This is a genomic window from Pseudomonas sp. MBLB4136 (genome assembly GCF_051904765.1).
GTDB lineage: Bacteria > Pseudomonadota > Gammaproteobacteria > Pseudomonadales > Pseudomonadaceae > Aquipseudomonas.
Map to the genome: position 1 here is coordinate 2994073 of NZ_CP196713.1, position 113882 is coordinate 3107954.

A 113882-nucleotide genomic window follows, 5' to 3' on the forward strand; every position below is an offset into this window, starting at 1 on the left:
GAATAGCGCGCAGGCCGCGGGCGAAGGTCATGTCGACCTTGGTGTTGACCTGGGTCTGGCCGATCCCCTCGAGGTGGTACTCGATCGGATCTTCCACGGTGAGAATATTGCGCGTGCGATCGTTGAGGCTGACCAGGCTGGCATACAGGGTGGTGGTCTTGCCCGAGCCCGTGGGGCCGGTAACCAGGAGGATGCCGTGGGGCTTGCGCACGGTGTCCTCCATCAGCTGACGATCCCGGGCGCACATACCCAGGTGCTGCAGGGTCAGACGCCCGGCCTGCTTGTCCAGCAGGCGCAGCACCACCCGTTCGCCGTTGGCCGACGGCAGGGTGGACACCCGGATGTCCACCTCGCGGCCGCCAACCTTCAGGGAAATCCGCCCATCCTGAGGTACGCGCTTTTCGGCGATGTCCAGACGCGCCATGACCTTGATACGCGACACCAGCAGCGCCGCCAGCTCGCGCTTGGGCTCGAGCACCTCGCGCAGGATGCCGTCGACGCGAAAACGCACCACCAGGCGCTTCTCGAAGGTCTCAAGGTGAATGTCCGAGGCGTTTTCCTTGATCGCCTCGCCGAGAATCGCGTTGATCAGGCGGATGATCGGCGCATCGTCCTCCTGCTCCAGCAGATCTTCGGTTTCCGGTACCTGTTCGGCCAGGGCGGCCAGATCCAGGCTGCCGCCGATGTCTTCGGCCAGTTGCATGGACGCGGAGTCGTGCTGATAGGCCTTGCCCAGGGCCTGCTCAAAAGCCTCGGCGGACAGTGCGCGCAACGCCAGCTGGCGGCCGACGAAACGCTGTGCCTCGGCCAAGGCCACCAGTTCGACCCCGGGCCGATGGCCCAGACAGGGCGGTTCGGCCTCGGCCAGCAAAACCACGCCGTGACGCTTGGCGAAACTGAACGGCAGACGGCGCAGAGGCGCTTCATTGAGCAGAGCGTTCATCCTAGGCGAGCCTTAGGCGGTAACGTGACGCAAGTATCACGGTCAGTCCTGACCATTATGCAGCCGCGGTTCCGTCGGTTAATTGTGGTGAGTTTCCGCCAGAGTGCGGAGACACTAGGCTATCTTTAGCACATCGCGGCGGCGGATACACCACCCCGAAGGGGGACTGCCAAATGCTCGCAAACTGTCTATGATCGGGGCGCGACACGCACCACAGAACAAGAACTTCATGGAGTGATGCCTTTGCCTGTTACGGCTACTGGACGCTGGCTGCAACGACACGCGACGACGCTGACCGGCATCGCCCTGATCCTGGCCATGAGTCTCAGCCTGGCCTGGCAGACCGCCGACTGGCTGCGCCGGCTCAACACCCCCGCGACCCTCGACTCGCCTAATCCCAGCCTGCCCCGCTCGACCGCCCTCAGCCCGGGCCTGGAGGGGCTCTTCGGCAGCAGCGCGGTGAATGACGACGCGCCGCCACCGGCCACCAACCTGCGCCTGACGCTGCTCGGCAGTTTCGTCCACAGCGACCCGCAGCGCTCCAGCGCGATCATTCGCCAGGATGGCAGCGACGCCCAGCGCTACCTGGTCGACAGCGAAATCGCCAGCGGCGTGCGCCTGCACGCGGTCTACGCCGATCGCGTCGAGTTGCTGCGCAACGGCCGCCGCGAAAGCCTGACGTTCCCCCACAGCCAATCCGCCGGCGACGGCCTGAGTTACGTTCCGTACGAGGCAGCTCCGAGCAATCTGGACCAGCTCGACGAATTGGAGGCCGGCAACCTCGAACAATTGCGCGAGCGCATGGATTCGCTGCGCGAACAGATGGAGGCGGCAGGTACACTGCCGCCGGACGCCGAACCTACCGATCAGACCATAGAAGGCGACTGAACCGATGTCCCCGATCCTCTCGCGACTCACCTTCGCCCTGTTCGCCGCCGGCCTGGCCTTCGGCCCGCTGCCGCTCAGCGCGGCCACCAGCGCGGCGACACCGGCCAGCGGCCAGCAGGAAGAAAGCTGGACCATCAACCTGAAAGGCGCCGATATCCGCGAATTCATCGACCAGGTTGCGCAGATCACCGGGGAAACCTTCGTCGTCGACCCGCGGGTCAAGGGCCAGGTCAATGTGGTGTCGAGCACCCCGCTCACCCTGAGCGAGGTCTACCAGCTGTTTCTCTCGGTGATGTCCACCCATGGCTTCAGCGTCATCACCCAAGGCGAGCAGGCGCGCATCGTGCCCAATGCCGAGGCCAAGGCGGAGGCCGGGCTGGGCCGCGTAGCCCCGGATCGCCTGGAGACCCGCCTGATCCAGGTGCAACACGGCTCGGCGACCGAACTGATCCCGCTGCTCCGCCCGCTGGTACCGCAGTACGGCCACCTGGCCGCGGTGACCTCTGCCAACGCCATCATCATCAGCGACCGCAGCGCCAACATCGCCCGCCTCGAAGACCTGCTGCGCCAGCTCGACCAGAAGGGAGAACGTGATTACAGCGTGCTCAACCTGCAGCATGCCTGGGTGCTGGACGCGGCCGAGGTGCTCAATAGCGCCCTGGACCGGGGCCAGGCCAAGGGCGCCTCCGGCACCCAGGTGATCGCCGATGCGCGCACCAACCGCCTGATCCTCCTCGGCCCACCAGCGGCCCGCGCCAAGCTGGTCGCCCTGGCCCAGGCGCTGGACACCCCGACCAGCCGCTCGGCCAATACCCGAGTCATCCGCCTGCGCCACAACGACGCCAAGGCCCTGGCCGAGACCCTCGGCGACATCTCCGAAGGGCTGAAGGCCCAGGAAGGCGGCGAAGCCACCAGCAAGCCGACCAACACCCTGATTCGCGCCGACGAGAGCCTCAACGCCTTGGTGCTGCTGGCCGAGCCGGATCTGGTCGCGACCCTCGAGGACATCGTGCGCCAGCTCGACGTCCCGCGCGCCCAGGTGATGGTGGAGGCCGCGATCGTCGAAGTCTCCGGCGACATCAGCGACGCCCTCGGCGTGCAGTGGGCACTGGATGCGCGCGGCGACAAGGGCGGGCTCGGCGGGGTCAACTTCGGCAACACCGGTCTGTCGGTGGGCACAGTGCTGCAGGCCATCCAGGACCAGCGCAGCAACGTCGACAACCCGATCCTCAACAACCTACCCGACGGCGCGATCATCGGCCTGGGCAGCGACCGCTTCGGCGTGCTGGTCACGGCGCTGTCGGCCAACACCAAGAGCAACCTGCTGTCGACCCCCAGCCTGCTGACCCTGGACAACCAGGAGGCGGAGATCCTGGTCGGACAGAACGTGCCGTTCCAGACCGGCTCCTTCACCACCAGCGCCTCAGGCGCCGACAACCCCTTCACCACCATCGAGCGCAAGGACATCGGCGTCACCCTCAAGGTCACCCCGCACATCAACGAAGGCGCCAGCCTGCGCCTGGAGATCGAGCAGGAGATTTCCTCCATCGCGCCGACCGCCCAGGGGGTCAACGCGGTCGACCTGATCACCAACAAGCGCTCGATCAAGAGCACCATCCTCGCCGAGGACGGCCAGGTGATCGTGCTCGGCGGCCTGATTCAGGACGACGTCACCAAGACCGACTCCAAGGTACCGCTGCTGGGCGACATCCCCTTCCTCGGCCGCCTGTTTCGCTCGAGCAAGGACACCCACATCAAACGCAACCTGATGGTGTTCCTGCGCCCGACCGTGGTCCGCGATGCCGCCGGCCTGGCGGCGCTGTCCGGCAAGAAGTACGGCGATATCCGCGTACTCAGGGATATCCGCGACGACTATCAGCCGGGCGTAATGCCGCGTGACCCATTGAAGCTATTCGATCGCAGTCCGGACCCGGCCATCGACCTGCGCGAGTAGCGCAGCGCATACGAAAAAGCCTCGGCAAGTGCCGAGGCTTTTTTATGCCGCCAGGCAGCCGAAGGCGCTAGCTAGAGCGCGGACAGGCCGCGTGCCAGGTCTGCCTTCAGGTCGGCCAGATCCTCCAGCCCCACCGCCACGCGGATCAGGTTGTCGCGAATACCGGCGTTGGCCCGCTCGGCCGGCGACAGCCGCCCATGGGAGGTGGTGGCCGGATGGGCAATGGTGGTCTTGGTATCGCCCAGGTTGGTGGTGATGGAGATCACCCGCGTGGCGTCGATGAAGCGCCATGCCGCCTCCTTGCCGCCGGCAACCTCGAAACTGACCACCGCGCCGAAGGCGCTCTGCTGACGCTTGGCCAGCTGGTGTTGCGGGTGGCTCGGCAGCCCGGCGTAGTAGACATGCTCCACGCCCGCTTGCTGCTCGAGCCATTCGGCCAATTGCTGGGCACTGGCACAATGCGCCTGCATGCGCACGCGCAGGGTTTCCAGGCCCTTGAGGAAGATCCAGGCGTTGAACGGGCTGAGGGTGGGGCCTGCGGTACGCAGGAAGCCGACGACCTCCTTCATCAACTCCGCCTTGCCGGCCACCACGCCGCCCATGCCACGGCCCTGGCCGTCGATGTACTTGGTCGCCGAATGCATCACCACGTCCGCACCCAGCTTCAGCGGCTGCTGCAACGCCGGTGTGCAGAAGCAGTTGTCCACGGCCAGCAGCGCGCCTCGCCCATGGGCGATCTGCGCCAATGCGGCGATATCCACCAGTTCGGCCAGGGGATTGGACGGCGACTCGACGAACAGCAGCCTGGTATTGGCCTTGAGGGCCGACTGCCAGGCATCGAGGTCGGACAACGGCACGTAGTCCACCTCCACGCCGAAGCGCTTGAGGTACTTCTCGAACAGGCTGATGGTCGAGCCGAACACGCTACGCGACACCAGCACGTGATCGCCGCCACTGCACAGGCTCATGACGATCGCCAGGATCGCCGACATGCCGGACGCCGTGGCGACCGCCTGCTCCGCGCCCTCCAACGCCGCGATACGCTCCTCGAAGACGCGCACCGTGGGGTTGGTATAGCGCGAGTAGACGTTGCCCGGCACCTCGCCGGCGAAGCGCGCGGCCGCATCGGCCGCGGTGCGGAACACATAGCTCGAGGTCGGAAACAAGGCTTCGCTGTGCTCGCCCTCCGGGGTACGGCGCTGCCCGGCGCGCACCGCCAGGGTATCGAAGCCGACCCCTTCGAGGTCGCTGTCCAGCCTTCCGGCCTGCCATTCTTGCGTCATGTCCCTCACCTCGGTTCCCACGCTGCCGCCACTGCGCCCCTGGCGCACCGCCGCTTAGTTGTTGTACAGGTCGATGATCGCACTGACCGCCTGGGATTTGGCCTTGGTCGCGTCATTGCGCGCCTGCTCGATCTTGTCCAGATAGGCCTCGTCGACATCGCCGGTGACGTACTGGCCATCGAACACCGCGCAGTCGAAGTTATCGATCTTGATCTTCTTACTACCGCTGACCGCCTCGATCAGATCCGGCAGGTCCTGATAGACCAGCCAGTCGGCGCCGATCAGCTCGGCGACCTGCTCGGTGGTACGGTTGTGGGCGATCAGTTCGTGGGCGCTCGGCATGTCGATGCCATAGACGTTGGGGTAGCGTACCGCCGGCGCCGCCGAGCAGAAGTAGACGTTCTTCGCCCCGGCCTCGCGGGCCATCTGGATGATCTGCTTGCAGGTGGTGCCGCGCACGATCGAGTCGTCCACCAGCATCACGTTCTTGCCGCGGAACTCCAGCTCGATGGCGTTGAGCTTCTGCCGCACGGACTTCTTGCGCGCCGCTTGGCCCGGCATGATGAAGGTACGACCGATATAGCGGTTCTTGACGAAGCCCTCGCGGAACTTCACGCCGAGGTGGTTGGCCAGCTCCAGCGCCGAGGTACGGCTGGTATCGGGAATCGGGATGACCACGTCGATGTCGTGATCGGGCCGCTCACGCAGGATCTTCTCGGCCAGCTTCTCGCCCATGCGCAGGCGCGCCTTGTACACCGAGATGCCGTCCATGATCGAATCGGGGCGCGCCAGGTAGACGTGCTCGAAGATGCACGGCGAATAACTCGGATTCTCCGCGCACTGACGGGTGAACAGCTTGCCGTCTTCGGTGATGTAAACCGCTTCGCCAGGGGCCAGGTCGCGGATCAGGGTAAAGCCGAGCACGTCCAGCGACACGCTTTCCGAGGCGATCATGTACTCCACGCCCTCGTCGGTATGACGCTGACCGAAGACGATCGGCCGAATACCATTGGGGTCGCGAAAACCAACGATGCCATAGCCGGTGATCATCGCCACCACCGCATAACCACCACGACAGCGCTTGTGCACGTCGCTGACCGCGGCGAACACGTCCTCCTCGGTCGGCTGCAGTTGGCCGCGCTGGGCCAGTTCGTGGGCGAACACGTTGAGCAGCACTTCCGAATCGGAGTTGGTGTTCACGTGACGCAGATCAGACTCGTAGATTTCCTTGGCCAACTGCTCGACGTTGGTCAGGTTGCCGTTGTGCGCCAGGGTAATGCCATAGGGCGAATTGACGTAGAAGGGCTGCGCCTCGGCCGAGCTTGAGCTGCCGGCGGTCGGGTAGCGCACATGGCCGATGCCCATATGACCGATCAGGCGCTGCATGTGGCGCTGCTGGAACACATCGCGCACCAGGCCATTGTCCTTGCGCAGGAACAGCCGGCCATCATGGCTGGTGACAATACCGGCAGCATCCTGGCCGCGGTGCTGAAGAACGGTGAGCCCGTCATACAGCGCCTGATTGACGTTCGATTTACCGACGATACCGACAATGCCACACATGTGACGCAACCCCTACTTAGTGAAACACGCTAATTCTGAAGGCTCTTACGGCAGTCTAGGCTGCAAGAGACCCTCTTTGAACGGCAACTCCGCCGGAGCGCTGATGCCGCTGGCTAGCCACTCGCTGGACACCCCGAGAATCAGGTTCTTCGACCAGTCCGCGACCATTAGAAAGTGCGGCAACAACATCGACTGCTGCCACCAAGGATCCTGTTGCACCGGCGCCAGGCTGAGCAGGCCAACCAGCACCACCACGAGCAGGCCGCCCCGGGCGGCGCCAAAGACCATGCCGAGAAAACGGTCGGTGCCGGACAGGCCGGTAACCCGGATCAACTCGCCGACCAGGTAATTGACCAACGCGCCAACCATCAGGGTGACGACGAACAGAAACGCACAGGCCGCAATCACGCGCGCCGACGGCGTTTCAATGAATTCTGTGAGGTGCTGCGACAGGGCGCCGCCGAACATCCAGGCGACGACGCCGGCAATGATCCAGGTGAGCAGCGACAGGGCTTCCTTGACGAAGCCACGGCTCAGACTGATCAGACTCGATATGGCGATGATGGCGATAATCGCCCAATCGACCCAGGTAAATGCCACGATTCAGGCTACCGACGAACAAGGCGCTGCATTTTAGCAGAGCCCATGCCTTCGGGTAAGCCGCGTATCAACTGCGCTCCGGCTGAAAGCGCACGACGAAGCCATTGAGCTTGTGCTGACGCTTCAGCTGGTCACGCAGGCGATCGGCCTCGGCACGCTCGATCAACGGCCCGACGAAGACCCGGTTCATCCCGTCCACATGACGGATATAGGCGTTGTAGCCCTGGCTGCGCAGGGTCTTCTGCAGGCTCTCGGCGCCGCTGCGGCTGGACAGACTGGCGAGCTGCACCGACCAGCTGACCGGCAGGTTGTTGGCATCCAGACGACTGACCGGCGCCGCCGCAGGCTTTGCTGGCGCGGCCGCCACTGTCTCCGGCTTGGCGGCTGGCGCAGGCGCGGGCTCCGGCGCAGCCGGCTCCACGCCACCCTCCTCGCCCGGCTGCGCCGGCACCGGCTCCTCGGGCAGGATCTGTGGCTCCGGCACCGTGACCGGCTGCATTTCGACTTGCGGCATGGCCGGCGCCGCAGGCATGGCCGGTGCGTCGACCACCACATGACGCAGCTCGTCCTGACGCGACAGCAGCATGGGCAAGAAGATCACCGCCAGCGCCAGTAATACCAGGGCGCCGACCATTCGCTGCTTCAGTCCGTTATCCAGCAAAGCCATCCTGCATTTCCCCCGTGGCATGGCGGGCCAGCCAGTCCAGGGCCTCGGCCACGCAGTAAAAAGATCCGAACAGCAGGATTTCATCCCCCGCAGACGCCCGCTCGCATTGCGCCAGCAGCGCCGACTGTACATCGGCATGGGCACTGACCTGGGCGCCGCCATTGCGCAACTGCGCCTCCAGCTCGGCGGCCGGGCGGCTGCGGCTGGTCGGCAGCGGCGCCACGGCCCAATCGGCAATCACCCCTAGCAACGGCGTGACCACTCCGGCCAGGTCCTTGTCCGCCAGCAGACCGAAGACCGCCAGTCGCTTGCCGGTCGACGGCCGCGCGGCCAGGCGCTGTGCCAGGTATGCGGCGGCGTGGGGATTATGCCCAACATCCAGCAGCAGCGTGAGCGACTTGCCCTGCCAATTCAATGTCCGACGATCGAGACGCCCCGCTACCCGGGTACGCAACAGCGCCCGGGTTATCGTATCTGCCTGCCACGGCAGGTCGAGCAAGGCGTAGGCTTGCAGCGCCAGGGCGGCGTTCTCCATCGGCAGGTCGAGCAGAGGCAGGCCCTCGACCAGCAGCCGCTCCCCCTGGCCGCTTAAACCAGACCAGGACCAGTGCTCGGCGCCGAGGTCGAGATCATAATCGCGGCCGCGCAGGAAGAACGGGGCCGCCAGCAGCGCCACCTGATCCAGCAAAGGCTGCGGGGGCTGCGGATCGCCACAGAGCGCCGGCTTGCCGGCGCGAAATATCCCGGCCTTCTCGTAGGCAACCGACTCACGGGTATCGCCCAGCCATTCCGCATGGTCCAGACCGATACTGGTCACCAGAGCCAGGTCGGCGTCGATCAGGTTGACCGCGTCCAGCCGCCCGCCCAAGCCGACCTCCAACACCACCGCGTCCAGCGCCGCCCGCTGAAACAGCCAGAAGGCTGCCAGCGTGCCCACTTCGAAGTAGGTCAGGGAAATCTCGCCGCGCGCCGCCTCCACCGCGGCAAAGGCTTCGCACAGCGACGCATCGCTGGCCTCGGCCCCGGCGATCCGCACGCGCTCGTTGTAGCGCAGCAGATGGGGCGAACTGTAGACGCCGACCCGCAGGCCCTGCTCCTCCAACAGAGAAGCCAGGAAGGCACAGGTTGAGCCCTTGCCGTTGGTGCCCGTGACGGTAATCACCAGCGGCGCGGGCTTGCCCAACGCCAGGCGCTGCGCCACTTCCCGGGAGCGCTCCAGGCCCATATCGATGGCCGCGGGATGCAACTGTTCCAGGTAGGCCAGCCACTCGCCCAGGGAGCGCGCGATCATGCAGTGACCGGAAGCGCGACGGGGGACGGCAGGCGCATCAGCTGCGCGAGCAAGCGGGCCAGACGCGGACGCAGCTCCGCACGCGGAATGATCATGTCGATCGCGCCGTGCTCGAGGAGGAACTCGCTACGCTGGAAGCCTTCGGGCAGCTTCTCGCGCACCGTCTGCTCGATGACCCGCGGGCCGGCGAAACCGATCAACGCGCGCGGCTCGGCGACAATCACGTCACCCAGCATCGCCAGGCTTGCCGACACACCGCCGTAGACCGGGTCGGTCAGCACCGAAATGAACGGGATGCCCTCCTCGCGCAGACGCGCCAGCACGGCCGAAGTCTTGGCCATCTGCATCAAGGAGATCAGAGCCTCCTGCATGCGCGCACCGCCAGAGGCAGAGAAGCACACCAGCGGGCAGCGCTTCTCCAGCGCCACGTTCGCCGCGCGCACGAAACGCTCGCCGACGATCGCGCCCATCGAGCCGCCCATGAAGGAGAACTCAAAGGCACAGGCCACCACCGGCATTTTCTCCAGAGTGCCGCGCATGGCGATCAGCGCGTCCTTCTCGCCGGTCTGCTTCTGCGCCGCCACCAGGCGATCCTTGTACTTCTTGCTGTCACGGAACTTCAGGCGATCGACCGGCTCCAGGTCGGCACCGATCTCCTCGCGACCTTCCGCATCGAGGAAAATATCCAGGCGCACCCGCGCATCGATACGCATGTGGTGGTTGCACTTGGGGCAGACATCCAGGGTCTTTTCCAACTCGGGCTTGTACAGCACCGCATCACAGGAGCGGCACTTGTGCCAGAGCCCCTCGGGCACCGAACTCTTCTTGACCTCGGAACGCATGATCGATGGGATCAGTTTGTCTACCAACCAGTTGCTCATGCTCTTATTTCTCCCAAGCTGTTGGCTCGAGCAGGCTCATGGCGCAACGCCACGCGGCATACCCAAGCGAATTCACGGATGCAGTCTTTACAGGGGCCGGCGCTCGCCCCGAACGACCGTCACGGTTCGTCCAGTACGCACAACTACCCGCCAGCTCAACCTCGACCGCCAAAGGCGCTCATCTCAACACCTGCAACAGGGCTATGGACGGCCCAGCCCGAGGCGCCGTCACATCGACCGCGCGCAATACTCAAGCAGCTCTGACCGCCTGCACGAAGCTGCGAACCTTCTCGGCATCCTTGATGCCCTTGCTCGCCTCCACGCCACCACTTACATCGACCCCATAGGGACGCACCCGGGCAATGGCCGCCGCCACGTTCTCCGGTCCCAAACCTCCAGCCAGGATAATCGGCTTGGCCAAACCGGCTGGCACCAGCGACCAGTCGAAGGCCTCGCCGGTACCGCCCGGGACACCCGGCACATAGGTATCCAGCAAGATGCCCGCGGCACTGGCATAAGGCTCTATCCGCGCGCCAATGTCGTCTCCCCGCCTAACCCGCAGCGCCTTGAGATAGGGCCGGCCCGGCGCCTCGCAGGCGGCAGCGGTCTCATCGCCATGAAACTGCAGCAGGTCCAGCGGCAAGGCATCCAATATCCTGGCCAGCTCGTCACGGTCGGCATCGACGAACAGGCCAACCGTGGTGACAAAGGGCGGCAAGGCATCGATGATCGCTCGCGCCTGCGCGACAGTGACCGCGCGCGGACTCTTGGCGTAAAACACCAGACCGATGGCATCCGCTCCGGCCTTGGCTGCGACCAGCGCGTCCTCTACCCGGGTAATTCCACAGATCTTGCTGCGAACGACTGGCAACTGGCGACACCTCCGGCAAAGCGTCGATGGTAGCAAATGCCTACCTAGGCGTCAGCCGCCACATCCGGCAAACCGGACAGGAAATGGGGACCGAGGTAGCGCCTGGGCAGCCCGAACTCCTCCGGGTAGTCGACCTGCACCAGGTACAGACCATAGGGATGCGCGGTCACCCCCCCCGTGCGACGCACGCGGGTCTCGAGCACCTCCCGCGCCCATTCCACCGGTCGCTCCCCGGCACCGATGGCCATCAGCACCCCGGCGATATTGCGCACCATATGATGGAGGAAGGCATTGGCGCGAATATCCAGCACGATGAAGCGGCCGTGCTCGAGCAGATGCAGGTGGTGCACCGTCTTGACCGGCGACTTGGCCTGGCACTGGCGCGCGCGAAAGGCGCTGAAATCATGGGTACCGACCAACGCCCTGGCGGCCTCACGCATGAGTTCGACGTTCAGCGGCCGGTGATTCCAAGTGACCTCTTCGGCCATATGCGCCGGGCGAATCTGATCGTTGTAGATCACGTAGCGATAGCGCCGGGCCATGGCGCAGAAACGCGCATCGAAATGCGCCGGCATGAGCTTCGCCCAGGTCACGCTGATATCGGCGGGCAGGTTCATGTTCGCCCCCATGACCCAGGAGTGGGTGGAACGCTCGACGGTCGTGTCGAAGTGCACCACCTGGGCACTGGCATGCACCAGGGCATCGGTACGACCGGCACAACTCAGGGTGACTGGCGCTCCGCCGGCCACCTTGGACAAGGCCCTCTCCAGGGACTCCTGGATCGACGGCACCCCCGCGCGCTGACGCTGAAAACCGCGATAGCGTGAACCCTTGTACTCGACACCGAGGGCGACCTTGAAAAAGCCAACGGCAGCCGAGTCGGCTGCCGTTGTGGGTAGTGCATCAGACATGTATCAAACCAATTTAGCGATCAGCTCTCGCGCTTCCTGCTGCTGACCGTCGTTACCCTCGGCGATCACTTCATCGAGGATGTCGCGAGCACCCTCGGTATCGCCCATATCGATATAGGCACGCGCCAGATCGAGCTTGGTTGCCGTTTCGTCCGTACCGGACAGGAAGTCGAAATCATCGTCGCCATCCAGGTTCGCCAAGGCCGGCGCGGACTCTGCCGCCGGCAGGTCGAGCTCGTCGCCAGCAGCCGGCTGATCCAGACCATCGGACAGCTGACCCAGTTCCGCACTCACATCCTCGAGCTGCGCGGCAAAATCAGTGGAGGGGCTGGGCGCCTTCACTTCATCCAGCGACAAATCGAAGTCGGCCGGCAGATCGAGCTCGCCATCGGCGGCGGCGTCGGCCGGCAGATCGAGGCTCAGGTCGGCAAATTCATCCGCTACCGGCGTCGCGCTTGGCTCGTCCCCTTCGAGGCTGAGGAGGAACTCTTCCTCTTCCGCCTCGGGAACCTTGCTCTCGCTCTCCAGATCCAGACTGAAATCGGCGAGATCGCCGCCCAACTCCAGACCTTCCTCGCCCGCCTCGTCCAGGCTCAGATCGAAACCCAGATCGTCATCCTGACTGGCGACAGACGCTGCCGACACCTCGGTTTCCGACTCCGGATCCAGGCTCAAGGCGTCCGCATCCAGCAGCGAATCGCCCATGGCAGCGGACTGCAGGTCACGATCGAGCTCGCTCTCCAGGTCATCGAGGCTCAGATCGAATTCGTCCTCCAGGCCATTGGCCGGGGCTGGTTGCTCTGGCTCATCGAACGCCAGATCATCGAGACTGAAGCCACCCAGATCGTCGTCGGCATCGACGACTTCGGCTGCTGCCGCGGCCGCTCCAGCAAAACCGGCCATGGCCGGGTAGCGCACCTTGAGCTGGTCAACCTCGGCGGCCGAGCCACCTATCTCGCGCAGCTCGCTGTCCTGGCGCACGAACCCTTCGCGATCGCCCAGCTCGGCATAAACCTCCATCAACTTGAGACGCAAATCCGCGCGCTGCGGCTCATCGTTGATCGCGTTCTGCAGCAACTCGGCGGCCTGATTGAAACGCCCATAGGCGATATAGATGTCCGCTTCGCCCAAGGCGTCTGCGGTTTGCGCGGTAACGCGCTCCTCGGCCGGGGCCGCAGCAGCAGCCAATTCGTCAACCGGCGCCTCGGCGAACTCCTCGAAGCTGTCGGAGGCCAACTGCATATCGGCCTCGAAATCGCTTTCGTTGCCCTCCGCCGCCAGAGCAGCCTGCAACTCGGCCTCCTTCTGCGCGTTGCGCCGCGACAGCATCATCAAGCCGACCAGCAGCACCAACAGGGCTCCGCCGCCGGCAACGCCGAGCAGCATCGGATTGGCCAGCAGGTCATCCAGGGCGCTGGTCTGCGGCTGTTCGGTGACGACCGGAGCGACGGGCTGCGCCTCCGGCTCTTCGACCACGGCCACCGGAGCGGCAGGCTCGACAACCGGAGCCGGCTCGGGAGCAGGCTGCGGCGTATCAACTTGCTCTGCAACGCCTGGCTCGGCCGCCGGCTCCTCGCTGTAATTGAAATCGGTCTCAGGCGTCGACGGTACTACCGCCGGCACTTCCGCCCCGGGCTGGACAGCCACCTCTGGCGCTGGCTCGGCCTTGACCGGTTCTTCGACCGGGGCGACCGGGGCAGCGGACTCGGCCGGCTCAGGTTGCGCCTGTCCCTGCTTGGCAAGCTCAGCCTGCAGCTTGGCCAGCTGATCATCTTTCATCTGGATCAGGCGCTGCAGCTTGTCGAGCTGGCTCTGCAGGTCACCCATGCGCCCTTTCAGCTCATCGTTCTCGCGGCGAGTTGAGTCAAGGCTCTCCTGGGTTACCGCCAGCTTGTCGGCCAGCGCCTTGCTGTCGGCGGCCCCTCTATCGCTGCCGCCGCTGGCCTTGCCGCTTTCGGCGGAGACCAGCTTGAGGCTGTCCTGCGTCTTCACCTGAGCCGGCGCGGCACCAGCCGCGCTGCGCTTGGTCGCATCCAGCTGGCGGGCCGCCACGCTGCGCCCCTCGCGCCACGCGGCGTTCTGGCTGGCGACCTGGGCGATGGCCTCGGCGTGGGAGCGACGATTGAGCTGCTGCTCGTCAGGCAGGCGCAGTACCTGACCGCTCTTCATGCGGTTGATATTGCCGTCGATGAAGGCGTCCGGATTCAGGTCCTGAATCGCCAACATGGCCTGGTGCACGGTACCGCCGGGCACGCGCCGGGCGATTTCCCAGAGCGTGTCGTTGGCGGTGGTCTTGTACTGGCCAGCGGGTGCGGCGCTGGCCGCCGGCGCTGGACGCGGCGCAGATACTGCGCCTGATGCAGCAGGGCGAGGCGCAGCGGCGGCCTGCTGGCTTGGCGCGGCAACCGGCAGCTGAGGCGCGGCCGCGACTGCGGTCTGCGGGGAGTAGAGTGGCGGATCGAGCAGCAGGGTGTATTCGCGCAGCAGCCGACCATTGGGCCACAGCACCTCCACCAGGAAGTTCAGGTAGGGCTCGCGCACCGGCTTGCTCGACGTCACCCGGATGACACTCTTGCCATTGGGCTTGAGCACCGGAGTGAACTTGAGGTCGGTCAGAAAATACTGGCGGTCGACACCGGCTTTGCTGAACTCCTCGGGAGCAGCCAGGCTCGGCAGGACTTCATTGGAAGCGAGATCACGCACTTCCAGCAATTCGATCTCGGCGACCAGAGGCTGGTTCAACGCCGATTGCAGGGTCACTTCTCCCAGCCCCAGCGCATGCGCCATACCGGAGGACAGTGCCGAAGCAGCTGCGATTGCCAGCACCAGTTTGCGAACCCGAACCATAGCGATTTCCCTTGTTTTATCTTTTTTTCTCGGCACGCGAGAGGGTCTTGATAATTGCTGCCTGCACTCCGCCAGAGGCGGGTCCCCAACCAGCAATCAACTCAGCCAGTATTGCCAAGCTCGAAAAAATCTTCAAATTTTCGGGTAAGTATCTTTTACAGATAGTGTTTTATCAATAACTCGCCCAGCTGGACGGCATTCGAGGCCGCGCCTTTTCTCACGTTATCAGACGCAATCCACAAATTGAGTTCCGCCAGATCATCCTGCCCGCCGCGCACCCGGCCGACATACGGCACATCCTGACCGACTGCATCGCCGACCACGGTTGGATAGTCATCCGCTTCGACATACTCGAGCGTTGACGCCGTTCGCAAGGCCGCACAAACCCGCTCAAGGTCGACCGCATCCCGGCACTGCAGCGACAGGCTGATGCTGTCGCCGTAGAACACCGGCACCTGCACACAGGTGGCTGACACTCTCAACTGCGGCGCCGCGAGGACCTCCTTCAGCTCACCGGCCAGGCGCTTTTCCAGCACGCCGTGACCGCTGGCATCCGGCGTGTCGACCTGCGCCAGCAGGTTGAAGGCAATCTGTCGATCGAACAGGCGTGGCTCCAGCGCGCGGGCATTGAGCAGTTCGGTCGTCTGCCGGGCCAGTTCGGTCACGCCCTTGCGGCCGCGACTGGAAACCGCCATGCAAGCGGTGATCGTCGCACGCTGCACCTCTATATAGGGGCGCAGCACGGCCAGCACCGTGGCTACCGCCACGCTCGGCGCGCTTGGGCTGGTCACACAGTAGGGAGAGGACAGTGCCGACAGCTGCTCGGGATTGGCATCGGCGACCAGGCGCGGCGCCTGCTGTGAGGGCAGCGCAGCCGTCAGGTCGATGACCGCGCAGCCGGCGGCACGCGCCGCGCCCACATGGGCGCGGGTCACCGACTCGGCGGCCGCGAAGAAAACCAGCCGGGCACTGGCAAAGTCGAAGGACTCCAGCGCCCCCACCCGCCGGCTCTTGCCGCGAAATGACAGCGAAGTGCCGGCGGACTCACCACTGGCGAGCAAATGCAGGGTCGCCACGGGGAATTCACGCTCTTCGAGCAACTGCAGCAGCGCCTCACCGACACTGCCGGTCGCGCCGACAACGGCGACATCAAAGGTACGGGTCATGGCGAAAACCTCCAGGCAATACGCCGGGCACTTTATCCTTCGGGCCCGCAAATGCAAGAGAGCGGGCCCGCCCGCGAATCGGCTTGTAGCCTGATCGCAGACAGAACCCGCTCCCGTTCAGCACGGATGACGCCGAGCCGGCAAGGCTCGGCGTCCCGACTCAACGCTCCAGCAGAATCCGCAGCATGCGCCGCAGCGGCTCCGCGGCGCCCCACAGCAACTGGTCGCCAACGGTGAAGGCGCCCAGGTAGTGCGAGCCCATGTTCAGCTTGCGCAGACGGCCGACCGGTACGCTCAGGGTCCCCGTCACGGCGGTCGGGCCCAGCTCGCGAATGCTCGCCTCGCGCTGGTTCGGCACCAGCTTGACCCAGGGGTTGTGCTGGCTGATCAGGCCTTCGATATCCGACAGCGGCACGTCCTTGTTCAGCTTGATGGTCAGCGCCTGGCTGTGGCAGCGCATGGCGCCGATGCGCACGCAGATGCCATCCACCGGAATCGGGCTCTTGAAGCGACCGAGGATCTTGTTGGTTTCGGCCTGGGCCTTCCACTCCTCACGACTCTGGCCGTTGGGCAGCTCCTTGTCGATATAGGGAATCAGGCTGCCGGCCAAGGGCACGCCGAAGTTGTCTACCGGGAAGGCCTCGCCGCGCATGGCCTCGGCGACCTTGCGGTCGATATCGAGAATGGCGCTGGCCGGATCGGCCAGTTCATCGGCCACCGCGCCATTGATCGCGCCCATCTGCTTGATCAGTTCGCGCATGTTCTGCGCGCCGGCGCCACTGGCCGCCTGGTAGGTCATGGCGCTCATCCACTCGACCACGCCGGCCTCGTACAGGCCACCCAGGGCCATCAGCATCAAACTGACGGTGCAGTTGCCGCCGATGTAGTTCTTGGCACCGGCATCCAGCTGCTGATCGATGACCTTGCGATTGACCGGATCCAGCACGATCACCGAATCATCGGCCATGCGCAGCGAGGACGCCGCATCGATCCAGTAGCCCTGCCAGCCCGCCTCACGCAGCTTGGGGAAGACTTCGCTGGTGTAGTCGCCGCCCTGGCAGGTAAGGATCACGTCCAGGCCCTTCAGCTCGTCGATGCTGTAGGCGTCCTTCAGCGGGGCAATGTCCTTGCCAATGGCCGGCCCCTGGCCACCCACGTTGGAGGTGGTGAAGAACACCGGCTCGATCAAATCGAAATCCCGCTCTTCCAGCATGCGCTGCATGAGTACGGAACCCACCATGCCACGCCAACCGATCAGCCCTACACGCTTCATAACGACTACACCTATATGAACAGACCGCCGGAACCACCCCGGCGAACTTGGAAGATTACAGACTGCGCAGTGCTTCGACTACCGCATCGCCCATGGCCGCGGTACCGACCTTGGTCATGCCCGCGGAGTAGATATCGCCGGTACGCAATCCCTGGTCCAGCACCTTGCTGACGGCCTGCTCGATGGCGTCGGCCGCCGCGCCCTGGTTGAAGCTGTAGCGCAGCATCATCGACACCGAGAGGATGGTCGCCAGCGGGTTGGCGATGCCCTGCCCGGCGATGTCCGGCGCGCTGCCATGGCACGGCTCGTACATGCCCTTGTTGTTGGCATCCAGCGAGGCCGAGGGCAGCATGCCGATGGAACCGGTGAGCATGGAAGCCTCATCCGACAGGATGTCGCCGAACATGTTGTCGGTGACCATCACGTCGAACTGCTTGGGCGCGCGCACCAGCTGCATCGCCGCGTTGTCCACGTACATGTGGCTCAGCTCGACGTCCGGGTAGTCCTTGGCCACCTCCTCGACCACCGCGCGCCACAACTGGCTGGAGGCCAGCACGTTGGCCTTGTCCACCGAACAGAGCTTCTTGCCACGCACCCGAGCCATGTCGAAGCCGACACGGGCGATGCGGCGGATCTCGCTCTCGCTGTAGGGCAGCGTGTCGTAGGCCTGGCGTTCGCCGTTCTCCAGCACGCGGGTCTCGCGCGGCTGGCCGAAGTAGATGCCGCCGGTCAGCTCGCGAACGATGAGGATGTCCAGGCCGGCGACCACTTCCGGCTTCAGCGAGGAGGCGTCGGCCAGCTGCGGATAGAGGATGGCCGGACGCAGGTTGGCGAACAGGCCCAGCTGCGAACGGATCTTCAGCAGCCCACGCTCGGGGCGCAGGCTCGGCTCGATGCCGTCCCACTTCGGTCCGCCAACGGCGCCGAGCAGGATGGCATCGGCGGCGCGGGCCCGCTCCAGGGTCGCGTCGGCCAGCGGCACACCATATTTGTCGTAGGCGGCGCCGCCCAGCTCGTCGAACGACAGCTCGAAGCCCAGGGCGAACTTGTCGTTGGCCAACTGCAGCACCTTGACCGCCTCGGCCATGATCTCCGGGCCGATACCGTCGCCAGGGAGAACCAGAATCTGCTTGCTCATTACATTCCTCTACTTCGGTAGGGTGGATATTGGCCGCTGGCCTCATCCGCCAAAATCCATGGTGAAAAACGCTGCGCGGTTTTCCACCCTACACATCACTTGATCGCGCCGAACAGCCAGGGGCTGCGCTGCTGGTAGTCGGCCTCGAAGGCCTTGATCGCCTCGGCATCCTGCAGGGTCAGGCCGATGTCGTCCAGGCCATTGAGCAGGCAGTGCTTGCGGAAGGCATCGACCTCGAAGCCGTACTGCTTGCCGTCCGGACGAGTCACGGTCTGCGCCGCCAGATCGACGGTCAGTTGATAACCTTCCTCGGCCTCGCATTGCTCGAACAGCTCGTCCACCTCGGCCTGGGCGAGGATGATCGGCAGCAAGCCGTTCTTGAAGCTGTTGTTGTAGAAGATGTCGGCGAAGCTCGGCGCGATGATCGCGCGGAAACCGTACTCCTCGAGTGCCCACGGCGCGTGCTCGCGGGACGATCCGCAGCCGAAGTTCTCCTGGGCCAGCAGCACGCTGGCGCCCTGGTAGCGCGGGAAGTTGAGGACGAACTCCTGGTTGAGCGGGCGGCTCGAGCAGTCCTGGTTCGGCTGGCCGACATCCAGGTAGCGCCACTCGTCGAACAGGTTCTGGCCGAAACCGGTGCGCTTGATCGACTTGAGAAACTGCTTGGGAATGATCTGGTCGGTATCGACGTTGGCGCGATCGAGCGGCGCCACGAGACCGGTATGCTGGGTAAAGGCTTTCATGGGCGCTCTCCTTAAGGCCGAATCAATTCGCGGACATCGATGAAGTGGCCGGTCACCGCGGCGGCCGCGGCCATGGCCGGGCTGACCAGGTGGGTACGCCCGCCGGCGCCCTGACGGCCCTCGAAGTTGCGGTTGGAGGTGGACGCGCAATGCTCGCCGCTGCCCAGCTTGTCCGGGTTCATCGCCAGGCACATGGAGCAGCCCGGCTCACGCCACTCGAAACCGGCCTCGATGAAGATCTTGTCCAGGCCTTCCTGCTCGGCCTGCGCCTTGACCAGGCCCGAGCCCGGCACCACCAGCGCCTGCTTGACCGTCGCGGCCACCTTGCGACCCTTGGCCACCTCGGCGGCGGCGCGCAGGTCCTCGATGCGCGAGTTGGTGCAGGAGCCGATGAATACGCGGTCGAGCTGGATGTCGGTGATCGGCTGATTCGCCGCCAGGCCCATGTACTTCAGGGCGCGAACGATGGAGTCGCGCTTGACCGGGTCGGCCTCGGCCGCCGGGTCCGGCACGCGCTGGTCGACCGAGACCACCATCTCCGGCGAGGTGCCCCAGCTGACCTGCGGCTTGATGTCCTCGGCGCGCAACTCGACGACCGTGTCGAAGCGGGCGTCGGCGTCAGAGACCAGCTCGCGCCACTGCGTCACCGCCTGCTCCCACTGCTCGCCCTTCGGTGCGAAGGGGCGCCCCTTGACGTAATCGATGGTCTTCTCGTCCACCGCCACCAGGCCGACCCGGGCGCCCGCCTCGATCGACATGTTGCACAGGGTCATGCGCCCTTCCAGCGACAGTTCGCGGATCGCGCTGCCGGCGAACTCCAGGGCATGGCCATTGCCACCGGCGGTGCCGATCTTGCCGATCACCGCCAGCACGATGTCCTTGGCGGTGACGCCGAAGGGCAACCGGCCCTCCACGCGCACCTGCATGTTCTTCATCTTCTTCGCCACCAGGCACTGGGTCGCCAGCACATGCTCGACTTCCGAGGTGCCGATACCGTGGGCCAGCGCGCCGAAGGCGCCGTGGGTCGAGGTGTGCGAGTCGCCGCAGACCACGGTCATGCCTGGCAGGGTGGCGCCCTGCTCCGGGCCGACCACGTGGACGATGCCCTGGCGCACGTCGTTCATCTTGAATTCGAGGATGCCGAAGTCGTCGCAGTTCTCGTCCAGGGTCTTGACCTGGATACGCGACACCTCGTCGGCGATGGCCTCCAGCCCGCCCTGGCGCTCGGCCAGGGTAGTCGGCACGTTGTGGTCCGGGGTGGCGATGTTGGCGTCGATGCGCCATGGCTTGCGACCGGCCAGACGCAGGCCCTCGAAGGCCTGCGGCGAGGTCACCTCGTGGAGGATATGGCGATCGATGTAGATCAGCGACGAACCATCGTCGCGGCGCTTCACCTCGTGCATTTCCCAGAGCTTGTCGTAGAGCGTTTTGCCGGCCATCAGCGAGTCCCTCATCAGCGTCTTTCTATGCCCGGGCGAATAGCCCTGCGGCTTATGGGGCTGATCCTATGGGGTTGCTTTAAATTACTCAAATTCATATTTTTCATCCATTGGATAACCTTTGGGAATGCGAAATGGACCTGGCCACCCTCAATGCCTTTATTGCCATCGCCGAGGCCGGCAGCTTCTCGGTCGCCGCCGAACGCCTGCACTTGACCCAACCGGCGGTGAGCAAGCGCATCGCCAGCCTGGAGCAGCAGCTCAACGTGCGCCTGTTCGATCGCCTGGGCCGCGAGGTGGGCCTGACCGAGGCCGGAAGGGCGCTGCTGCCGCGGGCCTACCAGATTCTCAATGTGCTGGACGACACCCGCCGCGCCCTGACCAACCTCAACGGCGAAATCAGCGGCCGCCTGACCCTCGCCACCAGCCACCATATCGGCCTGCATCGCCTGCCGCCGCTGCTGCGCGCCTTCACCCGCGCCTACCCACAGGTCGCCCTGGATATCCAGTTCCTCGATTCCGAGGTGGCCTACGAGGAGGTGCTGCATGGACGCGCCGAGCTGGCGGTGATCACCCTGGCCCCGGAAACCCGCGAGCCGGTGCGGGCCACGCCGGTGTGGGACGATCCCCTGGATTTCGTCGCCGCACCCGAACACCCGCTGGCACGCAGCGGCAACATCGGCCTGGCGGAAGTGGCCCAGCATCCGGCGGTGTTTCCCGGTGGCAATACCTTTACCCACCACATCGTCCAGCGCCTGTTCGAGGCCCAGGGCCTGACGCCCAACATCGCCATGAGCACCAACTACCTGGAGACCATCAAGATGATGGTTTCCATCGGCCTGGCCTGGAGCGTACTGCCGCGTACCATGCTCGACGAACAGGTCACCCGCCTGCCGCTGCCGGGCATTCAACTGACACGTCAACTGGGTTACATCCTGCACTGCGAGCGCACGCTGTCGAACGCCGCGCGGGCCTTCATGGGCCTGCTCGATGCGCAGCGCGGCGACCTTGCGCTGGCCTCCACGCAAAGGCTAACGTGAGCCGCATAACGATAAGAGTGGCGCCCGAATGTCCCTGCCCAGCCATTGTGTCGACACCGAGATCGCGCCAACGCCAATAGAAGAGGCCGCGCATGGCCAAACCCACTGATCGCCAACCGCCTCTGCCGCTCATCGCGGTGCAGGACCCGGCTGAATTCGAGAACGCCTGGACCGATGCGCCGCGCCTGCTGGCCGCGCTGAACGGCGCCAGGCTGGGCGTCTGGCACTGGGACCTGGCAAGCGGCCAGATCAGCTGGTCGCGCGCCGCCCAGGCCCTCTTTGGCTTCGACCCGGGCCACGCATTGGATGCCCCGCTCGACTATGCCGAGCTGATTCCCGCGGAGGATCACGACGAAGTCCGGCAGCTGTGCCGGCAGGTACTGGATGGTACTCCCAGCCCCCAACCCGTGCGCCACCGGGTGCGCTGGCCGGATGGCAGCCTGCACTGGCTGGAGATCAGCGGCAACCTGCAAGCCGACCAGGGCGGACGCCAGCAGCTGTTCGGACTGGTCCGCGACATCACCGCACAGGAAGAGCGGGCCCAGGCGCTGAGCAATTCCCAGCAGCGCTTCTCCAGCCTGTTCCTGCTCAGCCCGGATGTCGTGCTGCTGGTGCGCTACCACGACGGCGCGATCACCGAGGCCAACCAGAACTTCGAACAGGTGTTCGGCTGGCCGACTGCGGAGATACTCGGGCGCACCACCCTCGACCTCAATCTGTGGGTCAGCACCGAGCAGCGCCAGCTGCTGCGCCAGCGTTCGGCGGCCAGTCGCCAACCGGTCATTCAGGAAGTGCAGCTGCGCGCCCGCGACGGACGCCTGCTCGACGGCCTGCTGAGCAGCCAGTATCTGGACCTGGACGGGCAGGCATTCATGCTCTGCACCTTCGTCGACAACAGCGAGCGCAAGCGCGCGGAAACGGCCCTGCGGGCCAGCGAAGACAAGTTTTTCAAGGCCTTCCAGAACACCCCGGACACCGTGATGATCGTGGAGAAGGCCAATGGTCGCTTTATCGAGGTCAACGCCAACTTCGCGCGCCAGTTCGGCTGGAGCCAGGCCGAGGTCGTGGGCCGCACCTCCCTCGAACTGGGCATCTGGCAGTGCCCGGAGGATCGCCAGCGGCTGCTCGACTCCCTGCACAGCGATGGCAGCCTGCAACCGCTGGAGGCGCGCCTGGTCAGCCGCGACGGCCAGATCAGCGACAACCTGATCCACGGCGGCGAGATTGAACTCAACGGCATCGAATGCCTGGTCCTGACGGTCCGCGACATCACCTTGCAGCGCGCCCAGGAGCAAGCCCTGAAGGACAGCCGCGAGCGCCTGACCCTGGCCCTCGAGTCGGCCAACCTGGGCACCTGGGACTGGGACATCCCCGGCGACAGGCTCTACGGCTCAGCCCACGCCGCGGCCCTGCACGGCCTGGAGGCCGAGCCCTACCAAGGGCCCCTCGAGACCATGTTCCGCTATGTTCCCGAGGAAGACCGGCTGCAGATGCAACGCGCCTACCAGGCGCTGCTCGAGGGCAGCAAGCGGGCCTACCAGGTGACCTACCGGGTGCGCCTGCCCGACGGCACCCTGCACTACCTGGAAAGCACCGCCAAGCTCTACCGCGACGCCCAGGGCCGCCCGCTGCGCATGGCCGGCGTGCTGATGGACATCAGCGAGCGGGTACAGCGCGAACGGCGCCTGGCGGCGTCGGAAGAGAAGTTCGCCACCCTGTTTCAGGCCAGCCCCGACCCCATCAGCGTCTCACGTATCCGCGACGGGGTGTTCATCGAGGTCAATCCCAGCTTCAGCCGGGAATTCGGCTGGGCGGCCGAAGACATCGTCGGCCAGGATGCCGGGCAAATAGGCTTCTGGGTCGATCTGGAACAACGCCGCCAGCTGTTCGACAAACTCACCCGCGAGCAGGGTCTGAGCGGCGAAATTGCCCAGCTGCGCACCCGCACCGGGCAGACCTTGAGCTGTGTGATTTCCAGCCGGTTCATCCGCGTCGATCGCCAGCTGTGCATCACCAGCACCTTTCGCGACATCAGCCAGCAGATACAGGCCGAGACCGCACTCAAGGCCAGCCAGGAGAAGTTCGCCAAGGCCTTCCACTCCAGCCCTGACGCCATCACCATCACCGAGCGCGATACGGCGCGCTATATCGAGGTCAACGAGGGTTTCTATCGCCTCACCGGCTATCGCCCCGAGGAGGTCATCGGGCGCAGCGCCCTGGAGCTGAGCGTCTGGGCCGAACCCCGGCAGCGCCAGGAGATGCTCGAACTGCTGCGCCGCGACGGCCGCGTCAGCAACCTTGAGATGCTCGGCCGGCACCGCGACGGGCGCATCAGCACGGCGCAGGTCTCGGTGGAGCCGATCGAGTTGGACGGCGTGGACTGCCTGCTGCTCACCGCCCGTGACGTCAGCCAGCTGAAGGAGGCCCAGGCGCAGATCCAGCACCTGGCCTACCACGACTCGCTGACCAACCTGCCCAACCGCGCCCTGCTGATGGATCGCCTGACCCAGCAGATCGCCCTGCTCAAGCGCCACGAGCTGCGCGGCGCCCTGCTGTTTCTCGACCTCGACCACTTCAAGCACATCAACGACTCGCTCGGCCATCCGGTGGGCGATGCCGTGCTCAAGCTGGTCACCGCCCGCCTCGAGGCCAGCGTGCGCCAGGAAGACACGGTGGCGCGCCTGGGCGGCGACGAGTTCGTCGTGCTGCTCAGTGGCCTGGAAGGCCGGCGTTCGGAAGTTACCCGCCAGGCCCGCACGGTTGCGGAGAAACTGCGCCGCCTGCTGGCCGAGCCCATGCGCCTGGATGGCCATCGCCTGCAGGTCACCCCGAGCATCGGCATGGCGCTGATTCCCGACCACGGCGACACCCCGGCCGACCTGCTCAAGCGTGCCGACATCGCCCTGTACCGGGCCAAGGACTCCGGGCGCAATACCATCCAGTTGTTTCGCAGCACCATGCAGGAAGCGGCCAGCGAACGCCTGCGCCTGGAAAACGACCTGCGCCTGGCCCTGGCCCATGGCGAGTTCGAGCTGCATTTCCAGCCCCAGGTGGATGCCCGCAACGGTCAGGTGGTAGGCGCCGAGGCGTTGCTGCGCTGGATGCACCCGACCCTCGGCGCGCAGTCGCCGGCGCTGTTCATTCGCGTACTGGAGGAAAGCGGCCTGATCATCGAAGTCGGCAGCTGGGTGCTCGCCGAAGCCTGTCACGCCTGCGCGCAGCTGCTCGATGAGAGACTGATCGAGGCGAAGGGGTTCAGCCTGTGCGTGAACATCAGCCCGCGCCAGTTCCGCCAGAACGACTTCGTCGAGCGCGTTGACCAGAGCCTGCGCAGCAGCACCCTGCCTCGCGCCATGCTCAAACTGGAAGTCACCGAAGGCATCGTCATCCAGAACCTCGACGACACCATCGCCAAGATGAAGCGCCTGAAGAAGCTCGGAGTCAGCTTCGCCATGGACGATTTCGGCACCGGCTACAGCTCCCTCACCTACCTCAAGCGCCTGCCGGTGGACATGCTGAAGATCGACCAGTCCTTCGTCCGCGACGCCACCCAGGACGCCAACGATGCGGAGATCATCCGCGCCATCGCGGCCATGGCCAAGAGCCTGGGCCTGACCCTGATTGCCGAGGGGGTCGAGCAGCAGGATCAGTTGGACTTCCTCGAGCGGGAAGGCTGCCACCTGTACCAGGGCTACCTGTTCAGCAAGCCACTGCCGCTGAGCGAGTTCCGTGCCCTGCTGGCCCATACGGCGCAGCGCCCGCACCGGCTGTGAAAACAACGAGGGCGCCCTGACCGACGGTCAGGGCGCCCTCGCGCTCGACATCGGCGATCCCGGCGCTTAGCTGTCCAGGGCCGGACGCGCACCGTTGATGGGGATGCGCTTGGCCTTGGCCTCTTCCGGAATGATGCGCACCAGATCGATGTTCAGCAGCCCATTGACCAGGTTGGCCGCCTTGACTTCGATATGGTCGGCCAGGCGGAAGGACAACTTGAACGCCCGGCGGGCAATGCCCTGGTACAAATAGGTGACGTTGTCCGCCTCCTGCTCGCGGCGACCGCCGGTGACGGTCAACACGCCGCGCTCGACCTGCAGGTCGAGGTCTTCCTCGTGGAAGCCAGCCGCGGCGATAACGATGCGATACTCATCGTCGGCATGCTTCTCGACGTTGTAGGGCGGGTAGCTGCTGCCGGACTCGTTGCGCATGGCCGACTCGAACAGGTCGTTGAAGCGGTCGAAGCCGATGGAGTGACGGAACAGCGGGGTCATGGAAAATGCAGTGCTCATGTGTAGTCTCCTGAAATACAGCGAGTGATTCGACGCGGGACCCGACTTCGGCGCCCCGCACGACTAAAAATGTGGGCAGCCGGAATGATTTCAACCCCCGCTGAACGCCACGAAGAGGAGAGCCCCGTGGACAGAGTCATGCTGATCACCGGTGCCAGCCGCGGCATCGGCGCCGCCACCGCCCGCCTGGCGGCCGCCCAGGGCTATGCCCTGTGCCTGAACTACCACCAGCGCCGCGACGCGGCCGAGGCGTTGGCCGCGGAGCTGGTCGCTGGCGGCAGCCGGGCCATCGCGGTGCAGGCCGACGTGGCCGACGAGCAGCAGGTGCTGCAGCTGTTCGCCGAGCTCGACCGGCAGTTCGGCCGCCTCGACGTGCTGGTCAACAATGCCGGCATGCTGGAGACCCAGATGCGCCTGGAGCTGATGGACGGCCCGCGCCTGCAGCGGGTATTCGCGGCCAATGTGTTCGGCAGCTTCTATTGCGCCCGTGAGGCGGTGAAGCGCATGTCCACGCGTCATGGCGGCCGTGGCGGCGCCATCGTCAACCTGTCGTCGGTGGCCGCGCGCCTCGGCGCGCCCGACGAATACATCGACTACGCCGCGGCCAAGGGCGCGATCGACAGCCTGACCCTGGGCCTGGCCAAGGAGGTGGCCGGCGAAGGCATACGGGTCAACGCGGTACGCCCCGGGGTGATCGACACGGAAATCCATGCCAGCGGCGGCGAACCGGCGCGGGTCGCCCGGGTCAGCCGCAGCGTTCCCATGGGCCGGGGTGGCCAGGCCGAGGAAGTCGCCCAGGCGATTCTCTGGCTGGCCAGCGAGCAGGCCTCCTACACCAGCGGCGCGTTGCTGGATGTCAGCGGCGGCCGCTGAGCCACCACCCCCGGCTCAGGCGATGGCCAGCTGCGCCGGCTGGTGGTGCGCCGGAACCTCGACACCGAGCAAGGCGTCGATCCGCGTGCAGTCGTTCTCCCGGCGCAGCAGGGCGAACAGCTCCACCGCCTGGGGATAGCTACGGGTCAGCATGGCCAGCCACTGCTTGAGGCGCCCCGGCGCGTACCGCGGCGACAGCTTGCGCCGCGCCTGCAACCAGAAGTCGGCGAGCAGCGGCTGCAACTGCGCCCAGTGCATCTCGACGACCGGCTGCCCGGCGCGCACGGCGGCGATCTGCCGGGCCAGGTCGGGCCGCGCCACCAGGCCGCGGCCGAGCATGATGTCCTCGGCCCCACTGATTTCGCGACAGCGGCGCCAGTCGTCCAGGGTCCAAACCTCGCCGTTGGCGAACACCGGCACCGCGACCGCCTCCTGCACCCGCGCCACCCACTCCCAGTGGGCCGGTGGCTTGTAGCCCTCGACCTTGGTGCGGGCATGCACGACGATCTGCGCGGCGCCGCCCTCGGCCAGGGCCCGGGCGCAGTCCAGGGCATAGTCCTTGTGGTCGAAGCCCAGGCGCATCTTGGCCGTCACCGGAATCGTCGCGGGGACCGTGCGCCGCACCTCGCGGACGATGGCATGCAGCAGCTCGGGCTCCTTGAGCAGCACCGCGCCGCCGCGGGACTTGTTCACCGTCTTGGCCGGACAGCCGAAGTTGAGGTCGATCACCGGCGCGCCGAGGGTGCAGGCGAAGGCGGCGTTGTCGCCCAGGCAGACGGGATCGGAGCCGAGCAACTGCACGCGCAGCGGCGTGCCGGCCCGCGTCTGGGCGCCGGCGAACAGCTCGGGGGCGAGCTTGCGGTAGGTCGAGGCCGGCAGCACCCGGTCGCTGACGCGGATGAATTCGGTCACGCACCAGTCGATGCCGCCGACCCGGGTCAGCACGTCGCGAAGGATGTCGTCGACCAGCCCCTCCATGGGCGCCAGGGCGATCTGCATAGCGATACTCTCGGAAAAAACGCCGCGTAGTGTACGCGCCACGGCGCGGCGGATGAACAGCGCCGCGCCCGACGGTGCCTGGCGTGGGCTAGAGTTCTAGGGGAAACGGTGGCTGCAGGGCGCGCCCGTAGCCCTCGACGAACTCGACCGGCATGCGCTTGGGCCGGCCGCTGGACAGCTCGATGCAGACGAAGGTGGTCTTGGCCCGCAACAGGGTGACGCCGTCGGCGGGGCGGACCAGCTGGAAACGCCGGTCCATCTTCAGGCGCTGGTCGGACTCGACGATCCAGGTGGCCATCTGCAGCTCCTGGTCCTCATAGGCACTGGCCAGGTAGTCGACCTCGTGACGCACCACGGCCATCGCCCGGTCGAGGCGCCGGTACTCGGCCAGGTCCAGGCCCAGGTACTGCGAGTGACGCCAGGCGCAGCGCTCCAGCCAGCTGACGTAGACCGCGTTGTTGGCATGACCGAGGCCGTCGATGTCCTCGGCGCTTACAGTGATATCGATGACAAAGGGGTCGGCCAGGTCCCAGTTCATCCCTGCCGCTCCCGGTCAGCCTGCTCGGCCGCCGACAGCAAGACGGCCCTGCTCGGCATGGGCTCTCGATTCACGCTCATCGCTTCGCTCCTGATTCGAATCGCCGGCCCGACTCCCGGGCGACGCCGCGGGCATTATAGGGGCCTGGACACAGCCTGGGAGCCCAGGCGCCGAAACCGGCGCCTGGGCAACTGTCGATCCGCTGCCTGGACGATGCGGCCGGCCGCACGAGCTAGACGTCCGCCTGGCCCTGCTCTCCACGTCCGGTCAGGCGGCGGGTCAGCCAATCCGGGTCCATTTCCGGCACCGAACCGAGCAGCAGTTCGGTGTATTCGTGGTGCGGTGGAGCGAACACCTGCTTGAGCGGCCCCTGCTCGACCACCCGGCCCTGCAGCATCACCACCACCTCATCGGCGATGCCCTTGACCGTGGCCAGGTCATGGGTGATGAACAGGTAGGCCAGGCCGAGTTCCTTCTGCAGGCGTTCGAGCAGCTTGAGGATGCCCTTGGCGACGATCTGGTCGAGGGCCGAGGTGACCTCGTCGCAGATGATGAACTCGGGCTCGGCGGCCAGCGCCCGGGCGATGCAGATGCGCTGCTTCTGCCCGCCCGAGAGCTCGCTGGGCAGACGGTCGATAAACCGGTTGGGGTCCAGTTCGATCTGCTCGAGCAGTTCGCGCACGCGCTGTTCCTTGGCCTGGCCCTTGAGCCCCAGGTAGAACTCCAGCGGACGGCCGATGATGTCGCCGATGCGCTGGCGCGGATTGAGTGCGGTATCCGGCATCTGGTAGATCATCTGCATGTGCCGCAGCGAATCCTTGCTGCGTTGGCGGTAATCACCGGCCAGCGCCCGGCCCTGGAACATCACCTCGCCCTGGGTCGGCGGCAGCAGGCCGGTGAGCACCCGCGCCAGGGTCGACTTGCCCGAACCGGACTCGCCGACCACCGCCACTGTGGTGCCCTTGTGGATGTTCAGCGAGATGTCCTGCAGCACCTTCAGCGGGCCGTAGGACGCATGCACGCCGCCGACCTTGATCAGCGGTTCGTCCACCGGTCGCTCCTGGGCCTCGCGCTGCAGTGAGCGCACCGCCCACAGCGTCTTGGTATAGGGCATCTTCGGATCGGCTAGCATGCTCCGGGTGTCCGCTTCCTCGACCGTCTGGCCGTAGCGCAGCACCTTGATCTGGTCGGCCATCTGCGCCACCACCGCGAGGTCGTGGGTGATGTAGATGGCGGCGGTGCCGAACTGCTGGACCAGGTCGCGGATGGCCGCCAGCACCTCGATCTGGGTGGTCACATCCAGCGCCGTGGTCGGCTCGTCGAAGATGATCAGGTCGGGGCGGCAGGCCATGGCCATGGCCGTCATTGCCCGCTGCAGCTGGCCGCCGGAGACCTGGTGCGGGTAGCGCTGGCCGATGCGCTCGGGGTCGGGCAGGCGCAGGCGGCGGTACAGGTCCACCGCATCGGCGCGGGCCTCGGCCTCGCTCATCACCCCGTGCAGCACGGCGGTCTCGGCATACTGGTCGGTCAGCGTGTGCGCCGGGTTGAAGGAGGCCGCGGCCGACTGCGCCACATAGGCGATGCGCGAACCCCACAGCTTGCGCTTCTGCTGGTCCGGCAACTTGGCCAGGTCGACGCCGTCGAAGAGGATCTTGCCACTGCTGATCCGGCAGCCGGGGCGCTGGTAGCCCATGGCCGCCAGGCCGATGGTCGATTTGCCCGCCCCCGACTCGCCGATCAGCCCCAGCACCTCGCCGCGATGCAGGCTGAGGTCGACGCCCTTGACGATTTCCTGCCAGGCCTCGCCGCTCTGCCCCTCGATGCGCAGATCGGAAATCTGCAGCAGCAGTTCGCCGCGCGTTCGTTCTTGTCTGTCAATGCTCATCGCGCAAACCACTCGTCTTGTGTAGGAACCAATCGACCACGAAGTTGACCCCGACGGTCAACACGGCGATGGCCGCGGCGGGCAGCAGCGGCGTGACATCGCCGTAGCTGATCAGGGTGGCGTTGTCGCGCACCATCGACCCCCAGTCGGCGGTGGGCGGCTGAATGCCCAGGCCGAGGAAGCTCAGGGCGCTGATGAACAGGAACACGAAGCAGAAGCGCAGGCCGAACTCGGCCACCAGTGGCGGCAGGATGTTCGGCAGGATCTCGCGGAACATGATCCAGCCGACGCCCTCGCCGCGGATGCGCGCGGCCTCGACGAAGTCGAGTACCGCGACGTTGGCCGCCACCGCCCGGGTCAGGCGGAACACCCGGGTCGAATCGAGCACCGCGATGATGGCGATCAGCACCGGCACCGCAGTGCCGAAGATGGTCAGCAGCAACAGGGCGAAGATCAGCTGGGGAATGGCCATCATCACGTCGACCACCCGCGCCAGGGCCTGATCCACCCAGCCACCGAGGGTGGCTGCCAGCAGGCCGGCGGCGCCGCCGATGACGAACGCCAGGACGGTGGTCAGCGCGGCGATGCCGATGGTGTTGCGCGCGCCATAGAGCAGGCGCGTGAGCATGTCGCGGCCCAGGTTGTCGGTACCGAGGAGGAACTCGCTGCTCCAGGGCTCGAACTCGGCCGCGACGATCTGCGATTCGCCGTAGGGGGTGAGCACCGGCGCGAACAGCGCGGCGAACACGTAGGCGAAGATGATCACCAGGCCGAGCTTGGCGGTCCAGGGTGCCCTGAGCAGCTCTCGCCAGGCCGAGCGCCCGGCACTGCGCCGCTCGATCAGGGGCATGGCCTCGAGGGCCTGTTCGGTTTCCGGCACGCCTTCCTCTGGCCCTGCGCCGGCGACAGGAGAAATTCGCTCGCTCATCGGGGATGCCTTAGTCGTGGGTTGCTGACCACCGAGAGGATGTCCGCGGTCAGGTTGAGGAGGATGTAGGTGGCGGCGAAGATCAGGCTGCAGGCCTGGACCACCGGCACGTCACGCTTCTGCACCGAGTCGACCATCAACTGGCCCATGCCCGGGTAGACGAACACCACCTCGACCACCACCACGCCGACCACCAGGTAGGCGAGGTTGAGCACCACCACGTTGATGATCGGCGCCCAGGCGTTGGGCAGGGCGTGGTGCATGATGATGCGCCAGCGGCCGACGCCCTTCAGGGTGGCCATCTCGATATAGGGGCTGGCCAGCAGGTTGATGATCGCCGCCCGGGTCATGCGCATCATGTGCGCCACCACCACCAGGGTCAGGGTCAGCGCCGGTAGGGCCACGCTGTACAGGCGCTGTCCCAGCGATTGCGTCTCGTCGACGTTGGCCAGGCTGGGGAACCAGCCGGCGTTGACCGAGAGGAACAGGATCAGGATGTAGGCGACGAAGAACTCCGGGAAGGAGATCGAGGTCAGGGTCACGGCGTTGATCGTGCGGTCGAAGAAACCATTGCGATACAGCGCCGCGAGAAAGCCCAGGGCCAGGGCCAGCGGCACCGAGATCAGCGCCGCCACCACGGCGAGGAACAGGGTGTTGGCGAAACGCCCACCGAGCAGCTCGCCGATTTCCCGGCCATTGGCCAGGGAATGACCGAAATCGCCCTGGATCAGGTTGCCGAACCAGTCGAAATAGCGAATATGCAGCGGCTGGTCGAGACCGAGGGACTGGCGGAAGGCCGCGATGGTTTCCGCGGTCGCCGACTGCCCGAGGATCTCGGTGGCGATATCGCCGGGCAGAAACTCCATGCCGAGGAAGATGATCAGCGACACCACCCAGAGGCTGAGGCAGCCCAGCGCAATGCGCTGGGCCACCATTTTCAGGAGCTGGTTCATGGTTCTAGGCTCCTAGTGCTAGGCAGGAAAGCAACCGTCACACGAACCACCAGCGCTCCGCGGCCCGCAGCCCGTCCAGGTCCCAGTTGGCGGCCAGGGCATCGTGGCCGATCTTGGTCGACGTGGCGCCGACGTAGTTGGCGAACATCGGGACCAGCGCGCCGCCGTCGTCGCGCAGCAGGCCCTGCATTTCCCCGTACATCTCGGCCCGCAGCTTCTCGTCCAGCTCGGCCCGCGCCGCCACCAGCAGGGTGTTGAAACGCTCGTTGTCCCAGAAGCTCTCGTTCCACGCGGCACCCTTGGCGTAGGCCACGGAGAAGGCCCAGTCCTCGGTCGGCTTGCCGCCCCAGTAGGACATCGACCAGGGCTTCTTCATCCACACGTTGTCCCAGTAGCCGTCGTTCGGCTCGCGCATCACGTTGATGTCGATGCCGGCCTTGGCCGCGTGTTCCTTGAACAGCACCGCGGCATCCACGGCGCCGGCGAAGGCGGCATCGGCGGCGCTCAGGTCGACCTTGAGGCTGCTCAGCCCGGCCTGCTTGAGATAGAACCTGGCCTTCTCCGGATCGTACTCGCGCTGCGCCAGTTCCTTGTTGAAGTAGCGGTAGCCCGGGCTGATCGGATGGTCGTTGGCCACCTCGCCGTAGCCGCGCAGCAGGGTCTGCACCAGGGCCTTGCGGTCCAGGGCATGCTTGAGCGCCATGCGCACATTGTTGTCGTTGAACGGCGCCAGGGTGGTGTTCATCGGCAGGGTGTAGTGCTGGCCGCCGTTGACCGAATACAGCTCGAGGCCGGAGATGCGCTTGAGCAGGTGCACGGTCTTCAGGTCGCAGCGGTTCATCGCATGGATCTCGCCGGTGGTCAGCGCGTTGGTGCGCGCGGCCACATCGGCGATGACCAGGAACTCCACCGAGTCGAACCAGCCGCGGTCGTCCTTCCAGTAGTTGGGGTTGCGCTTGACCCGGGTGCGCACGCCCGGCTCGAACTTCTCGACGACGAAGGCGCCGCAGCCGACCCCCTCGTTGGGGCTGATCACGCCGTCCTTGGCCGGCAAGATCGGCAGGTGGTAGTCCGACAGCAGGAAGGGGAAGTCGGCGTTGCCGCCGGAAAGGGTGATCACCACCCGATCCTTGCCATCGGCCTTGATGTCGACGATCGGGTCGACGATCGACTTGGCCGCCGACTTCGAGGCCTCGCCGCGATGGTGATTGAGCGAGGCGATCACATCATTGGCGTCGAGGGTCTTGCCGTTGTGGAACTCGATACCCTGGCGCAGCTTGAACGACCACTGCTTGGCGTCGCTGGAGGACTCCCAGCTCTCGGCCAGCTCGGACTTCAGCGCGCCGGTGTTGGTCACCTCGGTCAGGTAGTTGTGCACCGCATGGCCGACCGACTGCATGTAGTTGTCGGCATAGGTGGCCGGATCGAAGGAGTCGGTGGTGGAGCCGGCGCCGATGCCCAGCTTGAAGTGCCCGCCCTTCTTCGGCGTCAGCGTGGCCGCCTCGACCCGGCCAACCACGGAGCTGGCCAGGGCGACGCTGGCGCCGGCGGCGACCATGCTCATCATGAAGGTACGCCGATCGATCCGCCCCTGGCGAAAGCGCTCGGCGATGTCGTCGAAAATTGTGCTCATGAGGTGTTCTCCTTTAATTGGCTGTCTTATTCGGATGTATCTCAAAACAACTTCAACAATGGCGGGTCGGCCTCCACGCCTCCCCGAGTGCCTCGACGATAGAAATGCTTGCCGGGCCGCCGCGACAGCGGGCCGGCCCTGCGTGGGCAAAAATCAGATACGCGCGGTGACCGACTTGACCCGACAATAGGCGCGCAACCCTTCCATGCCCTTCTCGCGACCGAAACCGGACATCTTGTTACCACCGAATGGTGTCTCGACGCCACCAGCGTAATACTCGTTGATGTAAATCTGCCCGGCGTCGATATCCCGGGCCAGACGCAGGGCCTTCTTGATATCGCGGGTGTAGATGCCCGCGGCGAGCCCGAATTCCGTGCCATTGGCCAGCTCGAGGGCCTCTTCGGGAGAGTCGGCGACCTGCACCGACAGCACGGGGCCGAAGATTTCCTCCTGCACCACCCGGTCCTGGGGGCCGACGCCATCCAGAATGGTCGGCTGGAAGAACCAGCCGGCGCCGCTGGCCTGGTCCACCGCGGTCGAGCCACCCGCCGCGACCCGGACCCCGCGAGCCTTGGCATCGTCGACATAGCCGGCGATCTTGTTCAGCTGATCCAACGAGGTGATCGCGCCGATCTGCGGGCTGCGTAGGCCGTGACCATGGCGGAGCGAGGCGGTCAGTGCGGCCAGGCGCTCGATGAACCGGGCGTGGATCGAGCGCTCGATCACCAGGCGCGAGCCGGCCGAGCAGATCTGCCCGGAGTTGGAATAGATCGCCCAGAGCACGTCTTCCACCGCGGCGTCGATGTCGCAGTCGGCGAGCATCACCATCGGCGACTTGCCGCCCAGCTCCAGGGTCACGCTGGCGATGTTGCGCGCCGCCGCCTGCATCACCGTGCGCCCGGTATTCACCGAGCCGGTGAAGGTGACGTGGCGGACCTTCTCGTGAGCCACCAGGGGCGCACCGACTGCGGCGCCGGTGCCAGTCAGCACATTGCACACGCCATCCGGCAGGCCGGCATCGCGGAGGATCTCGGCCAGCATCAGCGCGGTCAGCGGCGTCTGTTCGGCTGGTTTGACCACCGCCGTGCAGCCGGCGGCCAGGGCCGGGGCGATGCCGCGTACCATGGTCGAGGTGGGGTAGTTCCAGGGAATGATATGGGCGGTGACGCCGACCGGCTCCAGGCTGGTGTAGGACACGTAGTCCATGCCCAGGGGCATGGTCTCGCCCTGCAACTTGTCGGCCGCGCCGGCGTAGTACTCGAACAGGCGGGCGGCGGAGCGGATATCGCCCTGGGCCTCGGCCAGCGACTTGCCGTTGTCCAGGGTCTCCACCACCGCCAGGCGCTCGGCATTGGCGCGGATCGCCTCGGCGGTGCGCTGCAGGATGCGTCCGCGCTCGGCCGGCGCCACCTTGCGCCAGCAGTCACGGTAGGCGCGCTCGGACGAGGCCACCGCCGCCTCGACATCCTCGGCATCGCCGGCGGCGAAACGGGCGAAGGCCTTGGCCATGCCCGGGTCGAAGGTTTCCATGGTCTGCCCGGAGGCCGCCGGACGGGACTTGCCGTCGATGAAGTGGCCGCTGGGCAGACCGGCAAGGGTGCCGGTCGCGAAATACTCGCCGATCAGTTGCTCGGTAATGCTGCTCACTGCTGTACCTCGCTGAGCTGGTAGGTGGATTTCGCCAGCCATTCCGGGGCGATTTCCACGCCCCAGCCGGGCGCGTCGGAAACCATGATGCCACCGTCCTCGATGCGATAAGGCGACTCGACGAACAGGCCCTCCTGCCAGGGGTAGTAGTCCGGCCCCTCGATGGAGAACTCCAGGTACTTGCCGGCGTTGGGCAGTGCCTTGAGGTAGTGCATGGTGAACAGGGTCACCATCGACAGGTTGGCGCAGTGCGGGGTACAGGGCAGCCCGGCCTTGGCCGCCATCTCGGCCACCTGCATGGAGCGGCTGATGCCGCCGAGGTAGAGGATGTCGGGCTGCACGATGTCCACCGCGCGCATGTCGATCAAGCGGCGCCAGGTGGCCAGATCGCAGTCCTGCTCGCCGCCGGTGACCGCCACATCCAGGGCGTCGGTGACCTGCTTGGTCTGCTCCAGCTCCCAGTAGGGACAGGGTTCCTCGAAGTGTTCAATGCCGTGCTGCTCCAGCAGGCGACCGACCTCGATAGCCCGCTCGGGGGAGAAGCCCGAGTTGGCATCGACCAGCAGCGACACCCGATCGCCCAGGGCCTGGCGGATGGCCGGCACGATGGCCTCGGTGCGCCCCGGCCACTCGTCGACGTCATGCCCGCACTCGCGGGCGACGCGGAACTTGAAGGCATCGAAGCCGAACTCGTCGCGCAGACGCAGCAGACGCCGGGCCTCGTCTTCCGGGGTGATGTCGCGGCGCATGGACGAGGCGTAGGCGCGCAGGCGCCCCGGCGTGCCGCCGAGCAGGGACACCACCGGCTTGCCTTCCAGCTTGCCGCGCAGGTCCCACAGCGCGGTATCCAGCCCGGCCATGGCCCGGCGCAGGTAGGAACCGGGGTACTTGTGCTCGCGCTCGGGAATCTGCTGCATCAGGGTCGCGATATCCAGGGCGTCGGCCCCCAGCGCCCAGGGCGCCACCTGGCGATGGAAGACCTGGGCGGTGATATCCGAGTTGTAGGTGGACAGCTGGCCCCAGCCCACGGAGCCGTCGTCGGTGGTCACCCGGACGAAGCCGACGAACTCGTTGCAGAAGGTTTCCAGCTTGTTGATCTTCATCATGCGACGTCCTGCTTATTCTGGTCAGCGAGAATCATGTCGGCAGCCTTCTGCGCGACCATGATGGTCGGCGCGTTGGTGTTGCCGGAGGTAATGGTTGGGAATATGGAGGCATCGACCACGCGCAGCCCGTCGAGTCCGTGGACGCGCAAGCGGGCGTCGACCACCGACTGCCGGGGATCGGGGCCCATGCCACAGGTGCCCACCGGATGGAACACCGAGCCGCAGCGCTCACGGAAGTCCTCGACTATCTGCTCGTCCGTCATGCTGTCCAGGCAGGGCGCAATCGCCTCGGCGATCAGCCGGCGCATCGCCCGGGTGCGCGCCATCTGCTGGATGAAACGGCCGCCGGCGATGACATCGGCAATATCCTGCTCGGCCGACAGGTAGTTCGGACGGATCGACGGCGCCACCTTGGGGTCGGCCGAACAGATATCCACACGCCCTCGGCTGTGCGGCTTGCACGGCTGGAACGAGAGGATGAAGCCCGAGAACGGGTCCGGGTTCATCAGCGGGCGCTTGCCGGCCGGCGCGGTGGAATAGGTGATGGGGTTGAAGTACAGCTGGATGTCGGGATGGCTGGAGTCCGCGCGCGAACGCACGAAGCCGCCGCACTGGTTGACGCTGACGCTCAGCGGCCCCTTGCGGGTGAGCACGTAGCGCAGACCGGCGGCCAGCTTGCCGCTGAGCGGGTAGAGCTGATCGTTCAGCGTCGGCTCGGTGGCCTTGTAGAAGTAGCTGACGGCGATATGGTCCTGCAACTGGCCGCCCACCGCGGGCTGATCCAGCACCTGGGCGATGCCGTGCTGGCGCAACAAGGCCGCGGGACCGACCCCGGAGAGCTGCAGCAGCTTGGGCGAATTGATCGCCCCGGCGCTGAGAATCACCTCGCACCCCGCCTTGGCCGTGAACACCTGGCCGTTCTTCTCGTACTCGACCCCGACTGCGCGGCGCCCTTCGAACAGCACCCGCCGCACCAGCGCATGGGTTTCCAAGCGCAGGTTGGCGCGCCCCAGGGCCGGGCGCAGGAAGGCGTCGGCCGACGAGCAGCGCACGCCCTTACGGGTATTGATCTGATAGAGACCGACGCCTTCCGGGTTCGACCCATTGAAATCGTCGGTGTAGGGCAGGCCCATCTCCTCGGCGGCGGCGAAGAAATGGTGCCGCAGCGGGTGCATCTCGTTGCTGACGTCCGAGACGTGCAGCGGACCACCGGGGCCGACGTTGCCATCGGCGTCGACCCGGCATTCGGAGCGCTGAAAATAGGGCTCCACGTCCGCCCAGCCCCAACCGAGGTTGCCCTGCTGGCGCCAGCCGTCGAAGTCGCTGGGCAGGCCCCGACAGTAGACCATCGCGTTGATCGAGCTGGAACCGCCGATCACCCGCCCGCGCGGCCAGTAGCTGCGGCGATTCTTGATGGCCGGCTCCGGCTCGGTTTCGTACTTCCAGTTGACCCGCTCATCGAAGAAGGTGCGACCGTAGCCGATCGGCAGCTTGATCCAGAAACGCCGGTCGCTACCTCCCGCCTCGAGCAGCAGCACGCGCTTGCGCGTATCGGCGGACAGGCGCTGCGCCAGCACGCAGCCGGCCGAACCGCTGCCCACAATGATGTAGTCGAATTCACCCATGCTTGTGCCTTGTGCGCCCATTCCGTCTTAGATGCGATGGCAGGTGCAGCGACAGGGCCCGATAGGAGCCGCGCCGAGCGCTGACCTTGTGGGCAGTCATAATTCGCGTAATCTAGCCTTAAAACAAGCAAGCAAAAATAACCCATTGGGGTTAATAAATTTAAAGGTCAGCCATGAGCTACACCCTGCCCCACCTGCCCTGGCTGCGCTCCTTCGAGGCCGCCGCGCGCAACCTGAGCTTTTCGAACGCCGCCAGTGAACTGCACCTGACCCCCGCCGCCGTGAGCCTGCAGATCCGCTCCCTGGAGCAGCACCTGGGCTTTCAGCTGTTCGAGCGCCTGCCCCGCGGGGTACGCCTGACCGACATGGGCCGCGCCTATCTGCCCTCGGTGCGCAAGGCGTTCGATGAACTCTCGCTGTCCACCGCCGGCCTGTTCGGCAGCCGCGGCGATCGCTCGGTGACCATTCGCTCGACCGCGTCGTTCGCCCTGCTGTGGCTCGCACCTCGGCTCAACGCCTTCCTGGAGGCCTATCCGGAGATCGAGGTGCGGTTGTTCACGGCGATCTGGGCCGACGCCCTGGAGGCGGAACAGGCCGATATCGATATCCGCTTCGGTGACGGTCGCTGGGAGGGGTTCGAGGTTGAACAGATCAGGAAGGAGCCGTCGATCCCGGTGTGCAGCCCCGGCTGGCTGGCGCGCGCGCACGGCCCCGCGGCACTGGCCGAGCTGGCCCAGCGTCACCTGATCCACATCATGGGCTGCGAAGACCTGTGGACGCGCTGGTTTCGCGCGGCCGGCACGGCCGACTACCAGGCCGCCAGGGGCCTGCAGGTGGATTCCTCGCTCATCGCCCTGGAGCTGGCCAGCGCCGGCTCGGGGTTCGCCCTGGTACTGCGCAGCTTCGCCGAGCCGCACCTCGCGGCCGGTCGCCTGGTCACGCCCTTCCCGGGCGAGCTGGGCATCGACCAGGCGCACTACCTGCTGCTGCCCGAAGGGGAAAGCCGTCCGCGCCCGGAGGTGCTGCTGTTTCGCGAATGGCTGTTGCAGACCGCCAAGCCAGGATGAGCGGTCAGCGGCCCCGGCGCGCATCTGGCGCTTCGGGGCCGCGGGCTGGCGCTGCCGCCGCAGAGGCGGCACCCCGGGTCAGGCCAGCAGCGGCACCGGCGCTCTCTGGCCCACGCAGTCGAGCAGGCGCAGCGTCTCGCCGATCAGCCGCGGATCGGCCAGCAGGCGCTGGTGACCGCCCTGCTCCAGCTGCAGCAACTGGCTGTCGAACCAGGCCTGGTGGATCACCTGCGCCTCTTCGACCGGCACCATCGGATCATCGGCGGCGTGCACGATCAGTCCTGGCATATCCAGCTGATAGCGAGCCACATCGATTTGCTTGGCCGGCAGACCGGCCTTTTCCTCGACCAGCCGCACGAAGTGCGCCCGCGCCTTGCTCGGCAGCCCCATATGATGGGCGAAGCGCCGCAGCATGGTGAGGATTCGCCCCGGCGCGGCGATGGTCACCAGCGCATCGGTGCGCAGCCCCATCTGGGTCGCCAACAGGGCACTGGCCCCACCCATCGAGTGACCGATCACCGCCCTGAGCGGCGGCAGTTCGCTGGCGGCCTCAAGCATCGCCCTGGCGAACAGCACCACGTTCGCCTCTCGCCCAGGAGAGCGCCCGTGTGCCGGGGCATCCAGGGCAAACACCGAGTAGCCGGCCTGCACCAGCGCCTTGATCAGCTCGGCGAACTGGGTCGGGCGCCCCTCCCAGCCATGCATCAGCAGCACCGCCGGACCGGTGCCCCAGCGCAGCGCGGAAAGACCGAAACGCAGGGTGATGCGCTCCGCCTGCGCCAACAGCGGCAGCTCCCAGTCCCGCGGCGGCAGCTCGCGCGGCGTCATGAAGGCACGACGCATCCGACTCGCCACCATGCGGGGCGCCAGGTAGCCAACGGAAGCATTGATGCCACGTATCAAGGTCATGCTGCTCATTGCCAGTCTCCTCAGACGATCGCCGTTTTGGCGGCACGCAAGACGCGGTCGGACATCTCACCGGGACCCAGCGCCCGCGCCAGCGCCAGCCCCCCAACCATCAACGCAATATCTGCGAGCACATTGCTGGCCTCCTCCGGACTGTCCGCCAGCTTCGCCACCATCAGTTCCAGGTGCTCGGCCAGGGCCGCGCGGAAGCCTTCCGGCAGATGGGCGAGTTCATTCAGCGAACTGGGCAGCGGACACCCCTGATCCGTGGCATCGCGGTGTTTGCGCGACAGGTAGAACGCCGCCAGCAGCGCCCGCCGCTCAGCACCCGGCAAGTCGTTGTCCATCTCACTGATCAGCTCCTGGCGCTGGCAGAGCATCTGCCTGAACGCCTCCAGCATCAGCGCATCCTTGCTCTCGAAGTGGGCATAGAAGCCACCCACCGTCAGGCCGGCCGCCCCCATTACCTCGCTGACGCTAGGCTCGGCCGGGCCACGCTGCAGCAGCGCGGTGCTGGCCGCAGAGAGGATGCGTTCACGGGTCAGGGTCTTCTTGTCGCTCATAACAGCCTCCATCAATATTACTATCATAATATTATGTATATAATATCAATTGACAAGCGCCAACACCTGCCGCCGGTCGGCTGAGTGAGTCAGAAGGGAAAGTGATGGGCCGGAAAAACAAAAGGGCCACTCCCGGAAGAATGACCCTTAAAAGTCCCGCAGAGCGGGCAAAAATGGCGTCCCCTAGGGGACTCGAACCCCTGTTACCGCCGTGAAAGGGCGGTGTCCTAGGCCACTAGACGAAGGGGACGAAACCTTCGAAAGACAAAGCCAGCTGATTAGCTGGCTTTGTTAGTGATTGGTGGAGCTAGACGGGATCGAACCGTCGACCTCTTGCATGCCATGCAAGCGCTCTCCCAGCTGAGCTATAGCCCCTAAACCTTGCGGTCTGGCTGCAGCGCCTGAGCGCTGCGGCTGGAAATAATGGCGTCCCCTAGGGGACTCGAACCCCTGTTACCGCCGTGAAAGGGCGGTGTCCTAGGCCACTAGACGAAGGGGACGCAAACCCCTAAAACTCAGTCAGTCACTCGACCGACTGTGGCAAGCCTTTCGGCTTCGAGATTGGTGGAGCTAGACGGGATCGAACCGTCGACCTCTTGCATGCCATGCAAGCGCTCTCCCAGCTGAGCTATAGCCCCATCTCGAGGACGGGGCGCATGTTAAGGGCGCCCCTGGGTACTGTCAACAACATTTTCATCACTTCCCTGTTTTTTTCTGCTGACATAACAAACACTTACCCTCCAGGGCCAAAGACGGGAGCAAACCCGCCCACGGCTCGCGGGCTATCAGGCGATGGCCGCCAGCAGTTTTTCCCACTCCTTGTTTTCCTTCTTCGACACGCCACCGAGCAGCTCGATGGCCTGGCGCAGGCGGAAGCGGGTCAAATCCGGGCCGAGGATTTCCATGGCGTCGAGCACCGACACCGAACTGGCCTGGCCGGTGATGGCGGCGAACATCAGCGGCATGGCATCGCGCAGCTTCAGCTCCAGGTGTTCGACCACCGCCTGGATGCAGCCGGTGATCCTGTCCTTCTCCCACTGGCGCAGGGCCTCGAGCTTCCACAGGATCAGCTGCATGACCTGGCGCACCTGGTCGGGCGACAGCTTCTTGTGCTCGAACAGCTTGGCGTCCAGATTCAGGCCGCCGGCGAAGAAGAAGCTCGCCAGCGGGGCGATCTGGCTGAAGGTCTCCACCCTCCCCTGCACGTGGGGGGCGATCTTCATCAGGTAATCGGAGTTGAACGCCCACTTCTGCGCGCCGGCGGCGAATTCCTCGACGCTCAGTTCGCGCATCCATTGGCCGTTGAGCCAGGACAGCTTCTCCAGATCGAAGATCGGCCCACCGAGCGATACGCGCTGGATGTCGAAGTGCTCGATCATCTCGTCCAGGGTGAACTTCTCGCGCTCGTCGGGCATCGACCAGCCCATGCGCCCGAGGTAGTTGAGCATGGCCTGGGGCAGGAACCCCATGCGCTCGTAGAAGGTGATCGAGGTCGGGTTCTTGCGCTTGGACAGCTTGCTCTTGTCCGGATTGCGCAGCAGCGGCATGTAGCACAGCTGCGGCTTGTCCCAGCCGAAGTACTCGTACAGCAGGATCAGCTTGGGTGCCGAGGGCAACCACTCCTCACCGCGCAGCACATGGGTGATGCCCATCAGGTGGTCGTCGACCACGTTGGCCAGGAAGTAGGTCGGCAGGCCATCGGTCTTCATCAGCACCTGCATGTCCATGCGATCCCAGGGAATCTCCACCTCGCCGCGGAGCATGTCCGGGACCACGCAGACGCCCTCGGTCGGCACCTTCATGCGCACCACGTTGGGCTCGCCGGCGGCCAGGCGGCGCCGCACCTCGTCCTCGCCCAGGTGCATGCAGTGGCCGTCGTAGCGCGGGGTCTGCTTGGCCTCGGTCTGTTCGGCGCGCAGCTTGTCCAGGCGCTCGGCGCTGCAGAAGCAGTGGAAGGCATGGCCCTTCTCCACCAGTTCGGCGGTGTACTGCTCGTAGATGTGGCCGCGCTCGCTCTGCCGGTACGGGCCGTGCGGGCCGCCCACGTCGGGCCCCTCGCTCCACTCGATGCCGAGCCAGCGCAGGGCGTCATAGATCTGCTGCTCCGACTCGCGGGTCGAACGCAGCTGGTCGGTGTCTTCGATGCGCAGGATGAACTCACCACCGTGCTGGCGGGCGAAGCACAGGTTGAACAGGGCGATATAGGCGGTGCCTACGTGGGGATCGCCGGTGGGCGACGGCGCGATACGGGTACGGACGGTGGTCATGGCGATTCTCGAAGAAGTGAAGCGAAAGCCGGTTAAGGCGGCGATGTTACCAGCCCCGGCGCCGCCGGCTCCAGCAGCCGCCCCTCGTCGACCGGCAGGTTGCCCATGAGGAAATCGAGGAAGGTCTTGACCTTCATCGCCTGGAAGCGCCGCGACGGGTAGACCGCATAGAGCTCGCCAACCGGCAGGCGGGCCTCGGCCAGCAATTGCACCAGCCGACCGTCGCGCAGCGCCTCCTCGCAGATCATGTTCGGCAGAGCGGCGATACCGGCGCCGGCCAGGGCGGCCTCGCGGGCGAAGGTGATGTTGTTGCACGCCATGACCCGCTGGCAGGGAATGCTCTCGCCGAGCAGCGGCCAGTGGCGCGACGAGTCGTGGGGCAGCAGGATCGCCCTATGCCCGGCCAGCTCGGCCACCGTTCGCGGCGTGCCATGGGCCGCCAGGTAGGCAGGGCTGGCGCACAGGCGCCGCCCGGTCTCGAACAGCTTGCGCGCGATCAGCGTGGAGTCCTGCGGCTGGCCAACCAGGATGGCGATATCCACGCCCTCCTCCACCGGGTCGACAGGCCGCGAGGTCAGCTCCACGTCCGCGCTGATCTGCGGGTACTGGCGCATGAAGTCGCCGAGCACCCGCCCCAGCAGCAGCTGACCGAACTCGATCGGCGCGGTGATGCGCAGCAGCCCGGACGGCTCCTGCTGCAGCTGCATGACCGCCTGCTCGGCATCGGCGAAGTCCAGCATGATCTGCCGGCAGCGCTCGTAATAGGCCTGGCCCACCTCGGTCAGGCGCAGCTTGCGGGTGGTGCGATTGAGCAGGCACACACCGAGGCGATCCTCCAGCAGGGCAATGCGCCGGCTGACCGTCGACTTCTGCATGCCCAGTCCCTGGGCCGCCAGGGTAAAGCTGTGGCACTCGACCACCCGGGTGAAGATCAGCGCGTCATCCAGCCCCATTGTTGATTCTCACCGGCAGCAAAACATAGGAAATCCAGGCACCCAGGGCGAAAAGCAGCTTCGCGGCAATCTCGTCGAACGGCAGCGGCAGCACCCCTTCAGACCTGCAGCAGGCGCTCGCGCAGTTTCTGGATCTCGTCGCGCAGTTGCGCCGCCGCCTCGAACTCCAGGTCGCGGGCAAGCGCGTACATCTTCTCCTCCAGCTGGCGGATGCGCTTGGCGATCTCGCTGGGCGAGCGCAGCTCGCTCTCGTAGCGCGCGCTCTCCTCGGCAGCCTGGGCCATGCCCTTGCGCTTCTTGCTGCGCGAGCCCGGCACGGTGGCGCCCTCGAGGATGTCCTGGACGTCCTTCTTGACCCCCTTGGGCACGATGCCATTGGCCTCGTTGAAGGCGATCTGCTTGTTGCGCCGGCGCTCGGTCTCGCCGATGGCGCGCTCCATAGAACCGGTCATGCGGTCGGCATAGAGGATCGCCTTGCCGTTGAGGTTGCGCGCGGCACGGCCGATGGTCTGGATCAGCGAGCGCTCGCTGCGCAGGAAGCCTTCCTTGTCGGCATCGAGGATCGCCACCAGCGACACCTCGGGCATGTCCAGGCCTTCGCGCAGCAGGTTGATGCCGACCAGCACGTCGAAGGCCCCGATGCGCAGGTCGCGGATGATCTCGACCCGTTCCACCGTGTCGATATCCGAGTGCAGGTAGCGCACCTTGACGCCGTGGTCGGCCAGGTAATCGGTGAGGTCCTCGGCCATGCGTTTGGTCAGGGTGGTGACCAGCACCCGCTCTTCGATGGCCACCCGCTTGTGGATTTCCGACAGCAGGTCGTCGACCTGGGTCAGGGCCGGGCGCACCTCGATCTGCGGATCGACCAGGCCGGTGGGGCGTACCACCTGCTCGATCACCCGCCCGGCATGGTCCGCCTCGTAGGGGCCTGGCGTGGCCGAGACGAAGATGGTCTGCGGGCTGGCCGCCTCCCACTCCTCGAAGCGCATCGGCCGGTTGTCCAGCGCCGAGGGCAGGCGGAAGCCGTATTCGACCAGGGTTTCCTTGCGCGAGCGGTCGCCCTTGTACATGGCGCCGACCTGGGGCACCGACACATGGGACTCGTCGATCACCAGCAGGGCCTGGTCCGGCAGGTAGTCGTAGAGGGTCGGCGGCGCCTCGCCAGGACCGCGACCGGACAGGTAGCGCGAGTAGTTCTCGATGCCGTTGCAGTAGCCCAGCTCGAGGATCATCTCCAGGTCGAAGCGGGTGCGCTGTTCCAGGCGCTGCGCTTCCACCAGCTTGCCCGCGCCGCGCAGGTACTCCAGGCGCTCGGCCAGCTCGACCTTGATCGCATCGACCGCCTGCAGCAGGGTCTCGCGCGGGGTGACGTAGTGGCTCTTGGGGTAGAAGGTGAAGCGCGGCAGCCTGCGGATCACCTCGCCGGTCAGCGGATCGAAGGCGGCGATGCTCTCCACCTCGTCGTCGAACAGCTCGATGCGGATGGCCTCCAGGTCGGATTCGGCCGGGAAGATGTCGATTACATCGCCACGCACGCGGAACGTGGCACGGGCGAAGTCCATGTCGTTGCGCGTGTACTGCAGGTCCGCCAGGCGCCGCAGCAGGGCGCGCTGGTCCAGCTTGTCGCCGCGATCGACGTGCAACACCATCTTCAGGTAGGACTCGGGACTGCCCAGGCCGTAGATGCACGACACCGTGGTGACGATGATGGCGTCCGGGCGCTCCAGCAGCGCCTTGGTCGCCGACAGGCGCATCTGCTCGATGTGGTCGTTGATCGAGGCGTCCTTCTCGATGAAGGTGTCCGAGGACGGCACATAGGCCTCGGGCTGGTAGTAGTCGTAGTAGGAAACGAAATACTCCACCGCATTGTTCGGGAAGAAGCTCTTGAACTCGCCGTACAGCTGCGCCGCCAGGGTCTTGTTCGGCGCCAGCACCAGCGTCGGGCGCTGCACCTGGGCGATCACGTTGGCGATGCTGAAGGTCTTGCCCGATCCGGTCACCCCGAGCAGGGTCTGGTGCGACAGGCCGGCTTCCAGGCCCTCGACCATCTGCCGGATGGCTTCCGGTTGATCGCCGGCCGGCTGAAAACGGGTGACCAGTTGGAACTCGGACATGTAGGACCTCGACAAACGGTTGTGACGCATCGGTCAAGGGTACGTCAAACCCGGTGAAAAGCGTGTGCAGGCTGTCGCCGCACGGGCTGGGGGTCGTTATACTAACGGCCCATTCGCGCAACCCCCAGCTCCAGTCGTAGCCGGGTGTTGCAGACACCTACCTCTCTTCCTCCGAGCTGCCGCATCCATGAGTCTGTTCTCTGCCGTCGAAATGGCGCCGCGCGACCCGATCCTGGGCCTCAACGAAGCATTCAACGCCGACCCCCGTCCGACCAAGGTCAACCTCGGGGTTGGCGTGTACACCAATGAAGAGGGGCGCATTCCGCTGCTGCGCGCAGTCGCCGAGGCCGAGAATGCACTGACCGCCAAGCACGCGCCGCGCGGCTACCTGCCGATCGAAGGCATCGCCGCCTACGACCAGGCCGTGCAGACCCTGCTGTTCGGCGCCGATTCCCAGCTGATCAGCGAAGGCCGGGTAATCACCGCCCAGGCCCTCGGCGGCACCGGCGCGCTGAAAGTCGGCGCGGACTTCCTCAAGCGCCTGCTGCCCGATGCCGAAGTCGCCATCAGCGACCCGAGCTGGGAGAACCACCGTGCGCTGTTCGAATCCGCCGGTTTCCCGGTGCGCAACTACCGCTACTACGATGCCTTCAGCAACGGCGTCAACCGTGGCGGCCTGCTGGAAGATCTGAAGAACCTGCCGGCCCGCTCCATCGTCGTGCTGCACGCCTGCTGCCACAACCCGACCGGTGTCGACCTGACCATGGAAGACTGGCAGGCCATCCTCGAGGTGCTGCGCGAGCGCGAGCACGTGCCCTTCCTCGACATCGCCTACCAGGGCTTCGGCGACGGCATCGAAGAAGACGCCGCCGCGGTGCGCCTGTTCGCCCAGTCGGACCTGACCTTCTTCGTCTCCAGCTCCTTCTCCAAGTCCTTCTCGCTGTACGGCGAGCGGGTCGGCGCGCTGTCCATTGTCACCGGCTCGAAGGACGAGACCGGTCGCGTGCTCTCGCAGCTCAAGCGGGTGATTCGCACCAACTACTCCAACCCGCCGACCCACGGCGCCAGCGTGGTCGCCGCCGTGCTCAACAGCCCGGAACTGCGCGCCATGTGGGAAGCCGAACTGGGCGAGATGCGCGAGCGTATCCGTGGCATGCGCCTGGCCATGGTCGAGCAGCTGGCCGCCCTGGAAGCCAAGCGTGACTTCGGCTTCGTCGCCCAACAGCGCGGCATGTTCTCCTATTCGGGACTGACCACCGAGCAGGTCGAGCGCCTGAAGAGCGAGTTCGGCATCTACGCGGTCGGCACCGGGCGCATCTGCGTCGCGGCCCTGAACCAGCGCAACCTGCCGTTCGTCACCCAGTCCATCGCCCAGGTCCTTTGATCACCCAGGGGGAGGTCGGCAGAGGCTTGACTTCCCCTTTTTAATCAGTAGGATACGCACCGTTGTTCCGCGATAGCTCAGTCGGTAGAGCAAATGACTGTTAATCATTGGGTCCCTGGTTCGAGTCCAGGTCGCGGAGCCAAATTCAAAAGCCTCGGTTAATACCGGGGCTTTTTCGTTTCTGCCGGACTCTCACATCGGGGACTGCGCCCAGGTTCGCCCACGGGCACCGATCCGTTGCGGGCTGCGGCGGCGGCTCAAGCCGCGCAGTGCTGGCAGAAGCGCTCGAGACTGGAAGACACGAACTTGTCGCGGTGGCGCAGCATGTAGAAGCGGCGCGAGAGAGGCGGCAGCACGCTGTCCAGCTCATGCAACTGCCCACACTCGAGCAGGTCGGCCAGCACCCAGCGGGACAGGCAGCTGATGCCCAGGCCTTCGGCCACCGAGCGTTTGATGGCTTCGGAGCTGCCCAGCTCCATCCTGGCATTCAGGGCGTGCAGGTGCGGCAGCAAGGCATGCTCGACCTCCTCGCGCGTCCCGGAGCCCTGTTCGCGCAGCAGCCATTCGGCCTGCTGCAACTCGGCGACGGAGACATTCTGGCGCTTGGCCAGCGGGTGCTCGGACGAGCAGAAGAGCACCAGCTCATCGCTCAACCAGGGGACTACGGCCAGGTCGGACTGATGGCATGGCCCCTCGATCAGGCCGATATCCACTTCGAAGTTGGTCACCATGGCGGCAACCGCGGCGCTGTTCGAGATGGCCACGTTTACCCGGGTTTCCGGGCTCTTACGGCGAAATTCCGCGAGGTAGTGCGGCAGCACATAGTTGCCGATGGTGCTGCTGGCGCCGACGGTCAGGGTGCTCTTGAATCCCCCGGCCTCGCCGCGGAAATGCTGCTCGATCTGATCGACGCCATCGAGCACCTGCCGCGCCTTCGGCAGCAGCAGCTTGCCACTGTCGTTCAGCAGCAGGCGGCGGCCGACGCGATCGAAGAGCTTGGTCGCCAGCGCCACTTCCAGCTCATTCAACGCCGCACTGGTGGCCGATTGCGACAGCGCGATCGCATCGGCCGCCGCCGAGGTGCTGCCCGTCTGCGCGACAGCACAGAAGATCTGCAATTGTCGAAGGCTTATCCGCACGCCGTTAACCTCTTAGACAGGTAGGTTATATGCATATAATCCGTTTTTAGGTTAGGCACAACACGCTTAGTTTGGCTCGGGACCGTGCGAGGAACCCGATGCCATGTCTTTCTTGAAAACCAGACGCCTGCCCTCCCCCTATGCCGCTCCCCTGCAGAGCGTCGCTCGACGCCTGGAGGCCTTGCTTCCGGGCCTGCTGTTCAGCGGCGCCATCGCCACGCTGGCGGTGACCCTGAGCAACACCGACTGGTTTCGCCACAACGGCCTGAGTGCACTGACCCTGGCCATCGTGCTGGGCATGCTGATCGGCAACACCCTCTACTCGCGCACGGAAAAGCACAGCGCCGCCGGGGTGACATTCGCCAAGCAGAAGCTGTTGCGCCTCGGCATCATCCTCTACGGCTTCCAGCTGACCTTTCAGGACATCGCTCACGTCGGCGTCGCCGGCGTGCTCATCGACGCCGTCATCCTCGGCTCGACCTTCGTCCTTGCCTGGTTCGTCGGCACCCGCCTGCTCAAGCTAGACCGTACCACCACCATCCTGATCGGTGCGGGCAGCTCGATCTGCGGCGCCGCGGCGGTCATGGCGACCGAACCGGTGGTACGAGCCCGCGCCGAGCAGATCGCCGTGGCGGTCTCCACGGTCGTGGTATTCGGCACCCTGGCCATGTTCCTCTACCCGGCGCTGTATCAGCTCAATCAGAGCTGGCAGTTGATCCCCGGCGGCGCCGCCGAATTCGGCATCTACACCGGCGCCACCATTCACGAGGTGGCGCAGGTCGTAGCCGCAGGGCGCGCCATAGGCCCGGAAGCGGCAGACACCGCGGTCATCGCCAAGATGGTGCGGGTGATGCTCCTGGCGCCCTTCCTGCTGATTCTCTCCGCCTACCTGAGCCGCCAGGAGGCGCCCTCCGAGACGCCCGACGGTTCAGCCGACAACGGCAAGACGAAGATCGCCACCCCCTGGTTCGCCTACGGCTTCATCCTGGTGGCCGGGTTGAACTCCCTGGCGCTGCTGCCGGAGGCGACGGTAGCCGCCATCGCCCAGCTCGACCTGTTCCTGCTGGCCATGGCCATGGCCGCGCTCGGCCTGACCACCCATGTGTCGGCGATTCGTCGTGCCGGGATGAAGCCCTTGCTTCTGGCGGGAATCTTGTTCGCCTGGCTGCTCGCCGGCGGCGCGGGCATCACCCGACTGGTAATCGGCGCCTGACGCACAGCGGCCGGAAGCGTCGGCGCTCCTCCACAGCCGACGACTAGCGCCCCGGGAACCCGCCACAGCTGCTGCCGCCCCACGAGCTGAGGCGGACCGCCTTCGCCATCATGCGTCGCCCTTGCGCCAAGGGGCCGGCAAGCGCGAAAAGAAACCGAATCCCCAGCCGTCATTGATCGAGAAATACTGATCGGACTGGCCCGCACCCGGCATTGCCACGCGCGTACGGGCGAGGGCTGATGCCGATCACCCACCCGGAACCGATCGATTGCACGCCTGCCCCCGCTCGGTGCCATCCGCCGATCGAGTCAGCCGGCTGCGCGGACAGGAGTTACCGACTTCAGCGATTTTCTACCTAGCCCTGGCCGTCTTCCGCCCCGGCAACCGCCGATATTGGCTCGTCTGGCCGCTCACCCAGAGCATCGACATGTCCACCCGAGGCCTCCTGGACCATGGCCATGGCGACCGGAGAGGCCGCCGGCGGAATGGCCACGCACAGGCCCTGATCCGCCAGTGGCACGGCACGGCGGCGCGTCATGCGGTAGAGGGCGAAGACACCGAGCACGCCGTGCACCAGGGCGAGAAAGGCGAAAAGACCGTTGGGCCCCTGCAACTCCATGACCGCTGCGGCGACAGCCGGTCCCAGCGCCGCGCCTATCCCTACGGCCAGCACAAGGCTGCTGCTGGCCGCCACCATCTGCCTGGGTTCCAGGTTGTCATTGGTGTGCGCCACGCACAGCGAATACATGGGAAATGACAAGCCGCCGAAGAGGAACGCCACGACCAACAGGCTGCTGGTCGACAGGTGCGAAGCGGGAATGGCGAGCAGCGCCATGAGCGCCGCCAAGGCCGTGACCACCAGGATCACCCAGCGCCGGTCCAGTCGGTCGGATAGCTGGCCGATGGGCCACTGCAACACCACGCTGCCCAGCAGGACCAGGCCCATGAACAGGGAGATGTCGGCAAGGGGAAAGCCGATCAGCTCCGCATAGATCACTCCCATGCCGACCACCGCGCCATTCGACAGGCCAACCACCATGCAGCCGCTCACCCCCAGCGGGGAGCTGCGATACAATTGGCGCAGGCCCATGGCGTCGGACGCGGCGAAGCTCGGCGCCGGGGCCACGCTGAGCAGCACCGGCAGCAGCGCCAGAGACAGCAGCACCGAGATCAGGATGAACAGCTGGAAGCCGCCGGGATCGGCCAGGTTGAGCAACAGCTGACCAGCCGCCATGCCGCCGATCATGATGACCATGTACACGGACAGCAGCTGGCCGCGCGTCTGGTTGGTGGCCAGATCGTTCAGCCAGCTCTCGGCCACGATATAGATCCCGGCCATGCAGAAGCCAGTGACCACACGCATGGCGAACCACAGCGTCGGGTCGATGAACACCGAATGGATCAGGGCCAGGGTCGAAGCCAACGAGGCCAGCGCCGCGAATACCCGGATATGGCCGACCTGGGAAACGATCTTCGGCGTCAGGGTCGAACCCAGCAGGAAGCCGACGAAATAACCCGACATCAGAAAACCGGCCCACTGGGTGGAAAACCCCTCGAGGGTCGCACGCAAGCCGATCAACGAGCCCTGCAGGCCGTTGCCCAGCATCAGCAGCGCCATACTCAGCAACAGCGCCCAGGAGGCTTTGACTGCCGTATACATACCTGAACCAGCCCCCATAAGGTTTGCCCGGAACACTGTGAAGCTCACGCCCCGGACTATCCTCGGCCGAGGCAGCACTACCGGGAGAAGCGCGAGCATTGGCGGCATCGCCATGGTTTGTATGGTGCCGAATGCGGCCGGATGAAAAGCCATCGCCATTCTGGAACCCGGCAATGACGGTAGTGCGCACGATCGGATATTAGGGATAGCGCCGAACCGGCATCTGCCCAATAACGACTGCGGCTGGCCAATCCCGCCCAAGGCCCGAGCAAACACGGCGTCGCCGCAGGCGATCCGGAGCGCTGCAGACAGGGCGGCAGCGCCGCAGACTGCCTCGACTGAAGCCTCGACAGGCTCCGGCTAATCACCCCGGTGGTCTCGAGCAGAGCGACCTGGGATTCACCAAGACGGCACACCATGAGGGGCTAAGCGGGTAGCCATTACCTGGAAACGGCTGCCCCAAAATGCAAGAGGCCGGTCATGGACCGGCCTCCGTCTTGGTGGTCGCAGATCAGTTGACGCTGAGCTTGTCGCGATTCTTCTCCAGGGTCGCCTGACCGATACCCTTGACCTCCAGCAGTTCTTCGACCGAAGCGAACGGGCCATTGGCCTCGCGGTATTCGACGATCGCCTTGGCCTTCACCTCGCCGATGCCGTTGAGCTCGCGCTTGAGCGTGGCGACATCGGCGGCGTTCAGGTTGATCTTGCCGACCACCTCCACCTGAACCGCTTCGGGCGTGGCCGGTGGCGTTTTCACGGGTTCGGCGGCGGAGGCGGACAACGCAGCGGTGGCCAGGACGGCGACCAGCAGGGACGAAAAATAACGTTTGTGCATGGCTAAGTTCCTTTTAGTAAATCCAAGTCATCAATTGACCAGCGCGGTACATCCTTGCCCCGCGAAACTCACAGTAGATGCCGCCAACGCCTTGTCAAATTCAGCGATACGTCTTCGACACAGGCTGCACCAGGACAGCTGCACTCACCCGCCGAAGGCTCGCGGTGGTTGCCTTGGCCCTGCGCGCCCGGCATGCTCATGGCCTTCCCCCCCGCCACAAGGAAATGACAATGTCCCGCCTGCAAATCCGCAGTGCCGAGCCCGGCGATGTGGCGCTGATCCTGGCGCTGATCGGCGAACTGGCCGACTACGAGAAGCTCGGCGACCAGGCGGTCGCCACCCCGGCGCAACTGACCGAGCACCTGTTCGGCCCACGGCCCTATGCCGAAGTGCTGATCGGCGAGGTAGACGGCGTGGCCGCCGGCTTTGCGCTGTTCTTCCACAATTTCTCGACCTTCCTCGGCAAGCCCGGCCTCTACCTCGAGGACCTCTACGTGCGTCCCGCGGCACGCGGCGCCGGCCTGGGCAAGGCCCTGCTCTCGCGCCTGGCGAGCCTGGCGGTCGAGCGCGGCTGCGGCCGCCTGGAGTGGGGGGTGCTGGACTGGAACGAACCGGCGATCGGCTTCTATCAGCGCCTCGGCGCCAAACCGCTGGATGAGTGGACGCCCTATCGGCTGACCGGTGCGGCGCTGCGGGAACTGGCGCAACAGACGAGCTGAACGGCACTCGAAGCCTTTATCGCTGTCATAAGGCGCGTCTTCACTCAGCTCGCGCTCACCGGGACCTCACCATGTCGCTTTTCCATCGCCTCGCTGCCCTGCTCGGCGGCCTTGCCCTCGTCACCCCCCTCTGCGCCGCCGACATCGACGCGCGTAGCTACGGCTACCCGCTGCACAATCCGTTCGAGGCGACCATCGCCACCACCCCGCCGCCACTGCGGCCGGCGCTGCCCGCCGACAGCGACATCGACCAGGCCGACTATCAGGTCCGGCTGCGTCCCGAGCGGCAGTTCGAGGTGCCGGAGAATTTCTGGTCGGTGACCAGGCTGCGCTATCGCCTGGCCCAGCAGCCCGGCGAGGCACCGTTGATCTTCATCATCGCCGGCACCGGCGCCCACTACGCCAGCGGCACCACGGAATACCTGAAGAAGCTGTTCTACGGCGCGGGCTATCACGTGGTGCAACTGTCGTCGCCGGCCAGCTACGACTTCATGACCGCCGCCTCGCGCTTCGCCACCCCGGGCATCACCAGCGAGGACGCCGACGACCTGTACCGGGTGATGCAGGCCGTGCGCGCCCAGCATCCCCGCCTGGCGATCAGCGAGTACCACCTCACCGGCTATAGCCTGGGGGCCCTGCAGGCGGCCTTCGTCAGCCACCTCGACGAGACCCGGCGCAGTTTCAACTTCCGTCGCGTGCTGCTGCTCAATCCGCCGGTCAACCTCTACACCTCGATCCGCAACCTCGATCGCCTGGTACAGACCCGGGTCGAGGGCATCGACAGCACCACCACCTTCTACGAGCTGGTGCTGGGCAAGTTGACCCGCTACTTCCAGGCCAAGGGCTACGTCGACCTCAACGATGCGCTGCTCTACGACTTCCAGCACTCCGCCGAGCAGCTATCCGACGAGCAGATGGCCATGCTGATCGGCGCGGTGTTCCGCTTCGCCGCCGCCGACATCAGCTTCACCTCGGACCTGATCAACCGCCGCGGCCTGATCACCCCGGTCGGCCAGCCCATCGCGGAAGGCACCAGCCTCACACCCTTCTTCAAGCGCGCCCTGCAGTGCGACTTCGACTGCTACATCCGCGAACAGCTGATTCCCATGTGGCGGGCGCGGCATGACGGCGGCAGCCTGACCCAGCTGATCGACCAGGTCAGCCTCTACGCCCTGGAGCAATACCTGAAAGGCAGCGACAAGATCGCCGTGATGCACAACGCCGACGACCTGATCCTCGGCCGTGGCGACCTGGGCTTCCTGCGCCGCACCTTCGGCGAGCGGCTGACCCTCTATCCGCTGGGCGGGCACTGCGGCAACCTCAACTACCGCGTCAACAGCGACGCCATGCTGGAGTTCTTCCGTGGCTAAGTCTCGCTCCCTCGCCCTGCTGCCCGCTCTGCTGCTGACCGCCGCACTGGCCCAGGCGCAACACGACCCCCTGGACGATGGCTTTAAGCAACCGCTGCAGCACCTGGAATTCAACCCCAACCTGGATCAGCGCGAGTTCGAACGCTCGACCCTCAATGCCCTGAATGTCTACGACCCGCTGGAGTCGTGGAACCGCCGGGTCTACCACTTCAACTACCGCTTCGACGAATGGCTGTTCCTGCCGCTGGTCAATGGCTACCGCTACGTCACCCCGGACCTGGTGGAAACCGGCATCAGCAACTTCTTCAGCAACCTGGGCGAGGTGCCCGCCCTGGCCAACAGCCTGCTGCAGCTCAAGGGCCAACGAGCCATGCGCACCACCGCCCGCCTGCTGTTCAACACCACCCTGGGCGTGGCCGGACTCTGGGACCCGGCCAGCCGCATGGGCCTGCCCAAGCAGTCCGAAGACTTCGGCCAGACCCTGGGTTTCTACGGCCTGCCGGCCGGCCCCTACCTGATGCTGCCGCTGCTCGGCCCCTCCAACCTGCGCGATACCGGCGGGCTGGTGGTGGACTTCAACATCGACAGCAGCGTCGACCTGCTGAATGTCGCCACGGTCAGCGGCAACCACCCGGAAGTCACCCTGCTGAAGGTGACCGACGAGCGCTCGACCACCCACTTCCGCTACGGCCAGCTCAACTCGCCGTTCGAGTACGAGAAGCTGCGCTACTTCTACACCGAGGCGCGTAAGCTGCAGATCGCCGAATAGCCCACCGCCTTGACCGCGGGGCCGCCCCGTGGTCGTACCCTGGCGCGGTCTTGTCTTTCCAGGAGTCCGTCCATGCGCGTCGCCCAATTGGCCAAAGCCGCCGCCGTCAGCGCGGAAACCGTGCGCCACTACACCGACCTGGGCCTGCTGCGCCCCAGTCGCGAGCCGCACAACGGTTACCAGAACTATTCCGCGGACGACCTGCAACGCCTGCGCTTCATCGCCCGCGCCCGGCGCCTGGGCTTCAGCCTCAAGGACATCCAGGTGATTCTCGCCCGCGCCGACGACGGCGGCGAGCACTGCGGCGAGGTACGCGACCTGCTCGGCGAGCGCCTGCAGGCCTTGCAGGCGCACATCGACGAGTGCCAGCGCCTGGCCCTGGTGATGCGCAACGCCCTCGACGAGTGGGCCGACAAGCCCCATTGCGCGCCCGACGGCCGGGCCATCTGCCGGCTGATCGAAGACTTCGAGCCGCCCCTCGACAGCCGCCCACCGACGCCCTGCCCGGCCCACTGACCAATCCAATAGACTGATATTTATCCCGAGAAAATCGCAACCATTGATTCAATAATCAGGCATAGCATGGGCCCATTCCAAACTGAGGAGGTGCCATATGAGCCAGTTGCGTAAGGTCATTAGCATTCAATCCGGCCAGCCGGCGTCGGACGGCGCCGGGGTCCGCCTGAACCGGATCATAGGCGGGGCGGGAATCGAGCGTTTCGACCCCTTCCTGATGCTCGACGAGTTTGCCTCGGACAACCCCGACGACTACATCGCCGGCTTTCCGCCGCACCCCCACCGCGGCTTCGAGACCATCACCTACATGCTCGCGGGCCGCATGCGCCACGAGGACCACCTGGGCAATGTCGGCCTGCTGGAAAGCGGCGGCGTGCAGTGGATGACTGCTGCCCGCGGCATCATCCACAGCGAGATGCCGGAGCAGGAGCAAGGGCTGCTGCGCGGCTTCCAGCTGTGGCTCAACCTGCCGAGCCAGGACAAGCTCGGCGCGCCGGGCTACCGCGACATTCCAGCCCAGGAGCTGCCGCGCGTGACCACCGCCGCTGGCGTCGAGGCGGTGGTGATCGCCGGCCACTTCGACGACGGTCAGCTGCAGCAGGCCGGCGCCGTGAAACGCCCGCACACCGAGCCGCAGCTGTTCGACCTGCGCCTGCCGGCAGGCAGCCAGGTGACCCCGCGCCTGCCCGCCGGCCACCGCGTCCTGCTCTATGTCTACGAAGGCGAACTGCAACTGCCGGGGGCCACGGACAAGACGGTGGCGGCCGGACGCCTGGTGCGCCTGTCCGACGAGGGTGAGTTGCCGCTGGCCAGCCACAAGGGCGCCGGCGTGCTGCTGATCGCCGGCAAGCCGCTGAACGAGCCGATCGTGCAGTACGGCCCTTTCGTGATGAACAGCCGGGAGGAGATCGAGCAGGCCCTGCGCGACTACCGCGACGGCGTGCTGGCCTGAGCGCCGTCAGCGGGATGACGCGCTGACGGGGCCGCGGCTACTGCGCGTAGCGGCGAAACAGCCCCGGTGGCACGCCGCCGCCATTGGTCGGCTGCCAGGGACCCTGCGGGCTGGTCGACCAGCTCCAGCCCTGGCTCCAGCGGTAATAGGTGCGCTCGCGGTAGTACAGGTGCGCCGCGCCCTCCACCACATAGACCCCGAGGCGGGCATCCCAGTGACTGCGCGCGCCGGGTGGCGGCGCATAGCGCGGATGGGCCTTGGCCGTCGGCGCCGGGATGCTCGGCGCCGGACCGTGCACCGAGCAACCGGCCAGGATCGATAGGCCGAGCAGTGCGGCCAGCGGCAGCACGCGTTTCATTGCGCCTGACCGTCCACGCTGTCGATGGTCAGCCGCTGCGGCTCGACGCTGCTGCTGGCCAGCGGCTGGCTGCGACCGACCCACTCGCCGGCGGTGGCGTCACCCTTGCGCGATATCCGCGCCACCAACTGCACCTGATCGAAGCCGGAAAGCTTGAGCTGCGGCATCATCGCGTCGCTGTCCGACAGCCTGACCTCGGCCGGCAGGTCGGCCACGGTCAGGCGCTTGACCGCCAGCGGCATCGGCGGCCCGGACACCGCACGGGCGAAGACGAACACGCTGTCGCCCGGCTGCACCTGCTCGCGCAGCGCCGCCGCCAGCTCGACCTTGACCGTCAGTTGCGCCGGCGCAGCCGCGTCTGCCGGTGCGTCGCCGCCGGCCTCGGCCGCCGGCGCCAGGCGCTCACGGGCGCGGGCGATGCCGCCGACTATTGCCTGGCGCGAGGGGTCCTGTTCCGGCAACGCGGCGACCAGGCGCTGCCAGTGCTCGATGGCTTCGGCGAAGCGCCCGTCCTCGAAGGCGGCGATGCCGAGCAGGCCAAGGCTGGTGACCTCCGCCGGATCGGCCTGCAGCGCTTCGTCGGTGAGGCCCTGCAGCTGAGCGGTCCACTGCTTGTCGCCGGCGAAGTACAACGCCTGGGCCCACTGGCCAAGCAGCGCCGGTTCGCGCCCAGCGACGCCTATGGCCCGCTCGAAGGCCTTGGCGGCGTCCGCCGCGCGCTCCTGGGCCATATAGGTGCGGCCGAGGAAATACCAGGCCTCGGCGGACTCTGGGTCCTCCTCCACCGCGGCCTCCAGGCGCGCGGTCATTTCCTCGATGCTGCGTGGCTGCTCGGCGATCGCCTGCGCCCGCTCGACCTGGTCGATAGCGCCCCAGTGCAGGTACAGGCCATAGCCGAGCAGCGGCATCAGCAAGGCGGCGATCAGCGGCACCTTGCCGCCGAGCACGCCGGTGCCGGGCCTGCTGCCCGCGCCCTCGGTGTCGGCCAACAGCTCGCGGGCCGCCTCGTCGCGGCCGGCCTGCAATTGGGCAGCGGTGAGGATGCCGGCCTGATGCTCGTCCTCGAGCTCGCGCAGGCGCTCCTGGTACAGGGTGACGTTCAGGGCGGTGCGGTCTTCCTCGGCCTGGAGCTTACGCCCACGCAGCACCGGAAGCAGCAGAAACGCCAGGGCAGCCAGCAGCAGCAGGCCGGCGGACAGCCAGAATTCGATCATGGGTCTTTCTTATCCGAGGAGGCTTGATTCAACAGGGTGGCCAGGCGCCGGCGCTCGGCGTCGGAGAGGCCCTGCGCCGGCATGGACTTGTTGCCACGACGGCGCAGCACGATCACCCCGAGCAGCACGAAGCCGCCGAGCAGCAGAGCGGCCGGGCCATACCAGAGCAACAGGGTGCGCGAGGTGACGGGCGGCTTGTACAGCACGAAATCGCCGTAGCGGGCCACCAGGAAGTCGATGATCTGCTCGTCGCTCTGGCCGGCCTCGAGCATGCGGTAGATCTCCGCGCGCAGGTCCATGGCGATCGGCGCGTCGGAGTCGGCGATGTTCTGGTTCTGGCACTTGGGGCAACGCAGTTCCTCGACCAGGGTGCGGTAGCGCTGGCGCTGCGCCTCATCGGCGAACTCATAGGTATCGATCGCCGCCTGGGCGCCGCCCAGCAGCGCCAGGCCGAGCACGGCAGCCGCGAACAGGCGCCTCATGGCCGGGCCTCGTCGACCAGCTGCTGGTACAGCGGCGCCAGCTGCTCGCGCCAGACGCGCTCGTCGATCACGCCGACGAACTTGTGGCGAATGATCCCATCCTTGTCGATCAGGAAGGTCTCCGGCGCGCCGTACACGCCCAGGTCCAGACCCAGGGAGCCACGGGCATCGTCGATGTTCAGCTGGTAGGGATCGTGGAACTCCTTGAGCCATTTCAGCGCGTCGGCGTTGTCGTCCTTGTAGTTGACCCCATGGATGGTCACGCCGAGTTCGGCCAGCTTGTTCAGCACCGGATGCTCGACGCGGCAGGCCACACACCAGGTCGCCCAGACGTTGACCAGGGCCGGCTTGCCCTTGAGGTCATCCGCGGTCAGGGCCGCGCCGCCCTGCACCGCCGGCAGGGAGAAGGCCGGGAACGGCTTGCCGATCAGCGCCGAGGGCAGCTCGGACGGGTCGAGGAACAGGCCGCGGTAGAGGAAGACCGCGACACCGAGGAAGATCGCCAGCGGCAGCAACAGGATCAGTCGTTTCATGTTTGCGCTCCTGCCGTGCCCAGGGCTTCGCGCACCCGGGTACGGACCTTCATCCGATAACGCTTGTCGCTGGCCGCGAGGAAACCGCCCAGGCCCATCAGCAGGGCGCCCAGCCAGATCCAGCGGACGAACGGTTTGATGTGCACGCGCACCGCCCAGGCGCCGTTTTCCAGCGGCTCGCCGAGGGCGACGAACAGGTCGCGGGTGAAGCCGGCGTCGATGCCGGCCTCGGTCATCACCGACTGCTGCACGGTGTACAGGCGCTTTTCCGGGTGCAACACGGCGATCTGCTCGCCGCCTTCCAGCACCCGCACGGTGCCTCGGTCGGCGCTGAAGTTGGGCCCCTCGCGGTGCGCCGCGCCTTCGAAGACGAACTGATAGCCACCCATCTCCACCCCATCGCCGGGCGCCATGCGCAGGTCGCGCTCGAAGCTGCCCAGGCTGGTGAGAATCACCCCCAGGGCGCAGACCGCCAGGCCCAGGTGCGCCAGCTGCATGCCCCAGTAGCTGCGGGTCAGGCTCGGCAGGCCGCGGAAGAAGCCCTTGTGCCGGGTCTTGTCATGGATATCGCGCAGGCCGGCCAGCACCACCCAGGCGGCCAGCAGGCAGACGCCCAGCACCGCCCAGTTGAAGTCGCCGACCAGCAGGCCGGCCAGCACGGCCAGGGCCACGCTGCCCAGCAGCACCGGGGTGAGCATGCCCAGCAGCCAGCGCAGCGGCGTGTCCTTCCAGCGCACGAGGACACCGAGGGCGATCATGCCCATCAGCAGCCCCATCAGCGGCACGAACAGGGCGTTGAAGTACGGCGGGCCGACCGACAGTTTGGCGCCGGTCATGGCATCGAGCACCAGCGGATAGAGGGTGCCGAGCAGGATCATCGAGGCCGCCACCACCAGGATCAGGTTGTTCACCAACAGCAGGGTCTCGCGCGACCACAGGGCGAAGCCGACCTGGCTCTTGACCACCGGCGCGCGAATGGCGAACAGGGTCAGGGAGCCGCCGACCACCAGCAGCAGGAACGCCAGGATGAACACCCCGCGCTCCGGATCGCTGGCAAAGGCATGCACCGAGGTCAGTACCCCGGAGCGCACGAGGAAGGTACCGAGCAGGCTCAGGGAGAACGCCGCGATGGCCAGCAGCACGGTCCAGCTCTTGAACACCCCGCGCTTCTCAGTCACCGCCAGGGAATGGATCAGCGCGGTGCCGACCAGCCAGGGCATAAAGGAGGCGTTCTCCACCGGGTCCCAGAACCACCAGCCGCCCCAGCCCAGCTCGTAGTAGGCCCACCAGGAGCCCAGGGCGATGCCGATGCCGAGGAAGGCCCAGGCGACGATGGTCCAGGGCCGCGACCAGCGCGCCCAGGCCGCGTCCAGCTTGCCGCCGAGCAGCGCGGCGATGGCGAAGGCGAAGGCCACCGAGAAGCCGACATAGCCCATGTAGAGCATCGGCGGGTGGATGATCAAGCCGAAGTCCTGCAGCAGCGGGTTGAGGTCGCGGCCGTCCACCGGGCTGTTGGGCAGCAGGCGCTCGAACGGGTTGGAGGTGACGATCAGAAACAGCAGGAAGCCGACGCTGATCATGCCCATGACGCCGAGCACCCGGGCGAGCATCTCCTCCGGCAGCTGGCGGGAGAAGATCGACACGGCGAAGGTCCAGCCGGCCAGGATCAGCGCCCACAGCAGCAGCGAGCCCTCGTGGGCGCCCCACACCGCGCTGAACTTGAAGTACCAGGGCAAGGCGCTGTTGGAGTTGCTGGCCACGTAGGCGACGGAGAAGTCGTCAACCATGAAGGCGTAGGTCAGGCAGACAAAGGCGAAGGCCACGAAGCTGAACTGGCCCCAGGCTGCCGGCTGCGCCAGGCTCATCCACTGGCGATCGCCACGCCAGGCGCCGACCATCGGCAGGCTGGCCTGCACCAGGCTCATGCACAGGGCAAGGATCATCGCCAGGTGGCCGAGTTCGGGAATCATTGTGCGCCCCCCTGCGTGGCCGCGTCGTGCTGCTGCTTCATGCCGCTCTGCTCGAGGGCCTGCATGACCTCCGGCGGCATGTAGTTCTCGTCGTGCTTGGCCAGCACTTCGTCGGCGACCAGCACGCCGTCGGCACCCAGCTTGCCCATGGCGACGATGCCCTGGCCCTCGCGGAACAGGTCCGGGAGGATACCGCTGTAGCGGATGGTCACGCGCTTGGCGCCGTCGGTGACCACGAAGGCGGTGTCCAGGGAGTCGCCGGAGCGCTGCACCGAGCCCGCCTCCACCAGGCCGCCGGCGCGGATGCGGGTATCCAGGGGCGCCTCGCCATTGGCGATCTGGGTCGGCGAATAGAACAGGTTGATGTTCTGCTGCAGGGCACTGAGGGCCAGGGCCACGGCCACACCGAAGCCGGCGAGAATCGCCAGGACGATAAACAGACGCTTCTTGCGCACGGGGTTCACTTCGACTCCTCCCGGCGCAAACGACGCGCCTCGTCTTGCAGGTAACGGCGGCGCGCCAGGACCGGCAACGCGACATTCAGGCCCAGCACCGCCAGGCTCAGGCCATAGCAGGTCCAGACATAGGCGCCATGGTTGCCCATGGCGAGAAACTCGGCGAAGGAAGCAAAACTCATCGGGCCTTCTCCACCTGCAGCTTGATCTCGCTGCGCGCCCAGCTGCTGCGGGCCTCGCGCTTAAGCACCTCGAGGCGCATGCGCAACAGCAGCACGGCGCCGAAGAAGGAGTAGAAGCCCAGCACCATGATCAGCAGCGGCAGCCACATCTCCAGGGGCATGGCCGGCTTCTCCACCACGCTGAAGGTGGCCGGCTGGTGCAGGGTATTCCACCACTCCACCGAGTACTTGATGATCGGGATGTTGATCACCCCGACTATCGCCAGCACCGCGCAGGCCTTGGCGGCACTGTCGCGATTGCTGATGGCCTGGGCCAGGGCGATCACCCCGAAGTAGAGGAACAGCAGGATCAGCATCGAGGTCAGACGCGCGTCCCACACCCAGTAGGTGCCCCAGGTCGGCTTGCCCCAGATGGCGCCGGTCACCAGGGCCACCGCGGTCATCCAGGCGCCGATGGGCGCGGCCTGTTGCAGGGCGATGTCGGCCAGCTTCATCTTCCACACCAGGCCGACCACCCCGGCCACCGCCAGCATCACATAGATCGACTGGGCGAGGAACGCCGCCGGCACGTGGATATAGATGATGCGGAAGCTGTTGCCCTGCTGGTAGTCCGGCGGCGCGAAGGCCAGTCCCCATACCAAACCGACCGCCAGCAGCAGCGCGGCGGCCCCGGCCAGCCAGGGCAGCCAGCGGCCGCTGATCTGGTAAAACCACTTGGGCGAGCCCAGCTTGTGAAACCACGTCCAGTTCATCGCAACACTCGTCAGTTCATTCGGCCGACTGCAGCCGCCATCCGGGCGTGCGGCAATCGCTGGCCCATCGGGCCTATTGTCTACTCGGCCACGCTGATTGTCAGACCCGCGGCGATGGCAAAAGGTGTCAGGGTCACCGCCAGGGCGGTGAGGCTGGCCAGCCACAACAGGTGGCCGACCGCGGGCAATCCCTGCAGGCTGGCCTGCAACGCGCCGCTGCCGAGGATCAGCACGGGGATGTACAGCGGCAGAATCAGCAGCGCCAGCAACAGGCCGCCGCGCTTGAGGCCCACCGTCAGCGCCGCGCCTACCGCGCCGAGCAGGCTCAATACCGGCGTGCCGAGCAGCAGCGACAGCAGCAGTACCGGCAGGCAACGCCCCGGCAGGCCAAGCATCAGGGCCAGCAGCGGCGCCAACAGGACCAGCGCCAGGCCGGAAAACAGCCAGTGTGCCAGCACCTTGGCCAACACCAGAAGAGGCAGAGGGTGCGGCGAAAGGACCCACTGCTCCAGGGAACCGTCCTCGAAATCGCTGCGAAACAGGCCGTCCAGCGACAGCAACACGGCCAGCAGGGCCGCCACCCACACCAGGCCCGGCGACAGGGTACGCAGCAACTGGGTTTCCGGGCCGACCGCCAGCGGAAACAGGGCGATGACGATGGCGAAGAACACCAGTGGGTTGGCCAGTTCGGCGGGGCGGCGGAACAACAGGCGCGCCTCGCGGGCCAGCAGCAGGCTGAAGACGTTGCTCATGCGGCGCGCTGCCCCAGGTCCAGTTCGCGGTAGCCCTCGGGCTTGACCGTCAGGCTGTGGTGGGTGGTCAGCACCACCAGGCCACCACGCCGGCAATGCTCGGCCAGGTGCCCCTCCAGCTGGGCCACCGCGGCCTTGTCCAGGGCGGTGAACGGTTCGTCGAGGATCCACAGCGGCGGACCGTCGAGATACAGCCGCGCCAGGCCGACGCGGCGCTGCTGGCCAGCCGACAGGGTATGGCAGGGCACGTCCTCGAAACCGCGCAGGCCGACTGCATCCAGGGCCTGCCAGATGGCCTCGCGGCTGGCCGGGCGATGCAGCGCGCAAAGCCAGGCGAGGTTTTCTTCGGCACTGAGCAGGCCCTTGATCCCCGCGGCGTGGCCAATCCACAGCAGGTTGCGCTCCAGTTCGGCGCGCTGCCTGGACAGCGACCGGCCATTGAGGCGGATTTCCCCTGCCGTCGGCTGCATCAGACCGGCCAGCAAACGCAGTAGACTGGTCTTGCCACTGCCGTTGGGGCCGGCCACCTGAAGCATTTCGCCGGCCTCCAGGCGCAGGTCCAGACGGTCGAAGAGCATGCGCCAGTCCCGCTCGCAGGCGAGCGCCACGGCTTCGAGAAGTGGGCTGGTCAAGGCATGGACACCTAAAAGCGGTTCAAGTCGACAATGCGCCGGCCGTTATACTGATGCGTGGCCGACCCGGACGGGGCGGCATTATACATACCCCGCCCCGCCCCCCGCAGTCGGCATATTTGACAGGTTGTAACCCGCCCATGAGCGAAATCGGCAGCGCCCGCCCCGTTCCAGCCACAGCGCCCAGCGCGCGGCCCAGTGCCGTGGCCAACGATCTGGCGCTCAAGTTGCTGCAGCCGCTACAGGGGCTGCTGGCCAGCGGCGAGACGGCCAAGGCCGAGGTGATCGCGCTCAAGGAGGCCGCGCAGAGTTTTCAGGTGCTGCTCAAGCTGACCCTGGAAAACGGCCGGCAGGCCACCCTGCAGGCCGACAGCCCGCGGCCGTTGGCCCAGGGCACCGCTCTGGCGGTCACCGCCCTGTCGGAAACCCGCCTGGCGGTCGCCTTGCAGGCCGGCGGCGATAGCGCCCTGACCCGCCTGGACCTGAAACAGCTGCCACTCGGCACCCTGCTGCAAGGCAAGGTGGTGGCCCGCGAGCAGATCGCCCAGGCGCAATCACAACAGGCGCTGTACAAGGTCCTGGTCACGCTGCTGAACACCCCCCTGGCCGGCAGCAAGCTGGCCCTGGAGACCCCGCTGGCACTGCCCCTGGGTAGCCTGCTCAGCGCCCAGGTGCAAGGCAGCCAGACCCTCAGCTTCCTGCCCCTGAGCACGCGCCTGGACCAGCTCGAGCTGAACCAGCAACTAGCGAACCAGCAGACTCGCCAGGGCTCGCTGGAGGGTCTGTTCAAGGCCCTGCAAGGCTTGCAGGGCCAGGCCGGCGTGCCCGACGGCCTGCGCACCAGCATCGACAGGCTGCTCGGAGCCCTGCCCGACGCCAGCCAGCTGAGCAGCGCCAAAGGCCTGGGCCTGGCCCTGGAAAACAGCGGCGCGTTCCTCGAGAGCAAGCTGCTCGGCGGCCAGGGTGGCGCCCTGGCCGGCGACCTCAAGGCCAACCTGCTGCGCCTGGTCAGCCAGTTGCTGCCCGGGTTGCCGGCAAGCACGCCGTTTACCGCGGCCAATGCCGGCGTCGCCCTGGCCCAGGCGCTGCCGGCCTTCGCCCGGGATATCCTCGGCAACCTCGGGCAGGCCGGGGCGCGCCAACAGGCGCTGCGCTTTCCGCTGCCATCGCGCTTGTTGCAGTCGCTGGAGGGCGAGGCCGACCTCGAAGCGCTGCTGAAGCTCGCCGCGGCAGCCGTCTCGCGCCTGCAGACCCATCAGCTGTCCAGCCTGGCGCAGAGCCAGATCGGTCCCGACGGCAACCTGCTGACCACCTGGCAACTGGAACTGCCGATGCGCAACCAGCAGGAACTGCTGCCATTGCAGCTGAAGATTCAGCGTGACGAGCCACAGAAAGACCCCGCAGGCGAACAGAAGGAGGTGCTCTGGCGCATCGAACTGGCCTTCGACCTGGAGCCGCTGGGCCCCCTGCAGGTGCAGGCGCAACTGGCCCACGGCAGCCTGTCCAGCCGGCTGTGGGCCGAACGCGGCGGTACCGTCGAGCTGATCGATGGGCAGTTGCAGACCCTGCGCGAACGGCTCACCGCCGCCGGTCTCGTCGTCGGCGAGCTGAGCTGCAGCCTGGGCACGCCGCCCCAGGGCCCGCGTACCACACTGGAACAACGCTGGGTGGACGAAACCGCATGACACGACAAGCCCCACGCCAGGCCATCGCCCTGACCTACGATGGGCAGCACGCCCCCAGCGTCAGCGCCAAGGGTGACGACGAACTGGCCGAAGCGATCCTAGCCATTGCCCGCGAGTACGAAGTGCCAATCTATGAGAACGCCGACCTGGTGCGCCTGCTGGCGCGCCTGGAACTGGGCGAGGCGATTCCCGAGCAGCTCTATCGCTGCATCGCCGAGATCATCGCCTTTGCCTGGTACCTGAAGGGCAAGTGTCCGCCGGGCTTTGGCCAGGAACGCGACGCCACGCCGGCACCGCCGCTGCTCAGCGGCCCTCCCCGCGGATGACCAGCGTTTCGCGATCCTCCCCCTTGCCCAGAGGGAAATCGAACAGCTGCCAGGCGAAGTAACCGCCGCGGAAATAGAACACCCGCTCGTAACCCCAGGTCACGGCGAGGTGCGAGGCCAGCGCGCTGCGCAGGCAGACGTCACTGTCGCAATAGATGACCAGCGGCATGTGCCGGGGCCAGTGGGCCATCGCTAGGGCGGCGAAGCGATTGGCCAGATCCAGGTGCACGGCGCCGCGCACATGACCCCAGCCCCACTCCCGGGATGGCCGCACATCGATGAACAAGGCGCCGCGGTCGTACAGATACTTGGCCTGCAGCACATTGATGGTGACCGCGCCGTCCACCACCAGAGGCGCCTCTCGAGCCTGAACCGGCAGCCAGACTACCGCGCACAGCAGGACAACCAGCAAGCCGCGCATCGCCAACACCTCCGCCGAACATGCATAGGCTTTAGCTTAGGTAGCCAGGGGGTTATGGCTAGGAACGATTGACCGGGCGGGAAAGCCAGCTAAGAACCTGCGGCGCTAACCGGGAGCGATTGCCACGCACTTTGGCAGGAGAAAATCAGGGTTTGGGCACCTTGGCCCGGTGCAGCTTGCTGACCAGCTCCGCTTCGGCCTTGGTCAGGCCACAGGACTGGGTCAGGTCGTCGACGCTGGCGCCCAGGCCCACCAGGCGGGCCGCCTGGGTAAAGGACAAGCTGCTGGGGTCGCGCTGCTCGATCTGGTTCAGCTTGTCCGGCAGCGGCGCCACGATGCGCCGCAGTTCGTGCAACTCTTCGCCCATGCGCACGCTGCCGGCTAGGTAGGCATCCAGGCGCTTGCCGAGCTCCTTGATCCGCTGATCACGCGCCGCGTCCCGCTCGACCTGCAACTGGGCCGCATGGCGCTGCTGGGCGGCCAGCCAGACGCAGGCGCCGACCAACCCCAGGCAGACCAGCGCGAGCACCAGCAGCGCGATCTCGAGCATGACTCAGAAGCTCTCCAGCTCGGACCACTCTTCCTCGCTCATCATCTTGTCCAGCTCGACCAGGATCAACAGCTCGCCGTTCTTGTTGCACACGCCCTGGATGAACTTGGCCGACTCGTCGTTGCCGACGTTCGGCGCGGTTTCCACCTCGGACTGCCGCAGGTAGACCACCTCGGCGACGCTGTCGACCAGGATGCCTACCACCTGCTTGTCCGCCTCGATGATCACGATACGGGTATTGTCGGTGACCGGCGCCGAGTCCAAGCCGAAACGCTGGCGGGTGTCGATGACCGTCACCACATTACCGCGCAGGTTGATGATGCCCAGCACATAGCTCGGCGCCCCCGGCACCGGGGCAATCTCGGTATAGCGCAGCACTTCCTGGACCTGCATCACGTTGATGCCGTAGGTCTCGTTGTCCAAGCGGAAAGTCACCCACTGCAGAATGGGATCCTCGGCACCCTGTGCGGAATTTTTCTTCATGTCCCTAGCCTCGTCATAAGCCACGTGGTGCGGCGTGCGCGGTGCAACCGCTGGTTTTCGTCTGCCGGACTCGCGCCTGGGCGCGCGCCCGACCTTGTGCAATCAGTGCAACTGGCCATTGACCAGACGCTTGGCTGCGCCGCTGGCGATCAGCTCCGCGAGCGCAGCCACATCCAGCAAGGCGCACATGTGCTCGATCACCGTGCCGGCCAGCCAGGGCCTCTGGGTCCGCTGGCCGCGCCACTTGATCTCGCTCGGGTCTAGGCGAATCGAGCGACTGACCTGATGCACGGCCAGGCCCCACTCGTAGCCTTCCACGGAGATCACGTACTGCAGGCCGTCGCGGAAATCGTCGCGGTAGCGCTCCGGCATGACCCAGCGCGCGGTATCCAGGACCTTCAGGTTGCCGGCCTGGCACGGCAGTATGCCGAGAAACCAGTCCGGTTGGCCGAACAACGGCGTCAGGTCATGCCCCGCCAGGGGATAGATCGAGCCCAGGCACACCAGCGGTACCGCCAGGGTCAGCCCGGCGACATCAAACAGCAGGCACTCGAACGGCTCCTGCGCCCACTCCGGACGCCCATCGAGCTGCAACAATGGCCCCTGCGGCGCCGGCCGATTGACCTCGGCGAGCGGCGGGATCAGCTGTGCGGGAGGCTCGATCGTTGCTTCGACCTCCGCCACCACGGGCACGGCTGCAGGCACTGCTGCCGGCACCGGCTCGACCAGGGCGAGCGGCGCAGGCGTAGGCAGCAGGCGCGCATCGCGCACCTGCTCCTCCAGTACGGCCGCCTGGAACTCGTCGAGGACGCTGCTCTCGGCCAGTTGGACCGCCGCCTCCTGCAGCAAGCCATCCAGATAGGACTGCAGGGCCAGTTGGGGACGCGTAGCGGTGGCAAGGGGACGACTCATAGAGGGAATCCGCAACAATGACCTGTACAGCCTATCGGCAGCAGATGCGGCCGACTTGAGCGATTCTGCGCGGCATCACTGATCATCTCAAGCCACCTGCGCCGCGGACTGCTGGCCCAGCAGGTGCTTGAGCAACGCGCGGTAGGCGATGGTGCCGCGGCTGTTGTGATCGAACTGCGAAGGCGTGAGGCCGGCGCGGCTGGCGTCGCGCAACCGGGTGTCGACCGGGATGTAGGCCGGCCAGAGGTTTTCCGGGTAGCTGTTGCGCAGCACGCGCAGGGTACTCAGCGAGGCCTGGGTGCGGCGATCGAACAGGGTCGGCACTATGGTGTAGGGCAGCGCCTGCTTGCGCGAGCGGTTGATCATCGTCAGGGTGCTGACCATGCGCTCCAGGCCTTTCACCGCGAGAAACTCGGTCTGCACCGGAATCGCCAGTTGCTGGCTAGCCGCCAGGGCATTGACCATCAGCACGCCCAACAGCGGCGGGCTGTCGATCACCGCATGATCGAAGTCCTGCCACAGCTGCGCCAGGCTCTTGGCGATCACCAGCCCCAGGCCGTTCTGCCCCGGCGACTGGCGCTCGAGCGTGGCCAGGGCGGTGCTCGAAGGCAACAGCGACATGCGCTCGTGGCTGGTCGGCAGCAGCAGCTGCTGCGGCAGGCCCGCGGGCACGCTGCCCTGATGCAGGAACAGGTCGAAGGTACTGTGCTCAAGGGCATCCGGATCATGGCCGAAATAACTGGTCATCGACCCATGGGGATCGAGATCGACCACGACCACGCGCTTGCCGGCATCGGCCAGCAGTCCGGCCAGGGCGATGGACGTGGTGGTCTTGCCGACACCACCCTTTTGATTGGCTACTGCCCAGACTCTCATCTTCTTCATCCTCCCGGCACAGCTAGGGACCGACCGAGAACGGGCGCCGCCCTCATTGGGCAGACGACGGGGAATTGACGACACCGACCTGCGATGCCTGCGCTGTGGGCGCTGCTGCAGGTTGCATGCCAGCACGCTGCAAGGCCGGGTCGGGGCGCGCGTTGGCGCTGCCGACGCCGGCGACGCTGCGGCGCACATCGAGATTGCGGGAAATCACCAGCACCACCCGGCGGTTGCGCGCCCGCCCTTCGGCGGTGGCATTGTCGGCCACCGGCTGGAACTCGCCGTAGCCCACCGACGCCAGGCGCTGCGGATTGACCCCGTCCATGGCGAGCATACGCACGATACTCGCCGCGCGCGCCGCCGACAGCTCCCAGTTGGTCGGAAACTGCCTGGTCTTGATCGGCAGGTTGTCGGTGAAGCCCTCGACATGCACCGGGTTCTCGTAGGGTGCCAGGATTTTGGCGATCTTCTCGATGATGCCGAACGCCACATTGTTCGGCAGGGCATCGCCACTGGGGAACAGCAGGCTGGAGCTGAGCTCGATCTCGATCCACAACTCGTTGCCGCGCACCTTCAGCTGCTCGGCATCGATCAGCTCGCCGAAAGCCTCCCGCACGCTGTCGGCAATGTCCTTGAGGGTGTCCGTCGGCGCCTGCTCACTGCCCTCGGCGGCGCTCGCTCGATCCGGCGCGATGCTGCGCGGACGCTGCTCGCCCACGGCAATCGGGTTGAGCGAGCGTTCGGGCTGATTGAACACCCCGACCAGGGAATCGGAGAGCACCTTGTACTTGCCCTCGTTGATCGAGGAGATCGAGTACATCACCACGAAGAAGGCGAACAGCAAGGTGATGAAGTCCGCATAGGAGACCAGCCAGCGCTCGTGGTTCTCGTGTTCTTCGTGGTGGCGTCGGCGCGGCATGGGGCGTCCCTGTCAATCCATGAAGCCTTGCAGCTTCAGCTCGATGGAGCGCGGGTTCTCGCCTTCGGCGATGGACAGGATGCCTTCGAGCAGCATCTCGCGGTAGCGCGACTGGCGCTGGGCAACCGCCTTGAGCTTGTTGCCGATGGGCAGCAGCAGCAGGTTGGCGAACCCCACCCCGTAGATGGTAGCAACGAACGCCACGGCGATGCCGCTGCCGAGCATGCTCGGGTCGGCCAGGTTGCCCATCACATGGATCAGGCCCATCACCGCGCCGATGATGCCGATGGTCGGCGCATAACCACCCATGCTCTCGTACACCTTGGCGGCCTGCATGTCGCGGCCTTCCTGGGTGTACAGGTCGACCTCGAGAATGCTGCGGATGGCTTCGGGCTCGGCGCCATCGACCAGCAGCTGCAGGCCCTTGCGCGCATAGGGATCCTTCTCCGCATCGGCCACCGCCTCCAGCCCGAGCAGGCCCTCCTTGCGCGCCGTCATGCTCCAGCCGACCACATGATTGATGCCGCCGGCCAGGTCGATGCGCGGCGGGAAGAAGATCCAGCGCAGAATCACCAGGGCGCGCTTGAACACGCTGACCGGGGCCTGCAGGAAGGCCGCACCCAGGGTACCGCCGATCACGATCAGCGCCGCCGGACCATTGAGCAATGCCGCCGCATGCCCACCCTCCAGGTAATTACCCCCTAGGATGGCGACGAACGCCAGAATGACCCCGATGAGGCTCAGCACATCCATGCGGACGCACTCACGGCACAGGTCATTACAGGCAGGCCTCGGTCAGATGCTTGGCGATCTCGTCGAGGCCATACACCGCGTCGGCCAGGTCGGCCTTGACCACCGCCATCGGCATGCCGTAGATCACGCAGCTGGCCTCGTCCTGAGCCCAAACCTGGCTGCCGCCCTGCTTGAGCAGGCGCGCGCCCTCGCGACCGTCGGCGCCCATGCCGGTGAGCACCACCGCCAGCACCTTGTCGTGATAGGACTTGGCCGCCGAGCCGAAGGTGATGTCCACGCAGGGCTTGTAGTTCAGGCGCTCGTCGCCGGGAAGGATGCGGATCGCCCCCCGGCCGTCGACCATCATCTGCTTGCCGCCCGGCGCCAGCAAGGCCACGCCGGGGCGCAGCAGGTCACCATCCTCGGCCTCCTTGACGCTGATCCGGCAGAGTTTGTCCAGGCGCTCGGCGAAGGCCTTGGTGAAGGCCGCCGGCATGTGCTGGATGAGCACGATAGGCGCGGGAAAGCTGGCCGGCAGCTGGGTCAGTACACGCTGCAGGGCCACCGGCCCGCCGGTCGAAGTGCCGATGGCGACCAGCTTGTAGGCCTTGCGCTTGGGCGCGGCGCTGGCAATCGACGCTCCGCCGGCAACCGCTGCCGGCGCGGCCGGGCGCACCAGGCCGCTGGCCGCCGCCGGCCTGGACGGTGCTGCAGGCGCCGGCGTGGCCGACGGCGCGGCTGCCGGCGCCATACCGACACTGCGTCTGTTGCTGCGAGCGATGCTGTGGACCTTCTCGCAGAGCAGCTGCTTGACCTTCTCCGGATTGCGCGAGATGTCCTCGAAGTTCTTCGGCAGAAAATCCACCGCCCCGGCATCCAGGGCGTCGAGGGTGACCCGGGCACCTTCGTGGGTCAGCGAGGAGAACATCAACACCGGGGTCGGACAGCGCTGCATGATGTTCCGCACCGCGGTGATGCCGTCCATCATGGGCATTTCATAGTCCATGGTGATCACGTCCGGCCGCAGGGCCAACGCCTGATCGATGGCTTCACGACCGTTGGTGGCGGTGCCGATCACCTTGATGTTGGCATCGCTCGAGAGAATCTCCGAGACGCGCCGGCGGAAGAAGCCGGAATCGTCCACCACCAGTACCTTGACAACCATACACACTCCTAGACGACGCGGCCCTTGGCCGCGCCGCGAATCAATCAGATGCGCCGCGCATAGCGCTTGAGCATGCTCGGCACGTCGAGAATCAGGGCTATCCGCCCATCGCCGGTAATGGTCGCGCCGGACATCCCCGGAGTGCCCTGGAGCATCTTGCCCAGCGGCTTGATCACCACCTCTTCCTGGCCGACCAGCTGATCGACGACGAAGCCGATGCGCTGGCTGCCGACGGTGAGGATCACCACATGGCCCTCGCCCTGTTCCTCATGGGCGGCGTTTCGCACCAGCCAACGCTTGAGGTAGAACAACGGCAGCGCCTTGTCGCGCACGATCACCACCTCCTGGCCGTCGACCACGTTGGTGCGCGACAGGTCTAGGTGGAAGATCTCGTTGACATTGACCAGCGGGAAGGCGAACGCCTGGTTGCCCAGCATCACCATCAGGGTCGGCATGATCGCCAGGGTCAGCGGCACCTTGATGACGATCTTCGAGCCCTGGCCCTTGACCGAGAACACGTTGACCGTGCCATTGAGCTGGGAAATCTTGGTCTTGACCACGTCCATGCCGACGCCACGGCCCGACACATCGGAAATCTCGGTCTTGGTCGAGAAGCCTGGGGCGAAGATCAGGTTGTAGCACTCGAACTCATTGAGCCGGTCGGCCGCGTCCTTGTCCAGCAGGCCCTTCTCCACCGCCTTGGCCCGCAGCACATCGGCATCCATGCCCTTGCCGTCGTCGGAGATCGACAACAGGATATGATCGCCCTCCTGCTCGGCCGAGAGCACCACCTTGCCGCCACGGGACTTGCCGCCAGCTTCCCGCTCTTCCGGGGTCTCGATGCCATGGTCGACGGCATTGCGCACCAGGTGCACCAGCGGATCGGCCAGGGCCTCGACCAGGTTCTTGTCCAGGTCCGTCTCTTCGCCGACCAGCTCCAGGTTGATCTCTTTCTTCAGGCTGCGGGCCAAGTCGCGCACCAGGCGGGGGAAGCGCCCGAAAACCTTCTTGATCGGCTGCATGCGGGTCTTCATCACCGCCGTCTGCAGGTCCGCGGTCACCACGTCGAGGTTCGACACCGCCTTGGACATCGACTCGTCGCCGCTGTTGAGGCCCAGGCGCACCAGGCGGTTACGCACCAGCACCAGCTCACCGACCATGTTCATGATCTCGTCCAGGCGTGCGGTATCGACCCGCACCGTGGTCTCCGCCTCGCTGGCCGGCGCCACCTTTTCAGCTTGAGCCGGCACCACCGGCGCCGGGGCTGGCGCCTTCGCCGACTCGGCCTTGGCGGCAGGCTTGGCCGCGGCCTTGACGGGCTCCGCTGCCTTGACCGGTTCCACTGCCGTGGCTGGCTCCGCCGCCTTGGGCGGAGCAGCCGCTACGCCGGGCGCCTCGGCAGGTTTGCTCGGCTCGGAAAATCTGCCCTTGCCATGCAGCTGATCGAGCAGGGCTTCGAATTCGTCGTCGGTGATCTCATCACCGCCCGCAGCCGCGGAGCCTGTCTCGGCCATGGCGGCAACGGGTACAGACGCCGCTGCCGACGCTGGCGCCGCCGCGCCGGCGCTTGCCGAGGCGACGGGGGGAACGAACTGGCCTTTGCCATGCAGCTGATCGAGCAGGGCTTCGAACTCGTCGTCGGTAATCTCGTCGGATGCCGCGGCGGGCGCGGCAGCGACGGCTGCGACCGCCGCCGTGCGTTCGGCCGCGCCGGGGGCGGCGAACTGCCCCTTGCCGTGCAGCTGATCGAGCAGCGCCTCGAACTCGTCGTCGGTGATCTCGTCGGCGCCGGCGGCACTTGCAGAGGCTTCGGCCGGCGCATCGTGCAGGGAGTCGAGCAACTGCTCGAACTCGCTGTCGGTGATATCCGTCGAGGCAGCCACCGCCTGTACCGGGGTCGGCTCCGGCTCCGCACGCACTTCGGCAGGGGCCTCCGGGGCGGCAGCCGGCTGGCTCGCCTCGTCGGCACTGGCGGGTTCGGCCAGGCGCGCCAACGCGGCCAGCAACGCCTCGCTGGCCGGCGTCGGCTCGGTCCGCTCGCGCACCTGGGCGAACATGCCATTGACCGCGTCGAGCGCCTCCAGCACCACATCCATCAACTCGGCGTCGACCCGTCGCTCACCCTTGCGCAGGATGTCGAAGACGTTCTCCGCGATATGGCAGCACTCCACCAGCTCATTGAGCTGGAGGAAGCCGGCGCCACCCTTGACGGTATGAAAGCCGCGAAAAATCGCGTTGAGCAGGCTCATATCGTCCGGGCGGCTCTCTAGCTCGACCAACTGTTCAGACAGTTGCTCGAGAATTTCGCCGGCCTCTACCAGGAAATCCTGGAGGATCTCTTCATCGGCGCCGAAGCTCATAAACGTGCTCCTAAAAACCTAAGCTGGAAAGCAGATCGTCGACGTCGTCCTGACATGCGGCGACGTCTTCACGCTTTTCGGCATTAATCTGCGGACCTTCACCATGGGAAGGCTCTTTTTGTTTGGCCAGCTCGGCGCGCAGCGCCTGATGGTCATGCTGGATACCGGCGAACTGGTCGACCTGACTGGCCATCAGCACCAGCTTGAGCAGGTTGCTTTCCACCTCGGTGACCAACTGGGTGACCCGCTTGATCACCTGGCCGGTCAGATCCTGGAAGTCCTGGGCGAGCAGAATGTCGTTGAGGTGCCCCGACAGCTTGGCACTGTCGCGCTCGCTGCGAGCCAGGAACAGCTCGATGCGCTTGGCCAGCTCGCGAAAGCCCTCGGCGCCCATTTCCCGACGCATGAAGCGCCCCCACTCGGCACTCAGGCCCTGGGCCTCGCTGCCGAGGTCGTTGACCAGTGGTGCACTCTGCTCGACCAGGTCCATGGTCCGGTTGGCGGCCTTCTCGGTCATCGTCACCACGTAGTTCAAGCGTTCGGTGGCATCGGTGATCTGCGAGACTTCCTGCGCATGGGGCACGCGCGGGTCAAGCTGGAAATTGACGATGGCGTTGTGCAGCTCGCGCGTCAGTTTGCCGACTTCGTGGTACAGACCACGGTCGCGGGCTTTGTTGAGTTCATTGATCAGCTGCACCGCATCGCCGAAGTTGCCTTGATCCAGGCTATCGACCAACTGGCGAGCATTTAACTTCAGGGTCGACTCGAGGTCGTCCTGCTGGGAATCATCGTGTTCCATAGCGCCCTCGCGGCAGACATCAGCCGTTGACCCGCTCGAAGATCTTTTCGATCTTCTCTTTCAGCACCTGGGCTGTGAACGGTTTGACTACATAACCATTCACTCCGGCCTGAGCGGCCTCGATGATCTGGTCGCGCTTGGCTTCCGCGGTAACCATCAGCACGGGCAAGTGCTTGAGCCGCTCATCTGCCCGAACCGCGCGCAACAGGTCGATACCGGTCATGCCAGGCATGTTCCAGTCGGTCACCAGGAAATCGAAACTGCCGCTGTGCAGCATCGGCAGCGCGGTGGTGCCGTCGTCGGCCTCTGCGGTATTGGTGAACCCCAAGTCACGCAGGAGGTTCTTGATGATCCGTCGCATCGTTGAGAAATCATCAACGATGAGGATTTTCATGTTCTTGTCCAAGTCGACCTCCGTACAGTCCTAAACGTAACCAGCCGCTGGCTACGCCCTTAATCGTGAAACCGGCCTGGCAGAGCGTTGTGCAACCACTGCACCGGCAATTTCCATCAGCGCCCTGCCCAGGGCTATCGCGCGCGCCACTCACCCAGTCGCGCACGCAGGCGTGACGCGCACTGGCTGTGTATCTGGCTGACTCGCGACTCGCTGACCCCCAGCACCTCGCCAATCTCCTTGAGATTCAGCTCCTCATCGTAATACAGCGCCAGCACCAGCCTCTCGCGTTCCGGCAGGTTGGCGATGGCATCGGCCAGGGCCGCCTGGAAGCGCTCGTCTTCCAGATCACGCGAAGGTTCATGATGGGTGGCATTGGCGTCTTCGCTCAGTGCGCCATGCTCGCCGTCCTGCAACAGGTCGTCGAAGCTGAACAGGCGACTGCCCAAAGTGTCGCCAAGAATGCCGTAGTAATCTTCGAGACTCAATTGGAGTTCGGCCGCAACCTCGTGATCTTTAGCGTCACGTCCGGTTCTGGCCTCAATTACCCGAATTGCGTCGCTGACCATGCGACTGTTGCGGTGCACCGAGCGTGGCGCCCAATCGCCCTTGCGCACCTCGTCGAGCATGGAGCCGCGAATGCGAATGCCGGCGAACGTCTCGAAACTGGCGCCCTTGCTGCCGTCATATTTCTTCGCCGCCTCGAGCAGGCCGATCATGCCGGCCTGGATCAGGTCATCCACCTGCACGCTGGCCGGCAGACGCGCCAGCAAGTGGTAGGCGATACGCTTGACCAAGGGCGCATGGCGCTCGATCAACTGATGCTGGGAATCTTGCCCTTGCGCCTTGTTATACATACGAAGTCCGGAGGCTGCTGTCATACCGCTGAGTCCGCGACCGGCTGATGCACCAGTCGTTCGACGAAGAATTCCAGATGACCGCGTGGGTTGGCCGGCAGCGGCCAGGCATCGACCTTCTGCGCGATCGCCTTGAATGCCAACGCGCACTTGGAGCGCGGAAACGCCTCATAGACCGCCCGCTGCTTCTGCACGGCCTTGCGTACCGACTCGTCGTAGGGCACCGCGCCGACATACTGCAGCGCGACGTCGAGGAAACGGTCGGTGACCTTGGTCAGTTTGGCGAACAGGTTGCGACCTTCCTGCGGGCTGTGGGCCATGTTGGCCAGCACGCGGAAGCGGTTCATGCCGTAGTCGCGATTGAGCAGCTTGATCAGGGCATAGGCGTCGGTGATCGAGGTCGGCTCATCGCAGACCACCACCAGCACTTCCTGGGCCGCGCGCACGAAGCTGACGACCGAGTCGCCGATGCCCGCCGCGGTATCGACGATCAGCACGTCCAGGTTTTCGCTGATATCGCTGAAGGCCTGGATCAGCCCGGCGTGCTGCATGGGCGAGAGCTGCACCATGCTCTGGGTGCCGGAGGCGGCCGGAACGATGCGGATGCCGCCCGGCCCCTGCAGCACCACGTCGCGCAGGTCGCACTCGCCGCTGATCACATCGGCCAGGGTGCGCTTGGCCGTCAGGCCCAGCAGCACGTCGATGTTGGCCAGCCCCAGGTCGGCGTCCATCAACATGACCCGGCGGCCGATATCGGCCAGGGCCAGGGCCAGGTTCACCGACACATTGGTCTTGCCGACGCCACCCTTGCCGCCGGTCACCGCAATCACCTGTACGGGATGCATACCCATGTTCTCTATACACCTTGTCTAAGGTCGACTGGATCCGCTTGCCTAAGCGTACCCCGCCAATCCGACACCAGGCCAACCCGCACCTCGTGCCACTGAGTCATTGCTGCCGCGCGGCTAACCGGCGCGGCGTGCCGGCTGCTGATAGAGGCCGGCGAACATCTCGGCCATCGCGTCTTCACTCGGATCTTCCGCGGACTGCAGGCCCACGGCCCGGCTCACCAGCTGGTGGTTGCGCGGCACCTGCAGGTCATCGGGAATGCGCGGGCCATCGGCCACATAGGCTACTGGCAGGCGTTGGCCAATTGCCAGACCCATGACCTCGCCGAGGCTGGTGGCCTCGTCGAGCTTGGTCAGGATGCAGCCGCTCAGGCCACAGCGCTTGTAGCTGTGATAGGCGGCTTTGAGTACCTGGCTCTGGCTGGTAGCCGCCATGACCAGGTAGTTGCGCGCCTTGATGCCGCGACTGGCCAGGGCTTCCAGCTGCATGCGCAGCGCCGGGTCGTTGGCCGGCAGGCCGGCGGTATCGATCAGCACCACGCGCTTGCGCGCCAGGGGCGCCAGGGCCTGGGTCAGGGACTGCCCGGGATCGACCAGGGTCACCGGCACGCCGAGGATGCGGCCGAGGGTCTTGACCTGCTCCTGGGCGCCGATGCGGTAGCTGTCCATGCTGACCAGGGCGATGTTCTGGGCGCCGTGCTTGAGCACGTAGCGCGCCGCCAGCTTGGCCAGGGTGGTGGTCTTGCCCATGCCGGCCGGGCCGACCAGGGCGATCACCCCGCCCTCCTCCAGCGGCTCCTGCTTCGGCGTCTGAATCGCATGGGACAGGTGTGCCAGGAGCATGCGCCAGGCCTGCCGCGGCTCGGCGACATTGGCCACGCGCTCGAGCAGCACCCGCGACAGCTCGGCGGGCAGCCCCATGCGTTGCAGGCGACGCCAGAGGCTGGCCTGCTGCGGGCGACGGCTCTGCATCTGGCCCCAGGCGATCGAACCGAGCTGGACCTCGATCAGCTCGCGCAGGCCGGACAACTCGGAGCGCATGGCATCCAGGGCATGCTGGTCGGTGCTCGCACGAGCCTGCGGTTTCGGCTTGGCCAGAACGGCGGCCAGGCTGTCGGCCGGCGCGCTCGGCGGGACGCCAAACAGTTGGCGATCCTTGCCCTCGTCGGCCTGCGCGCGAGTGGTCAGTTCGGCCTGGGCCGAGGCGATGCGCGACTGGGTCTTGCGCAGCTCGGCTTCCAGGGCCGGATTCGGCTGACGCGTCGGCGCGGCGGGAATCTGGTAGTCCAGCGCGGCGGTCAGCTCGACGCCGCCGGCGACCCGACGATTACCGATGATCGAGGCGTCCGCGCCCAGCTCATCGCGGACCAGCTTCATGGCTTGACGCATATCGGCAGCGAAAAAGCGTTTGACCTGCATGGCCTGTAACCTCGGTTAGTTCTGGCCCACCGTCGCAACGATGGTGACCTGCTTGTTGTCCGGAATTTCCTGGTAGGCCAGCACATGCATGCTTGCCACCGCCAGCCGCGCGAACCGCGAGAGCATCGCCCGGATCGGACCGGCCACCAGCAGAATCACCGGCTTGCCGAGCATTTCCTGGCGCTGCGCCGCCTCCACCAGGGAGCGCTGCAGCTTCTCGGCCATGCCCGGCTCCAGGAGGATGCCATCCTCGGAGCCTTGCCCGGCCTTCTGCATACTACTGAGCAATATCTGTTCCAACCTTGGCTCGAGGGTGATCACAGGCAGCTCCGGCTCTAGTCCCACGATGCTTTGCACGATTGCCCGGCACAGCGACACCCGCACCGCCGCCAGCATCGCGGCGGGATCTTGACTCTTCGGCGCGACGTTGGCGATGGCCTCGGCGATGGTGCGAATGTCGCGCACCGGCACCTGCTCCTGCAGCAGCGCCTGCAGCACCTTGAGCAGGGTCGAGAGCGACACCAGGCCCGGCACCAGCTCCTCGGCCAGCTTCGGCGAGCTCTTGGCCAGCAGCTGCAACAGCTGCTGCACTTCCTCGTGACCGAGCAGCTCATGGGAATGCTTGTGCAGCACCTGGTTGAGGTGGGTGGCCACCACCGTGCTGGCGTCCACCACGGTGTAGCCCAGCGACTGCGCCTGATCGCGCTGGCTGACGTCGATCCACACCGCCTCCAGGCCGAACGCCGGATCCTTGGCGGCCACGCCATTGAGGGTGCCGAACACCTGACCCGGGTTGATGGCCAGTTCGCGGTCGGGGAATACCTCGGCCTCGGCCACGCTGACACCCATCAGCGTCAGACGGTAGGCGTTGGGCAGCAGGTCGAGGTTGTCGCGGATATGCACCGACGGCATCAGGAAGCCCATCTCCTGAGACAGCTTCTTGCGCACTCCCTTGATCCGCGTGAGCAGCTGGCCACCTTGGTTGCGGTCGACCAGCGGGATCAGCCGGTAACCGACCTCCAGGCCGACCATGTCCACCGGGGTGACGTCGTCCCAGCCCAGCTCCTTGACCTCCTGGGCCTTCTGCGCCGGCAGCAGGTCCTGCTGGCGCTGTACCTCCTTGACCTCCGCTTCCTTGACCTTGCGCTGCTTGTTGGCGATCCAGTAGGCGGCACCGGCAGCCACCAGACCGAGGCTGATGAAGGAGAAGTGCGGCATGCCGGGCACCAGGCCCATGGCGATCATGATCGCCGCCGCTACCGCCAGGGCGCGCGGCGAGGCGAACATCTGCCGGTTGACCTGGGCGCCCATGTCCTCGGAGCTGGACACCCGGGTGACCATCACCGCCGCGGCGGTCGACAGCAGCAGCGAGGGAATCTGCGCGACCAGGCCGTCGCCGATGGTCAGCAGGGTGTAGACCTTGCCGGCGTCGGCGAAGCCCAGGCCGTGCTGGAACATGCCGATGGCGATGCCGCCGATCAGGTTGATGAACAGGATCAGCAGGCCGGCGATGGCGTCGCCCCGGACGAACTTGCTGGCACCGTCCATGGAACCGTAGAAATCGGCCTCCTGGGACACCTCGGAGCGGCGCTTCTTGGCCTCCGCCTGGTCGATCAGGCCGGCATTGAGGTCGGCGTCGATGGCCATCTGCTTGCCAGGCATGGCATCCAGGGTGAAGCGCGCGCTGACTTCGGAGATGCGCCCGGCACCCTTGGTCACCACCACGAAGTTGATGATCATGAGGATGGCGAACACCACGATACCGACCACGTAGTTGCCGCCGATCACCACCTCGCCGAAGGCCTGGATCACCTGGCCGGCCGCGCCGTGGCCATCATGGCCGTGGAGCAGCACCACCCGGGTCGAGGCGACGTTCAGCGCCAGGCGCAACAGGGTTGCCGCCAGCAGGATGGTCGGGAACACCGCGAAATCCAGGGGCCGCAGCGCGTAGATACTGACCAGCAGCACCACGATCGACAGGGCGATACTGAAGGTGAACAGCACATCGAGCAGGAACGGCGGGATCGGCAGCATGACCATGCCGAGCATGACCAGCAGCATCAGCGGAATGCCCAGATTGCCGTGGCGCAACCCGGACAGGTTGCTCCGCACATTGCCGATCAGTTGCGCGCGATCTACTGACACTTCCCTACCCCAGACCTAATCAATCTTTTGACGCCAGCTGCGCCTGTGGGTAGGGGCATTGCAAGAAGCTGTCCAACTTTGCCCGCCCCAACCACAGACGGGTTTAGCGGCCAAGTCGGTCAGGTCGGGACCTTGCTCTAACGCGGGTGCCGCTCGCTACTCGTCGCGGCGCAGGTCCGGCGGAATCGGCAGGTCCGGCAGCGGTCCCGGGCGCTTGCCCTTGCCGGCCTGGTACTGGCGCAACTGGTAGACGTAGGCCAGTACCTGGGCCACGGCCAGGTACAGGCCGGCGGGGATTTCCTGGTCCAGCTCGGTGGAATAGAACACGGCGCGGGCCAGGGCCGGCGACTCCAGCAGCATGACCTTGTGCTCCTGGGCGATCTCGCGAATCTTCAGCGCGGTGAAGTCGCCGCCCTTGGCCAGCAGCACCGGGGCGCTGCCCTTGGCCGGGTCGTACTTCAGCGCCACGGCGAAGTGGGTCGGGTTGGTGATCACCACGTCGGCCTGGGGCACGGCCTGCATCATGCGCCGCTCGGCCATCTCCCGCTGCAGCTGGCGGATGCGCTGCTTGACCTCGGGCTTGCCCTCGCTGTCCTTGTACTCGTCGCGCACCTCCTGCTTGGTCATCATCAGCTTCTGCTTGTTGTCCCAGAGCTGGAACGGCACGTCGACCGCGGCGATCAGGATGATCCCGCAGGCCATCCACAGGGCACTCCAGCCCACCACCTGGACCGCGTGCAGCACCGCCGACTCCAGCGGCTCATGGGCCATGGCCAGCAGGTCGTCGCGATCGGCGGCCAGCACCGCCAGGGCCACCAGCAGGATCACGCTGAACTTGGCCAGGGCCTTGAGCAGCTCGACCAGCGCCTTGGCCGAAAACATGCGTTTGAGTCCGGCCAGGGGGTTCATCCGGCTCATCTTGGGCGCCATGGCCTTGGCCGAGAACAGCCAGCCGCCCAGGGCGATGGGCCCGACAATCGAGGCGATGAGCAGGGCCAGGAACAGCGGCAACAGGGCCTCGACAGCCATCTCGCCGGACGCCAGCAGCCAGATGACCATGTTGCGCTCATCGAGAATCACCTCCCGCGGCAGGGAGAAGTTGCCGCGCATGATCTCCATCAGCGCATTCGCCAGGCCGCCGCCCGAGGCCAGCAGGCCACCGGCGCCGGCCAGCATCACCGCCAGGGTATTGAGCTCGCGGGAACGGGCGATCTGACCCTTTTCACGGGATTCACGGAGGCGTTTCTCCGTGGGTTCCTCGCTCTTATCGGCGCCGCTTTCCGATTCAGCCATGCCCGGACCTCAGCGCGCCCGCGCCATTTCGCGGAGAAACTGCAGGGCCTCGCGCACCAGCAACTGGTACTGGGCGAGGATGTCGGCCATGCCGATCCAGACGATCGCCAGCCCCAGCACCAGGGTCAGCGGAAAGCCGATGGAGAAGATGTTCAGCTGCGGCGCGGCGCGGGTCATCACCCCGAACGCCAGGTTGACCACCAGCAAGGCGGTGATGGCCGGCAGCACCAGCATCAGCGCCGCACCCATGACCCAGCCCAGCTTGGTGGCCAGGGTCCAGTAATGATCGGTCAGCAGCCCCTCGCCGACCGGCAGGGTGACGAAACTCTCGGCCAGCACCTCGAACACCACCAGATGGCCGTTCATCGCGAGAAACAGCAGGGTCACCAGCATCAGGAAGAACTGGCCGACCACCGGCACCGAGACCCCGTTGGTCGGGTCGACCATGGAGGCGAAGCCCAGGCCCATCTGCATCGAGACGATCTGCCCGGCGATCAGAAAGGCGTGGAAAAACAGCTGCAGGGTGAAACCGAGCATCACCCCGATCAACACCTCCTGGGCAATCAGCACCACGCTGCGCAGGCTCAGCGCATCGATCGCCGGCATGGCCGGCAGCGTCGGCGCCAGCAGCAGGCAGATCGCCAGGGCCAGGTACAGGCGGACCCGCATCGGCACCAGCTGGGTGCCGATGATCGGCATACTCATCAGCACCCCGGCGATGCGGAACAGCGGCAGCAGGAAGCCACTGACCCAACCACCGATCTGCCCGGCGCTCAGCTCGAACATGTCAGCCGATCAGCATGGGGATGTTCATGATCAACATCTGCGTGTACTCCATCAGCTCGCGCGTCAGCCAGGGCCCGGCGAAGATCAGGGTCAGCAGGATCACCAGCAGGCGCGGCAGGAAGCTCAGGGTCTGCTCGTTGATCTGCGTGGCGGCCTGGAACATCGCCACCACCAGGCCCACCAGCAGGCTGGGAACGACGATGACCGCGACGATCATCGCCGTCAGCCACAGCGCCTCGCGAAACAGGTCGACGGCGATCTCGGGGGTCATGCTCAGGTCGCTCCGAAACTGGCCGCGAGGGTACCCATGATCAGCGCCCAGCCATCGATCAGGACGAACAGCATGATCTTGAACGGCAGGGAGATGATCAGCGGCGAGAGCATCATCATACCCATGGCCATGAGGATGCTGGACACCACCAGGTCGATCACCAGGAACGGGATGAAGATCATGAAACCGATCTGGAACGCGGTCTTCAGCTCCGAGGTGACGAACGCCGGGATCAGGATGGTCAGCGGGGCCTGGTCGGCACTGGCGATGTCGGTACGCTTGGACAGACGCATGAACAGCTCCAGGTCGCTCTCGCGGGTCTGCGCCAGCATGAAGTTCTTGATCGGCACCTCGGCCTTGGCGATCGCCTCCTGGGCCGGCAGCTGTTCATTGAGGTAGGGCTGCAGGGCGTCCTGGTTTATCCGCTCGAATACCGGCGCCATGATGAACATCGTCAGGAACAGCGCCAGGCCGACCAGGATCTGGTTCGACGGCGTCTGCTGCAGGCCCAGGGCCTGGCGCAGGATGGAGAACACGATGATGATGCGGGTGAAGCTGGTCATCAGCATGACGAACGCCGGAATGAAGCTCAGCGCCGTCATGATCAGCAGGATCTGCAGGCTGACCGAATATTCCTGCTGCCCCTGGGCGTCGGTGCTCAGGGTGATCGCCGGGATCGACAGCGGATTCTCGGCGCCAAGGGCCAGCGGGGCGGCCAGCGCAAACACCAGGGCCAACAGCAGACGCATGGCGCTCATCAAGTCCTGTCCTTCTGATCCTTGCCCAGCAACTCCATCAAGCGCTGGGCGAACTCGGTCGAGGCCGGCTGGCCGTCGGGCAAGGCTACCGGCTCGGCCAGCACATGCAGCGGGGTGATGCGCCCGGGCGTCAGGCCCAGAAGGACCTGCTCCTGGCCAACCTGCACCAGCACCAGACGATCGCGCGGGCCGAGCGCCTGAGTGGCGAGAATCCTGATCACCTGGCCACCGCGCGGCCCGACCTGCTGAACCCGGCGCATCACCCAGGCCAGCAGGAAGATCAGGCCGATCACCAGCAGCAGGCCCAGCAGCAGCTGCAGCAACTGCCCCGCCATGCCGCTTTCGGCCAGGGACGGCGCGGCCGGCGCCGCGGGCTCGGCGGCCCAGGCCGTCAGCGGCCAGGCCAGGATGACGCCGATGAACGTGCGCATGCCTAGCGCAGCTTCTTGATGCGTTCGCTCGGGCTGATCACGTCCGTCAGGCGAATGCCGAACTTCTCGTTGACCACCACCACCTCGCCATGGGCGATCAGCGTGCCGTTGACCAGCACGTCGAGGGGCTCGCCGGCCAGGCGGTCCAGTTCGATCACCGAGCCCTGGTTGAGCTGCAGCAGGTTGCGAATGGTGATGTCGGTATTGCCGACCTCCATGGAGATCGACACCGGAATGTCGAGAATCACGTCCAGGTTCGGCCCGTCCAGGCTGACCGGCTGATTGTTCTTCGGACCGCTGCCGAACTCCTCCATCGGCGCGCGCGGCGCGGCCGGGGCACTCGCGCCACTGGCGGCGAGCATGGCATCGATGTCGTCCTGGCCGGCATCACCGGACTCGGACAAGGCTGCGGCCCACTCGTCGGCCAGAGCCTGCTCCTCGGGAGAGGTGTTTTCGTTGCTGTCGGCCATCGTTTGTCCTCGACTGGCGGGTAACTGGATTGCCCAGCGCTTAGCGCTGGCGCTCGATCGGTTCTAGTACCTGGAAGGCCAGGTTGCCCTTGTGCGCGCCGAGCTTGACCTTGAAGGCCGGTACGCCGTTGGCGCGCATGACGATATGCTCGGGCATCTCCACCGGAATCACATCGCCGGGCTGCATGTGCAGGATGTCGCGCAGCTTCAGCTGGCGCCGCGCCACCGTGGCGCCCAGGGGCACACGGACGTCGATGATGTCCTCGCGCAGGGCCTTGACCCAGCGCTCGTCCTGGTCGTCGACGTCGGACTGGAAACCGGCGTCGAGCATCTCGCGGATCGGCTCGATCATCGAATAGGGCATGGTCACATGCAGGTCGCCGCCGCCGCCGTCCAGTTCGATATGGAAGGTCGACACCACGATGACCTCGCTGGGGCTGACGATATTGGCCAGCGCCGGGTTCACCTCCGAGTTGACGTACTCGAAGTTGATGTCCATGACCGCCTGCCAGGCCTCCTTCAGGTCGATGAATGCCTGGTCCAGGACCATGCGCACCACGCGCAGTTCGGTGGGGGTGAATTCCCGGCCCTCGATCTTGGCATGACGGCCGTCGCCGCCGAAGAAGTTGTCGACCAGCTTGAACACCAGCTTGGCATCGAGGATGAACAGGCCGGTGCCGCGCAGCGGCTTCATCTTCACCAGGTTGAGGCTGGTCGGCACGTACAGCGAATGCACGTACTCGCCGAACTTCATCACCTGCACGCCCCCCACCGCCACATCCGCCGAACGACGCAGCAGGTTGAACATGCTGATGCGGGTGTAGCGGGCGAAACGCTCGTTGATCATTTCCAGGGTCGGCATGCGCCCGCGGACGATGCGGTCCTGGCTGGTCAGGTCATATTGCTTGACGCTGCCCGGCTCGGCGGCGTCCTCGGTCTCGACCAGGCCGTCGTCGACGCCATGCAACAGGGCATCGATCTCATCCTGGGAGAGCAGGTCTTGCACGGCCATGTCCGACTCCTGATTACTGCAATACGAGGTTGGTGAACAGCACTTGCTCGACGGCCTGCTTGCCCGTCTCCTTCTGCGCCAGCTCCTGCACGCTGGCGGTGGCCTGCTGGCGCAGCATTTCCATGCCGACCGGGGTGGTCAGGGCCTCGAAATCCTGGCTGGAGAACAGCATCACCAGATTGTTGCGCAGCACCGGCATGTGCACCTTCAGGGCGTCCAGCGCGGCCTGGTCGCGGCTCATCAGGGCAACGCTGACCTGCATGTAGCGCGGCCGCCCCTGGTAGTCGAAATTGACCACGAAGGCCGGCGTCAGCTCTTCATAGATCGCCGCCTGTTTGCCCGGCGCGCTCACCGCTGCGGGCGCCTCGGCACTGGCCTCAGCCTGGTCGCCATCCTTCTTGAGCAGGAACCAGGTCCCGCCGACCGACAGCCCCACGGCCAGCAGCAGCGCCACGACGATCAGGATGATCAGTTTCATCTTGCCGGCCGGTTTCGCCTCGGCGTCTGCCGAAGCCTGCGGCTCTTCTTTCTTTGCCATGCCAATAATCCGTCAATGAGCGGCGTTTAATCCGCTTTAAAGGGGTTTGAGCAAGTGTTATGCCAGCTCGTCGACAGGTCGTACTGCCATGCCGCCCAGGGCCGCCAGTGCATCCGTGGCCGCCACCGGCTACGGCCGCGCGGCCGGCCTGGGCAGCGGATATATCAGGCCCACAGGCCGATGTCACGCGCAAACGACCCCGCCCGGCAGCCTTGCGGCTATCGGGCGGGGCGCAGTGTAGGACACCGGTACGACAGACTACAGCAACGATTCGGCGCTCAGCGGCCGACGCGCACCCTAGGCGTAATAGTCGACCAGGCCACGGGGATTGCCCTGGAGCCGAACAGGCTGCTCGACCGCGGCGGCGGCGAACTCCTCTTCGCTGCCGCCGAGCGCCGACTGATTGCCACCACGACCGCCGCCGTTGCCCTCCTGACCTTGCCAACCGCGGCTCAAGGACTGATCGGAGACGTTGACATCGAGCATGTTCATGCCCTGCTGGGCAAACAGCTCGCGCAGGCGGTGCATCTGCCCCTCCAGGGCATCCCGGACAGCGGCATTGGGGCTGGCGAACGTCACCTGAGGCTGGTCCTGCGCCATGTTGATGCGCACCTCCAGGCGGCCCAGTTCGGCGGGGTCGAGCTGGATTTCGGCCGACTTGAGGTTCTGGCTCGACAGCCACATCACCCGATCGACCACGGCCTCGCTCCAGCCCCCCTGCTGCATCGCCACCGGCTGCCCCGGTACCAGGGCGGCACGCGGGGTCAGCGCGCTTTGCTGGCCGATTGCCTGGCTCAGCGCGCTGAGCTTGCCGACGAAGTTCTCCGGCCGGTTGTCAGCCGACCCCTCCTTCAGGCTTTCCAGGCCCTCGGCGGTCAGCTCGAGCAACGGCACCTCGACTGACTCCGCGCCACCCTCCTGGGCCTGCTTCGCCCCCATGGCGGCCATGGCGCTGGCAAAGCCCTGGCCGACATTGACCACGGCCTGTGCCGTCGAATTGCTCGCGACAGCCTGCTCAACCTGGCCGGCCTGAGCCTTGGCCCCGAGGTCCAGGGCCATGCGCACGGCCGGCAGCTGGTTCAGGGCATCCAGTTCGGGGTCGAAGCTGGCCTCGGTCAGACTTGCCGGCCCCGAGCCGATCAGGCTGGCCGAGGGCATCGGCATGACAGTATCCGCCTCCGCCACCTCGTCGATGGCTTCGTCGGCGCCCGGCTGCTGGCCGACGAGCCCCATCAGCAGCAGCGGATCGAAGGCTTGCGGCTCCGGCGGCGACTCGCTCGGCAAAGCCTTGCCGCTTTCGGCAAGTGGCGGCGACTCGGCGGCAGCGGCGCCTTGCGGCTCACCGGCGTCGTCCTCGTCGGACTTTGTCTCGCGAGTGGACCGGGCCGGAGCGTCGGTACGCTCGGCAGTGTTGGCCTGGCGCTCCTTGGCATAGACCTGAGCGAAGCTGGAGGCCTCGTTCTTGCCAGGCTCGGCCGGTTTGGCCGGGGCTTTCGCGGGCGGAGTTTTCGGCCTGACTTCAGCAGCCGGTTTGAGGAGCAGATCGGGGGCGACGGACACGGGCACTCTCCGTTCGGATGGGTCGTGCCTAGGTAACAGCAAGGACTGGGCCAACTATTCGAAAGTATGTCGCGGCGGCGTCCGTGGTGCGCGACCACTGCCAGGCCTGCGAGCGACGCGTCTAGTGGCGGTAACGCTGACGCTCGGCCCTGAACAGGATGCGCACGATGGCGAACTCGCGCTCGATCTGCTCGATCAGTTCCGCTGTCTGGCTCAGCTGCTCGCGCCGCGCCGCCTCCTCCAGCTGCCGGCACAGGCCGGCGAGCAATGGCGCGCCCATGTTGCTGCAGCTGCCCTTGAAGCTGTGCGCGGCCTGGCGCAGGGCCTGAGCGTCCGCCGCCCGCTCCGCCTTATGCAGCAGGCGCAGGCGCTCCTCGGAATCAGTCAGGAAGGTATCCAGCAGCACCGGATACTCCGCTTCCATGACGTCCTGCAGCACCGCCTGCACGGCGCTGTCGAGATGGCTATCGGACACCCCGGTCACTCCTTGATCGAAACGAGCGCGATTATGCCTCATCCCGCCAGGAAAACTCCACGCACACGCCCCGGCCATCGGCCGGCCAGGTACAACGTTCGCTCAGCTGGCGCACCAGGGCCAGGCCACGTCCGCAGAGGCGATCCAGACGCATCTGCCGCTCCAGGGTCGCCTGCCCATCGAACCCCGGGCCGCTGTCCTCGACCCGCACGATGAGCCGGCCACCCGGTGCCTCGGGACGCAATTGCAGGTGAAAACGCACATACCCCTCGTCGAGTCCGGCCAGGCGCTCGCTGCGCTGCCGGTAGTACTCGGCAAAGCCCTCGGCATCGCGCTTAAACGCCGAGTTTAGGCCCAGCACGCCGTGCTCCAGGGCATTCGAATAGAGTTCGGCCAGCACGCTGTACAGCGCGCCCCCCTGGGGGCGCAGGCCCTGGACTTCGAGCAGCAGTTGCAGGAGAAACGGCAGAGGATTGAAACGCCGCAAGGTTTCGCCGCGAAACTCGAAACTCGCCGACCAGTCCAGCGGGTTGTTCTGCCCGCTGCCGGAAAACGCCAGGGGCGGTCGGCTCAGCGCATCGGCCTCGACCATACTGACCTCGACCAGGCTGATGTCATCTTCCTGCTCGCCGCGAAAGCGCACCAGGGCCTGCTGAATGTGCTCGAAGAGCCGCTCCGGCGCGCAATTCTCGGCAAATACCTCGAGCAGACGCTGCTCACCGAACAGCTGGCCGTCGTCGTTGCGCGCCTCGAGCACCCCGTCGGAAAGCAGGAAGATCCGGTCACCCAACTCCAGCGGGTAGACCTGATACTCGTCGTCGAACGCCTGGGTCTCGAGGATGCCCAGCGGCAGGTGGCGGGACGCCAGGGCAATGCGCTCGCCGCCAGCGGCACGCTGCAGGTAGCCATCGGGCAAGCCGCCACTCCACACCTCGACCTCACGCCGCTGGGCGCTCAGGCAGAGCATGGTGGCGCAACAGAACATACCCACCGGCAGGATACGCTTGAGCTTGGCGTTCATTTCGCGCAGAACCTCCGCCAGGCTGTAGCCCTTGGCGGTCATGCCATAGAACACCTCGGCCACCGGCATCGCGCCGATGGCCGCCGGCAGGCCATGCCCGGTGAAATCCCCGAGCAGCACATGCATGCCGCCACTGGGCTTGTAGGCCGCCAGCAGCAGGTCGCCATTGAACAGCGCATAAGGGGATTGCAGGTAACGGATGTTCGGCGCATTCAGGCAACCGGAGTGCGCCACCTTGTCGAATACCGCCTTGGCCACGCGCTGCTCGTTGAGCAGGTACTCGTTGTGCCTGGCGATCAGGTCGCGTTGCTGCAGCACCGTATCCTGCAGGCGCCGCAGGCGATCCATCGCCTTGATCTTGGCTTCGAGTATCACCCGGTTATAGGGCTTGGCGAGAAAGTCGTCGCCGCCGGCCTCCAGGCAACGCACCAGGGCCTCGCCCTCGGTCAGGGAGGTCAGGAAGATGATTGGCACCAGCGCCTCGCCAGCCATCCGCTTGATCCGCCGAGCCGCCTCGAAGCCGTCCATCACCGGCATCAGCGCATCCATCAACACCAGCTGTGGACGCTCGCGCTCGAACAGCTCGACCGCCTCCAGGCCATTGCTCGCGGTCAGGGCGCGGTGGCCCTGACGGCTGACGATGGTCGATAGCAGCAGACGATCGGCCGCACTGTCCTCGGCGATCAGAATCGATAGCGGCTGCGCGATGATTGCCGACATGCGCGTCAGGCGATCTGGAACAGCTGCTCGAAATTGGAGATGGCGAGGATCTTGCGCACGTCCGGATTGCAGTTGAGCAGGCGAATCTGCGCGTGCTCGCCTCCGGCATGGTCGCGCAGCAGCAGCAGCATGCCTAACGCCGAGCTATCCAGGTAGGTGGTGCCCTTGAGGTCGACGATATAGCGCTCGGGACTGAGACTGGCGCGTTCGTAGGCATCACGAAACTCTTGATGCGCACCGAAATCGAAACGTCCTTGAATCACTATGGTCAACTCTTGCCCATCAGGCGATGGCAGCGAGGTGATGGCCATGAATCACTCCTTTATCCAGCGACACGGTCGATAGCGCACCGGTTGAATATCGGCGAAGCGCCGATCCCTATGCACAACCCGCAGGGATTAGATGTAGCACCCAGAACCGCCAGCGGCAACTGCCAATCAACCTGAGTCGCGCGCTGACAGACGCTGCGAAAGCTCATCGAGCAGTTTCTGCTCGCGCTTGTCTTCGAGCTGACGGGCTTCGTCGAGGTAGCGCTGGACCAGCTTGCGCAGGCCCTCGAGACGGGCGTAGCGCTGCTGCCAGGTGTCGCGCAGCTTGTCCAGGTTGGCGCGGTGCCAGTCCACGCTCTGGCGCTGCTGGCCGATGGCGGTTTCCAGCTGGGCGAGAAAGCGCTGGTAATTCATCAGCCATTGCCCGGACACCCCGCGCTGGCCCTCGCTGATCCATTGCTGCTGGTAATCGCCACGGTAGTGCTCGAGCTCGCCGAGCTTGACCTCGGCCTGGCGCAACTGGCCCTGGGCCCGCCCCAGCAGCACGGCCGCCTCACGCTCGGCGCGCTCGGCCATGACGACCACCGGCGCCAGGCGCGCGGCACGGCTGCTCGACACTTAGCCTCCGGGCGCCGCTGGATTGAAGGTGGCCGCCAGCTGGGCGCTGCTGCGCTCGAGATCTTCGCTTTCACCCAGACTCTGGCGCAGGTATTTGACCATCACCGGCTGGCGGGCGATGGCCAGGTCCGTGTCGGCATCGCCACCCGGCACGTAGGCGCCGACGCTGATCAGGTCGCGGCTCTGCTGATAGCGTGACCAGAGCTGCTTGAAACGTTGGGCCTGACGCAGGTGCTCGGGCGTGACCACCTGCGGCATCACCCGGCTGATCGACGCCTCGATATCGATGGCCGGGTAGTGCCCCTCTTCGGCCAGGCGCCGCGACAGCACGATATGGCCGTCGAGCACCCCGCGCGCGGCGTCGGCGATCGGGTCCTGCTGATCGTCGCCCTCGCTCAATACCGTGTAGAAGGCGGTGATCGAGCCGCCACCGGCCTCGGCATTACCGGCGCGCTCGACCAGCCTGGGCAGCTTGGCGAACACCGATGGCGGGTAGCCCTTGGTCGCCGGCGGCTCGCCGATGGCCAGGGCGATCTCGCGCTGGGCCTGGGCGAAACGGGTCAGCGAATCCATCAGCAGCAGGACGTTCTTGCCCTTGTCGCGGAAATACTCGGCGATCCGCGTGCAATACATGGCCGCACGCAGGCGCATCAGCGGCGCGTCATCGGCCGGCGAGGCGACCACCACCGAACGCTTGATCCCTTCCTCGCCGAGGATCTCGTCGATGAACTCCTTGACCTCACGACCCCGCTCGCCGATCAGCCCGACCACGATGATCTCGGCCTCGGTAAAGCGGGTCATCATGCCCAGCAGCACGCTCTTGCCGACGCCGGTGCCGGCGAACAGGCCCAGGCGCTGGCCGCGCCCGACCGTGAGCAGGCCGTTGATGCTGCGGATGCCGACATCCAGCGGCTGGTCGATCGGGTGGCGCTTGAGCGGGTTGATCGTCGGCCCGTCCATCGGCACCCAGTCCTCGGCCTTCATCCCGCCCTTGCCGTCCAGCGCGCGGCCGGCGCCATCGAGCACCCGGCCGAGCATCGAGCGGCCCATCGGCAGGCGTCCGGTGTCCGGCAGCGGCACCACGCGGGCGCCCGGGGCGATGCCGGCCAGGCTGCCGACCGGCATCAGGTAGATCTTGCCGTTGGAGAAACCCATCACCTCGGCCTCGACCTGCACCGGGTGATAGCTGTCGTCGTTGATCACCAGGCAGCGGCTGCCGAGGGCGGCGCGTAGACCTTCGGCTTCCAGGGTCAGGCCGACCATGCGCAGCAGACGCCCTTCCACCACCGGCTGCACCGGCAGCTGCACGGCCTCGCTGTAGCCGGACAGGCGCTTGGCGAAGCTGGTGCGCTCAAGGCGCATCGGCCGACTCCGGCGTGGCGTCCAGGTCGATCTGCAGATCGGCCTCCACGGGATTGGTGACCTGTTCGCGCTGCTGCTCGAACAGTTGCTTGAGCGCCTGCTCCAGGCGCGTCTCCATGCTCGCGTCGATGCGGCTGTGCTCGCTCTCGACCCGGCAACCGCCGGGCAGCATGGCGTCGTCCTCGACAATCCGCCAACTCTCCTCGTGGCGCTCACGCAGGGCCTTGATCACCTCGAAATCCTGGGGATTGAGGTGGATGCGCACGTTGCCGGCGCCCATCGGCAACAACTTCAGCGCCTCGCGCAGGACCTGGCGAATCTGGCTGGAGTCGCTGCTCAGCTCACGCTGGATCACCTGGCGGGTCATATGGCTGACGAGGTTGACCATGGCGATCTCGAGCTGCTGATCCTGCTCGGCGATCGGCTCGAACAGCTGGCTCATCAGGCGCTCCAGAACGGCCAGTTTGTCCGCCAGGGCCGCATCGGCCTCCTGCTTGGCCTTCAGTTGCCCGGCATGAAAACCGTCCTTCTCGCCAGTGGCGAAGCCCTCGTTGTAGGCCTCCTGGCGGATGGCCTCCAACTCGTCCAGCGTCAAGGGCTTGACGTCTTCCAGGGGGACGTCCTCGACATCGGCCTGGCTCTCGGCAGCTTGCTCCTCGCCTGCCTGCGCCTCGGCGACCTGCTCGGCCGTCTCTGCGCCATCATCGAAACTGGGCAAGGCCCAGCGATCGAAGGCCCCGAGATCCTTGGCGCGAATCAGCTCGCTGGCCCCTTGCTTGTCCGCCATGGCTTAGACCATCTCCTCGCCGCCCTTGCCACCGAGAACGATCTCCCCCGCTTCGGCCATGCGCCGGGCGATGGTGAGGATTTCCTTCTGTGCGCCCTCGACGTCGCTGACCCGTACTGGCCCCTTGGCCTCCAGGTCGTCGCGCAGCAACTCGGCGGCACGCTTGGACATGTTCTTGAAGACCTTGTCCTTGATCGCCTCGTCGGCCCCCTTGAGCGCCAGCACCAGGACGTCGGAGGACACCTCGCGCAGCAGCGCCTGGATGCCGCGATCGTCGACATCGGCGAGGTTGTCGAAGACGAACATCAGGTCCTCGATCTGCGTCGACAGGTCCTCGTCGATCTCGCGGATCGAATCCATCAGCTGGCCTTCGGTCGAGCTGTCGAGGAAGTTCATGATGTCGGCGGCGCGCTTGACCCCGCCGAGGGCGGCGCGGGTGGTGTTGGCGCTGCCGGAGAACTGCTTCTCGAGAATCAGGTTGAGCTCCTTGAGCGCCGCCGGCTGCACGGTGTTCAGCGAGGACACGCGCAGGACGATGTCCAGGCGCACCTTGTGGTCGAAGTGACTGAGCACCTCGCCGGCCTGGTCGGGGTCGAGGTAGGCCACGACGATGGCCTGGATCTGCGGGTGCTCGTAGCGGATCACGTCGGCCACCGCCCGCGGCTCCATCCACTTCAGGCTGTCCAGGCCGCTGGTGCTGCCGCCCAGGAGGATGCGGTCGATCAGGTTGCCGGCCTTGTCCTCGCCGAGGGCCTGGGTGAGCATCTTGCGGATGTAGCCATCGGCGCCCACGCCCAGACTGGTCTGATCGCCGACGATGTCGACGAATTCGCCCATCACCTGCTCGACCTGTTCGCGGTGCACGTTGCGCATGCCGGCCATGGCCACGCCGACCTTCTGCACCTCCTTGGGCCCGAGGTGGCGCAGCACCTGGGCCGCGTCGGTCTCGCCGAGGGAGAGCAGGAGAATGGCGGCCTTGTCGACCTTGTTCAGCTTGGCGGCGGTACGATTTTCACTCATCGGCGTTGATCCACTCTTTCACGACCTGGGCAACGCGGCCCGGGTCTTCGGCAACCAGGCTCTTGATCGCGTTGAGCTGCGCATCATACCCCTCGGTCGGGCTGGGCAGGAGGATGCTCTGCGGGCCGCCGAGGCTGACCCGATCGGCGGACAGTTCGCCGTCCAGCCCGCCCATCTCGCCGAGTTCGACGTCGCCATTGCGCCCGCTGCCGGAATAGCCATTGGCCTTGCCGGCGCTGGTGATGTTGTTGAGGACCGGACGCAGCACGCCGAACACCAGGACCAGGATGAACAGCACGCCGAGCACCTGCTTGACGATGTCCCAGAACCACGGCTGGGTGTAGAAGGCCACCTCCGCGATCTCCTCGCCCACCTCGACGGTGAAGGGCGTATTGATCACGCTGACGCTGTCGCCGCGGCTGGCGTCGAAACCGACCGAGTCCTGCACCAGGCGGGTGAAGCGCGCCAGGTCGTCGTTGCTCCAGGGCACCCGGGTGGCTTCACCGGTGGCCGGGTCGAGCTTGAGCTGGTCGTCCACCACCACCGCCACCGACAGGCGACGCAGGCGCCCCTGCTGCTGCTTGGTGTAGCTGATCGAGCGATCCAGCTCGAAGTTGCGCGTGGCCTGCTCGCGCTTGTCCGCCGGGTATGGCGCCAGCATCGGCTGCCCGGTCATCGGGTCCATGACCTGCTGGCCGTTGGCATCCAGCAGCGGCTGACCGGGGGCCACGGCATTCGGCGCGGCCGCGCCGCCGGCCTTCTCCGGCGCACTGGCGGCGCCCGGTGGCTGGTTGCTCAAGGCACCCGGCACGCCCTGGGGCGTCATGCCGGCGCTGCGCTGCTCGCTGACCTGCTGCTCGCTGCGCAGGGCCGGCTGGTCCGGGTTGAACATCTCCGAGGTGGATTCCACCGCACTGAAGTCGACGTCGGCCGAGACCTCGGCCTTGTAGCGGCCGCTGCCCAGCACCGGCTGCAGGATGTTGTGCACGCGCTGGGTGAGCAGGCTCTCCATGCGGCGGCTGTAGTCGAACTGCTTGCCGGCCATACTCAGTTCGGACAGCTCGCGCTGATCGGACAGCAGGTTGCCCTTCTGGTCCACCACCGTGACCTGGGCCTTGTCCAGTTCCGGCACGCTGGTCGCCACCAGGTTGACGATGGCCATCACCTGGCTCGGCTCCAGGGCGCGCCCCGGATACAGCTCGACCAACACCGACGCGCTGGGCTTGCGCTCGTCGCGCACGAACACCGAGCTCTTCGGGATCGCCAGGTGCACGCGGGCGCCCTTGACGTTGTTGAGGCTGGAGACCGTGCGCGCCAGCTCGCCCTCCAGGCCACGGCGGTAGCGGGTGGCCTCCATGAACTGACTGGTGCCGAGGCCCTGCTCCTGGTCGAGGATCTCGAAGCCGACACTCTTGTCGCTGGGCGCCACCCCGGCCGCGGCCAGGCGCATGCGCGCCCGCGCCAGGTCCTCGGCCTTGACCAGCAGGGCACCGGAGTTGGGCTCCACGGTATAGCTGATGTCCGCCGCCGCCAGGGTTTCCACCACCTGGGAGGCGTCCATGCCGTTGAGGCTGCCGTACAGCGGACGGTAGTCCGGCTGCTGCGACCAGAGCACCACGGCGAAACCGATCGCCACACTGGCGGCCAGGCCGACCAGCAGGCCGATCTGCCGCAGCATCGACATGTCGGACAGATTTTCCAGAAAACTCAGGCCGAAGAGCGGTTTCTTCGACTCGTCGCCGGCGCTGGTGGCGGGGACTTTTGCGGCAAGGGCATCGGCCATGATTCAGAACCTATCCTTAAACCGGCATCTGCATGATGTCTTGGTACGCCTGAACCAACTTGTTGCGCACCTGGGTCATGGCCTGGAAGGACACGCTGGCCTTCTGCGAGGCGATCATCACATCGGTCAGGTCGACGCCGCTCTGGCCCATCTCGAAGGCGGTGGCCAACTGGTTGGAGGTCTGCTGGGTTTCGTTGACCTTGTTCACCGCCTGACCAAGCATTTCAGAGAAGCTCGGTGCGCCCGGCTCCGGCGTGCTGGCAACCGGCTTCTGCCGCGCCATGGCCTCGGCTTGCATGGAGCGCATTTCCAACATCAGGCGATTGAATTCGACACCCTGGCTCATAACCTTTCCTCCACTGGCCGCGGATTTTTGACGCTACGCGGCGCTTTAGAATGGGTATTTGCAACAAGGGTGCCAATACGTACGAGGACAGGAGGCGAATCGCTCAAACGATGAGGCAGCCCGGCAGCACGCCGCGCGCCCCGGCGTAGAGAGCGCCCGACGCAACGCAACGCGGACAGGCCGGCACTCCCCCGTGCAGTGCGGCGCAGGGTGCGGATCCGAGGGGAGTGGCTGGCAGCTGCGCTCAGCTGGCGTAAAGGTAGGCCTCCACGTCCAAGCCGGCATCACGCATCTGCGCCAGCTTGTAACGCAGCGTGCGCGGGCTGATGCCCAGGCGCTCGGCGGCCTCCTTGCGGCGCCCGCGCTCGGAACGCAGGGTGTCGATGATCACCTGGAATTCGCGGCGGCGCAGGTCCTCACCCAGATCACCCGACTCCGCCGGTACTTCGGCCGTCGGCACGCTGGCTGGCAGGCTTGCCGGCACCGCGACCAGTTGCGACTGCGGCTTAGCCGGCGCAGCAAAGCCGATCGGCGCCGTCAGACAAAGGTCCTGCGGTTGAATCAGGCCGCCCTGCTGAAGGATCAGCGCGCGCTGGATGGCGTTGTCCAGTTCGCGCACATTGCCCGGCCAGGCATGGCTCATCAGACTGGCCTGGGCCTGCGGCGACAAGCGGATCGGTGTGTGATTCATTTTTTTGACGTGCTTGGCCAGCAGTCGCTCGGCCAGCGGCACGATGTCGGCGGGACGCTCGCGCAGGGGCCGCCAGGCCAGGGGAAAGACCGACAGGCGATAGTAGAGATCCTCGCGGAAGCGCCCCGCCGCCACTTCTCCGGCGAGGTCGCGGTTGCTGGTAGCCAGCACGCGGATATCCAGGGCAATCGGCTTGCGCGCGCCGACCCGCTCCACCTCGCGCTCCTGCAGCACGCGCAACAGCTTGGCCTGGAGGGCCAGCGGCATTTCCGAGATCTCGTCGAGCAGGATGGTGCCCTTGTCCGCCAGCTCGAACTTGCCCGGCGCACTGGCGACGGCGCCGGTGAAGGCGCCCTTCTCGTGGCCGAACAGCGTGGCCTCGAGCATGTTGTCGGGAATCGCCGCACAATTGATGGCGATGAACGGCTGCGCCGCCCGCGGCGACTGCTGATGGATGTAGCGCGCCAGCACCTCCTTGCCGGTGCCCGATTCGCCGGTGATCAGCACCGTGGAGTCGCTCTGCGCCACCCGCGAGGCCAGTTCCAGCAGCTGTACGCTGGCCGGCTCCAGCGCCACCGGGCCATCCTGCTCCTGGGCACTCAGGCGACCGAGGGCATGCCGCTCGACCAGCGCCAGCAAGGCCTTCGGCTCGAACGGCTTGACCAGATAGTCGGCCGCGCCCTGGCGCATCGCCTCCACCGCGCGTTCGACCGCGCCGTAGGCGGTCATCAACAACATTGGCAGCTGCGGCTGGCGTTGACGTATCAGGGCGAGCAGCTGGTGGCCGTCCATCCCGGGCATGTTCACGTCGCTGACCACCAGGCCGAACGACTCCTCGGCCAGCGCCTGCAATGCGGCCTCGGCACAATCCACCGCGCGGTAATCGTGACCGCCCAGCGCCAGGGTATCGGCCAGGGCTTCGCGCAGGGCGCGGTCATCTTCGACCAGCAGAACTTTGGCAGCCATGGGAATCACTCCTGAAACAAGGGTTGTGCCGCGCTGATCAGCGGCAGGATCAATAGGGCGCAGGTGCCGCGGCCGGGCCGCGACTGCAGGCGCAGCTCGCCCTGGTGGGCGCGCGCGACCGCCTTGACCACCGCCAGGCCGAGCCCGGTGCCGGTGGTCTTGGTGGTGAAGAAGGGTTCGCCCAGGCGCGCCAGGGTGGCGTCGTCTATCCCCGGGCCGCTGTCGCTGATGCACAGGTGCAGCGCGTTGCCGCGCCGATACAGGTGGACCTTGAAGCGCGCCTCGCGGCCGGCCGCCTGAATGGCGTTCTCCAGCAGGTTGAGCGCGGTGCCCACCAGGGTGTCGCGATTGCACAGCAGCTCGCCGTCGCGGGCGTCGCACTGCCAGCGCACATTCATGCCCTGCACATGAACCTCCCCCGCCGCGCGCAGGGCATCGAAAAGCGCCCTGGGTGCGAGGCGATCCGGCAGCGGCAACTCGCCGCGGGCGAAGATCAGCATGTCGCGCACCTGGTGCTCGAGCTCATGCAGGCGCTCCTTCAGCCGCCCGGCAAAGCGCTGCTGCTGCTCGGCCGGCAGTACCTGCTCGGTCAGGTGACTGGCATAGAGCAGGGCGGCGGACAGTGGCGTGCGAATCTGATGGGCCAGGGAAGCGACCATCCGCCCCAGGGCCGACAGGCGTTCGTGGCGCGACAGCTGATCCTGCAGGCGCCGGGTTTCCGTCAGGTCGGTGAGCAGCACCAGCTGCCCGGGCTCGCCGTGCAGCGAGCGGGTGGCAATCGACAGGCGCCGCCCATCCTTCAGGGAGATTTCGTGACCATCGTCTTCGCGCGGGGCGAAGTTGCGGGCGATCACCTCGCGCCAGAGCATGCCGGCCAACGGCTGCCCGAGCAGGCCGCGCGCCACCGGATTGGCTTCGCGTACCACACCCTGGCCATCGATGACGATCACCCCGCCCGGCAGCAGGTCCAGCAGGCTCTGCAGGCGATGGGCCAGACGCTCCTTCTCCGCCAGCTCCTGCATGCGCTGGGCGCTGACCAGGGCCAGCTGGCCCTTGAGCTCGGCAACCCGGGCCTCCAGCATGCTGTAGGACTCGCTGAGCTGGTTGGACATCTGGTTAAACAGGGCGAACGCCTGTTCCAGACTGGCGCGGCCGGCCTCCTCTGCGGGGGCAGCGGGCGCCAGGGCGTCATGGGAAAGCTGGGCATTGGGATTCATCGTTCTCTCTCGTGCCGCGAGCCGTCATAAGACAGTCAGTTGGTTAAGAGATAGCAATCCCCGTGCCTAAAAATTTTCCTTTGCTTTTCAATGACCTAAAAAATAAAGCCGAAGGCTGTGTCAAACCTTCGGCTCTATTCGCCCCGACTGCGCCAGTCCGCTGACTGGCGATGCAGCTCGTCAGTCTTCGAGCTGCCCTTCTTCATCGCGGCGATTCATGCCGTACTTGCGCATCTTCTCGACCAGGGTGGTACGGCGAATGCGCAGGCGCTCTGCGGCACGCGCCACCACGCCGGCGGCGTCGTCCAGCGCCTGCTGGATCAGCCCCTGCTCCAGGCTGCCCAGGTAGTCCTTGAGGTCCAGCCCTTCGGGCGGCAGCATCGCCGGCTTGTCCACCCCCGGCAGACCGGAAACGATGGCGGCACGCTCCTCCAGCTCATCGCGCAGGCTGGCCGCCAGCTGCTCGTCCTCATCGTCGACGTGACGAAACTTCTTCGGCAGCTCGCCGACGCCGATCACCCCGTAGGGGTGCATGATCGCCATGCGCTCCACCAGGTTCGCCAGCTCACGCACGTTGCCCGCCCAGTCATGCCGGCACAGCGACATGATCGCCGCCGAGTTGAAGCGGATGGAGCCGCGCTTCTCGTGCTCCATGCGCGAGATCAGCTCGTTCATCAGCAACGGGATGTCTTCGATACGCTCGCGCAGCGGCGGCATCTCGATAGGGAACACGTTCAGGCGGTAGTACAGGTCCTCGCGGAAGCTGCCCGTCTCGATCATGGTCTCCAGGTTCTTGTGGGTGGCCGCGATGATGCGCACGTCGGCACTCTGGGTCTTGTTGCTACCGACCCGCTCGAAGGTGCGCTCCTGCAGCACGCGCAGCAGCTTGACCTGCATCGGCAGCGGCATGTCGCCAATTTCGTCGAGGAACAATGTGCCGCCATTGGCCAGCTCGAAGCGCCCGGCGCGACTGGTGATGGCGCCGGTAAACGCGCCCTTCTCATGGCCGAACAGTTCGCTTTCCAGCAGCTCGGCCGGAATCGCGCCGCAATTGACCGGCACGAACGGCGCCTCGCGCCGCTTGGAGTGGTAGTGCAGGTTGCGCGCGACCACTTCCTTGCCGGTACCTGACTCGCCGAGGATCAGCACGCTGGCTTCGGTATCGGCCACCTGCTGCATCATCTGCCGCACATGCTGGATGGTGCGGCTGGTGCCGACCAGGCTGCGGAACAGGTTGGGCTCGCGCTGACGCCCACGATCGCGGGCCTGGTCGTACATCTCGCGGTAGACCTGAGCGCGATGCAGGGAGTCGAGCAGCTTGTTGTAGCTCGGCGGCATCTCCAGGGTCGCCAGGACACGGCGACGCACCTCCTCCGGCCACTCCGCGCTGACCTGTTCATCGAGCAGCAACACCGGCAGGAACTCATCCCAGCCCGCCAGCTCCTTGAGCAACTCGAGGATGCCGCCCTTGGTCTGCACGCCGCCGACCAGCACGCTGAGCACCCCGCGACTGGACTCCAGCGACGATACCGCGTCGCGCCAATCCCTACTGGAACAGGCGATATGTTCCTCACCCAGGAAAGACAGGATTACAGCCAGGTCACGACGACGTTCGGTGTTGTCGTCGATCAAGAGAATTTTGGTTTCACGCCACATATTGTTTTGGTCTTTTCCGAGGAGTGAAAGGGGCCGCAGCGCCACAAAAGAGACGTCGGCATTTGGCCGCTAGTAAAGTCAATTTCGAGAGGGCAGTCAATTTTATGGCGTGATTTTTTTGCTTCGCCCGTCGGTTTGCATAAACGACTGTTTCAACAGAAAGGGATTTTCTCGGCTTCCTTCACGGAAAGCAGCGAATCCGAGAGTAATACGAGGGGAAAAGCAGCGGACAGCGAAGCATTCGGCGAACACGGCTCAACCAAACAGCTGATAGACCTTGGCCCCCTGCTGGGACTGGTTCAATTGAATCATCTCCGCGGCCAGACGCTTCTGCTCGGCCTGGCAGACGCTGACCAACTCACGATAGAGATCGAGCAACTCCTGCATGCGCGCGCGCAGCATGCCTTCATCCTGCTCGGCCTCGACCATGGCCTCGTCGACGGCTTGGCGGCACTGCAGATCCAGTTCACCGATCGCCGCCCAGTCGCGAGTGGCAAGGGCATTGCGCAAGGCGCTGCCGGTATCTTCCAGGCGCTGGACTGTCGAACTCATGATCGCGCTCCTTTAAGCGTCAAACCGCATTACTGACCAATGGCGTCCCAACCGGCCTTCACTTCGCGCAACAGGTCGGCGACCTCCTCGAGGAGAGCGACATCGTTCCGGCTGTTGGCCTGCAGCAGGCGGGCAACCATATACTGGTACAGGTTATCCAGATTGCTGGCCAGCTCACCGCCCTGATTCAAATCCAGCCCTTCCCGCAGGCCGCCGATGATACCGATGGCCTTGCCGATCAGCTCGCCCTTCTGCGCGATCTGCTCACGCTCCATGGCACCACGCGCTTGGGCAATCCGAGTCAGACCGCCTTCCATCAGCATCTGAATCAACCGATGGGGGCTGGCATCCACTGCCTGAGCCTGAGTATTGACGTTCTGATACTGCCGCATGGCAACCATAGCATTCATGCCGATGTACTCCAGTGTTCGCTCGGAATACCTCTTTTATCGGCATTGGCCCCATGAGCTTTAGGCCCCGCTTACCATTTATCGCCACACTCGGGCGCACGCTGTAAATCAGATAAGGGCCAACACAAAAACCCGCTTCCGCCATAGTGGCCGCAAAGCAGGTTCCCGGCAAAACGCATTGCTCGCCTTCAGGCCGGCACTGGCTCCACTTCCGGCCCGATCGCCACCCAGGCATCACGGATCTGCACGATCAATTGCTCGACCTCGCGCAGACTGTGCGGGGTTTGATCCAGGGCCACGCCGGCGAGCCTCCGGGTCATGTAGTCGTAGAGCGCATCGAGGTTTTCCGCCAGCTCACCACCCAGCTCCTTGTCCAGGCTGGCCTGGAGGACACCGATGATCGACAGGGTACTGCCGACTGCCTCTCCCCGCACATCCGGGGCACCCTGCTGCTGGGCATGCTGGGCCAGCGAGATGCGCTCCAGCGCCCCTTCCAGCAACAGGCGAACCGTCTGGTAAGGCGTAATGTCCTGACTGGTCTTGACCCGTTTGTAAGTATTGATCGCGTCACTCACGGCTTAACTGTCCTGTTTCACCACGCCCGGCAGGCTGCCAAGCGCTTGGGTCAATCGGGCACTGGTGTCGTTCAGACGCCCCACCAGTGCGTCCATTGCATTGAACTGGGCGAACAAACGGGTCTGCATCTGAGCCACGCGCCTCGTCAGGTCCTCTTTCTGCTTGTCGATGCCCGTGATAGTCGTTTGCAGACCCTTCATGCGCTGCTCCAGCACACCACCGACCTGGATATAGCCGTCGATGCGCTTATCCACCCTGCTCATCAAGCCGGTGTCGCCGGTAAAGAAGCTGCCCACCTCATCGAAGTTGTCGCTCAGGGCCTTACCCAGCTTGGTGTCGTCGATCTTCAGGGTGCCGTCTTTCTGGGTAGTAATGCCCAGATCGGCCAATACCCTCACCCCCCCCTGCTCGGCCGGGTTGACCAGTTCATTACGCACGGAACCCAGCAAAGTACGCACGGTCGCATCGCCGACCAAGCCTCCAGTCACCGGTGCCTTACCCTCGCCCACCTGGGTGACGCTGGTCAGCTGATTGGCGGTACTGATGAGCTTGTTATAGGCCTCGACGAACTTCTTGATATTGGCGGTGACGCCTGCTTTGTCCTGGTCGACGGTCAGCGTCAGCGGCTTACCTACCTCGGTCTTGCCGACCAGGGTGAGCGTGACCTCGGGAATGGCGCCGCTAACTGTGTTGCTCGGGCTCTTGAGCGCCAGCCCATCGATGGTGAACTCGGCATCGGCAGCCTGCTGCAAGAAACCGGCGCCGTCACCGGTCGACTGAATGCCGCCGTCAAGTGCCAGGCTGGCCAGGGCGGCGTCGGCAGTCTCGATGGAGATATCCTTACCGGTGCCGGTTTCCTTGGCATTGAGCACCAGGCGCGACTTGCCGTCGGCCGGGTTGTTGATGACGTTGGCGGTGATGCCTTTGTCCTTGAGCGCGGCATTGAGCTTGTCACGGATCTGCACCAGGGTATCGCCGGAAGCAATATCGACCTCGACCCCGGTATCGGCAGCTCCCAGCTTGACCGTCAGCTTGCCGTCGGCGGATGCGGCGAAGTCACTGGCCAGTGCCGCCGTGGCGACCTTACTGCTGCTGGCCAGCCGCTCGACAGTCATCTGGTAGCTGCCCCTCAGCGCCGTCTTGCTCGCCGAAGCGCTCAGCGCGCCGGTATTGGAAGAGGTGGCGCCACGTTTCTCGAACAGCGCCAGGTTGTTGAGGTCCTTCATCGCCGTCTGGAACTCGCTGAGCGCACCCTTGAGCTGACCCAAGGCGGAAAACTTGGTGGTGGAGGCTTTTTCCAGACGCGCCAGTTGCGCCTCCTTGGGGGCTTTTTCAGCACTGACCATGGCACTGACGATGCTGTTGATGTCGATGCCCGATCCGATACCCGTTATGCCTACCATCTGCTCCACCTCGTCATGGGGTTGACGCTTTCGCCGCCTACTGCAGACTTAATCAAGAAACGTGCCGCTCAAGCCTCGGCCTTGAACAGCAGACTGCGTACTTCATCCAGACTCTCCGCCAGACGTAGAGCTTCCTCGGAAGGAATCTGCCGGATCACCTCACCGGACACACCGTCGGTGACCTTGACCACCACGCGCCCCGTCGAGTCATCCAGATCGAAGTCCAGGTTGCGCTGAATGCTCTGGGCGAACTGTTTGATACTGGAAACCGCCTCTTCCATAGGCTGGCGCTGCACCTCGGCAGTAGGCGGTACAGCGTCCCTGCCCTGACCGAGCGACGAAGACGCCGACTGTAGACCGGCTGCGCCGTCGCCCGCCGCCATCGAAGGCTCGGCACGCTCGGCGGCAAATACCGGGGAAATACCCTTTAGTCCATTGATATCCATGACCTCACCTCACATGGCAAGACGGGGAGTAGCGCCTGGCACTACCCCCCGTGGTTCTAGCCTAAACGCTACGCCGGATTAACGGAGCAGACTCAGTACCGCCTGCGGCAACTGGTTGGCCTGGGCCAGGATCGCCGTACCAGCCTGCTGCAGAATCTGGTTCTTGCTCAGGTTAGCGGTTTCCACGGCGAAGTCGGTGTCCTGAATCCGACCACGGGCAGCCGATACGTTCTCCGAGATGTTCTGCAGGTTGGCGATGGTGTTCTCGAAACGGTTCTGCGTGGCACCGAGCGCGGCACGGTTCTTATCGATACCGGCGATGGCGGCGTCGATCACCGATATCGCGCTCTGCGCACCCGATGCGGTGCTGATGTCCACGTCGGCCACCTTGGCCAGGGTGGAGATATTGGTGCCGGCAGCGGCAACAGTACCGGCGTTTGCGCCCGCGCTGGTCACCTGGAAGGCACCGCTGCTATCCAGCCGGATATTGCCAGAAACCCGCGCACTGTCGGTTGCCGCAGCACCGCCGGTGATGGTTACAGCCGCCGCCGCAGTGCCATCGTAATTCAGCGCCGTCAGCGTGGCGGTTTTAGTACCGCCAGAGTTGTCAAAACTGGTGAAGACGATGTCATCGCCCTTTTCGCTGACGAACTCGATCTTGGAGTTGTTCGCGGTCAGCGTCGCGGTAACGCCCGTCTTGGAACTCTGGGCGTTGACTGCTGCAGCCAGGTCGCTCAGGTTAGTCGGATCGGCGATGACGGCGTTGATCGCCACCGCACCACCGGTGGTGTCGCCAGTCAGGGTAAAGGACACGTTACCGGCCGAACCCAGGTTGGACAGTTCCACACCGGTGCGCGCGTCGGCACTAACGCCCGTGGTGCCGGATGTCAAGTTGATGGCGGAGGCTGCGGCGGCTGCAGAACCGGCACCAATGTTAGCGGTAGTCGCAGTGCCGGAGGGGCCAGTGACGGTCAGAGTGGCGGCTGCGCCACCGATACCCGCGGCAGGCGGAGTTGCTGCTGCTGCCGACAGAACCGCGACGCCAACACCGGTACCACCCAGGTTCACCCGGTTGGCACCGATATCGCGAGCACTGGAGGAGTTAATCTGCACGGCGATGGTTTCGTTGGCGTTGGCGCCGACCTGGAACTGCTTGGTGCCGAACTCGCCGCTCAGCAACTTCTGGCCACCGAAAGTGGTAGTTTCGGCAATACGGTTCAGCTCCTCTTTGAGCTGCCCCACTTCCTGGTTCAGCGCCTGACGTTCAGTGGTCGAGTTGCTGCCGTTGGCCGACTGCAGGGACAGGTCACGCATACGCTGCAGGATATTGGTGGACTGCTGCAGGGCACCTTCAGCCGTCTGGGCCAGGGAGATACCGTCGTTGGCGTTACGCACCGCCACGCCCAGGCCGTTGACTTGGCTGGTCAGACGGTTGGAAATCTGCAGGCCGGCGGCGTCGTCCTTGGCGCTGTTGATGCGGCTACCGGTGGACAGACGCTGAAGGGAAGTGCTCAACGCGTTGGAAGATGCATTCAGGTTACGCTGGGTGTTGAGCGAGGCGACGTTGGTATTGACGGTAAGAGCCATGATGGTGTCCTCCGAGGACTAGCTTGTTTGCCTGAGCGTGCGACCTTGGGTGGGCAGTGCCCAGGCACCCTTAAAGTTCGCATTCGTAACTTATATCGGCGTTGGCGGCAGGAGCTTTAGGCTTTTTTTGATCGGCCCCGATGGATTTTTTCTGTCGGACTGTCAATGAGTTAGCAACAAATGGCGTAGCAATGACGGCCAGTGGCAGATTTTAGGCGCCAACTATCTTGTACCGGGATACGGATTATCGAGGTAGGGATCGTCAACCTGACTGCCGGCAAACAGTGCGGCTCAACACATGACAGGTTACGGCTGCCTCGTGCTCTCAACAGAAACAAACCCTTCAGCGCAGCTGGTTGAACAGATTGAGACTGCTGATTTTCACGTAGCTCTGTTGCGCGGCTTCGAGAATGATCGACTGGAACGACAGGCGCGACAGTGCCTCGGCATAGTCCAGCTCGCGCAGATCGGCCTGCACGCCCTTGTTGACCAGGCTCACGTCTTCGTTATCGGTCTGGGTCGACTCGATGATATTGAGGCGCGCGCCGATTTCGCCGCGCACGCCATCGACCGTGGTCATGCCATGATCCAGGTTGGTCAACGCCACAGCCACGGCATCACGAGTCTGAAGATTGCCCGCCGGCGTATCCGGCATCGACTCCAGCGCGGTGCGCAGATTGGCAATGGTGCTCAGAATGCCCTGCTTCTGGCGCGCGGGATCGGCAGTCACCTGAATGGTCTCGCCGCCGACAGGAACACCGTCGAACTGAATGCTGACACCGCGAAAGACCAGCTGATCACTCTTACTTGGATCATTATCCAGCTTGCCACTACCGAGCACGGGCGCAGGCGCGGCGACGCCGATCTCGAACACCTCGTAACTGGAGGCATCCGGGTTGCCGAAGATGATTTCGACGCCTGCCGCTGGGAATGGCGGAGTGCCGGAGAATGCCACCTCATCCTGCACCAGGGGGGCCGATACTCCGAGAGTCGAGCCCGGCGGCGTGACGCTCAAGGCAGTATCCAGGCGACCGGCATTGGTGACACTCTCAAAAATCTTCTTGCCGCTGTCGCTGATCGCCAGGTTCAGCGAACTGGCCACCTGCAGCTTGCGCTGACCTTCGTCACCGGCGTAGCTGTAGCTGCCATCGGCCTGACGCACAAAGGGCTGAGTCTTGCCCTGAAAACCGGCGAACAGGTATTCACCGCGCGCATTGCGGGTGTTCATCAGGGTCAGCAGCTCGTTCTCGCGCTCGCCCAGTTCGGCGGCGATGGACTTGCGGTCGGTCTGGCTGAGCGCGCCATTGCCGGCCTGCACCGCCAGCTCGCGCACACGCTGGAGGACCGTATTCACCGAATTGAGGGTCACCTCTTCCTGGGTCAGGCTGTTCTTCGCCGCAGTGAGGTTGTCCTTGTATTGGGTCAGCACGTTCTGCTGCTGCTCCAGTTGCAACAGGCGCACCGAGGCCACCGGATCGTCCGCCGGGGTCAGCAGGCGGTTGCCGGTGCTGATCTGCTCCTGGGTGCGGGTGGCATTGGCGTAGTTGCGCTGCAGCCCTTGCACGCCGTTGTTGAAGGCTTGGATGGTGGAAATGCGCATGTTCTAGCCTCTTGTCACAACCGGCGAGCCCCGGCCTTTTGTAGGGCGCGCTCTGTGCGCCGAACGATTGTGCGGTGCGCACAGCCTAGGCGGCCCCGCGCACCCTACGACTTAACGAAATGAGCTGATCAGGGTATCGAACAAGGATCGGGCAACTTGAATGATCTGTGCCGAGGCGTTGTAGTACTGCTCGAACTTGATCAGGTTGGCCGCTTCCTCATCGAGGTTGACCCCGGACAACGCGTCACGGTTGTCGGTGGCCTGCTTGAGGATGGCGCCGGTCGCATCGCTGTCCTGGCGCACCTGCGCAGTCAGGGTGCCGACCCGCTCGACCAGATCGCCGTAGCCATCACTGAAGCTCGCGCCGGTGCCAATGCCGGTGACATTGGGGTCGACGCCGACGGTCTGCTTGTTCTGTAGGTTGACCAGCTTCAACGCATTGCGGTTATCCGACACGCCATTGCTGTTAAAACCCAGGGTGAAGGAATCCCCGATCTCCGGGCGTCCGCTGATGCTGAAACTGACTCGGTTGCCGGCCCCCAGATCCAGTTCGTAGGTATTCAACTGCCCAGGCACGAAGGCCCCGGCCGGAACCCGGGTCAGCCCCGGGATCGGCGTGCCCGGCGGACTCTCGAAGGCGCCGGCACCGTTGTAGGTAAGCCCCTGGGGCAAAGCCGCCGCAATGGAAATCGTGTCAATCGGGCTGGCCCCCGCCGCGATCAGGTCGGGCTGGGAGATCGTGCCATTGCCGCGATTCTGCAGGTTCGCTTCGGCCCGTACCGGAGCGGCAAACGCCAGCTGATCGGCCTGGCTGAGCACCGCACTGATGTCGGTGGCTCCACGCCGGGTCGGCTGCAGCAGGAAGCGGTCCCCGGCATTCGGCGCGGCGCCGGGGGTTACGGTAAATCCTTGGTCTCGACCAGCGCTGTCAGCAAAACTAAGCACGCCAGCCGTATTGGTCACAGTCATGGGCTGACCATCACTAAGACGCCGAGCGGTGTAGGTGGCGCCGTCATAATCCAGGCGATAGTCGCTGGTGGTCAGCACGCTGCTGTTGGTGATATTCAGTGCTGGCTGGACATTGCTGGTATTGGTCGAATACGCGCGCACCCGCAGGGTGGACGCCGCGGGGCTATTGAGATCGCCAAACAGCGCCGACCCCACCTGCCCCTTCAGATCCAGGCCCTGCCCCAGTTGCGTGTTGACCTGCTCACTGACCGCCAGGGCCAGGCGCCCCAAGGAGTTGAGAGTCGGATCCAGGGATTCTGCACGGTAGCGGATCAGGCCACCCAACTCACCGCCACTGATCAGGCTGGTAATGCCCTGGCGCGAGCCACCGCTGACGAACTCCACTTCGAAGCGCGTCGGGTCACCTTGCCCGGGGCCGACCTCAAGACGGCTGGCGGTGGCCCCCACCACCAGTGGCTGGCCGGACCCGATGAACAGGTTCATCGAGCTGTTGTCCTGCGGCACCACGGTGACGCCGACATAGGTGGACAACTGGCGGATCGCCTCTTCGCGGGCATCCAGCAGGTCGTTGGGCTGCTGGCCGTTGCCGGTGGCGACGGCGATGGCGTTGTTCAGACTGGCGATCGAAGTGGACAGGCGATTGACCTGCTCGCTGACCGCTGTCATCTGCTTGTTGATGAAACTGTTCTGCTCGTTGATCCGATCGGACACGGTGTTGAAACGCCGGGCCAGCCCCTCGGCCTCGGACAACACCAGTTGCCGCGCCGGGATGTTCGAGGGGTCCTCGGCCGCGGTCTGCAGCGACGAGAAGAACTTCTGCAGCGACGGCGTGATGCCGGTGGTGGAGCCGGCCAACAGCGAGTCCAATTGCTCGATCTGGCTCTTGTAGGCCTGCACGTCACTGCTGAGCGCGGTGCTGCTGCGCAACTGGGTACTGAGGAACTCGCTGTAGCTGCGGCGGACGTCCACTAGGCTGGTGCCGGAGCCGATATAGCCGGCGCCGCTGAACTGCGGCTGGCGGGTGGCCTGCACCGTGTCCTGGCGCGAGAAGCCCGGGGTGTTGACGTTGGTGATGTTGTGGCCGGTGACCCCCAGCGCGGTCTTGTTCGCCGCCAGGCCGGACAGGCCGATGTTCAGTAGATCCGCCATGCTTCAGCCTCAGGTCCTGGTGATACTGCTGTCGGCTGCCGCCACGGCCTGGTAGGTCTGCATCTTGCGGGCGATCTGCGCCACCTTGCGGGCGTAGTGCGGGTCGGTGGCATAGCCGGCCTGCTGCAGCTCGCGGACGAAGCGCTCGGGATTGTCGGTGGCGTTCAGGGCCTTCTCGTAGCGGCCGTTGCTCTGCAGGAAGCTCACGTAGTCCTCGAAGCTCTGCGCGTAGGAGTCGTAGGCGCGGAACGACGCCGCCTCCTTCACCGCCTTGCCGCCCTTGAACTCGGTGGTCAGCACCCGCGCCGAGTCGCCGCTCCAGCTGTTGTGGCTCTTGATGCCGAACAGGTTGTGGCTGCTGGAGCCGTCCTGCTGGCGAATGATCGACTTGCCCCAGCCGGTCTCCAGCGCGGCCTGGGCCACCAGGTAGCGAGCCTCGACGCCGAGCTTCTCGGCGGCCTTCTCGGCCATCGGCAGCATCGCCGCGACGAACTCCTGGGGCGAGCTGAACACCGACTTCGTCGTGCCCAACTGCCGACCGCTGATGGCGTCGCTGTCGCTCAGGCTCAGGGCCTTGTCCCTGGGCGCGGCATAGGTCGTGGCGGCGATCCAGTCGGCCTGCGCCAGAGGCTGGCCGTCGGCGCCGCCGGTCGACGGCAGGATGCCGGCCAGCAGGCGGTCGCCCAGCTTGCCCGGCAGTGCCAGACGGCGCTGGTTGATCAGGACAGCGTCATCGCGCGCGCCGTCGACCTTGGCCAGTGGCTTGCTTGGCGCACTCGGCGCCGGGGCCGCGACCTGGGCGAACGGGTTGGCCCGCTCGCTCGGCCCCTTCATCTTCGACATCTGCCGCTCCAGCACGTCGGCCAGGCCGAGGCCACGCTGGTTGGTCGACAGGGTCACCGACAGCTGCTGGTCGTACATGTCCTGGTAGGTCTTGCTCTCGTTGCTGTTCATGAAGTTGCCTTCGCCGAACACCTCGTTGGCCGAGCGCATGGCCTTGAGCATTTCATTGAGGAACAGCGACTCGAATTCCTGGGCGACCTTGCGGATGTTCTGTTCGCTGTCGCCGCCGACCTTGAACTGGTTGAGGCGGTTCAGGTCGGTGAAGGCGCCGCTGTCCAGCGGGCTTTTGCCGTTGCCGAGCAAACCGGCCGAGAGTCGAGAGTCCATGGTCGCCTCCTTAGATCACGATCAGGTCGGCCTGCAGGGCGCCGGCTTGCTTGAGCGCCTCGAGGATGGCCATGAGGTCGGAGGGCGCGGCGCCGACCTGGTTCACCGCCCGGACGATATCGTCCAGGGTGGTGCCGGGGCCGAACTTGAACATCGGCTTGGCCTCCTGGTCGGCGTTCACGCGCGAGCGCGGCACCACCGCGGTCTGACCGCCGGACAAGGCTTCCGGCTGGCTGACGATCGGGTCTTCGGTGATGGTCACGGTGAGGCTGCCATGGGTCACTGCCGCCGGCTGCACCCGCACGTTCTGGCCGATGACGATGGTGCCGGTGCGCGAATTGATGATCACCTTGGCCACCGCCTGTCCCGGGTTGACCTCGATGTTCTCGAGGATCGACAGGTAGTCGACCCGCTGATTCGGGTCCAGCGGCGCGCTGACCCGTACCGAGCCGCCGTCGATGGCCTGGGCCACGCCAGGACCGAGCAGGTCGTTGATCTGGTCGACGATGTTCTTGGCGGTGGTGAAGTCCGGCCGGTTGAGATTCAGGGTCAGGCTGTTGCCCTGATCGAAGCCGCTCGGCACCGGTCGCTCGACCGTGGCGCCGCCGGGGATGCGCCCGGCCGACGGCACGTTGACGGTGATCTTCGAGCCGTCGCCGCCTTCGGCGTCGAACCCGCCGACCACCAGGTTGCCCTGGGCGATGGCGTAGACGTTGCCGTCGATACCCTTGAGCGGGGTCATCAGCAGGCTGCCGCCGCGCAGGCTCTTGGCATTGCCGATCGAGGAGATGGTGATGTCGATGGTCTGTCCCGGTTTGGCGAACGCCGGCAGGTCGGCGTGCACCGACACTGCGGCGACGTTCTTCAACTGCACATTGCCGCCGGCCGGCACCTTGATGCCGAACTGCGCCAGCATGTTGTTGAAGGTCTGCACGGTGAACGGCGTCTGGGTGGTCTGGTCGCCGCTGCCATTGAGGCCGACCACCAGACCGTAGCCGATCAGCTGGTTACTGCGCACGCCCTGGATACTGGCCAGGTCCTTGAGCCGCTCGGCCTGAGCGATGCCGGCCAGGAGCAGCAGGCAGAGGGTCGAAATCAGTCGCTTCATGGTCGGCTACCTGCTTAGAACGGGAACAGCGGGCTGAGGAAGAAGCGGTCCAACCACCCCGGCTGGCTGGCATCGGCGAAGGCGCCGGTGCCCGAGTAGGTGATGCGCGCGTCGGCGATACGCGTGGAAGAAACGGTGTTGTCCGTGCTGATGTCGTCGGCCCGCACCAGCCCGGCGATGCGCACCAGTTCGTCGCCGGTGTTGAGGGTCATCCACTTCTCCCCGCGCACGGCCAGGATGCCGTTGGGCAGCACCTCGGCGACGGTCACGGTGACCGAGCCGGACAGGCTGTTGCCCTGGGCCGCCTTGCTGTCACCCTTGGTGTCGCGGTTGGCGCCGTACTCGGCACTCAGGCCCAGATCCTCGGCGCCGAGCGGGTTGAGGATGTTGCCGGAACCCGGATTGCGCATCGATACGCCACCGCCGAACAGCGAGGTCAGGCCGATCTTCGCGCTGCTGTCCTTGGATATCTGCGAGCCGGCATTCTTGCTGGCCTGGGTCCGCTCGTTGAGGGTGATGGTGATGATGTCGCCGACGCGGAAGGCCTTGCGGTCGCCGTACAGGTTGTTCTCGAAGCCGGCCTGGTAGATCGAGCCGTTGTTCTGCGCCGCCGGCAGCGGTGTGCGTGGCAGCACCGGCGCGTAGTAGGGGTCGTCCGGCTTCGGCGGCGGCGACACACAGCCGCTCAGGGCCGTCACCACAAGCATCGAGAGCACTAACATCAGCCGGTTCATAACCACTACCTCACGGCGTTACATGGAGGACCTGGGCCGCGGCCCGTCCGGGTCTTAAAGATTCTGAGTGACGAAGGACAGCATCTGGTCGGCGGTGGAGATGACCTTGGAGTTCATCTCGTAGGCGCGCTGGGTGGTGATCATGTTCACCAGCTCCTCGACCACGCTGACGTTGGAGTTTTCCAGGGTGTTCTGCAGGGTCGTGCCCAGGCCGTTGAGGCCCGGCGTACCGACCTGCGGCGCACCACTGGAGGCGGTCTCCAGGAACAGGTTGCTGCCGATCGCTTCCAGGCCCGCCGGGTTGATGAAGTCGGCGGTCTGCAGGTTGCCGACGATTTGCGGCTGCGGGTTGCCGGCGGTGGTCACAGAGACGGTGCCGTCCTCGCCCACGGTGAAGGTACGCACCTCGTTGGGCAACACGATGGCCGGCTCCAGGGCGAAACCATTGGAGGTGACCAGCTGACCGTCTGAGTTCAGATGAAAGCTGCCGTCACGGGTGTAGCCGACGGTGCCGTCGGGCATCAACACCTGGAAGAAGCCGCGACCATTGATGGCCATGTCCAGGGGCTGCTCGGTGGTCTGCAGGCTGCCGGTGGTGAAGATCTTCTGCGTGCCGACCACGCGCACCCCGGTGCCCAGCTGCAAGCCGGACGGCAACTGGCTGTCCTGGCTGGACTGGCCGCCTGGCTGGCGACGCACCTGGTACAGCAGGTCCTCGAACTCGGCGCGATCGCGCTTGAAGCCGGTGGTCGAGACGTTCGCCAGGTTGTTGGAAATGGTGGTCAGGTTCATGTCCTGGGCGGACAGACCGGTTTTGCTGACCCACAGTGCCGGAAGCATATTCATTCTCCTCGGGCGCCGTTATCACGGCGCCGCGTGCTGGTAATTAGCTGATCTGCAAAACCCGCGCCATGGCCGACGCATTGTCTTCGGCGGTGCGCATCATCTTCACTTGCAGTTCGAACTGACGGGACAGGGAGAGGATCGCGGTCATCTCTTCCACCGCGTTGACGTTGCTCGACTCGAGAAAGCCCGAGGTCACCCGCACCGTGGCATCGGCCAGCGGCTGCGGCCCCTTGAAGCGCATCAGGCCGTCTTCGCCCTTCTCCATCTGCTTGAGATCGGGGTTGACCAGCTTCAGGCGGTCGACCTCCGCCAACACGTTGGGCGCCTCGCCGAGGGCGCGGATGCTGATGGTGCCGTCCTGGCCGATCTCGATCTTCTGCTCCGGCGGCACGGCGATCGGCCCGGCGTTGCCCATTACCGGCAAGCCGCTGCCGGTGCGCAGCATGCCCAGGGCGTCGATGTTGAGGCTGGCGGTGCGCACGTAGGCTTCGCTGCCATCGGCCGCCTGCACAGCCAGCCAGCCTTCCCCGCCGATCGCCACGTCCAGGTCGCGACCGGTCTCCTGCAGGGCGCCGGGGGTGAAGTCGGTCCCAGGACGCTCGCTCATGGCGTAGACCCGCGCCGGGAAACTGTCGCCGAACACCGGCATCGAACGCGCCT

The 113882-nt window shown here is 65.7% G+C and carries 107 protein-coding genes and 5 tRNA genes (2 of these 112 only partly in view); 16 read left to right on the forward strand and 96 right to left on the reverse strand.

Going from position 1 to position 113882, the window contains the following annotated elements:
- Positions 1–943 carry the 5' portion of a type II secretion system ATPase GspE gene (gspE, locus tag ACSX1D_RS13425; protein WP_439858976.1) on the reverse strand. The gene continues 545 nt to the left of window position 1, outside the view, so the window shows 943 of its 1488 coding nt (coding positions 1–943); it begins with the start codon at positions 941–943; its stop codon lies off the left edge, out of view.
- Between the two features lie 237 nt (positions 944–1180).
- On the opposite strand from gspE, the gene ACSX1D_RS13430 reads away from it, so the two are divergent.
- Both ACSX1D_RS13430 and gspD read left to right on the forward strand, forming a co-directional pair.
- Complete coding sequence (locus ACSX1D_RS13430; RefSeq protein ID WP_439858977.1) at positions 1181–1831, forward strand: type II secretion system protein N; 651 nt, start codon at positions 1181–1183, stop codon at positions 1829–1831.
- Between the two features lie 4 nt (positions 1832–1835).
- On the forward strand, positions 1836–3785 hold the full coding sequence (gene gspD, locus ACSX1D_RS13435) for a type II secretion system secretin GspD (protein WP_439858978.1): 1950 nt from the start codon (positions 1836–1838) through the stop codon (positions 3783–3785).
- A gap of 71 nt (positions 3786–3856) precedes the next feature.
- Here gspD and ACSX1D_RS13440 read toward each other — a convergent pair whose 3' ends face one another.
- From ACSX1D_RS13440 to leuC, 14 genes are all read right to left on the reverse strand, one after another.
- Positions 3857–5068: an O-succinylhomoserine sulfhydrylase gene (locus ACSX1D_RS13440; RefSeq protein WP_439858979.1), complete on the reverse strand. Its 1212-nt coding sequence runs from the start codon at positions 5066–5068 to the stop codon at positions 3857–3859.
- Positions 5069–5122: 54 nt separating this feature from the next.
- Positions 5123–6631 (reverse strand): amidophosphoribosyltransferase, encoded by a 1509-nt coding sequence (purF, locus tag ACSX1D_RS13445; protein ID WP_439858980.1) that lies wholly within the window; start codon positions 6629–6631, stop codon positions 5123–5125.
- A 45-nt stretch (positions 6632–6676) separates the two neighbouring features.
- Entirely contained in the window at positions 6677–7231 is a 555-nt protein-coding gene (locus tag ACSX1D_RS13450; protein WP_439858981.1) for a CvpA family protein, read from the reverse strand.
- Positions 7232–7298: 67 nt separating this feature from the next.
- On the reverse strand, positions 7299–7898 hold the full coding sequence (locus ACSX1D_RS13455; protein WP_439858982.1) for an SPOR domain-containing protein: 600 nt from the start codon (positions 7896–7898) through the stop codon (positions 7299–7301).
- On the reverse strand, positions 7882–9189 hold the full coding sequence (gene folC, locus ACSX1D_RS13460; protein ID WP_439858983.1) for a bifunctional tetrahydrofolate synthase/dihydrofolate synthase: 1308 nt from the start codon (positions 9187–9189) through the stop codon (positions 7882–7884). The genes ACSX1D_RS13455 and folC overlap by 17 nt, the downstream gene beginning before the upstream one ends.
- Complete coding sequence (accD, locus tag ACSX1D_RS13465; RefSeq protein ID WP_439858984.1) at positions 9186–10070, reverse strand: acetyl-CoA carboxylase, carboxyltransferase subunit beta; 885 nt, start codon at positions 10068–10070, stop codon at positions 9186–9188. Before accD ends, folC begins: the two co-directional genes overlap by 4 nt.
- A gap of 250 nt (positions 10071–10320) precedes the next feature.
- Complete coding sequence (locus ACSX1D_RS13470; protein ID WP_439858985.1) at positions 10321–10941, reverse strand: phosphoribosylanthranilate isomerase; 621 nt, start codon at positions 10939–10941, stop codon at positions 10321–10323.
- 44 nt (positions 10942–10985) lie between these two features.
- Complete coding sequence (truA, locus tag ACSX1D_RS13475) at positions 10986–11852, reverse strand: tRNA pseudouridine(38-40) synthase TruA (protein WP_439858986.1); 867 nt, start codon at positions 11850–11852, stop codon at positions 10986–10988.
- Positions 11853–11855: 3 nt separating this feature from the next.
- On the reverse strand, positions 11856–14699 hold the full coding sequence (locus tag ACSX1D_RS13480) for a FimV/HubP family polar landmark protein (RefSeq protein WP_439858987.1): 2844 nt from the start codon (positions 14697–14699) through the stop codon (positions 11856–11858).
- 155 nt (positions 14700–14854) lie between these two features.
- The gene (locus tag ACSX1D_RS13485; protein ID WP_439858988.1) at positions 14855–15865 is read right to left on the reverse strand and encodes an aspartate-semialdehyde dehydrogenase; all 1011 of its coding nucleotides are present in this window, start codon (positions 15863–15865) and stop codon (positions 14855–14857) included.
- A gap of 160 nt (positions 15866–16025) precedes the next feature.
- Positions 16026–17138 (reverse strand): aspartate-semialdehyde dehydrogenase, encoded by a 1113-nt coding sequence (gene asd / locus ACSX1D_RS13490; RefSeq protein WP_439858989.1) that lies wholly within the window; start codon positions 17136–17138, stop codon positions 16026–16028.
- 55 nt (positions 17139–17193) lie between these two features.
- Complete coding sequence (gene leuB, locus ACSX1D_RS13495; protein WP_439858990.1) at positions 17194–18276, reverse strand: 3-isopropylmalate dehydrogenase; 1083 nt, start codon at positions 18274–18276, stop codon at positions 17194–17196.
- A gap of 95 nt (positions 18277–18371) precedes the next feature.
- Positions 18372–19019: a 3-isopropylmalate dehydratase small subunit gene (gene leuD, locus ACSX1D_RS13500; RefSeq protein ID WP_439858991.1), complete on the reverse strand. Its 648-nt coding sequence runs from the start codon at positions 19017–19019 to the stop codon at positions 18372–18374.
- A gap of 11 nt (positions 19020–19030) precedes the next feature.
- Positions 19031–20458 carry a 3-isopropylmalate dehydratase large subunit gene (gene leuC, locus ACSX1D_RS13505; protein ID WP_439862323.1) on the reverse strand — a complete coding sequence of 476 codons (1428 nt, stop codon included), beginning with the start codon at positions 20456–20458 and terminating at the stop codon, positions 19031–19033.
- A 134-nt stretch (positions 20459–20592) separates the two neighbouring features.
- Here leuC and ACSX1D_RS13510 point away from each other — a divergent pair, with 134 nt between their 5' ends.
- Positions 20593–21498 (forward strand): LysR family transcriptional regulator, encoded by a 906-nt coding sequence (locus ACSX1D_RS13510; RefSeq protein ID WP_439858992.1) that lies wholly within the window; start codon positions 20593–20595, stop codon positions 21496–21498.
- A 92-nt stretch (positions 21499–21590) separates the two neighbouring features.
- Positions 21591–25271 carry a sensor domain-containing protein gene (locus ACSX1D_RS13515; protein WP_439858993.1) on the forward strand — a complete coding sequence of 1227 codons (3681 nt, stop codon included), beginning with the start codon at positions 21591–21593 and terminating at the stop codon, positions 25269–25271.
- Between the two features lie 66 nt (positions 25272–25337).
- Here ACSX1D_RS13515 and ACSX1D_RS13520 read toward each other — a convergent pair whose 3' ends face one another.
- On the reverse strand, positions 25338–25784 hold the full coding sequence (locus ACSX1D_RS13520) for an Hsp20 family protein (RefSeq protein ID WP_439858994.1): 447 nt from the start codon (positions 25782–25784) through the stop codon (positions 25338–25340).
- A gap of 126 nt (positions 25785–25910) precedes the next feature.
- Between ACSX1D_RS13520 and ACSX1D_RS13525 the strand changes: the two genes are divergently transcribed.
- Positions 25911–26657: an SDR family oxidoreductase gene (locus ACSX1D_RS13525; protein ID WP_439858995.1), complete on the forward strand. Its 747-nt coding sequence runs from the start codon at positions 25911–25913 to the stop codon at positions 26655–26657.
- A 15-nt stretch (positions 26658–26672) separates the two neighbouring features.
- On the opposite strand, the gene ACSX1D_RS13530 is transcribed toward ACSX1D_RS13525, so the two are convergent.
- The 9 genes from ACSX1D_RS13530 to ACSX1D_RS13570 form a co-directional block, all read right to left on the reverse strand.
- Positions 26673–27656: a tRNA dihydrouridine synthase gene (locus ACSX1D_RS13530; RefSeq protein ID WP_439858996.1), complete on the reverse strand. Its 984-nt coding sequence runs from the start codon at positions 27654–27656 to the stop codon at positions 26673–26675.
- Positions 27657–27744: 88 nt separating this feature from the next.
- Complete coding sequence (locus tag ACSX1D_RS13535) at positions 27745–28194, reverse strand: acyl-CoA thioesterase (RefSeq protein WP_439858997.1); 450 nt, start codon at positions 28192–28194, stop codon at positions 27745–27747.
- A 232-nt stretch (positions 28195–28426) separates the two neighbouring features.
- Positions 28427–30079 (reverse strand): ABC transporter ATP-binding protein, encoded by a 1653-nt coding sequence (locus tag ACSX1D_RS13540; protein WP_439858998.1) that lies wholly within the window; start codon positions 30077–30079, stop codon positions 28427–28429.
- Positions 30069–30929: an ABC transporter permease gene (locus ACSX1D_RS13545; protein WP_439862324.1), complete on the reverse strand. Its 861-nt coding sequence runs from the start codon at positions 30927–30929 to the stop codon at positions 30069–30071. Before ACSX1D_RS13545 ends, ACSX1D_RS13540 begins: the two co-directional genes overlap by 11 nt.
- 74 nt (positions 30930–31003) lie before the next feature.
- Entirely contained in the window at positions 31004–31960 is a 957-nt protein-coding gene (locus tag ACSX1D_RS13550) for an ABC transporter permease (RefSeq protein WP_439858999.1), read from the reverse strand.
- 37 nt (positions 31961–31997) lie between these two features.
- A complete protein-coding gene (locus ACSX1D_RS13555; protein ID WP_439859000.1) occupies positions 31998–33593 on the reverse strand; it encodes an ABC transporter substrate-binding protein in 1596 nt (531 codons plus the stop codon).
- A gap of 153 nt (positions 33594–33746) precedes the next feature.
- Positions 33747–35240 carry an aldehyde dehydrogenase family protein gene (locus tag ACSX1D_RS13560; RefSeq protein ID WP_439859001.1) on the reverse strand — a complete coding sequence of 498 codons (1494 nt, stop codon included), beginning with the start codon at positions 35238–35240 and terminating at the stop codon, positions 33747–33749.
- On the reverse strand, positions 35237–36346 hold the full coding sequence (locus tag ACSX1D_RS13565; RefSeq protein ID WP_439859002.1) for a mandelate racemase/muconate lactonizing enzyme family protein: 1110 nt from the start codon (positions 36344–36346) through the stop codon (positions 35237–35239). Before ACSX1D_RS13565 ends, ACSX1D_RS13560 begins: the two co-directional genes overlap by 4 nt.
- Positions 36343–37971, reverse strand: a complete 1629-nt coding sequence (locus ACSX1D_RS13570) for a GMC family oxidoreductase (RefSeq protein WP_439859003.1) — start codon at positions 37969–37971, stop codon at positions 36343–36345. Before ACSX1D_RS13570 ends, ACSX1D_RS13565 begins: the two co-directional genes overlap by 4 nt.
- A 173-nt stretch (positions 37972–38144) precedes the next feature.
- Here ACSX1D_RS13570 and ACSX1D_RS13575 point away from each other — a divergent pair, with 173 nt between their 5' ends.
- Positions 38145–39038 carry a LysR substrate-binding domain-containing protein gene (locus ACSX1D_RS13575; RefSeq protein WP_439859004.1) on the forward strand — a complete coding sequence of 298 codons (894 nt, stop codon included), beginning with the start codon at positions 38145–38147 and terminating at the stop codon, positions 39036–39038.
- 78 nt (positions 39039–39116) lie between these two features.
- Here ACSX1D_RS13575 and ACSX1D_RS13580 read toward each other — a convergent pair whose 3' ends face one another.
- From ACSX1D_RS13580 to uvrB, 9 genes are all read right to left on the reverse strand, one after another.
- Positions 39117–39956, reverse strand: a complete 840-nt coding sequence (locus ACSX1D_RS13580; RefSeq protein WP_439859005.1) for an alpha/beta fold hydrolase — start codon at positions 39954–39956, stop codon at positions 39117–39119.
- An 11-nt stretch (positions 39957–39967) separates the two neighbouring features.
- Complete coding sequence (locus ACSX1D_RS13585) at positions 39968–40507, reverse strand: TetR/AcrR family transcriptional regulator (RefSeq protein WP_439859006.1); 540 nt, start codon at positions 40505–40507, stop codon at positions 39968–39970.
- 174 nt (positions 40508–40681) lie between these two features.
- Positions 40682–40757: transfer RNA gene (locus ACSX1D_RS13590), tRNA-Glu, on the reverse strand.
- A gap of 49 nt (positions 40758–40806) precedes the next feature.
- Positions 40807–40882, reverse strand: a tRNA-Ala gene (locus tag ACSX1D_RS13595).
- A 49-nt stretch (positions 40883–40931) separates the two neighbouring features.
- Positions 40932–41007, reverse strand: a tRNA-Glu gene (locus ACSX1D_RS13600).
- 62 nt (positions 41008–41069) lie between these two features.
- Positions 41070–41145: transfer RNA gene (locus tag ACSX1D_RS13605), tRNA-Ala, on the reverse strand.
- 147 nt (positions 41146–41292) lie between these two features.
- A complete protein-coding gene (gene gltX / locus ACSX1D_RS13610; RefSeq protein WP_439859007.1) occupies positions 41293–42774 on the reverse strand; it encodes a glutamate--tRNA ligase in 1482 nt (493 codons plus the stop codon).
- A 32-nt stretch (positions 42775–42806) separates the two neighbouring features.
- On the reverse strand, positions 42807–43727 hold the full coding sequence (locus ACSX1D_RS13615) for a LysR family transcriptional regulator (RefSeq protein WP_439859008.1): 921 nt from the start codon (positions 43725–43727) through the stop codon (positions 42807–42809).
- A 98-nt stretch (positions 43728–43825) separates the two neighbouring features.
- A complete protein-coding gene (gene uvrB, locus ACSX1D_RS13620; protein ID WP_439859009.1) occupies positions 43826–45841 on the reverse strand; it encodes an excinuclease ABC subunit UvrB in 2016 nt (671 codons plus the stop codon).
- 187 nt (positions 45842–46028) lie between these two features.
- Here uvrB and ACSX1D_RS13625 point away from each other — a divergent pair, with 187 nt between their 5' ends.
- On the forward strand, positions 46029–47225 hold the full coding sequence (locus ACSX1D_RS13625) for an amino acid aminotransferase (protein WP_439859010.1): 1197 nt from the start codon (positions 46029–46031) through the stop codon (positions 47223–47225).
- Between the two features lie 66 nt (positions 47226–47291).
- Positions 47292–47367 (forward strand) — tRNA-Asn (locus ACSX1D_RS13630).
- Between the two features lie 115 nt (positions 47368–47482).
- Here the strand turns inward: ACSX1D_RS13630 and ACSX1D_RS13635 are convergent.
- Complete coding sequence (locus tag ACSX1D_RS13635; RefSeq protein ID WP_439859011.1) at positions 47483–48364, reverse strand: LysR family transcriptional regulator; 882 nt, start codon at positions 48362–48364, stop codon at positions 47483–47485.
- 103 nt (positions 48365–48467) lie between these two features.
- Between ACSX1D_RS13635 and ACSX1D_RS13640 the strand changes: the two genes are divergently transcribed.
- Positions 48468–49577, forward strand: a complete 1110-nt coding sequence (locus ACSX1D_RS13640) for a YeiH family protein (protein WP_439859012.1) — start codon at positions 48468–48470, stop codon at positions 49575–49577.
- 355 nt (positions 49578–49932) lie between these two features.
- On the opposite strand, the gene ACSX1D_RS13645 is transcribed toward ACSX1D_RS13640, so the two are convergent.
- Together ACSX1D_RS13645 and ACSX1D_RS13650 are read right to left on the reverse strand one after the other, a co-directional pair.
- On the reverse strand, positions 49933–51237 hold the full coding sequence (locus tag ACSX1D_RS13645; RefSeq protein ID WP_439859013.1) for an MFS transporter: 1305 nt from the start codon (positions 51235–51237) through the stop codon (positions 49933–49935).
- A gap of 511 nt (positions 51238–51748) precedes the next feature.
- Complete coding sequence (locus ACSX1D_RS13650; RefSeq protein WP_439859014.1) at positions 51749–52072, reverse strand: ComEA family DNA-binding protein; 324 nt, start codon at positions 52070–52072, stop codon at positions 51749–51751.
- Between the two features lie 230 nt (positions 52073–52302).
- Here ACSX1D_RS13650 and ACSX1D_RS13655 point away from each other — a divergent pair, with 230 nt between their 5' ends.
- The 5 genes from ACSX1D_RS13655 to ACSX1D_RS13675 all read left to right on the forward strand — a co-directional run bounded on the left by ACSX1D_RS13655 (position 52303) and on the right by ACSX1D_RS13675 (position 56398).
- Entirely contained in the window at positions 52303–52791 is a 489-nt protein-coding gene (locus ACSX1D_RS13655; RefSeq protein WP_439859015.1) for a GNAT family N-acetyltransferase, read from the forward strand.
- A 71-nt stretch (positions 52792–52862) separates the two neighbouring features.
- Positions 52863–54161, forward strand: coding sequence for a serine/threonine protein kinase (locus tag ACSX1D_RS13660; RefSeq protein WP_439859016.1), 1299 nt, complete (start codon positions 52863–52865; stop codon positions 54159–54161).
- Positions 54162–54177: 16 nt separating this feature from the next.
- Complete coding sequence (locus tag ACSX1D_RS13665; RefSeq protein WP_439862325.1) at positions 54178–54930, forward strand: MlaA family lipoprotein; 753 nt, start codon at positions 54178–54180, stop codon at positions 54928–54930.
- 72 nt (positions 54931–55002) lie between these two features.
- Positions 55003–55446: a MerR family transcriptional regulator gene (locus tag ACSX1D_RS13670; protein ID WP_439859017.1), complete on the forward strand. Its 444-nt coding sequence runs from the start codon at positions 55003–55005 to the stop codon at positions 55444–55446.
- Positions 55447–55543: 97 nt separating this feature from the next.
- A complete protein-coding gene (locus ACSX1D_RS13675) occupies positions 55544–56398 on the forward strand; it encodes a pirin family protein (protein ID WP_439859018.1) in 855 nt (284 codons plus the stop codon).
- A gap of 37 nt (positions 56399–56435) precedes the next feature.
- Here the strand turns inward: ACSX1D_RS13675 and ACSX1D_RS13680 are convergent, their stop codons facing one another.
- From ACSX1D_RS13680 to ccmA, 10 genes are all read right to left on the reverse strand, one after another.
- Entirely contained in the window at positions 56436–56756 is a 321-nt protein-coding gene (locus tag ACSX1D_RS13680; RefSeq protein ID WP_439859019.1) for a hypothetical protein, read from the reverse strand.
- A complete protein-coding gene (gene ccmI, locus ACSX1D_RS13685) occupies positions 56753–57970 on the reverse strand; it encodes a c-type cytochrome biogenesis protein CcmI (protein ID WP_439859020.1) in 1218 nt (405 codons plus the stop codon). Before ccmI ends, ACSX1D_RS13680 begins: the two co-directional genes overlap by 4 nt.
- Entirely contained in the window at positions 57967–58452 is a 486-nt protein-coding gene (locus ACSX1D_RS13690; protein ID WP_439859021.1) for a cytochrome c-type biogenesis protein, read from the reverse strand. The genes ccmI and ACSX1D_RS13690 overlap by 4 nt, the downstream gene beginning before the upstream one ends.
- On the reverse strand, positions 58449–58985 hold the full coding sequence (locus ACSX1D_RS13695) for a DsbE family thiol:disulfide interchange protein (protein ID WP_439859022.1): 537 nt from the start codon (positions 58983–58985) through the stop codon (positions 58449–58451). The genes ACSX1D_RS13690 and ACSX1D_RS13695 overlap by 4 nt, the downstream gene beginning before the upstream one ends.
- Positions 58982–60955: a heme lyase CcmF/NrfE family subunit gene (locus tag ACSX1D_RS13700; protein WP_439859023.1), complete on the reverse strand. Its 1974-nt coding sequence runs from the start codon at positions 60953–60955 to the stop codon at positions 58982–58984. The genes ACSX1D_RS13695 and ACSX1D_RS13700 overlap by 4 nt, the downstream gene beginning before the upstream one ends.
- Positions 60952–61419, reverse strand: a complete 468-nt coding sequence (ccmE, locus tag ACSX1D_RS13705; RefSeq protein WP_439859024.1) for a cytochrome c maturation protein CcmE — start codon at positions 61417–61419, stop codon at positions 60952–60954. Before ccmE ends, ACSX1D_RS13700 begins: the two co-directional genes overlap by 4 nt.
- A complete protein-coding gene (ccmD, locus tag ACSX1D_RS13710) occupies positions 61416–61592 on the reverse strand; it encodes a heme exporter protein CcmD (protein WP_439859025.1) in 177 nt (58 codons plus the stop codon). Before ccmD ends, ccmE begins: the two co-directional genes overlap by 4 nt.
- Positions 61589–62344: a heme ABC transporter permease gene (locus ACSX1D_RS13715; protein WP_439859026.1), complete on the reverse strand. Its 756-nt coding sequence runs from the start codon at positions 62342–62344 to the stop codon at positions 61589–61591. Before ACSX1D_RS13715 ends, ccmD begins: the two co-directional genes overlap by 4 nt.
- An 80-nt stretch (positions 62345–62424) precedes the next feature.
- The gene (gene ccmB / locus ACSX1D_RS13720; RefSeq protein ID WP_439859027.1) at positions 62425–63096 is read right to left on the reverse strand and encodes a heme exporter protein CcmB; all 672 of its coding nucleotides are present in this window, start codon (positions 63094–63096) and stop codon (positions 62425–62427) included.
- Entirely contained in the window at positions 63093–63674 is a 582-nt protein-coding gene (gene ccmA / locus ACSX1D_RS13725) for a cytochrome c biogenesis heme-transporting ATPase CcmA (protein ID WP_439862326.1), read from the reverse strand. Before ccmA ends, ccmB begins: the two co-directional genes overlap by 4 nt.
- 194 nt (positions 63675–63868) lie before the next feature.
- Here ccmA and fliK point away from each other — a divergent pair, with 194 nt between their 5' ends.
- Positions 63869–65413 (forward strand): flagellar hook-length control protein FliK, encoded by a 1545-nt coding sequence (gene fliK / locus ACSX1D_RS13730; RefSeq protein WP_439859028.1) that lies wholly within the window; start codon positions 63869–63871, stop codon positions 65411–65413.
- Entirely contained in the window at positions 65410–65739 is a 330-nt protein-coding gene (locus ACSX1D_RS13735) for an EscU/YscU/HrcU family type III secretion system export apparatus switch protein (protein WP_439859029.1), read from the forward strand. The genes fliK and ACSX1D_RS13735 overlap by 4 nt, the downstream gene beginning before the upstream one ends.
- On the opposite strand, the gene ACSX1D_RS13740 is transcribed toward ACSX1D_RS13735, so the two are convergent.
- The 49 genes from ACSX1D_RS13740 to ACSX1D_RS13980 form a co-directional block, all read right to left on the reverse strand.
- Complete coding sequence (locus ACSX1D_RS13740; protein ID WP_439859030.1) at positions 65717–66160, reverse strand: rhodanese-like domain-containing protein; 444 nt, start codon at positions 66158–66160, stop codon at positions 65717–65719. The genes ACSX1D_RS13735 and ACSX1D_RS13740 overlap by 23 nt on opposite strands.
- A 145-nt stretch (positions 66161–66305) precedes the next feature.
- Positions 66306–66710 (reverse strand): DUF2802 domain-containing protein, encoded by a 405-nt coding sequence (locus ACSX1D_RS13745; RefSeq protein ID WP_439859031.1) that lies wholly within the window; start codon positions 66708–66710, stop codon positions 66306–66308.
- A 3-nt stretch (positions 66711–66713) separates the two neighbouring features.
- Positions 66714–67193 (reverse strand): chemotaxis protein CheW, encoded by a 480-nt coding sequence (locus tag ACSX1D_RS13750; protein ID WP_439859032.1) that lies wholly within the window; start codon positions 67191–67193, stop codon positions 66714–66716.
- A 102-nt stretch (positions 67194–67295) separates the two neighbouring features.
- On the reverse strand, positions 67296–68105 hold the full coding sequence (locus tag ACSX1D_RS13755) for a CheW domain-containing protein (RefSeq protein WP_439859033.1): 810 nt from the start codon (positions 68103–68105) through the stop codon (positions 67296–67298).
- 87 nt (positions 68106–68192) lie between these two features.
- Positions 68193–68981, reverse strand: a complete 789-nt coding sequence (locus tag ACSX1D_RS13760) for a ParA family protein (protein ID WP_439859034.1) — start codon at positions 68979–68981, stop codon at positions 68193–68195.
- Positions 68982–69033: 52 nt separating this feature from the next.
- Positions 69034–69903, reverse strand: a complete 870-nt coding sequence (gene motD / locus ACSX1D_RS13765; protein WP_439859035.1) for a flagellar motor protein MotD — start codon at positions 69901–69903, stop codon at positions 69034–69036.
- Between the two features lie 12 nt (positions 69904–69915).
- Positions 69916–70656, reverse strand: a complete 741-nt coding sequence (locus ACSX1D_RS13770; protein ID WP_439859036.1) for a flagellar motor protein — start codon at positions 70654–70656, stop codon at positions 69916–69918.
- 25 nt (positions 70657–70681) lie between these two features.
- Positions 70682–71800 carry a protein-glutamate methylesterase/protein-glutamine glutaminase gene (locus ACSX1D_RS13775; protein ID WP_439859037.1) on the reverse strand — a complete coding sequence of 373 codons (1119 nt, stop codon included), beginning with the start codon at positions 71798–71800 and terminating at the stop codon, positions 70682–70684.
- 44 nt (positions 71801–71844) lie between these two features.
- Positions 71845–74160 (reverse strand): chemotaxis protein CheA, encoded by a 2316-nt coding sequence (locus ACSX1D_RS13780; RefSeq protein ID WP_439859038.1) that lies wholly within the window; start codon positions 74158–74160, stop codon positions 71845–71847.
- Positions 74161–74170: 10 nt separating this feature from the next.
- On the reverse strand, positions 74171–74959 hold the full coding sequence (locus tag ACSX1D_RS13785) for a protein phosphatase CheZ (RefSeq protein WP_439859039.1): 789 nt from the start codon (positions 74957–74959) through the stop codon (positions 74171–74173).
- A 19-nt stretch (positions 74960–74978) separates the two neighbouring features.
- The gene (locus ACSX1D_RS13790) at positions 74979–75353 is read right to left on the reverse strand and encodes a chemotaxis response regulator CheY (protein ID WP_170862135.1); all 375 of its coding nucleotides are present in this window, start codon (positions 75351–75353) and stop codon (positions 74979–74981) included.
- Between the two features lie 134 nt (positions 75354–75487).
- On the reverse strand, positions 75488–76234 hold the full coding sequence (fliA, locus tag ACSX1D_RS13795) for an RNA polymerase sigma factor FliA (protein WP_439859040.1): 747 nt from the start codon (positions 76232–76234) through the stop codon (positions 75488–75490).
- Positions 76231–77070, reverse strand: coding sequence for a flagellar synthesis regulator FleN (gene fleN, locus ACSX1D_RS13800; RefSeq protein ID WP_439862327.1), 840 nt, complete (start codon positions 77068–77070; stop codon positions 76231–76233). The genes fliA and fleN overlap by 4 nt, the downstream gene beginning before the upstream one ends.
- A 105-nt stretch (positions 77071–77175) precedes the next feature.
- The gene (flhF, locus tag ACSX1D_RS13805) at positions 77176–78477 is read right to left on the reverse strand and encodes a flagellar biosynthesis protein FlhF (protein ID WP_439859041.1); all 1302 of its coding nucleotides are present in this window, start codon (positions 78475–78477) and stop codon (positions 77176–77178) included.
- A gap of 15 nt (positions 78478–78492) precedes the next feature.
- The gene (gene flhA / locus ACSX1D_RS13810; RefSeq protein WP_439859042.1) at positions 78493–80622 is read right to left on the reverse strand and encodes a flagellar biosynthesis protein FlhA; all 2130 of its coding nucleotides are present in this window, start codon (positions 80620–80622) and stop codon (positions 78493–78495) included.
- 156 nt (positions 80623–80778) lie between these two features.
- Positions 80779–81915 carry a flagellar biosynthesis protein FlhB gene (flhB, locus tag ACSX1D_RS13815; RefSeq protein WP_439859043.1) on the reverse strand — a complete coding sequence of 379 codons (1137 nt, stop codon included), beginning with the start codon at positions 81913–81915 and terminating at the stop codon, positions 80779–80781.
- Between the two features lie 9 nt (positions 81916–81924).
- Positions 81925–82701: a flagellar biosynthetic protein FliR gene (gene fliR, locus ACSX1D_RS13820; protein WP_439859044.1), complete on the reverse strand. Its 777-nt coding sequence runs from the start codon at positions 82699–82701 to the stop codon at positions 81925–81927.
- A 1-nt stretch (position 82702) separates the two neighbouring features.
- A complete protein-coding gene (gene fliQ / locus ACSX1D_RS13825; RefSeq protein ID WP_255837892.1) occupies positions 82703–82972 on the reverse strand; it encodes a flagellar biosynthesis protein FliQ in 270 nt (89 codons plus the stop codon).
- Between the two features lie 2 nt (positions 82973–82974).
- Positions 82975–83730 carry a flagellar type III secretion system pore protein FliP gene (gene fliP, locus ACSX1D_RS13830; protein ID WP_439859045.1) on the reverse strand — a complete coding sequence of 252 codons (756 nt, stop codon included), beginning with the start codon at positions 83728–83730 and terminating at the stop codon, positions 82975–82977.
- Positions 83730–84161, reverse strand: coding sequence for a flagellar biosynthetic protein FliO (gene fliO / locus ACSX1D_RS13835; protein WP_439859046.1), 432 nt, complete (start codon positions 84159–84161; stop codon positions 83730–83732). The genes fliP and fliO overlap by 1 nt, the downstream gene beginning before the upstream one ends.
- 2 nt (positions 84162–84163) lie before the next feature.
- Entirely contained in the window at positions 84164–84631 is a 468-nt protein-coding gene (gene fliN / locus ACSX1D_RS13840) for a flagellar motor switch protein FliN (protein ID WP_439859047.1), read from the reverse strand.
- A gap of 40 nt (positions 84632–84671) precedes the next feature.
- On the reverse strand, positions 84672–85643 hold the full coding sequence (gene fliM / locus ACSX1D_RS13845) for a flagellar motor switch protein FliM (RefSeq protein ID WP_439859048.1): 972 nt from the start codon (positions 85641–85643) through the stop codon (positions 84672–84674).
- A gap of 13 nt (positions 85644–85656) precedes the next feature.
- Entirely contained in the window at positions 85657–86181 is a 525-nt protein-coding gene (fliL, locus tag ACSX1D_RS13850; protein WP_439859049.1) for a flagellar basal body-associated protein FliL, read from the reverse strand.
- Positions 86182–86478: 297 nt separating this feature from the next.
- Positions 86479–87741, reverse strand: a complete 1263-nt coding sequence (locus tag ACSX1D_RS13855; protein ID WP_439859050.1) for a flagellar hook-length control protein FliK — start codon at positions 87739–87741, stop codon at positions 86479–86481.
- Positions 87742–87862: 121 nt separating this feature from the next.
- Entirely contained in the window at positions 87863–88216 is a 354-nt protein-coding gene (locus ACSX1D_RS13860; RefSeq protein ID WP_439859051.1) for an Hpt domain-containing protein, read from the reverse strand.
- A gap of 31 nt (positions 88217–88247) precedes the next feature.
- Complete coding sequence (locus ACSX1D_RS13865; protein WP_439859052.1) at positions 88248–89957, reverse strand: SpoIIE family protein phosphatase; 1710 nt, start codon at positions 89955–89957, stop codon at positions 88248–88250.
- Between the two features lie 5 nt (positions 89958–89962).
- A complete protein-coding gene (locus tag ACSX1D_RS13870) occupies positions 89963–90268 on the reverse strand; it encodes an STAS domain-containing protein (protein WP_439859053.1) in 306 nt (101 codons plus the stop codon).
- Between the two features lie 126 nt (positions 90269–90394).
- Positions 90395–90844, reverse strand: a complete 450-nt coding sequence (gene fliJ / locus ACSX1D_RS13875; RefSeq protein WP_439859054.1) for a flagellar export protein FliJ — start codon at positions 90842–90844, stop codon at positions 90395–90397.
- The gene (gene fliI, locus ACSX1D_RS13880) at positions 90845–92206 is read right to left on the reverse strand and encodes a flagellar protein export ATPase FliI (protein WP_439859055.1); all 1362 of its coding nucleotides are present in this window, start codon (positions 92204–92206) and stop codon (positions 90845–90847) included. It abuts the gene before it with no gap.
- A complete protein-coding gene (gene fliH, locus ACSX1D_RS13885) occupies positions 92196–92993 on the reverse strand; it encodes a flagellar assembly protein FliH (protein ID WP_439859056.1) in 798 nt (265 codons plus the stop codon). Before fliH ends, fliI begins: the two co-directional genes overlap by 11 nt.
- 3 nt (positions 92994–92996) lie before the next feature.
- On the reverse strand, positions 92997–94013 hold the full coding sequence (gene fliG, locus ACSX1D_RS13890) for a flagellar motor switch protein FliG (protein ID WP_439859057.1): 1017 nt from the start codon (positions 94011–94013) through the stop codon (positions 92997–92999).
- Positions 94006–95796 carry a flagellar basal-body MS-ring/collar protein FliF gene (gene fliF, locus ACSX1D_RS13895; protein ID WP_439859058.1) on the reverse strand — a complete coding sequence of 597 codons (1791 nt, stop codon included), beginning with the start codon at positions 95794–95796 and terminating at the stop codon, positions 94006–94008. The genes fliG and fliF overlap by 8 nt, the downstream gene beginning before the upstream one ends.
- Positions 95797–95812: 16 nt before the next feature.
- Complete coding sequence (gene fliE, locus ACSX1D_RS13900; protein WP_439859059.1) at positions 95813–96142, reverse strand: flagellar hook-basal body complex protein FliE; 330 nt, start codon at positions 96140–96142, stop codon at positions 95813–95815.
- A gap of 244 nt (positions 96143–96386) precedes the next feature.
- Positions 96387–97799, reverse strand: a complete 1413-nt coding sequence (gene fleR / locus ACSX1D_RS13905; RefSeq protein ID WP_439859060.1) for a sigma-54-dependent response regulator transcription factor FleR — start codon at positions 97797–97799, stop codon at positions 96387–96389.
- 5 nt (positions 97800–97804) lie between these two features.
- On the reverse strand, positions 97805–99016 hold the full coding sequence (locus ACSX1D_RS13910) for a sensor histidine kinase (RefSeq protein WP_439859061.1): 1212 nt from the start codon (positions 99014–99016) through the stop codon (positions 97805–97807).
- Positions 99017–99196: 180 nt separating this feature from the next.
- The gene (locus ACSX1D_RS13915) at positions 99197–100672 is read right to left on the reverse strand and encodes a sigma-54 dependent transcriptional regulator (RefSeq protein WP_439859062.1); all 1476 of its coding nucleotides are present in this window, start codon (positions 100670–100672) and stop codon (positions 99197–99199) included.
- 255 nt (positions 100673–100927) lie between these two features.
- Positions 100928–101224, reverse strand: a complete 297-nt coding sequence (fliT, locus tag ACSX1D_RS13920) for a flagellar protein FliT (protein WP_439859063.1) — start codon at positions 101222–101224, stop codon at positions 100928–100930.
- 29 nt (positions 101225–101253) lie between these two features.
- Entirely contained in the window at positions 101254–101634 is a 381-nt protein-coding gene (gene fliS, locus ACSX1D_RS13925) for a flagellar export chaperone FliS (protein ID WP_439859064.1), read from the reverse strand.
- 188 nt (positions 101635–101822) lie between these two features.
- On the reverse strand, positions 101823–102209 hold the full coding sequence (gene fliS / locus ACSX1D_RS13930; protein ID WP_439859065.1) for a flagellar export chaperone FliS: 387 nt from the start codon (positions 102207–102209) through the stop codon (positions 101823–101825).
- 3 nt (positions 102210–102212) lie between these two features.
- A complete protein-coding gene (gene fliD, locus ACSX1D_RS13935) occupies positions 102213–103613 on the reverse strand; it encodes a flagellar filament capping protein FliD (protein WP_439859066.1) in 1401 nt (466 codons plus the stop codon).
- A gap of 68 nt (positions 103614–103681) precedes the next feature.
- On the reverse strand, positions 103682–103996 hold the full coding sequence (locus tag ACSX1D_RS13940) for a flagellar protein FlaG (RefSeq protein WP_439862328.1): 315 nt from the start codon (positions 103994–103996) through the stop codon (positions 103682–103684).
- A 141-nt stretch (positions 103997–104137) separates the two neighbouring features.
- Positions 104138–105646 carry a flagellin gene (locus tag ACSX1D_RS13945; protein WP_439859067.1) on the reverse strand — a complete coding sequence of 503 codons (1509 nt, stop codon included), beginning with the start codon at positions 105644–105646 and terminating at the stop codon, positions 104138–104140.
- A gap of 343 nt (positions 105647–105989) precedes the next feature.
- Positions 105990–107246, reverse strand: a complete 1257-nt coding sequence (flgL, locus tag ACSX1D_RS13950; protein WP_439859068.1) for a flagellar hook-associated protein FlgL — start codon at positions 107244–107246, stop codon at positions 105990–105992.
- A gap of 111 nt (positions 107247–107357) precedes the next feature.
- Positions 107358–109364: a flagellar hook-associated protein FlgK gene (flgK, locus tag ACSX1D_RS13955; protein ID WP_439859069.1), complete on the reverse strand. Its 2007-nt coding sequence runs from the start codon at positions 109362–109364 to the stop codon at positions 107358–107360.
- 9 nt (positions 109365–109373) lie between these two features.
- A complete protein-coding gene (gene flgJ, locus ACSX1D_RS13960) occupies positions 109374–110534 on the reverse strand; it encodes a flagellar assembly peptidoglycan hydrolase FlgJ (protein ID WP_439859070.1) in 1161 nt (386 codons plus the stop codon).
- A 10-nt stretch (positions 110535–110544) separates the two neighbouring features.
- Positions 110545–111642, reverse strand: a complete 1098-nt coding sequence (locus ACSX1D_RS13965; RefSeq protein WP_439859071.1) for a flagellar basal body P-ring protein FlgI — start codon at positions 111640–111642, stop codon at positions 110545–110547.
- Positions 111643–111656: 14 nt separating this feature from the next.
- The gene (flgH, locus tag ACSX1D_RS13970) at positions 111657–112376 is read right to left on the reverse strand and encodes a flagellar basal body L-ring protein FlgH (protein WP_439859072.1); all 720 of its coding nucleotides are present in this window, start codon (positions 112374–112376) and stop codon (positions 111657–111659) included.
- Positions 112377–112430: 54 nt separating this feature from the next.
- Positions 112431–113216: a flagellar basal-body rod protein FlgG gene (flgG, locus tag ACSX1D_RS13975; RefSeq protein ID WP_439859073.1), complete on the reverse strand. Its 786-nt coding sequence runs from the start codon at positions 113214–113216 to the stop codon at positions 112431–112433.
- A 46-nt stretch (positions 113217–113262) separates the two neighbouring features.
- Positions 113263–113882, reverse strand: the 3' portion of a protein-coding gene (locus ACSX1D_RS13980) for a flagellar basal body rod protein FlgF (protein WP_439859074.1). The gene runs 118 nt beyond the window's last position; the window shows 620 of its 738 coding nt (coding positions 119–738); the start codon falls outside the window, past its right edge; its stop codon occupies positions 113263–113265.

Excerpts from the sequence above, each read along its gene's own strand:
- ccmA (WP_439862326.1), bottom strand. The coding sequence starts at position 63,674 with ATGCTCTTCGACCGTCTGGACCTGCGCCTGGAGGCCGGCGAAATGCTT.
- flgL (WP_439859068.1), bottom strand. The coding sequence starts at position 107,246 with ATGCGCATTTCCACCATCCAAGCCTTCAACAACGGCGTGCAAGGGCTG.
- fliI (WP_439859055.1), bottom strand. The coding sequence starts at position 92,206 with ATGCGCCTTGAGCGCACCAGCTTCGCCAAGCGCCTGTCCGGCTACAGC.
- ACSX1D_RS13740 (WP_439859030.1), bottom strand. The coding sequence starts at position 66,160 with ATGCGCGGCTTGCTGGTTGTCCTGCTGTGCGCGGTAGTCTGGCTGCCG.
- ACSX1D_RS13585 (WP_439859006.1), bottom strand. The coding sequence starts at position 40,507 with ATGAGCGACAAGAAGACCCTGACCCGTGAACGCATCCTCTCTGCGGCC.
- ACSX1D_RS13575 (WP_439859004.1), top strand. The coding sequence starts at position 38,145 with ATGAGCTACACCCTGCCCCACCTGCCCTGGCTGCGCTCCTTCGAGGCC.
- ACSX1D_RS13780 (WP_439859038.1), bottom strand. The coding sequence starts at position 74,160 with ATGAGCTTCGGCGCCGATGAAGAGATCCTCCAGGATTTCCTGGTAGAG.
- flgJ (WP_439859070.1), bottom strand. The coding sequence starts at position 110,534 with ATGGACTCTCGACTCTCGGCCGGTTTGCTCGGCAACGGCAAAAGCCCG.
- folC (WP_439858983.1), bottom strand. The coding sequence starts at position 9,189 with ATGATCGCGCGCTCCCTGGGCGAGTGGCTGGCCTACCTGGAACAGTTG.
- ACSX1D_RS13745 (WP_439859031.1), bottom strand. The coding sequence starts at position 66,710 with ATGCTCGAGATCGCGCTGCTGGTGCTCGCGCTGGTCTGCCTGGGGTTG.
- ACSX1D_RS13695 (WP_439859022.1), bottom strand. The coding sequence starts at position 58,985 with ATGAAACGACTGATCCTGTTGCTGCCGCTGGCGATCTTCCTCGGTGTC.
- leuD (WP_439858991.1), bottom strand. The coding sequence starts at position 19,019 with ATGAAAGCCTTTACCCAGCATACCGGTCTCGTGGCGCCGCTCGATCGC.
- ACSX1D_RS13870 (WP_439859053.1), bottom strand. The coding sequence starts at position 90,268 with ATGGCCATCACCTCGCTGCCATCGCCTGATGGGCAAGAGTTGACCATA.
- ACSX1D_RS13535 (WP_439858997.1), bottom strand. The coding sequence starts at position 28,194 with ATGAACTGGGACCTGGCCGACCCCTTTGTCATCGATATCACTGTAAGC.
- ACSX1D_RS13650 (WP_439859014.1), bottom strand. The coding sequence starts at position 52,072 with ATGCACAAACGTTATTTTTCGTCCCTGCTGGTCGCCGTCCTGGCCACC.
- ACSX1D_RS13520 (WP_439858994.1), bottom strand. The coding sequence starts at position 25,784 with ATGAGCACTGCATTTTCCATGACCCCGCTGTTCCGTCACTCCATCGGC.
- ACSX1D_RS13755 (WP_439859033.1), bottom strand. The coding sequence starts at position 68,105 with ATGAGTCGTCCCCTTGCCACCGCTACGCGTCCCCAACTGGCCCTGCAG.
- ACSX1D_RS13940 (WP_439862328.1), bottom strand. The coding sequence starts at position 103,996 with ATGGCGGCGGGCGACGGCGCAGCCGGTCTACAGTCGGCGTCTTCGTCG.
- gspD (WP_439858978.1), top strand. The coding sequence starts at position 1,836 with ATGTCCCCGATCCTCTCGCGACTCACCTTCGCCCTGTTCGCCGCCGGC.
- fliD (WP_439859066.1), bottom strand. The coding sequence starts at position 103,613 with ATGGTAGGCATAACGGGTATCGGATCGGGCATCGACATCAACAGCATC.
- ACSX1D_RS13530 (WP_439858996.1), bottom strand. The coding sequence starts at position 27,656 with ATGCAGATCGCCCTGGCGCCCATGGAGGGGCTGGTCGACGACATCCTT.
- ACSX1D_RS13515 (WP_439858993.1), top strand. The coding sequence starts at position 21,591 with ATGGCCAAACCCACTGATCGCCAACCGCCTCTGCCGCTCATCGCGGTG.
- asd (WP_439858989.1), bottom strand. The coding sequence starts at position 17,138 with ATGAAGCGTGTAGGGCTGATCGGTTGGCGTGGCATGGTGGGTTCCGTA.
- ACSX1D_RS13510 (WP_439858992.1), top strand. The coding sequence starts at position 20,593 with ATGGACCTGGCCACCCTCAATGCCTTTATTGCCATCGCCGAGGCCGGC.
- fliQ (WP_255837892.1), bottom strand. The coding sequence starts at position 82,972 with ATGACCCCCGAGATCGCCGTCGACCTGTTTCGCGAGGCGCTGTGGCTG.
- ACSX1D_RS13700 (WP_439859023.1), bottom strand. The coding sequence starts at position 60,955 with ATGATTCCCGAACTCGGCCACCTGGCGATGATCCTTGCCCTGTGCATG.
- fleR (WP_439859060.1), bottom strand. The coding sequence starts at position 97,799 with ATGGCTGCCAAAGTTCTGCTGGTCGAAGATGACCGCGCCCTGCGCGAA.
- fliE (WP_439859059.1), bottom strand. The coding sequence starts at position 96,142 with ATGAGCCAGGGTGTCGAATTCAATCGCCTGATGTTGGAAATGCGCTCC.
- ACSX1D_RS13910 (WP_439859061.1), bottom strand. The coding sequence starts at position 99,016 with ATGAATCCCAATGCCCAGCTTTCCCATGACGCCCTGGCGCCCGCTGCC.
- fliS (WP_439859064.1), bottom strand. The coding sequence starts at position 101,634 with ATGAATGCTATGGTTGCCATGCGGCAGTATCAGAACGTCAATACTCAG.
- ACSX1D_RS13670 (WP_439859017.1), top strand. The coding sequence starts at position 55,003 with ATGCGCGTCGCCCAATTGGCCAAAGCCGCCGCCGTCAGCGCGGAAACC.
- ACSX1D_RS13545 (WP_439862324.1), bottom strand. The coding sequence starts at position 30,929 with ATGCCCCTGATCGAGCGGCGCAGTGCCGGGCGCTCGGCCTGGCGAGAG.
- ccmD (WP_439859025.1), bottom strand. The coding sequence starts at position 61,592 with ATGAGTTTTGCTTCCTTCGCCGAGTTTCTCGCCATGGGCAACCATGGC.
- fliK (WP_439859028.1), top strand. The coding sequence starts at position 63,869 with ATGAGCGAAATCGGCAGCGCCCGCCCCGTTCCAGCCACAGCGCCCAGC.
- fliL (WP_439859049.1), bottom strand. The coding sequence starts at position 86,181 with ATGGCAAAGAAAGAAGAGCCGCAGGCTTCGGCAGACGCCGAGGCGAAA.
- ACSX1D_RS13655 (WP_439859015.1), top strand. The coding sequence starts at position 52,303 with ATGTCCCGCCTGCAAATCCGCAGTGCCGAGCCCGGCGATGTGGCGCTG.
- ACSX1D_RS13615 (WP_439859008.1), bottom strand. The coding sequence starts at position 43,727 with ATGGGGCTGGATGACGCGCTGATCTTCACCCGGGTGGTCGAGTGCCAC.
- ACSX1D_RS13625 (WP_439859010.1), top strand. The coding sequence starts at position 46,029 with ATGAGTCTGTTCTCTGCCGTCGAAATGGCGCCGCGCGACCCGATCCTG.
- flhB (WP_439859043.1), bottom strand. The coding sequence starts at position 81,915 with ATGGCTGAATCGGAAAGCGGCGCCGATAAGAGCGAGGAACCCACGGAG.
- fliN (WP_439859047.1), bottom strand. The coding sequence starts at position 84,631 with ATGGCCGACAGCAACGAAAACACCTCTCCCGAGGAGCAGGCTCTGGCC.
- truA (WP_439858986.1), bottom strand. The coding sequence starts at position 11,852 with ATGTCTGATGCACTACCCACAACGGCAGCCGACTCGGCTGCCGTTGGC.
- ACSX1D_RS13660 (WP_439859016.1), top strand. The coding sequence starts at position 52,863 with ATGTCGCTTTTCCATCGCCTCGCTGCCCTGCTCGGCGGCCTTGCCCTC.
- ACSX1D_RS13715 (WP_439859026.1), bottom strand. The coding sequence starts at position 62,344 with ATGAACTGGACGTGGTTTCACAAGCTGGGCTCGCCCAAGTGGTTTTAC.
- fliF (WP_439859058.1), bottom strand. The coding sequence starts at position 95,796 with ATGGCCGATGCCCTTGCCGCAAAAGTCCCCGCCACCAGCGCCGGCGAC.
- ACSX1D_RS13675 (WP_439859018.1), top strand. The coding sequence starts at position 55,544 with ATGAGCCAGTTGCGTAAGGTCATTAGCATTCAATCCGGCCAGCCGGCG.
- ACSX1D_RS13965 (WP_439859071.1), bottom strand. The coding sequence starts at position 111,642 with ATGAAGCGACTGATTTCGACCCTCTGCCTGCTGCTCCTGGCCGGCATC.
- ACSX1D_RS13915 (WP_439859062.1), bottom strand. The coding sequence starts at position 100,672 with ATGTGGCGTGAAACCAAAATTCTCTTGATCGACGACAACACCGAACGT.
- ACSX1D_RS13790 (WP_170862135.1), bottom strand. The coding sequence starts at position 75,353 with ATGAAAATCCTCATCGTTGATGATTTCTCAACGATGCGACGGATCATC.
- ACSX1D_RS13690 (WP_439859021.1), bottom strand. The coding sequence starts at position 58,452 with ATGAGGCGCCTGTTCGCGGCTGCCGTGCTCGGCCTGGCGCTGCTGGGC.
- leuC (WP_439862323.1), bottom strand. The coding sequence starts at position 20,458 with ATGGCCGGCAAAACGCTCTACGACAAGCTCTGGGAAATGCACGAGGTG.
- ACSX1D_RS13750 (WP_439859032.1), bottom strand. The coding sequence starts at position 67,193 with ATGAAGAAAAATTCCGCACAGGGTGCCGAGGATCCCATTCTGCAGTGG.
- fliH (WP_439859056.1), bottom strand. The coding sequence starts at position 92,993 with ATGGCGGACAAGCAAGGGGCCAGCGAGCTGATTCGCGCCAAGGATCTC.
- flgK (WP_439859069.1), bottom strand. The coding sequence starts at position 109,364 with ATGGCGGATCTACTGAACATCGGCCTGTCCGGCCTGGCGGCGAACAAG.
- ACSX1D_RS13570 (WP_439859003.1), bottom strand. The coding sequence starts at position 37,971 with ATGGGTGAATTCGACTACATCATTGTGGGCAGCGGTTCGGCCGGCTGC.
- ACSX1D_RS13785 (WP_439859039.1), bottom strand. The coding sequence starts at position 74,959 with ATGGAACACGATGATTCCCAGCAGGACGACCTCGAGTCGACCCTGAAG.
- fliA (WP_439859040.1), bottom strand. The coding sequence starts at position 76,234 with ATGACAGCAGCCTCCGGACTTCGTATGTATAACAAGGCGCAAGGGCAA.
- ACSX1D_RS13735 (WP_439859029.1), top strand. The coding sequence starts at position 65,410 with ATGACACGACAAGCCCCACGCCAGGCCATCGCCCTGACCTACGATGGG.
- ACSX1D_RS13945 (WP_439859067.1), bottom strand. The coding sequence starts at position 105,646 with ATGGCTCTTACCGTCAATACCAACGTCGCCTCGCTCAACACCCAGCGT.
- ACSX1D_RS13540 (WP_439858998.1), bottom strand. The coding sequence starts at position 30,079 with ATGAGCATTGACAGACAAGAACGAACGCGCGGCGAACTGCTGCTGCAG.
- ACSX1D_RS13550 (WP_439858999.1), bottom strand. The coding sequence starts at position 31,960 with ATGAACCAGCTCCTGAAAATGGTGGCCCAGCGCATTGCGCTGGGCTGC.
- flgG (WP_439859073.1), bottom strand. The coding sequence starts at position 113,216 with ATGCTTCCGGCACTGTGGGTCAGCAAAACCGGTCTGTCCGCCCAGGAC.
- fliM (WP_439859048.1), bottom strand. The coding sequence starts at position 85,643 with ATGGCCGTGCAAGACCTGCTCTCCCAGGATGAGATCGATGCCCTGTTG.
- fliG (WP_439859057.1), bottom strand. The coding sequence starts at position 94,013 with ATGAGTGAAAATCGTACCGCCGCCAAGCTGAACAAGGTCGACAAGGCC.
- uvrB (WP_439859009.1), bottom strand. The coding sequence starts at position 45,841 with ATGTCCGAGTTCCAACTGGTCACCCGTTTTCAGCCGGCCGGCGATCAA.
- ccmB (WP_439859027.1), bottom strand. The coding sequence starts at position 63,096 with ATGAGCAACGTCTTCAGCCTGCTGCTGGCCCGCGAGGCGCGCCTGTTG.
- ACSX1D_RS13770 (WP_439859036.1), bottom strand. The coding sequence starts at position 70,656 with ATGGATGTGCTGAGCCTCATCGGGGTCATTCTGGCGTTCGTCGCCATC.
- fliR (WP_439859044.1), bottom strand. The coding sequence starts at position 82,701 with ATGTTCGAGCTGAGCGCCGGGCAGATCGGTGGTTGGGTCAGTGGCTTC.
- motD (WP_439859035.1), bottom strand. The coding sequence starts at position 69,903 with ATGCCGCGCCGACGCCACCACGAAGAACACGAGAACCACGAGCGCTGG.
- ACSX1D_RS13455 (WP_439858982.1), bottom strand. The coding sequence starts at position 7,898 with ATGGCTTTGCTGGATAACGGACTGAAGCAGCGAATGGTCGGCGCCCTG.
- ACSX1D_RS13865 (WP_439859052.1), bottom strand. The coding sequence starts at position 89,957 with ATGTCGGCAATCATCGCGCAGCCGCTATCGATTCTGATCGCCGAGGAC.
- ACSX1D_RS13640 (WP_439859012.1), top strand. The coding sequence starts at position 48,468 with ATGTCTTTCTTGAAAACCAGACGCCTGCCCTCCCCCTATGCCGCTCCC.
- leuB (WP_439858990.1), bottom strand. The coding sequence starts at position 18,276 with ATGAGCAAGCAGATTCTGGTTCTCCCTGGCGACGGTATCGGCCCGGAG.
- gltX (WP_439859007.1), bottom strand. The coding sequence starts at position 42,774 with ATGACCACCGTCCGTACCCGTATCGCGCCGTCGCCCACCGGCGATCCC.
- ACSX1D_RS13645 (WP_439859013.1), bottom strand. The coding sequence starts at position 51,237 with ATGTATACGGCAGTCAAAGCCTCCTGGGCGCTGTTGCTGAGTATGGCG.
- ACSX1D_RS13680 (WP_439859019.1), bottom strand. The coding sequence starts at position 56,756 with ATGAAACGCGTGCTGCCGCTGGCCGCACTGCTCGGCCTATCGATCCTG.
- fliP (WP_439859045.1), bottom strand. The coding sequence starts at position 83,730 with ATGAGCGCCATGCGTCTGCTGTTGGCCCTGGTGTTTGCGCTGGCCGCC.
- accD (WP_439858984.1), bottom strand. The coding sequence starts at position 10,070 with ATGAGCAACTGGTTGGTAGACAAACTGATCCCATCGATCATGCGTTCC.
- ACSX1D_RS13565 (WP_439859002.1), bottom strand. The coding sequence starts at position 36,346 with ATGATGAAGATCAACAAGCTGGAAACCTTCTGCAACGAGTTCGTCGGC.
- purF (WP_439858980.1), bottom strand. The coding sequence starts at position 6,631 with ATGTGTGGCATTGTCGGTATCGTCGGTAAATCGAACGTCAATCAGGCG.
- ACSX1D_RS13775 (WP_439859037.1), bottom strand. The coding sequence starts at position 71,800 with ATGGTTGTCAAGGTACTGGTGGTGGACGATTCCGGCTTCTTCCGCCGG.
- ACSX1D_RS13430 (WP_439858977.1), top strand. The coding sequence starts at position 1,181 with ATGCCTTTGCCTGTTACGGCTACTGGACGCTGGCTGCAACGACACGCG.
- ACSX1D_RS13440 (WP_439858979.1), bottom strand. The coding sequence starts at position 5,068 with ATGACGCAAGAATGGCAGGCCGGAAGGCTGGACAGCGACCTCGAAGGG.
- ACSX1D_RS13485 (WP_439858988.1), bottom strand. The coding sequence starts at position 15,865 with ATGACCCGTACCTTTGATGTCGCCGTTGTCGGCGCGACCGGCAGTGTC.
- ccmI (WP_439859020.1), bottom strand. The coding sequence starts at position 57,970 with ATGATCGAATTCTGGCTGTCCGCCGGCCTGCTGCTGCTGGCTGCCCTG.
- flgH (WP_439859072.1), bottom strand. The coding sequence starts at position 112,376 with ATGAACCGGCTGATGTTAGTGCTCTCGATGCTTGTGGTGACGGCCCTG.
- flhF (WP_439859041.1), bottom strand. The coding sequence starts at position 78,477 with ATGCAGGTCAAACGCTTTTTCGCTGCCGATATGCGTCAAGCCATGAAG.
- ACSX1D_RS13480 (WP_439858987.1), bottom strand. The coding sequence starts at position 14,699 with ATGGTTCGGGTTCGCAAACTGGTGCTGGCAATCGCAGCTGCTTCGGCA.
- fliT (WP_439859063.1), bottom strand. The coding sequence starts at position 101,224 with ATGAGTTCGACAGTCCAGCGCCTGGAAGATACCGGCAGCGCCTTGCGC.
- ACSX1D_RS13580 (WP_439859005.1), bottom strand. The coding sequence starts at position 39,956 with ATGAGCAGCATGACCTTGATACGTGGCATCAATGCTTCCGTTGGCTAC.
- ACSX1D_RS13760 (WP_439859034.1), bottom strand. The coding sequence starts at position 68,981 with ATGAGAGTCTGGGCAGTAGCCAATCAAAAGGGTGGTGTCGGCAAGACC.
- fliO (WP_439859046.1), bottom strand. The coding sequence starts at position 84,161 with ATGCGCACGTTCATCGGCGTCATCCTGGCCTGGCCGCTGACGGCCTGG.
- ACSX1D_RS13555 (WP_439859000.1), bottom strand. The coding sequence starts at position 33,593 with ATGAGCACAATTTTCGACGACATCGCCGAGCGCTTTCGCCAGGGGCGG.